The sequence below is a fragment of the Catenuloplanes indicus genome (genome assembly GCF_030813715.1).
GTDB lineage: Bacteria > Actinomycetota > Actinomycetes > Mycobacteriales > Micromonosporaceae > Catenuloplanes > Catenuloplanes indicus.
In genome coordinates, this window is sequence record NZ_JAUSUZ010000001.1 from 1072981 (window position 1) to 1188323 (window position 115343).

At 73.2% G+C, this 115343-nt stretch carries 103 protein-coding genes (2 of these 103 only partly in view); 47 read left to right on the forward strand and 56 right to left on the reverse strand.

All coding sequences use genetic code 11. The features are described from left to right. Positions 1-61: the beginning of a catalase gene (locus J2S42_RS05130; protein WP_307235706.1), read on the reverse strand. It extends 65 nt beyond the left edge of the window; only the first 61 of its 126 coding nucleotides appear in the window; its start codon is at positions 59-61; its stop codon lies off the left edge, out of view. 88 nt (positions 62-149) lie between these two features. Here J2S42_RS05130 and J2S42_RS05135 point away from each other — a divergent pair, with 88 nt between their 5' ends. The 4 genes from J2S42_RS05135 to J2S42_RS05150 all read left to right on the forward strand — a co-directional run bounded on the left by J2S42_RS05135 (position 150) and on the right by J2S42_RS05150 (position 3171). Further along, positions 150-395: a hexameric tyrosine-coordinated heme protein gene (locus J2S42_RS05135; protein ID WP_307235708.1), complete on the forward strand. Its 246-nt coding sequence runs from the start codon at positions 150-152 to the stop codon at positions 393-395. 40 nt (positions 396-435) lie between these two features. After that, complete coding sequence (locus J2S42_RS05140) at positions 436-2025, forward strand: serine/threonine-protein kinase (protein WP_307235709.1); 1590 nt, start codon at positions 436-438, stop codon at positions 2023-2025. A gap of 104 nt (positions 2026-2129) precedes the next feature. After that, positions 2130-2762, forward strand: coding sequence for a TetR/AcrR family transcriptional regulator (locus tag J2S42_RS05145; RefSeq protein ID WP_307235711.1), 633 nt, complete (start codon positions 2130-2132; stop codon positions 2760-2762). A 13-nt stretch (positions 2763-2775) separates the two neighbouring features. Then, positions 2776-3171 (forward strand): TIGR03618 family F420-dependent PPOX class oxidoreductase, encoded by a 396-nt coding sequence (locus J2S42_RS05150; protein ID WP_307235713.1) that lies wholly within the window; start codon positions 2776-2778, stop codon positions 3169-3171. A gap of 373 nt (positions 3172-3544) precedes the next feature. On the opposite strand, the gene J2S42_RS05155 is transcribed toward J2S42_RS05150, so the two are convergent. The 5 genes from J2S42_RS05155 to J2S42_RS05175 all read right to left on the reverse strand — a co-directional run bounded on the left by J2S42_RS05155 (position 3545) and on the right by J2S42_RS05175 (position 6969). Then, positions 3545-3817, reverse strand: coding sequence for a carboxymuconolactone decarboxylase family protein (locus tag J2S42_RS05155; protein WP_307235715.1), 273 nt, complete (start codon positions 3815-3817; stop codon positions 3545-3547). Between the two features lie 237 nt (positions 3818-4054). Further along, on the reverse strand, positions 4055-4408 hold the full coding sequence (locus J2S42_RS05160) for a hypothetical protein (RefSeq protein ID WP_307235717.1): 354 nt from the start codon (positions 4406-4408) through the stop codon (positions 4055-4057). A 61-nt stretch (positions 4409-4469) separates the two neighbouring features. Next, positions 4470-5819, reverse strand: a complete 1350-nt coding sequence (locus J2S42_RS05165; RefSeq protein WP_307235719.1) for a cellulase family glycosylhydrolase — start codon at positions 5817-5819, stop codon at positions 4470-4472. Positions 5820-6029: 210 nt separating this feature from the next. Next, positions 6030-6236: an Lsr2 dimerization domain-containing protein gene (locus J2S42_RS05170; protein WP_307235720.1), complete on the reverse strand. Its 207-nt coding sequence runs from the start codon at positions 6234-6236 to the stop codon at positions 6030-6032. Positions 6237-6306: 70 nt separating this feature from the next. After that, on the reverse strand, positions 6307-6969 hold the full coding sequence (locus tag J2S42_RS05175; protein ID WP_307235722.1) for a TetR/AcrR family transcriptional regulator: 663 nt from the start codon (positions 6967-6969) through the stop codon (positions 6307-6309). A 94-nt stretch (positions 6970-7063) separates the two neighbouring features. Here J2S42_RS05175 and J2S42_RS05180 point away from each other — a divergent pair, with 94 nt between their 5' ends. Further along, positions 7064-8092, forward strand: coding sequence for an amidohydrolase family protein (locus J2S42_RS05180; protein ID WP_307235724.1), 1029 nt, complete (start codon positions 7064-7066; stop codon positions 8090-8092). Here the strand turns inward: J2S42_RS05180 and J2S42_RS05185 are convergent. The 4 genes from J2S42_RS05185 to J2S42_RS05200 all read right to left on the reverse strand — a co-directional run bounded on the left by J2S42_RS05185 (position 8076) and on the right by J2S42_RS05200 (position 12205). Then, on the reverse strand, positions 8076-9446 hold the full coding sequence (locus J2S42_RS05185) for a glycoside hydrolase family 62 protein (protein ID WP_307235726.1): 1371 nt from the start codon (positions 9444-9446) through the stop codon (positions 8076-8078). The genes J2S42_RS05180 and J2S42_RS05185 overlap by 17 nt on opposite strands. 144 nt (positions 9447-9590) lie before the next feature. Next, entirely contained in the window at positions 9591-9737 is a 147-nt protein-coding gene (locus J2S42_RS05190; RefSeq protein WP_307235728.1) for a hypothetical protein, read from the reverse strand. Continuing rightward, positions 9701-10813: a hypothetical protein gene (locus J2S42_RS05195; protein WP_307235730.1), complete on the reverse strand. Its 1113-nt coding sequence runs from the start codon at positions 10811-10813 to the stop codon at positions 9701-9703. Before J2S42_RS05195 ends, J2S42_RS05190 begins: the two co-directional genes overlap by 37 nt. A gap of 141 nt (positions 10814-10954) precedes the next feature. Continuing rightward, complete coding sequence (locus tag J2S42_RS05200) at positions 10955-12205, reverse strand: nucleotide disphospho-sugar-binding domain-containing protein (protein ID WP_307235732.1); 1251 nt, start codon at positions 12203-12205, stop codon at positions 10955-10957. Positions 12206-12375: 170 nt separating this feature from the next. Here J2S42_RS05200 and J2S42_RS05205 point away from each other — a divergent pair, with 170 nt between their 5' ends. The 3 genes from J2S42_RS05205 to J2S42_RS05215 all read left to right on the forward strand — a co-directional run bounded on the left by J2S42_RS05205 (position 12376) and on the right by J2S42_RS05215 (position 16131). After that, positions 12376-13014, forward strand: coding sequence for a TetR/AcrR family transcriptional regulator (locus J2S42_RS05205; protein WP_307235734.1), 639 nt, complete (start codon positions 12376-12378; stop codon positions 13012-13014). A gap of 98 nt (positions 13015-13112) precedes the next feature. Next, the gene (locus J2S42_RS05210; protein ID WP_307235736.1) at positions 13113-13700 is read left to right on the forward strand and encodes an SDR family NAD(P)-dependent oxidoreductase; all 588 of its coding nucleotides are present in this window, start codon (positions 13113-13115) and stop codon (positions 13698-13700) included. A 196-nt stretch (positions 13701-13896) separates the two neighbouring features. Beyond that, complete coding sequence (locus J2S42_RS05215; RefSeq protein WP_307235738.1) at positions 13897-16131, forward strand: pectate lyase-like domain-containing protein; 2235 nt, start codon at positions 13897-13899, stop codon at positions 16129-16131. 214 nt (positions 16132-16345) lie between these two features. Here the strand turns inward: J2S42_RS05215 and J2S42_RS05220 are convergent, their stop codons facing one another. Beyond that, complete coding sequence (locus J2S42_RS05220) at positions 16346-17962, reverse strand: FAD-binding oxidoreductase (RefSeq protein ID WP_307235740.1); 1617 nt, start codon at positions 17960-17962, stop codon at positions 16346-16348. A 144-nt stretch (positions 17963-18106) separates the two neighbouring features. Between J2S42_RS05220 and J2S42_RS05225 the strand changes: the two genes are divergently transcribed. After that, positions 18107-19276, forward strand: a complete 1170-nt coding sequence (locus J2S42_RS05225; RefSeq protein ID WP_307235742.1) for a sensor histidine kinase — start codon at positions 18107-18109, stop codon at positions 19274-19276. A gap of 1 nt (position 19277) precedes the next feature. Then, the gene (locus J2S42_RS05230) at positions 19278-19961 is read left to right on the forward strand and encodes a response regulator (RefSeq protein ID WP_307235744.1); all 684 of its coding nucleotides are present in this window, start codon (positions 19278-19280) and stop codon (positions 19959-19961) included. Positions 19962-20084: 123 nt separating this feature from the next. On the opposite strand, the gene J2S42_RS05235 is transcribed toward J2S42_RS05230, so the two are convergent. Together J2S42_RS05235 and J2S42_RS05240 are read right to left on the reverse strand one after the other, a co-directional pair. Then, positions 20085-20582, reverse strand: coding sequence for a cupin domain-containing protein (locus J2S42_RS05235; protein ID WP_307235746.1), 498 nt, complete (start codon positions 20580-20582; stop codon positions 20085-20087). A gap of 120 nt (positions 20583-20702) precedes the next feature. Continuing rightward, a complete protein-coding gene (locus J2S42_RS05240; RefSeq protein ID WP_307235747.1) occupies positions 20703-21494 on the reverse strand; it encodes a PaaX family transcriptional regulator in 792 nt (263 codons plus the stop codon). A 97-nt stretch (positions 21495-21591) separates the two neighbouring features. Here J2S42_RS05240 and J2S42_RS05245 point away from each other — a divergent pair, with 97 nt between their 5' ends. From J2S42_RS05245 to J2S42_RS05285, 9 genes are read left to right on the forward strand one after another with little or no spacing between them, the layout of a single operon-like run. After that, positions 21592-22776, forward strand: coding sequence for an ABC transporter substrate-binding protein (locus J2S42_RS05245; protein ID WP_307235749.1), 1185 nt, complete (start codon positions 21592-21594; stop codon positions 22774-22776). Continuing rightward, on the forward strand, positions 22776-23564 hold the full coding sequence (locus J2S42_RS05250) for an ABC transporter ATP-binding protein (RefSeq protein WP_307248627.1): 789 nt from the start codon (positions 22776-22778) through the stop codon (positions 23562-23564). Before J2S42_RS05245 ends, J2S42_RS05250 begins: the two co-directional genes overlap by 1 nt. Beyond that, positions 23561-24232 carry an ABC transporter ATP-binding protein gene (locus J2S42_RS05255; RefSeq protein ID WP_307235751.1) on the forward strand — a complete coding sequence of 224 codons (672 nt, stop codon included), beginning with the start codon at positions 23561-23563 and terminating at the stop codon, positions 24230-24232. Before J2S42_RS05250 ends, J2S42_RS05255 begins: the two co-directional genes overlap by 4 nt. Beyond that, positions 24229-25080: a branched-chain amino acid ABC transporter permease gene (locus J2S42_RS05260; RefSeq protein ID WP_307235753.1), complete on the forward strand. Its 852-nt coding sequence runs from the start codon at positions 24229-24231 to the stop codon at positions 25078-25080. The genes J2S42_RS05255 and J2S42_RS05260 overlap by 4 nt, the downstream gene beginning before the upstream one ends. Beyond that, a complete protein-coding gene (locus J2S42_RS05265) occupies positions 25077-26009 on the forward strand; it encodes a branched-chain amino acid ABC transporter permease (RefSeq protein ID WP_307235755.1) in 933 nt (310 codons plus the stop codon). Before J2S42_RS05260 ends, J2S42_RS05265 begins: the two co-directional genes overlap by 4 nt. A gap of 10 nt (positions 26010-26019) precedes the next feature. Next, a complete protein-coding gene (locus J2S42_RS05270) occupies positions 26020-26931 on the forward strand; it encodes an SDR family oxidoreductase (protein WP_307235757.1) in 912 nt (303 codons plus the stop codon). Next, positions 26928-27806, forward strand: a complete 879-nt coding sequence (locus J2S42_RS05275) for an amidohydrolase family protein (protein ID WP_442320084.1) — start codon at positions 26928-26930, stop codon at positions 27804-27806. The genes J2S42_RS05270 and J2S42_RS05275 overlap by 4 nt, the downstream gene beginning before the upstream one ends. After that, positions 27799-29283: an acyl-CoA synthetase gene (locus J2S42_RS05280; RefSeq protein WP_307235758.1), complete on the forward strand. Its 1485-nt coding sequence runs from the start codon at positions 27799-27801 to the stop codon at positions 29281-29283. Before J2S42_RS05275 ends, J2S42_RS05280 begins: the two co-directional genes overlap by 8 nt. Continuing rightward, positions 29280-29741 (forward strand): MaoC family dehydratase, encoded by a 462-nt coding sequence (locus J2S42_RS05285; protein WP_307235759.1) that lies wholly within the window; start codon positions 29280-29282, stop codon positions 29739-29741. The genes J2S42_RS05280 and J2S42_RS05285 overlap by 4 nt, the downstream gene beginning before the upstream one ends. Positions 29742-30189: 448 nt before the next feature. On the opposite strand, the gene J2S42_RS05290 is transcribed toward J2S42_RS05285, so the two are convergent. Further along, positions 30190-31497: a thaumatin family protein gene (locus J2S42_RS05290; RefSeq protein WP_307235760.1), complete on the reverse strand. Its 1308-nt coding sequence runs from the start codon at positions 31495-31497 to the stop codon at positions 30190-30192. Between the two features lie 255 nt (positions 31498-31752). Between J2S42_RS05290 and J2S42_RS05295 the strand changes: the two genes are divergently transcribed. Then, complete coding sequence (locus tag J2S42_RS05295) at positions 31753-32559, forward strand: acetoacetate decarboxylase family protein (RefSeq protein WP_307235762.1); 807 nt, start codon at positions 31753-31755, stop codon at positions 32557-32559. Positions 32560-33345: 786 nt separating this feature from the next. Here J2S42_RS05295 and J2S42_RS05300 read toward each other — a convergent pair. The 12 genes from J2S42_RS05300 to J2S42_RS05355 all read right to left on the reverse strand — a co-directional run bounded on the left by J2S42_RS05300 (position 33346) and on the right by J2S42_RS05355 (position 49922). Next, complete coding sequence (locus J2S42_RS05300; protein ID WP_307235764.1) at positions 33346-33891, reverse strand: copper resistance CopC family protein; 546 nt, start codon at positions 33889-33891, stop codon at positions 33346-33348. Beyond that, the gene (locus tag J2S42_RS05305; RefSeq protein WP_307235766.1) at positions 33888-34439 is read right to left on the reverse strand and encodes a hypothetical protein; all 552 of its coding nucleotides are present in this window, start codon (positions 34437-34439) and stop codon (positions 33888-33890) included. Before J2S42_RS05305 ends, J2S42_RS05300 begins: the two co-directional genes overlap by 4 nt. A gap of 15 nt (positions 34440-34454) precedes the next feature. After that, a complete protein-coding gene (locus J2S42_RS05310; protein WP_307235768.1) occupies positions 34455-35387 on the reverse strand; it encodes a hypothetical protein in 933 nt (310 codons plus the stop codon). A 64-nt stretch (positions 35388-35451) separates the two neighbouring features. Further along, a complete protein-coding gene (locus J2S42_RS05315) occupies positions 35452-36474 on the reverse strand; it encodes an enediyne biosynthesis protein (RefSeq protein WP_307235770.1) in 1023 nt (340 codons plus the stop codon). Further along, the gene (locus J2S42_RS05320) at positions 36471-38441 is read right to left on the reverse strand and encodes a CRTAC1 family protein (RefSeq protein WP_307235772.1); all 1971 of its coding nucleotides are present in this window, start codon (positions 38439-38441) and stop codon (positions 36471-36473) included. The genes J2S42_RS05315 and J2S42_RS05320 overlap by 4 nt, the downstream gene beginning before the upstream one ends. Before the next feature lie 126 nt (positions 38442-38567). Next, positions 38568-39923 (reverse strand): cytochrome P450, encoded by a 1356-nt coding sequence (locus J2S42_RS05325; protein ID WP_307235774.1) that lies wholly within the window; start codon positions 39921-39923, stop codon positions 38568-38570. After that, positions 39920-40450 (reverse strand): flavin reductase family protein, encoded by a 531-nt coding sequence (locus tag J2S42_RS05330; protein WP_307235776.1) that lies wholly within the window; start codon positions 40448-40450, stop codon positions 39920-39922. The genes J2S42_RS05325 and J2S42_RS05330 overlap by 4 nt, the downstream gene beginning before the upstream one ends. Beyond that, positions 40447-40896 carry an acyl-CoA thioesterase gene (locus tag J2S42_RS05335; RefSeq protein ID WP_307235778.1) on the reverse strand — a complete coding sequence of 150 codons (450 nt, stop codon included), beginning with the start codon at positions 40894-40896 and terminating at the stop codon, positions 40447-40449. The genes J2S42_RS05330 and J2S42_RS05335 overlap by 4 nt, the downstream gene beginning before the upstream one ends. 2 nt (positions 40897-40898) lie before the next feature. Next, positions 40899-46673, reverse strand: coding sequence for a type I polyketide synthase (locus J2S42_RS05340; protein ID WP_307235780.1), 5775 nt, complete (start codon positions 46671-46673; stop codon positions 40899-40901). A 7-nt stretch (positions 46674-46680) separates the two neighbouring features. Beyond that, positions 46681-47691, reverse strand: coding sequence for a DUF1702 family protein (locus tag J2S42_RS05345; protein WP_307235782.1), 1011 nt, complete (start codon positions 47689-47691; stop codon positions 46681-46683). Positions 47692-47852: 161 nt separating this feature from the next. Continuing rightward, positions 47853-48851, reverse strand: coding sequence for a DUF1702 family protein (locus J2S42_RS05350; RefSeq protein WP_307235784.1), 999 nt, complete (start codon positions 48849-48851; stop codon positions 47853-47855). Then, positions 48852-49922 (reverse strand): carboxymuconolactone decarboxylase family protein, encoded by a 1071-nt coding sequence (locus tag J2S42_RS05355; protein WP_307235786.1) that lies wholly within the window; start codon positions 49920-49922, stop codon positions 48852-48854. Positions 49923-50153: 231 nt separating this feature from the next. On the opposite strand from J2S42_RS05355, the gene J2S42_RS05360 reads away from it, so the two are divergent. From J2S42_RS05360 to J2S42_RS05370, 3 genes are read left to right on the forward strand one after another with little or no spacing between them, the layout of a single operon-like run. Then, positions 50154-50702, forward strand: a complete 549-nt coding sequence (locus J2S42_RS05360) for a DUF5987 family protein (RefSeq protein ID WP_307235788.1) — start codon at positions 50154-50156, stop codon at positions 50700-50702. Further along, entirely contained in the window at positions 50699-52336 is a 1638-nt protein-coding gene (locus tag J2S42_RS05365) for an FAD-dependent oxidoreductase (protein ID WP_307235790.1), read from the forward strand. The genes J2S42_RS05360 and J2S42_RS05365 overlap by 4 nt, the downstream gene beginning before the upstream one ends. A gap of 58 nt (positions 52337-52394) precedes the next feature. Beyond that, a complete protein-coding gene (locus J2S42_RS05370; RefSeq protein ID WP_307235792.1) occupies positions 52395-53474 on the forward strand; it encodes a carboxymuconolactone decarboxylase family protein in 1080 nt (359 codons plus the stop codon). A gap of 47 nt (positions 53475-53521) precedes the next feature. Here the strand turns inward: J2S42_RS05370 and J2S42_RS05375 are convergent, their stop codons facing one another. Together J2S42_RS05375 and J2S42_RS05380 are read right to left on the reverse strand one after the other, a co-directional pair. Further along, a complete protein-coding gene (locus J2S42_RS05375; protein ID WP_307235794.1) occupies positions 53522-53947 on the reverse strand; it encodes an SgcJ/EcaC family oxidoreductase in 426 nt (141 codons plus the stop codon). Between the two features lie 17 nt (positions 53948-53964). Further along, positions 53965-54414 (reverse strand): SCP2 sterol-binding domain-containing protein, encoded by a 450-nt coding sequence (locus J2S42_RS05380; RefSeq protein WP_307235796.1) that lies wholly within the window; start codon positions 54412-54414, stop codon positions 53965-53967. A 182-nt stretch (positions 54415-54596) separates the two neighbouring features. Between J2S42_RS05380 and J2S42_RS05385 the strand changes: the two genes are divergently transcribed. After that, positions 54597-55409, forward strand: a complete 813-nt coding sequence (locus tag J2S42_RS05385; protein ID WP_307235797.1) for a TIGR03084 family metal-binding protein — start codon at positions 54597-54599, stop codon at positions 55407-55409. A gap of 46 nt (positions 55410-55455) precedes the next feature. On the opposite strand, the gene J2S42_RS05390 is transcribed toward J2S42_RS05385, so the two are convergent. Continuing rightward, a complete protein-coding gene (locus J2S42_RS05390) occupies positions 55456-56091 on the reverse strand; it encodes a MerR family transcriptional regulator (RefSeq protein ID WP_307235798.1) in 636 nt (211 codons plus the stop codon). 57 nt (positions 56092-56148) lie between these two features. Then, the gene (locus J2S42_RS05395; RefSeq protein ID WP_307235801.1) at positions 56149-56934 is read right to left on the reverse strand and encodes a helix-turn-helix domain-containing protein; all 786 of its coding nucleotides are present in this window, start codon (positions 56932-56934) and stop codon (positions 56149-56151) included. A gap of 652 nt (positions 56935-57586) precedes the next feature. Here J2S42_RS05395 and J2S42_RS05400 point away from each other — a divergent pair. Further along, on the forward strand, positions 57587-58825 hold the full coding sequence (locus J2S42_RS05400) for a cytochrome P450 family protein (RefSeq protein WP_307235802.1): 1239 nt from the start codon (positions 57587-57589) through the stop codon (positions 58823-58825). A 62-nt stretch (positions 58826-58887) separates the two neighbouring features. Here J2S42_RS05400 and J2S42_RS05405 read toward each other — a convergent pair whose 3' ends face one another. From J2S42_RS05405 to J2S42_RS05425, 5 genes are all read right to left on the reverse strand, one after another. Then, positions 58888-60138 (reverse strand): MFS transporter, encoded by a 1251-nt coding sequence (locus J2S42_RS05405; RefSeq protein ID WP_307235804.1) that lies wholly within the window; start codon positions 60136-60138, stop codon positions 58888-58890. Positions 60139-60174: 36 nt separating this feature from the next. Then, positions 60175-61398 carry a glycosyltransferase family 2 protein gene (locus J2S42_RS05410; protein WP_307235806.1) on the reverse strand — a complete coding sequence of 408 codons (1224 nt, stop codon included), beginning with the start codon at positions 61396-61398 and terminating at the stop codon, positions 60175-60177. A gap of 6 nt (positions 61399-61404) precedes the next feature. Further along, the gene (locus J2S42_RS05415) at positions 61405-62283 is read right to left on the reverse strand and encodes an alpha/beta fold hydrolase (protein WP_307235808.1); all 879 of its coding nucleotides are present in this window, start codon (positions 62281-62283) and stop codon (positions 61405-61407) included. Positions 62284-62317: 34 nt separating this feature from the next. Next, positions 62318-63499, reverse strand: coding sequence for an acyl-CoA dehydrogenase family protein (locus J2S42_RS05420; RefSeq protein ID WP_307235810.1), 1182 nt, complete (start codon positions 63497-63499; stop codon positions 62318-62320). A 118-nt stretch (positions 63500-63617) separates the two neighbouring features. After that, the gene (locus J2S42_RS05425) at positions 63618-64004 is read right to left on the reverse strand and encodes a VOC family protein (protein WP_307235812.1); all 387 of its coding nucleotides are present in this window, start codon (positions 64002-64004) and stop codon (positions 63618-63620) included. A 136-nt stretch (positions 64005-64140) separates the two neighbouring features. On the opposite strand from J2S42_RS05425, the gene J2S42_RS05430 reads away from it, so the two are divergent. Further along, the gene (locus J2S42_RS05430; protein ID WP_307235814.1) at positions 64141-64818 is read left to right on the forward strand and encodes a winged helix-turn-helix transcriptional regulator; all 678 of its coding nucleotides are present in this window, start codon (positions 64141-64143) and stop codon (positions 64816-64818) included. Positions 64819-65346: 528 nt separating this feature from the next. Here J2S42_RS05430 and J2S42_RS05435 read toward each other — a convergent pair. Beyond that, entirely contained in the window at positions 65347-66762 is a 1416-nt protein-coding gene (locus tag J2S42_RS05435) for an MFS transporter (RefSeq protein WP_307235816.1), read from the reverse strand. 186 nt (positions 66763-66948) lie between these two features. Here J2S42_RS05435 and J2S42_RS05440 point away from each other — a divergent pair, with 186 nt between their 5' ends. Next, on the forward strand, positions 66949-67245 hold the full coding sequence (locus J2S42_RS05440; RefSeq protein ID WP_307235818.1) for a hypothetical protein: 297 nt from the start codon (positions 66949-66951) through the stop codon (positions 67243-67245). Positions 67246-67293: 48 nt separating this feature from the next. Here J2S42_RS05440 and J2S42_RS05445 read toward each other — a convergent pair whose 3' ends face one another. Beyond that, on the reverse strand, positions 67294-68670 hold the full coding sequence (locus J2S42_RS05445) for an NAD(P)/FAD-dependent oxidoreductase (protein WP_307235820.1): 1377 nt from the start codon (positions 68668-68670) through the stop codon (positions 67294-67296). Between the two features lie 31 nt (positions 68671-68701). Next, complete coding sequence (locus J2S42_RS05450) at positions 68702-69862, reverse strand: epoxide hydrolase family protein (protein ID WP_307235822.1); 1161 nt, start codon at positions 69860-69862, stop codon at positions 68702-68704. A gap of 227 nt (positions 69863-70089) precedes the next feature. On the opposite strand from J2S42_RS05450, the gene J2S42_RS05455 reads away from it, so the two are divergent. The 6 genes from J2S42_RS05455 (at position 70090) to J2S42_RS05480 (ending at position 73064) form a co-directional block, all read left to right on the forward strand. Next, positions 70090-70524 carry a DUF4259 domain-containing protein gene (locus tag J2S42_RS05455; RefSeq protein WP_307235824.1) on the forward strand — a complete coding sequence of 145 codons (435 nt, stop codon included), beginning with the start codon at positions 70090-70092 and terminating at the stop codon, positions 70522-70524. A gap of 79 nt (positions 70525-70603) precedes the next feature. Then, positions 70604-71038 (forward strand): YbaB/EbfC family nucleoid-associated protein, encoded by a 435-nt coding sequence (locus J2S42_RS05460; RefSeq protein ID WP_307235826.1) that lies wholly within the window; start codon positions 70604-70606, stop codon positions 71036-71038. Then, positions 71035-71370, forward strand: coding sequence for a hypothetical protein (locus tag J2S42_RS05465; RefSeq protein WP_307235828.1), 336 nt, complete (start codon positions 71035-71037; stop codon positions 71368-71370). The genes J2S42_RS05460 and J2S42_RS05465 overlap by 4 nt, the downstream gene beginning before the upstream one ends. 45 nt (positions 71371-71415) lie before the next feature. Then, positions 71416-71910: a WXG100-like domain-containing protein gene (locus J2S42_RS05470; protein WP_307235830.1), complete on the forward strand. Its 495-nt coding sequence runs from the start codon at positions 71416-71418 to the stop codon at positions 71908-71910. Positions 71911-71965: 55 nt separating this feature from the next. Further along, on the forward strand, positions 71966-72529 hold the full coding sequence (locus tag J2S42_RS05475) for a hypothetical protein (protein ID WP_307235832.1): 564 nt from the start codon (positions 71966-71968) through the stop codon (positions 72527-72529). 19 nt (positions 72530-72548) lie between these two features. After that, a complete protein-coding gene (locus J2S42_RS05480; RefSeq protein WP_307235834.1) occupies positions 72549-73064 on the forward strand; it encodes a hypothetical protein in 516 nt (171 codons plus the stop codon). A gap of 21 nt (positions 73065-73085) precedes the next feature. Here J2S42_RS05480 and J2S42_RS05485 read toward each other — a convergent pair whose 3' ends face one another. Continuing rightward, positions 73086-73763, reverse strand: a complete 678-nt coding sequence (locus J2S42_RS05485) for an SDR family oxidoreductase (RefSeq protein WP_307235836.1) — start codon at positions 73761-73763, stop codon at positions 73086-73088. Positions 73764-73835: 72 nt separating this feature from the next. Next, positions 73836-75551, reverse strand: coding sequence for a dihydroxy-acid dehydratase (locus tag J2S42_RS05490; protein WP_307235837.1), 1716 nt, complete (start codon positions 75549-75551; stop codon positions 73836-73838). A 227-nt stretch (positions 75552-75778) separates the two neighbouring features. On the opposite strand from J2S42_RS05490, the gene J2S42_RS05495 reads away from it, so the two are divergent. Further along, a complete protein-coding gene (locus J2S42_RS05495) occupies positions 75779-76849 on the forward strand; it encodes a helix-turn-helix domain-containing protein (RefSeq protein WP_307235839.1) in 1071 nt (356 codons plus the stop codon). 149 nt (positions 76850-76998) lie between these two features. Here the strand turns inward: J2S42_RS05495 and J2S42_RS05500 are convergent, their stop codons facing one another. Then, positions 76999-79245, reverse strand: a complete 2247-nt coding sequence (locus J2S42_RS05500; protein WP_307235841.1) for an ATP-binding protein — start codon at positions 79243-79245, stop codon at positions 76999-77001. A gap of 183 nt (positions 79246-79428) precedes the next feature. Between J2S42_RS05500 and J2S42_RS05505 the strand changes: the two genes are divergently transcribed. The 6 genes from J2S42_RS05505 to J2S42_RS05530 all read left to right on the forward strand — a co-directional run bounded on the left by J2S42_RS05505 (position 79429) and on the right by J2S42_RS05530 (position 85061). Beyond that, complete coding sequence (locus J2S42_RS05505; protein WP_307235842.1) at positions 79429-79953, forward strand: RICIN domain-containing protein; 525 nt, start codon at positions 79429-79431, stop codon at positions 79951-79953. Between the two features lie 141 nt (positions 79954-80094). After that, the gene (locus J2S42_RS05510; RefSeq protein ID WP_307235844.1) at positions 80095-80322 is read left to right on the forward strand and encodes a hypothetical protein; all 228 of its coding nucleotides are present in this window, start codon (positions 80095-80097) and stop codon (positions 80320-80322) included. Beyond that, positions 80319-80585, forward strand: a complete 267-nt coding sequence (locus tag J2S42_RS05515) for a hypothetical protein (RefSeq protein WP_307235846.1) — start codon at positions 80319-80321, stop codon at positions 80583-80585. The genes J2S42_RS05510 and J2S42_RS05515 overlap by 4 nt, the downstream gene beginning before the upstream one ends. Further along, complete coding sequence (locus J2S42_RS05520) at positions 80582-81640, forward strand: alpha/beta hydrolase (RefSeq protein ID WP_307235848.1); 1059 nt, start codon at positions 80582-80584, stop codon at positions 81638-81640. Before J2S42_RS05515 ends, J2S42_RS05520 begins: the two co-directional genes overlap by 4 nt. A gap of 116 nt (positions 81641-81756) precedes the next feature. Next, complete coding sequence (locus tag J2S42_RS05525) at positions 81757-82206, forward strand: hypothetical protein (protein WP_307235849.1); 450 nt, start codon at positions 81757-81759, stop codon at positions 82204-82206. A 50-nt stretch (positions 82207-82256) separates the two neighbouring features. Next, on the forward strand, positions 82257-85061 hold the full coding sequence (locus J2S42_RS05530) for an AfsR/SARP family transcriptional regulator (RefSeq protein ID WP_307235851.1): 2805 nt from the start codon (positions 82257-82259) through the stop codon (positions 85059-85061). Here J2S42_RS05530 and J2S42_RS05535 read toward each other — a convergent pair. Together J2S42_RS05535 and J2S42_RS05540 are read right to left on the reverse strand one after the other, a co-directional pair. Beyond that, positions 85051-85869, reverse strand: coding sequence for a metallophosphoesterase family protein (locus tag J2S42_RS05535; RefSeq protein WP_307235853.1), 819 nt, complete (start codon positions 85867-85869; stop codon positions 85051-85053). The genes J2S42_RS05530 and J2S42_RS05535 overlap by 11 nt on opposite strands. Then, positions 85866-86768 (reverse strand): diacylglycerol/lipid kinase family protein, encoded by a 903-nt coding sequence (locus J2S42_RS05540; RefSeq protein WP_307235855.1) that lies wholly within the window; start codon positions 86766-86768, stop codon positions 85866-85868. The genes J2S42_RS05535 and J2S42_RS05540 overlap by 4 nt, the downstream gene beginning before the upstream one ends. A gap of 108 nt (positions 86769-86876) precedes the next feature. Between J2S42_RS05540 and J2S42_RS05545 the strand changes: the two genes are divergently transcribed. Continuing rightward, positions 86877-87539 carry a histidine phosphatase family protein gene (locus tag J2S42_RS05545; protein WP_307235857.1) on the forward strand — a complete coding sequence of 221 codons (663 nt, stop codon included), beginning with the start codon at positions 86877-86879 and terminating at the stop codon, positions 87537-87539. 1552 nt (positions 87540-89091) lie between these two features. Here J2S42_RS05545 and J2S42_RS05550 read toward each other — a convergent pair. From J2S42_RS05550 to J2S42_RS05565, 4 genes are all read right to left on the reverse strand, one after another. Beyond that, a complete protein-coding gene (locus tag J2S42_RS05550) occupies positions 89092-91161 on the reverse strand; it encodes a WD40 repeat domain-containing protein (RefSeq protein WP_307235859.1) in 2070 nt (689 codons plus the stop codon). After that, a complete protein-coding gene (locus tag J2S42_RS05555) occupies positions 91148-91987 on the reverse strand; it encodes a hypothetical protein (protein WP_307235861.1) in 840 nt (279 codons plus the stop codon). The genes J2S42_RS05550 and J2S42_RS05555 overlap by 14 nt, the downstream gene beginning before the upstream one ends. Positions 91988-92013: 26 nt before the next feature. Then, positions 92014-93396: a trehalose-6-phosphate synthase gene (locus J2S42_RS05560; protein ID WP_307235863.1), complete on the reverse strand. Its 1383-nt coding sequence runs from the start codon at positions 93394-93396 to the stop codon at positions 92014-92016. Between the two features lie 209 nt (positions 93397-93605). After that, positions 93606-94676, reverse strand: coding sequence for a glycoside hydrolase family 43 protein (locus J2S42_RS05565; RefSeq protein ID WP_307235865.1), 1071 nt, complete (start codon positions 94674-94676; stop codon positions 93606-93608). 106 nt (positions 94677-94782) lie between these two features. On the opposite strand from J2S42_RS05565, the gene J2S42_RS05570 reads away from it, so the two are divergent. Continuing rightward, on the forward strand, positions 94783-95403 hold the full coding sequence (locus tag J2S42_RS05570) for a hypothetical protein (RefSeq protein ID WP_307235867.1): 621 nt from the start codon (positions 94783-94785) through the stop codon (positions 95401-95403). Positions 95404-95409: 6 nt separating this feature from the next. Here the strand turns inward: J2S42_RS05570 and J2S42_RS05575 are convergent, their stop codons facing one another. Continuing rightward, positions 95410-96552 carry an LCP family protein gene (locus J2S42_RS05575; RefSeq protein WP_307235869.1) on the reverse strand — a complete coding sequence of 381 codons (1143 nt, stop codon included), beginning with the start codon at positions 96550-96552 and terminating at the stop codon, positions 95410-95412. A 1063-nt stretch (positions 96553-97615) separates the two neighbouring features. On the opposite strand from J2S42_RS05575, the gene J2S42_RS05580 reads away from it, so the two are divergent. Next, entirely contained in the window at positions 97616-99928 is a 2313-nt protein-coding gene (locus tag J2S42_RS05580; RefSeq protein ID WP_307235871.1) for an Hsp70 family protein, read from the forward strand. Here J2S42_RS05580 and J2S42_RS05585 read toward each other — a convergent pair. Together J2S42_RS05585 and J2S42_RS05590 are read right to left on the reverse strand one after the other, a co-directional pair. Beyond that, complete coding sequence (locus tag J2S42_RS05585; RefSeq protein ID WP_307235873.1) at positions 99923-100390, reverse strand: SRPBCC family protein; 468 nt, start codon at positions 100388-100390, stop codon at positions 99923-99925. The two genes, J2S42_RS05580 and J2S42_RS05585, sit on opposite strands and share 6 nt — an antisense overlap. Before the next feature lie 143 nt (positions 100391-100533). After that, positions 100534-103101: an ATP-binding protein gene (locus tag J2S42_RS05590; protein WP_307235875.1), complete on the reverse strand. Its 2568-nt coding sequence runs from the start codon at positions 103099-103101 to the stop codon at positions 100534-100536. A gap of 426 nt (positions 103102-103527) precedes the next feature. On the opposite strand from J2S42_RS05590, the gene J2S42_RS05595 reads away from it, so the two are divergent. Beyond that, the gene (locus J2S42_RS05595; RefSeq protein WP_307235877.1) at positions 103528-105513 is read left to right on the forward strand and encodes an ATP-binding protein; all 1986 of its coding nucleotides are present in this window, start codon (positions 103528-103530) and stop codon (positions 105511-105513) included. Here J2S42_RS05595 and J2S42_RS05600 read toward each other — a convergent pair. Further along, positions 105450-105824 carry a hypothetical protein gene (locus tag J2S42_RS05600; RefSeq protein ID WP_307235879.1) on the reverse strand — a complete coding sequence of 125 codons (375 nt, stop codon included), beginning with the start codon at positions 105822-105824 and terminating at the stop codon, positions 105450-105452. The two genes, J2S42_RS05595 and J2S42_RS05600, sit on opposite strands and share 64 nt — an antisense overlap. Continuing rightward, positions 105821-107047 (reverse strand): hypothetical protein, encoded by a 1227-nt coding sequence (locus tag J2S42_RS05605; protein ID WP_307235881.1) that lies wholly within the window; start codon positions 107045-107047, stop codon positions 105821-105823. The genes J2S42_RS05600 and J2S42_RS05605 overlap by 4 nt, the downstream gene beginning before the upstream one ends. Before the next feature lie 168 nt (positions 107048-107215). On the opposite strand from J2S42_RS05605, the gene J2S42_RS05610 reads away from it, so the two are divergent. Both J2S42_RS05610 and J2S42_RS05615 read left to right on the forward strand, forming a co-directional pair. Further along, positions 107216-108100, forward strand: coding sequence for an AfsR/SARP family transcriptional regulator (locus J2S42_RS05610; protein WP_307235883.1), 885 nt, complete (start codon positions 107216-107218; stop codon positions 108098-108100). A gap of 636 nt (positions 108101-108736) precedes the next feature. Then, entirely contained in the window at positions 108737-109732 is a 996-nt protein-coding gene (locus J2S42_RS05615; RefSeq protein WP_307235885.1) for an MsnO8 family LLM class oxidoreductase, read from the forward strand. A gap of 139 nt (positions 109733-109871) precedes the next feature. On the opposite strand, the gene J2S42_RS05620 is transcribed toward J2S42_RS05615, so the two are convergent. Next, on the reverse strand, positions 109872-111224 hold the full coding sequence (locus J2S42_RS05620; RefSeq protein WP_307235887.1) for a cytochrome P450: 1353 nt from the start codon (positions 111222-111224) through the stop codon (positions 109872-109874). Further along, complete coding sequence (locus J2S42_RS05625) at positions 111221-112543, reverse strand: MFS transporter (RefSeq protein ID WP_307235889.1); 1323 nt, start codon at positions 112541-112543, stop codon at positions 111221-111223. The genes J2S42_RS05620 and J2S42_RS05625 overlap by 4 nt, the downstream gene beginning before the upstream one ends. Positions 112544-112609: 66 nt before the next feature. On the opposite strand from J2S42_RS05625, the gene J2S42_RS05630 reads away from it, so the two are divergent. Then, a complete protein-coding gene (locus J2S42_RS05630; protein ID WP_307235891.1) occupies positions 112610-113146 on the forward strand; it encodes a CGNR zinc finger domain-containing protein in 537 nt (178 codons plus the stop codon). A 507-nt stretch (positions 113147-113653) separates the two neighbouring features. On the opposite strand, the gene J2S42_RS05635 is transcribed toward J2S42_RS05630, so the two are convergent. Together J2S42_RS05635 and J2S42_RS05640 are read right to left on the reverse strand one after the other, a co-directional pair. Beyond that, positions 113654-114388, reverse strand: coding sequence for an endonuclease/exonuclease/phosphatase family protein (locus J2S42_RS05635; RefSeq protein ID WP_307235893.1), 735 nt, complete (start codon positions 114386-114388; stop codon positions 113654-113656). Next, positions 114385-115343 carry the 3' portion of a hypothetical protein gene (locus J2S42_RS05640; RefSeq protein ID WP_307235895.1) on the reverse strand. The gene runs 61 nt beyond the window's last position, so only the last 959 of its 1020 coding nucleotides appear in the window; its start codon lies beyond the right edge, outside the window — the gene reads right to left on this strand; the stop codon is at positions 114385-114387. Before J2S42_RS05640 ends, J2S42_RS05635 begins: the two co-directional genes overlap by 4 nt.

Sequence of the window (115343 nt, forward strand, 5' to 3'; positions counted from 1 at the left end):
GATTCTCGATCCCCTGCGCGGTACGGAAGTGGAACTTATTGACACGGCGCGCGCGCCGCAAGCAAGAGGATCCGGAACGAATCCAGAAAGCGATATCAATAGGAGTCCTATATAGTTGCCCCACCGATCACCCGACCGAAGGGTTCGTCATGTCCGCCACCTGGCTTCCGTCCCTGATCACCGCCGACCCCGAGGCCGGTTTCGACCTCGCGATCAAGCTCTCCCGCGTCGCCGTCAAGAAGACCCAGCCCGACGACGAGACCCGCGCCCGGCTGCGGGCCGGCTACGCCGAGGACTTCGACGCGCTGATCTCCATCTCGCACGTGGTCGCCACGAACTTCCAGACGGTGGCCGCCGCGAACGACTACTGGCGCACCACGCCGGCCGGTTCCTGACCCGGGTTTGCCCGCGACCCGATCCGGGCATAGCACCGCCGTGCTGCATGGACGGCTGGTCGGCGAGCGCTACCTCCTGCGGGATCCGCTGGGCAACGGCGGCATGTCCGTCGTCTGGCGGGCCGAGGACACACTCCTCGGCCGCGAGGTGGCGGTCAAGGTGCTGTCCGCGGACGTCGCCGCCGATCCGGCCGCGCTCGGCCGGATGTACGCCGAGGCGCGTGCGGCCGCGAGCCTGCGCCACGACAACGTCGTCGAGGTGTACGACTACGGCGAGACCGAGATAGACGGCGTCCCGATGCCGTACGTGGTGATGGAGCTCGTCGACGGCCGGCCGCTGAGCGACCTGCTGACCGCCGGCGCGCTGCCCTGGCCGCTCGCCGCGCTGATCGGCGCCCAGGTCGCGGCCGCGCTGGCCGCCGCGCACGACCGCGGCGTGGTGCACCGGGACGTCAAGCCGGCCAACGTCATGGTCCACTCCGGCGGCGTGAAACTGGTCGACTTCGGCATATCGGCCGCGGCCGGCGAGCTGGAGCAGGCCTCCGGCGAGATCCTCGGCACACCCGCCTATCTGGCCCCCGAACGCCTGGCCGGCGGGATGGTGCGGCCGGCCACCGACGTGTACGCGCTCGGCCTGCTTCTCTACCTGATGCTCGCCGGCCGCATGCCGTGGAACGTGTCCACGACCACGCAGATGCTCCGGGCACACCGCTATCGTGACCCCGCGCCGCTGCCCACGGTCGACGGCCTGCCGGCGGAGACGGCCGACCTGGTGCGGCGCTGCCTGAGCAAGGCACCCTCCGACCGGCCGGCCGCGGTCACCGCCGCCCGCATCCTGCGCCGGGCCGCCGGCCTGCCGGCCCTGACCCTGCTGTCCGGGCTGGACCGGCCGGATCCAACCACCGTGGACACCCCGACCCAGGCGGCCACGCCGGCGACCTCCACGCACCGCACCGCGACACCCGGCCGGATCACCGGCCTGCCGGTGCGCCACCGAATAGCCGCCGGTGGCGCGCTGATCGCCAGTGCGGCCGCGGCCGCCGCCTTCGTGCTGTGGCCGGCCCCGGAACCGGTCGAGGCGGTCGCCGACGTCGCGCCGCTGGCCTGCCGGGTCACCTACACCACCCAGATCGCGGCCGAGGGCCAGGCGGTGACCGCGGTGACGGTGACCAACACCGGCTCCAGCGCGGTCGACGCCTGGACGCTGTCGTTCCACCTGCCCGCGGACCAGAAGCTGCTGCGCGGCTCCGACGCGACCTGGCGGCAGCACGGCGACCTGATCGAGGCCACCGGGCCGGACCTGGCCGCGGGCACCGCGGCGAACGCCTCGTTCGACACCACGTTCGACACCTCCGTGGCACTGCCGCAGTCCTTCACCGTCAACGACGTCTCGTGCACCGCGGAGATGTCGGTGCGGGCGCCGCGCACGAGCGCGGCGGCGTCCGTACCGGCGGTCGCCCAGGCACCGATCGTGGACGGCGCCGCGCCGGCGCACGGACCCGCGCCGGCGGGCGACCCCGCACCGGCGGACGGTGGCCGCGGCAAGGGTGCGGCGAAGCAGCCGGCGCCCGGCGAGCACGCCGGGCCGGGCGCGCGAAAACCGGCGCCGGCCGGCCCGAAGGCCGGGTAGCAGGCGACCGGGCCGCTTCACCGTCCGGGACCGCCGCGCGGCCGCGGGAAGCGGAGGAAATTTTCAACTTGGAAAGAGATCCTCCGGTTAGGTAGGGTGGGGCCGTGACCGAGCCCTCCCCTCCGCTGCGCCGCGACGCCGAGCGGAACCGTCAGATGCTGCTGCGCACCGCGTACGAGCTGATGGCCACCGACGGGCTGACGGTGACGTACGAGGAGATCGCGCGGGCCGCCGGCACCGGGCTGGGAACGGTCTACCGCCGGTTCCCGCAGCGGCAGGACCTGCTGGACGCGCTCTTCTCGGCGCACATCGAGGCGGTCGTCGGGTTCGCCGAGGAGGCGGCACGGCAGGACGACGCGCTGGCCGCGCTGGCCCGCTTCCTGGAGCGGCAGCTGGAGCTGGAGGCCGGCAACCGAGGCCTGGGCGAGCTGCTGCGCGGTCAGAAGCAGTCTTCCACGCTCGTGCGCGACGCCAGCGAGCGGATGACGCCGCTGATCACCGGCCTCGTCGCGCGGGCGGTGCGCGCGGGGCAGCTGCCGGCCGGGGTCACGCCCGGCGACTTCGCGGCCGCACACGTCATGGTCGGCAGCGTCATGGACGCGTCCCGCACGGTCGCCCCGCAGCTGTGGCGGCGCGCGCTCGCGATCGCGCTGGCCGGCCTGCAACACGCGGACCTGCCCGGTGTCGCACCGGACGAGACCGTGATCGACCACTTCTATCAGGACCGGACCAGGTGAAGGAACAGTGCACATGACCCTCCCCGACGATCTGCTCCGCGTGCTCCGCGGCAAGGCGATCTGCTTCGTCACCACGCTGATGCCGGACGGCTCCCCGCAGATCTCGCAGACCTGGGCCGGGACCGACGGTGAACACATCTTGATCAACACGGTGGAGACCCACCAGAAGACCCGCAACATCGGGCGCGACGCCCGGGTGGCCGTCGGCATCGCCGATCCGACCGCCCCGCTGCGGTCCTGGGCGGTGCGCGGCACCGTGGTGTCGGCCACGACGGACGGCGCCCGGGATCACATCGACGAGCTGTCCCAGCAGTACATCGGCCGTCCGTACCCCGGCTTCAGCGGCGGCGGTCACGACCGGGTCCTGCTCACCATCCGGGTCGACAAACTGCACGTCCCCAGCCGGTAGCGAGTCTGATCCGTCGCGCTGATCGGGGGCCGCGAGTGCGGCGCGGCCCTACGACAGCGCCGGCCGGGCGTGCGCGCGGTGCCGGGCGCGGTGCGCGACCAGCGCCGGGCGTACCGGTCCTCGGCGGGGCGGCCGAGCCGGCCTTTGCTGAACGACGGCGCGGTTTCGTTCACGGAAGTTCTGATCATCGTGACCTCACCGGCACCAGCCTCCATGATCGAACCTCAACGCAGCGCCCCACACCGAGGAGGGGACGCAACCCAGCCGGTCCCGGAGCACACCGCGAGCGGCCGCCCGATCATCTGACGCGCTGCCCGGCCGGGAGGGCCCGGCCACCCGCTCGGCCGGGCCGGCCGCCGCGGAACGCGCCGGGTCAGTGACCGGTGTGCACGCCGGCCACCGGCGGGAAGTCCAGCTCGGTCCGGCCGACCGAGTTGAAGTAGTCGGTGAACGTGTTGAGCGCGACCGCGGCCACGATCTCACCGATCTCGCCGTCGGTGTAGCCGGCCTCGCGGACCGCCTTCAGGTCCTCGTCGGAGACGAAGCCCTTGGTCTCGATGACGGTCTTGGCGAACGTCAGCGCCGCCGCCACCTTCGGGTCCGAGGCCTGCGCGTTGCGGCCGGCGACCAGATCCTCCTCGCTCACCCCGGCCTTCGCGCCGAGCACGGCGTGCGCGGCGAGGCGGTAACCGCAGTCGTTCTACGCGTCAGCCGAAATGGCGGCCGCGTAGCGCGGGCTTCCGGTGATCCGCCTGACGCGCGGGGTGGTCCGGTCCTCGGTACCGGCCGCGATCGCCGTGTCCGTCCCGGCGCGCAGGCCGGCGGCGACCCCGTCGACCGATGTGCGGCGCTACCGGGTAGCGCCGCACATCGCGCAGATCGATCAGGCGTGGAATTCGGCCCACTCCCGGAGGCCGCGATGCGACACCGCGCCCTCGCGCACCGCGCCCCACTCCCACGCGTCCAGCTCGCCCCAGATGCTGAGCACCCGGACCGCGCACTCATGGCTGATCAGCTCCACCTCGACGGCGCGGTGGATGTCGTTCCGGTCGATCAGCCAGTCACGGTACGGCCACACGACCGTGTCGATGATCTCCCACTTCATCAGCACGTCGACGGCGCACTCCCAGGTACCCCGGTCGACCGCCGCCTGCGCCGGCGTCGCGGCCGCCAGGCCGGCGGTACCGATCAGGAACCCGGTGGCGACGGCCGCGACGGCCCGCTTGAGGTGACGCATCTGAATCCCTTCATTAGGAGTCCTACTAATGTAAGGGATCGAGGGCGAGCCATGTGACCCGTCAGCGCATGCTGGCGACCACGAACGGGCCGTGGCCGCGCAGGTAGTTGGTCCAGCCGCCGGTCACCGGGGCGCCCGGGGACAGCAGGTTGGTGGTGTCGGTGCCGACGTCGAGCTTCCACGCGGTCCACGAGATGCCGTTGGCCCGCATCCAGTCGATCCAGGCCTGCGCCTCGGACTGGCAGATGCGGCCGTCGAGACCGCCGTCGGCGTGACTGGCGCCCCACTCGGTGACGAACAGCGCCAGACCGGCCCGGATCGCCGCGTCACCCTTGGCCCGCAGCGACGCGCCGTGCGTGCACGAGTAGAAGTGCAGCGTGTACATCAGGTTCGTACCCTGCACCGGGCTGGCCGCGGCCGCGTCGACGTCCTGCGACCAGGTGGGCGTGCCGAGCACGATGATGTTGTCCGGGTCGTGCTGCCGGATCGCGGTCACCACGGCCTGGTGATACGGCTTGATCACGCTGGTCCAGCCGACCTGCAGCGGCTCGTTGTACGGCTCCCAGATCACGTTCGGCAGGTGGCCGTAGCGGCGGGCCAGGTCGGAGAAGAACGCGACCGACTGCGCCTGGTGGTTCTCCGCCGCGTGGTCGTGCCAGTCGACGATCACGTACACCCCGGCGGTGACCGCGTTGTTGATGATCGTCTCTACCTGGGCGCGCGCCTTCGACGGGTTACTCAGGTAGGCGCCCTCCGGCTCCACGCCCATCGCAGCCCGGATGACCTGCAGGTTCCAGTTGTCGCGCATCCAGGTCAGCGCGGACAGGTTCTCCGCGTACGGCTGGGTCTCCCAGTTCAGCCACATGCTGCTGATGCCGCGCAGCTGCACCCGGGCGCCGCCGCTGTTGCACATGCCGGTGCCGCAGACGCGCAGCTGACCGTGCTGGGCGACCGGGGTCCCACCGGCCGGCGGCGGCGTGGTGGGCGGCGGGGTGCCCGGCGGGGACGTGGTCGGGGTGCCGCCGCCGGAGCAGGACACGCCGTCGATCGTGCAGCCGCTCGGGGTGCCGGTGCCGTTGACGGTGAAGCCGAACGTGGTGGACGCGCCGGCGGCGAGCGAGCCGTTCCACGCCGCGTTGGCGAACGTGTACCGATTGCCGGACACGCTCTGCTGCGCGTTCCACGAGTTGCTGATGCTGGTGCCGGACGGCAGGTCGAACTGCACCCGCCAGGACGTCACCGGCGACGAGGTGTTGTTGGTGACGGTGAACCGGCCCTCGTACCCACCGCTCCAGCTGTTGACGACGGCGAACTGGGCGACGGCCGCGCTGGCCGGCATCGCGGTGACGACCAGGGCAGCGACCAGCACACCGGCCAGGGCGAGCACGGCGGCGATTCTCGATCTCTTCATGGGATCCGCTTCACTGTAGGTACGGGACGTATGCACTTGGGAACGCTCCCACCGAACCTACCAGGCTGATCGACGGCTATCAATTGATGCATTCGGCGCGTGGTGAGCCCTGATGACGTGCGCCGCTATGCGGGACCGTGCAGCCGTTCGCCGCCACCCGGTCACGGATGACCTTGCCGCGTCTCCACGCATCCCGTAGGACCACCCGGTTCATGTCGCGACGCATTCTCGGCGCCCGCTCCCGGTCGACGCGGGCGCCCTGGCGATGAACGGTTCCGGCGCGGCACGTAGCCGTTCCGCGTTCCGCTCGGACAGGCCGATGTCGCAGAAGACGCCGTCGAGACCGGACGTGACGGTCCGGTCGGCGGCGCCGCCGTCGAGATCGCCGGCCAGGGGCGCGACGATGCGTGTGGCCACGGAGGCCCGCCCCCACCTCTTCAGCGCCGCGCTTCGGCGCCGGACGGGAACTCGCCGCCTGGGAGGCAGATCAGGACCGCGCCGTCGTACCCCGGGCCAGCCATTCGTCGAGCAGGGCCCGCTCGGCCACGGAGAGCCGGCCGGGGTCCGGGAGCCCGCGCACGTCACCGGCGGTGGACGGCTGCCCGGTGACGGCCGCCAGAACCGCGTCGAGCATGGCGTCGGGCAGGCCCGGGTCGCGGTCGTCCGGCCGCTGCCCCAGCAGGGTCAGCACGGCGCCGTTGCCGGCGGTGTGCAGCATCTCGATCGCCCGGCGCTCGCCGACCACGAGTTGCCCGGCCACGGCGATCGCCCGCACCAGGCCGGCGAGGACCTCGATCCCGCGCGCGGTCGCCGGCGCGTGCTCCCGGATCCCGGGCCGGCTGATCAGCTCGTACAGCTCCGGGTGCGCCAGCCCGAAGTCGATGTGCCGGCGCCACGCGGCGCGCAGCGCGTCCACCGGGGACGGCGCCGTCTCGTCCGGCGTCCCCTTGGTGGCCACGTAGGCCTCCATCGCGGCCTCGGCGACCGCTTCGGCGAGACCGCCCTTGTCGCCGAACAGCCGGTAGATCGTGGGCGCCTGCACGCCCGCCCGTTCCGCGACCGCGCGGGTCGTCATGGCGCGGGCGCCGCCCTCGTGGAGGAGCGCGATCGCGGCGTCGAGGATCGCGGCCCGGGTCGCGTCACGTCCCATGGTCACCGGCACCTCTCGATCATGTTTCCACGATAACGCTGTTACCGTGATAACGTCTCTTGTGTTATCACGGAAACAACCGGGGAGGTTCACCATGACCGCGCGCATTCGCATCGTCGGGCTCGAGGAGCACATCGCCCTGCCGCTGGTCCTGGACGCGTGGGAGGCGGCCGGGGTCGCACCGAACCCACACGCGGGCTGGGGCGACACGCCGTTCGCACGGCGGTTGCGCAGCACCGGGGAGGAGCGCCTGGCCGACATGGACGACCAGGGCATCGACGCCGCGGTGCTGTCGCTCAACTCGCCCGGCGTGCAGAACCTCGCCCGGGCCGACGCACCCGCGGTGGCCCGGGACGCCAACGACGCACTCGCGGCGATCGTGAGCGAGCATCCGGACCGGCTGGACGCGTGGGCGGCGATCCCCACTCAGGACCCCGCGGCCGCCACCGCCGAGCTCGAACGCGCCGTGACAAGACTGAAGTTCAAGGGCGCGATGCTGTACGGCCGTACGGGAACCGCGCTCGCGGACTCCCCCGAGTTCGACGATCTCTACGCGACCGCGGCGCGACTGCGCGTACCGCTGCACTTCCACCCGCAGGTGCCGGCGCCGGCCGTCATGGAGTCCTACTACTCCGGCCTCGGCCCGGCCGGCCCCGGGCTGGGAACGGCCGGGCTCGGCTGGTACTACGACCTCGGTGTGCAGTACCTACGCATGATCTTCTCCGGTGTCTTCGACCGGCACTCGGACTTGCAGGTGGTGGCCGGTCACTGGGGCGAGCTGGTGCTGTTCTACCTCGACCACACCGGCATCCTGGCGCACAACGCGCACCTGGAACGGCCGCTGCTGGACTACTTCACGCACCACTTCTGGATCGCGGGCAGCGGCACCGTCTCCGAGCGCTACCTGCGCTGGACGGCCGAGGTGGTCGGCACCGCGCGGATGGTCTACTCCACCGACTACCCGTACACGTTCGGCACCCGGCCGGGCGGATTCCCCTACCTGGACACCGCCAACGGCGTGGCGCGCTCCTTCCTGGAGAGCGTGCCCTTCTCAGACGAGGAGAAGACCGCCATCGGCGCCGGCAACTGGGAACGCCTCACCGCTTTCAGCGCCGCAGGGTGAGCAGCCCTGGCCGGTACGGCAGCAGCCCGTAGTCGCCGCCGGAACTGGGCGAGCGGCCCTGGTAGAGCAGCTGGAGGTTGCACGGGTCGACCGTCATGGTCTGGTCCGCGCTGACCCGCAGCAGCTCACCGTGGCTGATGTCGTTCGTCCAGGTGGCGCCGCTGTTGGCCTTACCGGCGAACGGGTTGCCCTCGGTCGCCGCCTGCGGGGTCCAGGAGCCGCCCAGGCTGGAGGAGGTGAACGACCGGAAGTACCGGCCGTTGGCACCGATCGCCTCGACGATCATCAGGTACTGGTTCTGCCCCTGCACCTTGTACACCTGCACCGCCTCGAACAGGTTGTTCGTGGTGTCGCTCATCACCACGGTGGAGGTGGAGCCGAAGCTGCCCGGGAAGTTCCCGATCGGCATGCCGGCCCGGTAGATCTTGCCGTTGTCCCCGGCGAAGAACAGGTACATGTTCGTCCCGTCACCGATCACCGCCTGGTCGATCGGCCCGGTCCCGGACCCGGTGATCGTGCCGGAGAACAACGTCTGCGGCGCCGACCACCCGTTCGGGTTCGTCGGATCACTCGACGTCCGGTACGAGAACGCCGGACCACCCCACTGATACGCGAGCACCCAGATGTTGCGCGGCGCGAAGTAGAACAACGACGGCGCCACCGTCGCCGACGACATCGCGTTCTGGCTCGCCGAGCCCATCTCCGAGTAGTTCGTGAACAGACTGAAATTCATCGAACCCCAGCTGGTGCCGAAGTCGTGCGTGGTCGCATAGACCAGCTGCCGGCCGTTGTACGGCGCCACGGTGAAGTCCTTCAGCGACACCCAACCGGACCGCGGCTGCGCCAGCGGACCCGACGAACTCCACCGGTACGACGACGGCAGCGTGCAGGACGCCGGCGGCGGGGAGGTGGTCGGCGACGGCGAGGTGTTCGGCGTGGTCGGCGCGACGCCCCCGTTGCAGGCCACACCGTTCAGGGCGAAGTTCGCCGGGGCCGGGTTGCCGGCGGTGGCCGAGCCGTTGAAGCCGAACGATACGGTGCCGTTCGCCGGCACCGCGCCGTTGTAGCTCACGTTCGTGGCGGTCACGGCCGGACCGCTCTGGGTCAGCGTCGTGTTCCACGCCTGGGTCACCGTCTGGCCGGCGCCGAACGACCAGGTCAGCGTCCACCCGGTCAGCGCGTCGCCGAGGTTCGTGATCGTCACGTTCGCGCCGAAGCCGCCCTGCCACTCCGAGGACACCGCATAGTTGACCGCGCAGCCCGCTGCCGCCGCCCGGGCCGGCAGGCTCATCCCGGCGGCGGTGGACGCCAGCAGCGCCACGCCCGCCGCGACCACCGCTCTGGACATCTTCATGGCACGCACGCTCCTCACATCGACGCGTCTAATTGAATGTCGTCGATATTAGGCTCGGCCCCTACCGCCGCGATCATGAATCTGTCCAGCTCACCGTCCCGTTTCCAGCGCCGTAACACTTTCCCGAGCAGCGAACCTGTCGAATCAAGACAAAAGCCGGTACGCCTCGCGGAGCGTTTCGGAGACGGCGACCGGAGCGAGCGCGCCGAACGTGGCGTCCGGCGGGCCGGAGACGGAGACCTCGTCCGGGGTGATCAGCGTGGTGAGGCCGCCGGGCCAGTCGCGGGCCACGCCGCCCCGGTCGGTGAAACGCCAGCGCCTCGGCGTCGAGTTCCGGCAGCACCGCGGGGATCAGGTCCGGCCGGGACCGCACCTGGCCGTGCAGCAGTTCCGCGACGACCGCGCGCGCCTCTGACGGTCATCCCGGAGTGGAAGACCGGCTGGAAGCCGGCCTCCGCGCGATAGACCGGGTGGTCGGTCAGCAGCGGTACGGCCTCGGTGCCCAGCCCGTCCAGCAGCGTCATGATCAGCGTGGCCCGGCCGGCCTTCTCCACGGTACGCAGCCGGATGTCGAACCGGCTGCTGCGGCTGGGCGAGTCGAGCGTGCCGAGCACGTCCGCGCGCCGCCGCACCTGGGCAGCGCGGGTGGCGGAGAAGACCGGCAGCACCTGCAACGTGACCCGTTCCGCCTGCGGCAACGCCCGCATCCACGGCACCAGCGCGTCGATGTCCTCGTCGACCCAGTCGTCCCGGTCCGGCAGTACGAACGAGGCGATCAGCCGCTGCGGCACCGCACCGGACCGGTAGCCGCCAGCGCGCCGGCCGCCTCGGCGAACGTGGCGTCGTCCGCGGCCGCGAGATACGCCCGGACCAGGCGCGCGATCGAGAACAGCACGGTGTCCTCGTCCTTGCGCCGCAGCCGGTCCGGCGTCCGGGTGTCCCGCCACGCCCGGGGACACGGCGCTGCTGATCGGCGGGCGGCACAACGCCCCGTCCGCGCGTCGCGGGTGGAACAGCATGCCGGCCATCTCCGCGACCGCCCGGACCGCGAACACCACGCCACCGCGGGCCACCCACGCCTGCGCGACGGCCGGCTCCGGCTCGGCGTCCCGCCGCGACCACGCCGCGATGCGATCGGCGACGACCAGCGCCGCCGCGCCCGCGCCACGCGGGGACAGCTGCACGCCCGGCCGGGCCAGATCCGCCGCGAACCGCCGGGCCTCGTCCAGCAGCACCGGGTCGTACTCCGCGTTCTCCGCCGCCCGCAGGTCGGACCGGCCCAGCAGCTCGGCCAGCCGGTCCGGCACGCCGGGGCCGGTCTCGGGTGGGCACGAACGGGAACCCGCCGTGCCGGGGCAGCTGCGCACCCCGCCACTCCCCCGGCATGTCCCACCCGTGATCGAACCGCATGCGCACCTCCGTTGGCGTCGGACGCGCCGACGCCTACGGCCCGGGTACGACAGGCGGGGCCGGCCGGCGTCCGTGGTACCGACGGCCGGCCCGTACCGTCAGCGCGAGACGGTTCCGCCGGCGGCCGCGGTCACCAGGTCGGTGATGATGCGGGGCCCGTCGACGGCGAGGTAGCCCTGGCGGACCCGCTGGACCCGGTCGCGATAGCCGGGATCGTCCAGCACGGTGCGTACCGCGTCGGCGATGTGGTCCGGTTTCGGGGTCTGGGTGCGCAGGTCGACGCCGACACCGAGCAGGCCGACCCGGGCCGCCACGGCCGGCTTGTCCTCGGTCTGGCCGGCCACCACGATCGGCACGCCGGCCGCGAGCGCGGCCTGGGTGGCGCCGTAGCCGCCGTTGGTGACGAACACGTCCGCCCGCGGCAGCAGCGCGTCGAACGGCACGTACCGCTCGACGCGCGCGTTCGCCGGGATCTCGCCGGGCAGTTCCGCGACCGGCCGGCCGAGCGCGGCGACGACCAGGACGTCCTGGTCGGCTAGCGCCTCCAGAGTCGGGGCGATCAGCTCGGACAGGTCGCCGTTGGCCACCGTGCCCTGGGTGACCACGACGACCGGCCGGTCACCGTCCAGCTCGGACCACCAGGACGGTGGTGTCCAGTCCGGCACCGGGACCGCCGGCAGCGGCCCGGTGAACGTGATCAGACCGTCCGGCAGGTCGGAGCGGTCGAACTCGAACTCCGGCACGGTCAGCTGCACGAACGTGTCCGGCATCGTGTACATCGACTCCCACCAGTTCGTGATGGTGAATCCCGTACCGCCGAGTCCTTCGACCAGGTCCACGACGTGCCGGGACGCGTCGGCGAGAGCCGCGGCCAGACCGGCGTTCATCGCCCGGGTGGCCTCGACCGGGTCGGTGCCCTCCGGCGCCGGCGCCGGGCCGAACGGCGTGGCGTCGTCGCTGGGGTAGAACACCGGCGTGATACCCACGCCGATCCACCGGCGGGGCCGCACGCCGACGCCGTGCACCGAGGGCAGCGGCCCGAGGAACAGCACGTCGGTGAGCACGACCGCGTCCGGGCTCTCGGCCAGCAGCTCCTGGAGGGTGGCGTGCTGGTCCGGGATGGCGTCGCCGAACAGGTGCGCCACGTCCCAGGCGATCATCGCCGGACCGGGCGGCACCGTGGCGCGCTCCGGGAACACCTCGGCCAGCCGGCGGTCGTCGAAGGCGGCGGCGCCGGCCAGCGGGCGCATGGTGGCGCCCACGGCCTCGGCCGCGGCGGTGAAGCGCTCCCCACCGACGAACGTCACGTCGTGCCCGGCCCGGACCAGGTATCCAGCTATCTGAATCATCGGCAGCGTGTGACCCGCCAGCGGGCTGGCTGCCACAATCACTCGACCCATGGGGTGAGCCTTTCCTCAGGGTGACAGATTAGGCATAACATCGTTCTGGCCAATATTAACCAGAACACCGATACGGTCAATTTTGGGCCGGGTAGATCACAGCACGGGAGGAGCGCGTCGTGGCCCGGGAGTACACGTCACCGGTGCGGGAGAAGAAGGCCGAGCAGACGAGGGTCCGGGTCTGCCTCGCCGCCGCGCCGCTGTTCGCCGAGCACGGCTACGCGGCGACGTCGATGCGTACCCTCGCATCCGCGGCGGGCACTTCGATGGACACCATCTACGGGATGGGCGGCAAGGCCGAGGTGTTCCTGCGCACCCTGGAGATCTCGCTGAGCGGCCTGACCGACGGCACGCCGCTGTTCGACCGGCCCGACCTGCTGACCGCGCCGCGCAGCGGGACGTTGCGGGACGCGCTGGCCGCGTTCGCCTCGGCGCTGACCGACGCGGACCGGCGCAGCGTCGGGCTCTGGTCGGCCTTCGCGGAGGGGGCGAACACCGATCCCACCCTGGCGGCCGCATTCGCCCAGCGGGTGACGGACATGCGCGCCGAGGCCCACCGGATGATCCACCGGCTGGCGGACTGGGGCCTCTGCCGGTTCCCGGAGGACATCGACCGTACCGCCGATCTCCTCTGGACGGCCGCGCACCCCAGCAACTATCAGCTGCTGGTCCGGCACGCGGGGTGGAGCCCGGCGGAGTTCGAGCAGTGGCTGCTCGGGCGGTTCCTCGAACTGCTCGACGCGCCCAGCCGGCCATGAGGCGGACCCGGCTCAGGAGAGCGAGCCGCCGCCGATCCCGGCGGGACCCGCCATGTCGAGTAGTTCACGGGCGTGACGAGCGACGCTGAGCACAGACCGTGGCGGAGATCGTGACGGCCGGCGGCACGGCCCGGTTCATCGCGGCCGACCTCGAGGAACCGGACGACATCCGCCGGCTGGCGGCGGCCGGCGGCGACGTCGACGTACTCGTCAACAACGCCGCCGGGATCTGGTTCGGGCCGAGCGCCGGCATCGGCACCGCGGACCTGGACCGGATCCTGCGGGTCAACATCCGCGCCACGTACCTGCTGACCGCCGAGATCGCCCCCGGGATGGCCGCTCGCGGGCACGGCAGCATCGTCAACGTCAGCGGTCTCGCCGCCCGGATCGAGTTGCCGGCCGGAGCCGCCTACGGCGCGGCCAAGGGTTCGACGGAGTCGCTGACCAGAGCGTGGGCGTCCGAGTTCAGCCCGGCCGGCGTACGCGTCAACGCCGTCCTGCCGGGTCCGCTGGCCCCCGCGGCCGGATCCGATCCCATCGTCGACGCGATCGCCGCGACGACTCCGCTCAAGCGAGCGGCGCGCGCGGAGGAAGTGGCGTCCGTCATCGGCTTCCTCGCCGGCCCGTCGTCCAGCTACATGACGGGCGCGGTGATCCCGGTCGACGGCGGCCGCACCGCCGTGTGACCGCACCTCACCCTTTCCTCCGGGGGCGGCACGCGCACACCGGACAGCGGCCTCAGTTCGTGTTGCCGACATATTGACGTGTCGGGTCATCGACGTAACAATCCCTGAGAGAGCGCTCTCCCATCGATGCGCACGGCTCCCCGTTCCGCCGTACGTCCGTCCCCGGACCGCGGCAACCCGTCCGACAGGCAGGAACATGGTACTTCCGACACAGGCCTCACCACCGCCGCGTGCACGCCGACGCCGCGGCCCGATCGTGCTGAGCGCGGTGCTGGCCGCGGCGCTCGGCATCACCGTCGCCTCGGTCACCCTCAACGCCAGCGCGGCGGAAGTCCCGCTGTCGCAGGGCAAGCCGGCCACCGCCTCGTCGCTCGAGGCCGGTTTCACCGCGGCCGCCGCGGTCGACGGTGACACCGGCACCCGCTGGTCCAGCGCGTTCGCCGACCCGCAGTGGCTGCAGGTCGACCTGGGCAGCACCCAGTCGATCAGCCGGGTCGTGCTGAACTGGGAGGCGGCGTACGCCTCGGCGTTCACCATCCAGACCTCCGCGAACGGTTCCACCTGGACGAACATCACCCCGGTCACCGCGGGTACGGCCGGTGTGCAGACGCTGAACGTGACCGGCAGCGGCCGGTACGTGCGGATGAACGGCACCGCGCGCGCCACCGCGTACGGCTACTCGCTCTGGGAGTTCCAGGTCTTCGGCAGCGGCGTCGGCCCGACCGGCTCGCCGACGCTCCCCACCTCGGACACCCCGGACTTCGGCCAGAACGTGCGGATCTTCGACTCGTCCTCGTCGGCGGCGACCATCCAGGCCGCGGTGGACCAGGCGTTCAACGCGCAGCTGCGCAGCCCGACCGCCCAGTTCGGCGCGCAGCGTCACGTGTTCCTGTTCAAGCCCGGCACGTACGGCCGGGTGTGGGCGAACGTCGGCTTCTACACCACGGTCGCGGGGCTCGGCCTCAACCCGGACGACGTGACGATCAACGGCGCGGTGAACGTCGACTCCGGCTGGAACTACGGTGACGAGTCGAACGCGACCCAGAACTTCTGGCGCAGCATGGAGAACCTGTCGATCGTGCCCGAGGGCGGCACGAACCGGTGGGCGGTCTCCCAGGCCGCGCCGATGCGCCGGGTGCACATCAAGGGCAACCTGACGCTCGCACCGTCCAACCAGGACAACGGCCAGGGCTACTCCAGCGGCGGCTACCTGGCCGACTCCGTCGTCGACGGCGTCGTCTCCTCCGGCTCCCAGCAGCAGTGGTACACCCGCGACAGCCGGATCTCCCGCTGGGACGGCGGCGTGTGGAACATGGTCTACTCCGGCGTCCAGGGCGCCCCGGCCAACGCGTTCCCGAACCCGCCGCACACCACGCTGGCGACCACCCCGGTCACCCGGGAGAAGCCGTACCTCTACGTCGACAACGCCGGGCTCTACCGCGTGTTCGTGCCCGCGCTGCGGCGCAACTCCGCCGGTGCGACCTGGCCGAACACGCCGGGCACGTCGATCCCGATGCGCGAGTTCTACGTCGCCAAGCCCGGTGACAGCGCCGCCCGGATCAACTCCGCGCTGGCGCAGGGCCTGAACCTGTTCTTCACGCCCGGCACGTACACGATCGACCAGACCATCCGGGTGACCCGCCCGAACACCGTGGTCACCGGCATCGGTTACCCGACGCTGATCCCGAGCAACGGCGTCGAGGCGCTCAACGTCGCCGACGTCGACGGTGTCAAGATCAGCGGCCTGACGTTCGACGCCGGCACCACGAACAGCCCCACGCTGATGAGCGTCGGCCAGGCCGGTGTCCACACCGACCACGCCGCGAACCCGATCAGCATCCAGGACGTCTTCTTCCGCATCGGCAGCAGCGTCCAGGGCAAGGCGACCACCACGCTCGCCGTGCACAGCGACGACACGATCATCGACCACATCTGGGCCTGGCGGGCCGACCACGGCGGCGCACCGACCGGCTGGACGGTCAACACCGGCGACACCGGCCTGATCGTCAACGGCGACGACGTGCTGGCCACCGGCCTGTTCGTCGAGCACTACCAGAAGTACGAGGTGATCTGGAACGGTAACCGCGGCAAGACGATCTTCTTCCAGAACGAGAAGCCGTACGACGTACCGAACCAGGCGGCCTGGATCGGCCCGCGCGGCAACGGCTACGCGGCCTACAAGGTGGCCGACACCGTGACCGACCACGAGTTGTGGGGCGGCGGCTCGTACGCCTACTTCAACGTCAACCCCAGCGTGCGGGTGGACCGGGCGTTCGAGGTGCCCAACCGGCCGGGCGTCCGGCTGCGCAGCATCCTCACCGTCTCCCTCGGCGACGTCGGCACCATCGCCAACGTCGTCAACGACACCGGCGGTGCCGTCCCCAACCCGGCCGGCAACACCGTCCCCCGCCAGGTCGTCGCGTACCCCTGATCCCACGCGGTGAGCACGGAGGGCGACCCGCACCGGTCGCGTTCCGGCTCACGCCGGGCCGGTGAGAACCACCGGCCCGGCGGTACGTGGGTGAGGACGGGATCTTGCGCCCCCGGCGCGGTGGTGGAAAGCCACCGTGCCGAGGGCGTCTCGCGAGATGACCAGCCAGGCGCGTGGGGCGCCGGCGGCCACCTCGGCCGGCAGCCGGCGGAGGTCAGTCCCCCGGTGTACCGGCGGCCGGCAACGTGATCGACATGGCGTGGTGGAATAGGTTGCGCGGGTCCCAGCGGGCCTTGACGCGCTGCAGTCGCGGGTAGTTGCCCTTGTAGTAGAGCGTGTGCCACGGTACGCCGGACGTGTTCCACCTCGGGTCGGTGGTGTCGACGTCCGGGTAGTTGATGTAGGAGCCGTCGGTCACGCCGCCCGGGACCGGTACGCCGCCGGTGTCCCGGTGCATCTCGCCGTACCAGCGCCGGATCCAGTCCAGGTTGGCCTGTTCGCCGTCCGGGTCGGTCCAGATCACGTAGTAGATCGCCTTCATGATGCTGTCCCGCTGCGGCATCGCGGTCGCGTCCGGCGCCACGGTGTTGACCTGGCCGCCGTAGGAGACGAGCAGCAGCGTCGCGCTCTCGTTGCGGTGGCCGGTGCCGGTCAGGTACGTCCAGGCGGTCGCAATCTGCGCGTCGGTGAACCGTTTCCGCAGGTAGGAGGCCTTCACTTTGAACGTGCCGGCCTGCTCGTCCTCGCTCATGGACCCGGATCTCACCCCGGCCAGCCACGGCAGCCGGCGCGGTGGCTGCACCGTTATCGCGCCGGGAACGCCGTCGGTGACCTCGGCGATGTAGTCGCGCAGCAGCCGGTCCGCGTCGGGCAGCGTGCCGTCCATCGCGGTCACCATCGCGAACGCGCCGGGGTCCGCGCCGGTGTTGCGGCGGGTCAGCGGCAGCAGGCTGAACAGGCTGGCGTAGCGGGAGCCGGGCGCGCTGTGCCGTTCGTGCCATTCGCCGTAGTTGCGCAGCAGCCGGTGGAACGACTCCTCGGTGACGCTGTGCCAGCTCCAGGCGAGGACCGTCTCGAGCGTGACCGCGGGCGGCCTCGGCAGCAGGCGGCTGGGGTCGGCGCCGGTGGCGCCGGGGGTGCGCATCCAGTACCGGGTGACCACGCCGAAGTTCCCGCCGCCGGCGCCGGTGTGCGCCCACCACAGGTCCCGGTTCGGGTCGCCCGGCTCGCGGGTCGCCACCACCGCCCGGGCCCGGCCGGACGCGTCGACCACGACGACCTCGACCGCGTACAGGTAGTCGACCACGGAGCCGAACAGCCGGGACAGCGCGCCGTACCCGCCGCCCTGGATGTGCCCGCCCGCGGCCACGGTGCCGCACTGGCCGCCGGGGATCGTGACGCCCCAGCCGAGGTAGAGCCGCTCGAACACGGTCCACAGCGTGGCCCCGGACTCGATCATGAAGGCGTTCCGGCGCCGGTCGAACGTGACCTGCCGCATCGCGGACATGTCGATGATCACCTCGGCGCCGTCGCCGACGAAGTTCTCGTAGCAGTGCCCGCCGCTGCGCACGGTGATCCGCTTGCCCGCGCGGACCGCGCCGTCCACCGCGCGCACCACCTGCTCGGTCGTGGCGGGCAGCCGGAAGGACTCGGGCCGCGGGAAGAACCGCTCGCTCGTACGGCGCAGCACCAGGTCCTCGTAGCGGGCGTCGCCCGGCGTGATCAAGGGCGAGTCGCTCACCGTGCTCGCGGACGCCGGGCTGCCGGCCAGCGCCACGCCGCCCAGCGCCGCGGCGCCGGCGATGAACCCCCGACGGGTGGGACCAGACATCATTTCCTGCCTATCTGTCGGTCGATGTGCCGACGACGCTACGGCCGGCCACCGGGCGGGCGCGTCGTCCGGGCGCGGGCGGCGGATACCGCGGACGCGGTAGTCGCGCGACGGGGACTGGCGCGCGGCACTACCGTCGTGACCGTGCAGGCGGTGAGCGGACAGTGGTGGGCCCGGCGTCTCGACCGTTGCCGGGGCCCGCTCGGCGATGTGGTCCTGGCGACCGTCGGGGTCCTGTTCGTGCTGTTCACCGGCTACACCGCGGTGCACCCGGTGACCATGGTGCTGTCCGTGCTGTGCGCCGTCCTGCTCCTGGTGCGCCGCCGGTGTCCCGTACCGGTGCTGCTGGCCGCGGCCGCGCTGAGCATGGCCGCGGTCGTGGTGGGCCGCCCGCCGGACGGTCTGTTCATCGTGGCCGGCATGCTGACCTACGCCACCGCGCTGTACAGCCCGCGCCGCCAGCCCTGGTTCTTCGCGTTCCTGCTGTGGAGCTCGATCATGCTCGCCGGCTCGCTGACGTACTACACGGACTGGTGGAACACCGAGCAGTTCACCGCGTTCGCGCTGCTCGCCGGCGGCGCGGTGTGGGGCGATTCGGTGCGGACCCGCCGGGCGTACGTCGCGGAGGTGACCGACCGGGCCCGGCGGGCGGAGGAGACCCGCGAGGCGGAGGCACGCCGCCGGGTGACGGACGAGCGGCTGCGCATCGCCCGGGAACTGCACGACGTCGTCGCGCACCACATCGCGGTGATCAGCGTGCACGCCGGTGCGGCCGGCCACGTGCTGCGCGACGATCCGGAGAAGGTCTGGCCGGTGCTCGCGCACATCCGGACCGCCGCGGACACCGTCCTGCACGAGATCAAGTCGGTGGTCGCCGTGCTGCGCGACCCGGACGACGCGGCCGGCACCGAACCGGCGCCCGGCCTGGACCGGCTGCCGGACCTGCTGGCCGGGCTGGACGCCACCGGCTTCACGGTGCGGCACCGGCAGACCGGCGAGCCACGGCCGGTGCCCGCGGTGGTGAACCTGGCCGCGTACCGCATCGTGCAGGAGGCGCTGACGAACGCGCACCGGCACGGTGCCGGCGGCGCCACGCTGGACCTGGAGTACACCGCGGGCACCGTACGCATCGACGTCGTCAACCGGGTAGCCGGGCACCGCGACGGCCGGCCCGGCGCCGGGTTCGGTCTGCTCGGCATGCGTGAACGCGCGGCGGCCGCGCACGGCACGATCGAGGCCGGGCCGGCCCCCGGCGGGCTGTTCCGGGTCCGCGCCGAATTACCCACCGACGCCTCCACCTCCAGGGAAGGGTGACGTGAGCATCCGCGTACTCCTCGCCGACGATCAGGCGCTGATCCGCGCCGGATTCCGCATGATCATCGATGCGGAGCCGGGCCTGGAGGTCGTCGGCGAGGCCGCCGACGGCGCCGAGGCCGTCGAGCTGTGCCACCGCGGCCAGGTCGACGTGGTGCTGATGGACATCCGCATGCCGCGCGTGGACGGCATCGAGGCGACCCGCCGGATCGGCGCGGACCCGCGTCTGGCCGGCGTGCGGGTGCTGGTGCTGACCACGTTCGACGACGACGACAACGTCATCCACGCGTTACAGGCCGGGGCGAGCGGGTTCCTGGGCAAGAACGTGGCGCCGGGCGACCTGGTCAACGCGATCCGGGTGGTCGCGGCCGGGGAGGCGCTGCTGTCGCCGCGGGCCACCAGCGGGCTGGTCAGCCGGCTGATCCAGCACGTGCTGCCGCCGGCCAGCCAGCCCCCGGAGCTCGCGCTGCTCACCGATCGGGAGCGGGAGATCCTGTTGCTGGTCGCGCACGGGCTGTCCAACGACGACATCGCCGGGCGGCTGCATCTGTCACCGCTGACGGTCAAGACCCACATCAACCGTACGATGTCGAAGCTGCACGCCCGGGACCGGGCACAACTGGTGGTCTTCGCCTACCGGCACCGCCTGGTCCGGCCGGGCGACGCGCTGCCGGCCGGCCGGTGACTCGGAGATCGGCGACCTGCTCCCGACCGCGGACGATGCCGTGCACGGGGCGGAACGCCGGTCACGGACGGCGCCGGACGGGTGCTCCCGCGGGCCCGGCCGGGTCCGCGGGAGGCATCGCGGTCAGGGCTGCGCGGACGGCGGCAGGATGACGTTGTCGTACTTGTCGAGCAGCTGGGTCATGTGGTCGCCGAAGCGTTCCGGGCCCCACGGCTCCACCTGGACGCCGGGCTTCGGGTCGTCGCCGCCCTCCAGGAACAGGCCCTCGGGACCGCCCGGGGTGTAGAAGAACAGCATCGTCGCCGTACGGATGCCGGTGTTGAGGAAGCGGTGCGTGGCGCCGCGCGGGACGAACACCAGGTCGCCGGTGCGGGCGGTGAACGTGCGCTCGCCCTCCAGGAACTCCAGCTCGCCGTTGAGGAGGTAGAACGTCTCGTCGGCGTGGTTGTGGATGTGCGGCGGCGGGCCGCCGCCCGGCGGGACCGAGGCCTCGATCAGGCCGACCGTGCCGTTGGTCGCCTTGGCCTCGAGCTTCACGGTGTACACGTCACCCGAGAACCACTTGGCCGGCCCTTCACCGGCCGGTACGTGCAGGCCTCGCGCGGGCAGAACGAAACTCACCTGAACTCCTCCAAGATCGGGACATGCTGCCCCGATCCTGGGTGCCCGGTTCCCGTGCCGCGTCGGCACGAAATGCCTAAATCCGGTGCGCGGGTTGCCGATCCCGGTGCCGGGCGACGGTCACGGTGCGTCCGGCCGCAGGTCCAGCAGGCCGGCCGCGACCGCCCGGGCCGGTGCCTCGAGGGCCGCCTCCAGCTCCCGGAACACCTTCTGCGCGCGGACCCCCGGCCAGTCCGGCGGCAGGTGCTCGACGGGCAGCCGCGGGTCGTACCGGATCGCGTCGTGCCACTCGGCGATCAGCCGCAGCCGCGCGGCGAACGGGTCCGCCGGGATCTCGCCGTCCCACCCGGACAGGAACGCCTCGTACCGGGCGGCCAGCCCGGACAGGTCGTACGCGTCGCCGATCATGGACGCCACGTCGGTCAGCTCGTCGGCGCGGGCCCGGAAGACCCGCACGTGCGCGGCCAGGCCCAGGCCCGCCACGATCTCCGCCGTGGCGGCGTGCCCGGGCGCGATCCACAGCCCGCCCTGCAACGGGCCGAAGCCGGCCCAGGCGAGCCGGGAGCGCAGGTCGTGCCGTTGCCGCTGCCAGGACTCGGGCAGCGAGAAGCAGAGCAGCGTCCAGGTGCCGTCCCAGTCGTCGTTGACCGCGCCGGTGCGCCAGATCCGGGTCCGGCCGTCGCGCAGCACCGCGGTGGACCGGCCGGTCAGTCCGAAGTACATCCGGCGGCCGTGCCGGCGACGGCGCAGCAGGTCACGGGCGGCCATCCGGGTCAGCGTGGAGCGGGCCGCGTGCGCGGAGACGCCGAGCCGGTCCAGCGCGTCGACCACGCTGCCGGAGAAGACGCACACCTCCCGGTCCAGCACGAAGTCGCCGAGCAGCATGAGCAGCAGGTTCTGCGGGGTGGTCACCGTACACGACTCCGATGTTGGGCAGAATATTGACGGCCGTCAGCAAAGAGCCTAGCTTCGATGAAACGCTCCCGAAACGAGCACCTGGGAGGAACCCGTGCGCCGCACCGTGCCGCTCCTCACCACCCTGGCCCTCACGCTCGCCGCCGCCGGTTGCGGCTCCACCGGCGACGGTGGCGGCGACGAGCCCGTCCGGATCGGTCAGATCGTCTCGCTGACCGGCAACTACTCGCCGCTGGGCAGCGAGAACCAGAAGTCCGTCGCGCTCGCCGTCGACCGGATCAACGCCGCCGGTGGCATCGGCGGGCGCCGGATCGAGCTGACCGTCCGCGACGACCGGAGCGCCCCCGATCAGGCGGTGCTCGCGTTCAACGAGCTCAAGGGCGACTCCGACGCGATCATCGGCTCGCCGTTCTCCAACTCCGCACTCGCGGTCCTGCCGCTCGTCGACCGCGAGGAGATCCCGTACATCTCGCTGACCCCGGCGGACGAGCAGGTCCAGCCGGTCCGTCCGTACGTGTTCGTCGTGCCCGCCACCTCGGCCACGTACGCGCAGGCGGCACTGGAGTTCTTCCAAGCCACCGGCGTCAGCCGGCTCGCGGTCGCCTACGACGGCCGCAGCAGCTACGCCACCGCCGGTCTCAAGGGCCTGCGGAGCACATCCAGCGGGTACGGCGTGAGCCTCGCACCCGTGGAGGAGTTCCAGACCGGCACCACCGAGTTCGGCGCCGTCCTGAACAACGTGCGCTCCTCCGGTGCGCAGGCGCTGATGGTCTGGGCCACCGGGCCACCGGCCGTCGCGCTCACCAAGCAGTACGCCACCGCCGGCCTGGACATCCCGCTGGTGCTCACCGGCGCCCAGGCCAGCAAGCTGTTCCTCGACCCGGCCGGCCCGGCCGCCGAGGGTGTCACGATCGCGCATTCGATCGGCGCGGCCGGTGCCGCGCTGCCGCCCGGCGAGCAGAGGACCGCAGCCGACGAGCTGACCACCGCGTTCACCGAGGCGCACGGCTACCCGCCGCCGCAGTTCGCCCAGGACGGCTGGAGCGGCGTGCGGCTGCTCGCCGCCGCGATAGAGAAGGCCGGCGGCACCGACCGCGCGGCGGTGCGCGACGCGCTGGAAGGCCTCACGCTGACCACCCCGAACGGCACCTACCGGTACTCCGCCACCGACCACAGTGGGCTGACCACCGAGTTCGTCGTGATCAGCACGGTACGCGGCGGTGCGTTCGTACCCACCGAGTTCTCCGCGGCCCGGCTGGCCACGATCGGCGGCCGGTGATGGCGGCCGGCGCCGCGCTCGACGTCGCCGGCCTCACCCGCGCGTTCGGCGGCGTGCACGCCGTGCGCGAGGCGGGCCTGCACGTCGCACCCGGCGAGGTGCGTGCCGTGATCGGGCCGAACGGGGCCGGCAAGACCACGCTGTTCGCGCTGATCGGCGGCCAGCTCGCCGCGGACGCCGGTACGGTGCGCCTGGACGGCCGCCGCATCGACCGGCTGCCGCCGCACCGCCGGGCCGGGCTGGGCGTGGCCGTGGTGTTCCAGGCCGCCCGCGTCTTCACCGGCCTGACCGCGCGGGAGAACGTGATGGTCGGCGCGCACGCCGTGACCGCCGCCGGCTTCGTGGCTGCCGCGCTGCGGCTGCCCGTTCACCACCGGGAAGAACGGCTGATCCGGGCGCGCGCCGACGAGTGCCTGGCCCGCACCGGTCTCACCGCGTGGGCCGACCGGCCCGCCGGTGAGCTGCCGCTCGGCCAGCAGCGCGCGCTGCAGCTGGCCCGCGCGCTGTGCGGGCGGCCCCGGTTGCTGCTGCTCGACGAGCCCGCGTCCGGGCTGCGGGCGGCCGAGCGGGAACGGCTGGCCGGGCTGATCGCCTCGCTGCGCGCGGACGGGCTGACGATCCTGCTGGTCGAGCACGACGTGGCGTTCGTGATGCGGCTGGCCGACCGGATCACCGTGCTGCACCTGGGCCGGGTCATCGCGGACGGCCCACCGGCGCGGGTCCGCGCCGACCCGGCCGTGATCGCCGCGTACCTCGGCTCCACGGTGGAGCGGCGGGCCGCGGCATGAGCGCGGTCCTGGAGGTCCGCGATCTGAGCGTGCGCTACGCGGGCGCGACCGCGCTGGACGGCGTCTCGCTGACCGTGTCCGCCGGCGAGCGGGTCGCGCTGATCGGGGCGAACGGCGCCGGCAAGACCACCCTGGTCCGCGCGGTCTCCGGCCTGGTACGCCCGGCCGCCGGCACGGTGACCGTGCACGGCCGGCTGGCGCAGGTGCCCGAGGGCCGGGAGGTCTTCGGCGACCTCACGGTCGACGACAATCTCCGGCTCGGCGGGTGGCGCAACGGCCGCCGGGGCCGGGACACCACGGCGGTCTACGAACTGTTCCCCGGCCTGGCCCGGCTGCGGCGGCGGCGTGCCGGCACGCTCTCCGGCGGGGAGCAGCAGCTGGTGGCGATCGGCCGGGCGCTGATGGCCCGCCCGGACGTGCTGGTCGTCGACGAGCTCAGCCTCGGCCTGGCGCCGCTCGCGGTCGCGGAGATCACCGGCCACCTGCGCACGCTCGCCCCGGCGCTGCTGCTGATCGAGCAGAACGCCCGGCTGGCGCTGGAGCTGTGCACGCGCGGCTACGTGCTGGAGGCGGGCCGGGTCGCGCTGGCCGGTGACGCGGCCGGGCTGGCCGCCGACCCGCGGGTCGCCGCCGCCTACCTGGGCGGGCACGTGGCGGTGACGCCGTGATCGGCTACCTGATCACCGGGCTCGGCATCGGCGCGGGGTTCGCGCTGGTGGGCAGCGGGCTGGTGGTCATCTACCGGGTGACCCGGGTGGTCAACTTCGCGCAGGGCGCGCTGGCCGTGCTGGCCGCGATGCTGACCGCGTCGCTGCTGTCCGCCGGGCTGCCGCACGGCGTGGCCGAGACGCTCGGGGTGCTGGCCGGTGCGGCCGCCGGGCTGCTGACCGGCGTGCTGGCGATCGGCCGGCCGGGCACCGCGCCGGGTGCGTCGCTGATCGTCACGCTGGGCCTGGGGCTGCTGGCGTACGCGGTGGAGATCCTGATCTGGGGTGACCAGCCGCGCTCGTTCCCCGGGCTCGGCGGCGCGATCGACGTGGCCGGCGCCCGGGTGCAGGTGCACTACCTGCTGATCGTCGCGGTCGCCCTTCCGGTGTTCGCGGCCCTGGCGCTGTTCTTCGCGCGCACCGACCTCGGCAAGGCACTGTCCGCGTGCGCGTCCAACCCGTACGCGGCCCGGGTGGTCGGTATCGACGTGCGCCGGATGGGGCTGCTGTCGTTCGCGCTCGGCGGCGCGCTGGGCGGGCTGGCCGGCGTGCTGACCATGCCGGTGCAGCAGGTGAGTTTCGACAGCGACGTGGCACTGATCGTCAACGGGTTCGCCGCGGCCGTGCTCGGCGGGCTCACCCGGCCGGGCGTCGCGCTGGCCGGTGGTCTGCTGCTCGGCGTGGCACAGACCGTCGTGGCCGGGTACGGCGGCGGCGCGTACCGGCTGGAGGTGGCCCTGGTGGTGTTGCTGACCGTGATGATCGCGCAGGCCGTGCGGACCCCGCCGGCCCCGGAGGCGGCCGGATGAGGACGGGCTGGATCGCCGCCGGGCTGCTGGCGCTGGCCGTGCCGGTGCTGCTGCCGGAGCGGCACCTCGCGGTGTACGTGCTGCTCGCGCTCACCGCCACGGTCGCGGTCGGCGTGTCGATGCTGATGGGCTACGCCGGGCAGGTGTCGCTGGGCCAGGCGTCGTTCTACGCCATCGGCGCGTACGCCGCCGGGCTGCTCGCCGTGCACGGATGGCCGCCGCTGCTCGGGCTGATGGCCGCCCCGCTGGCCGCCGCCGCGGCCGCGCTGCTGGTCGGCGCGCCGCTGCTGCGCCTGCGTGGGCACCACCTGGCCTTCGCCACACTGGCCGTGCAGCTGATCCTGCTCGGGCTGCTCAGCCGCGGCGAGTGGGCCGGCGGCGCGATCGGCCTGCAGGGCATCCCGCGGTTCTCGCTCGGCGGCGTGGAGGTGCGCGCGGATCGCGGCTACGCCTACCTGGCGCTGGCGGTGCTGGCCGCGGTGATGCTGGTCTACCGCAACGTGGTCGTCTCCCGGGTCGGCCGGGCGCTGCGGGCCGCCGCCACCGGGGAGGCCGCCGCGGCCGCCTGCGGGGTACCGGTCGGCCGCTACCGGCTGGCGGTCTTCGCGCTCTCCGCCGCGTTCGCCGGGCTGGCCGGCGGCGTCTACGCGTTCTACCTCGGCTACCTGTCGCCGGGCTCGTTCCCGGTGCTGCTGTCCATCGAGTTCGTGGTGATGGCGGCCGTCGGCGGCCTGGGCACCGTGGCCGGCCCGCTGGTCGGTGCCACCGTGATCACGCTGCTGGTGCAGGCGCTGACGCTGCTCGGCACGCAGCCCGGCATGCCCGGGTACGCCCCGGCCGTGCTCTCCTACGCCGTCTACGGCCTCGTGCTCGTCGTCGCGGTGCTCTACCTGCCGCGCGGCATCGTCCCGTCCATCCGGCGTTCCTGAGGGGAAGATCATGAAGCTGACCGGCAGGGTGGCGATCGTGACCGGCGCCGGGCGCGGGCTCGGCCTGGCCTACGCGCGGGCGCTCGGCGCGGCCGGCGCCGCGGTCGTGTGCAACGACGCCGACGAGGCGAGCGCGGCCGCGGCCGCCGCCGGGATCGAGGCGGCCGGCGGCCGGGCGGTGGCCGAGCCCGGCGCGGTCGGCCCGAGCGAGGTGGCCGAGACGCTCGTGAAGCGCGCGGTGGCCGCGTTCGGCCGGCTGGACGCGCTGGTCACGAACGCGGGCGTGCTGCGCGACCGGATCCTGTGGCGGATGACCGACGACGAGTTCGACGAGGTGGTCGCCGTGCACCTGCGCGGCACGTTCACCTGCGTGCGGGCCGCGGTGCGGCAGCTGCGGGCGCAGGGCGACGGCGGCCGGATCGTCACGGTCGGCTCCCCCGCCGGGCAGCGCGGCAACCCGGGGCAGACGAACTACGCGGCGGCCAAGGCGGCGATCGTCGGCATGACGCGCACCTGGGCGCTGGAGTGCGCCCGCGACCGGATCACCGTCAACGCGGTCGTACCGGTCGCCGCGACCGCGATGACCGCGACCATCCCCGCGTTCGCGCCGCACGTGACGGCCTGGCGGGACCGTGGCGTGCCGCTGCCGGACTGGCTGCGTACCGGGGAGGGGTTCGGCACCGCGGAGGACGCGGCCGGGCTGGTCGTCTTCCTCGCCTCCGCGGCGTCGGGCGGCATCACCGGGCAGGCGATCGGGATCGGCGGCGACCGGCTGACGCTCTGGACGCACCCGGCCGAGACGGTGGCCGCGCACCGCGGCGGCGGCTGGGACGGCGACGGCATCGCCGCGGTGTGGGAGCCGCTGTTCGGCGCGGCCGTCCAACCGGTCGGCATCCCGGCGCCCCGGGAGCCACGGCCGTGACCGGCTACGCCGCGATCGACATGCACGTGCACGTGGAGGTGTCCGCGGCCGGGCACCCGTCGCTGCCGGCGCACCTGATGGCCGCCTCGGCCGCGTACTTCAAGGTGGCCGGTGGGGCGCGGCAGCCCGGGGTGGACGAGATCGCCGCCTACTACCGCGAGCGGCGGATGGCCGCGGTCGTGTTCACCGTCGACGCGGAGACCGCGACCGGGCATCCGCCGATCTCCAGCGAGGAGATCGCCGAGGCCTGCGCCGGGCACGCCGGCACGCTGATCCCGTTCGGCAGCGTCGACCCGTGGCGGGGCCGTGCGGCGGTCCGGCAGGCCCGCGGACTCGTCGAACGGCACGGGGTGCGCGGTTTCAAGTTCCACCCGAGCCTCCAGGCGTTCGCCGTCAACGACCGCATGGCCTACCCGCTGTACGCGGAACTCGAGGCTCTGGGGGTGGTCGCGCTGTTCCACAGCGGGCAGACCGGGATCGGGGCCGGCACCCGCGGCGGTTCCGGGATCCGGTTGCGGTATGCGAACCCGCTCGACCTCGACGACGTGGCCGCGGACTTCCCGGACCTGCGGATCGTCATCGCGCACCCGTCGTTCCCGTGGCAGGACGAGGCGCTGGCCGTGGCCACCCACAAGCCGAACGTCCACATCGACCTGTCCGGCTGGTCGCCGAAGTACTTCCCGCCGCAGCTGGTCCGCTACGCCAACACGCTGCTGTCCGACCGGGTGCTGTTCGGCTCCGACTTCCCGGTGCTGACGCCGGACCGCTGGCTGGCCGACTTCGCCGCGCTGGACATCAAGCCCGAGGTGCGGCCGGGGATCCTGCACGGCAACGCGGCCCGGCTGCTCGGAATCGGGGTGCGGCCCGATGCGTAACCAGGGTGTCGGGTCGTGGGCGGCCCGCCGGGCCCGGATGGCACCGGACCGGGTCGCGCTGATCCACGAGGGACGGTCGCACACGTACGGCGAGGTGGCGGCGCGGGCCGGCACGCTGGCGCACCGGCTGGCCGGGCTCGGCGTGCGCCGCGGCGACCGGGTCGCCCACCTCGGGCCGAACCACCCCGCGTTCCTGGACGCGCTGTTCGCCACCGGCCTGCTCGGCGCCGTGTTCGTGCCGCTGAACACGCGGCTGGCCGCCCCGGAACTGGACTACATCATCGACGACTGCGGCGCGCGGTTGCTGCTGTGGTCACCCGCCTGCGCCGCGACCGTGGCGGGACTGCGCACGGGCGCGCGGGCCGTACCGCTGGACGACGTCCCCGGGGTGGCCGGTGAGCCGGCCGACGTGGACGTGACGGACGCCGAGACCTGCATGATCATGTACACCTCGGGCACCACCGGCCGGCCCAAGGGCGCCATGCTCACCCACGCGAACATCGCCTGGAACTGCGTCAACCTGCTCATCGACGTCGACCTCAGCGGCGACGAGGTCACGCTGGTCAGCGCGCCGATGTTCCACGTCGCCGCGCTCAACCAGACCGTGCTGCCCACGTTCCTCAAGGGCGGCGCCTGCGTGCTGACCGGTGGCTTCGACGCGGAGGCGACGCTCGACCTGATCGCGGCGCACCGGGTCACCTGCCTGTTCGGCGTGCCCGCGATGTTCGCCGCGATCGCCCGCTCGCCGCGGTTCGGCACCGCCGACCTGAGCTCGGTGCGGTCGCTGCTCTGCGGCGGCGCTCCGGTCCCGGAGCCGTTGATCGCCACGTACCAGCGGCGCGGCCTGACGTTCCTGCAGGGGTACGGGATGACCGAGTGCTCCCCCGGCGCGCTGTTCCTGCGCGCGCCGGAGAGCGTACGCAAGGCCGGGTCGGCGGGCACGCCGGTGTTCTTCGGCGACGTGCGCGTGAGCACGCCCGGCGGCGGCGACGCCGCGCCGGGCGAGACCGGGGAGATCCTGGTGCGCGGCCCGACCGTGATGGCCGGTTACTGGGGGCTGCCGGACGAGACCCGCGCCGCGCTCGGCGACGACGGCTGGCTGCGCACCGGCGACCTCGCGGTCACCGACACCGAGGGTTTCGTCTACGTCCGCGACCGGGTCAAAGACATGATCATCTCCGGCGGGGAGAACATCTACCCGGCCGAGGTCGAGGCCGCGCTGCTCGCCCACCCCGCGGTCGCCGAGTGCGCCGTGGTCGGCGTGCCGGACGCGCGCTGGGGCGAGGTCGGCCGGGCGTTCGTGGTGTCCGCGTCCGCGGTGGACGCCGCCGAGCTGCTGGCGTTCCTGGACGGCCGGATCGCCCGTTACAAGATCCCAAAATCCGTCGTGTTCACCGAGGCCCTGCCGCGTACCGCCTCCGGCAAGGTCGTCAAGGCGCGGTTGCGCGCGCCCGTCCCCGATCGGAGGACCCCATGACCACCACCGTGCGCGGGCTCGGCGAGCTCGCCCGGACCGCCGGGCTCGACCTCGGCCACAGCGACTGGATCGAGGTCACCCAGCAGCGGATCGGTACGTTCGCCGACGCCACCGGCGACCACCAGTGGATCCACGTCGACCCGGCCCGCGCCGCGACCGGCCCGTTCGGCGGCACCATCGCACACGGCTACCTCACGCTGTCCCTGGTCATCCCGCTGTGGACGTCGCTGCTGGCGATCGAGGACGTGGGGATGGCGATCAACTACGGCCTGAACCGGGTGCGGTTCCCCACCCCGGTCCCGGCCGGGTCGAAGGTGCGGCTGCACGCCAGGGTCCTGCACGCCCGGGAGGTGCCCGGCGACGGGGTGGAGCTCACGGTGGCGATGACCGTGCGGTGCGAGGGGGCCGAAAAACCGGCCGTGGTGGCCGAGGCCGTCTACCGCTACTACCCCCGCTGAGGCCGCGATCCCCGCGCACGGTCAGTGCTCTCGAGGACGATGAGAGTCCCGGCCCGGCGCTGGCGGACGTGCTCTGGGAACTGTCCGCGGTGCTGGCCGAGCGCGCTCACGTCCGGGCGGTCATCGACGACCTGGAGACCGCGCAGCTCGGCACCGGACCGGCCGCGGAGACCGTCGACCGGATCACCCTCGGTCGTGCCCGGGTGCGGGAGATGGACCAGGTCGTCGACTCCTACGCCGGTCACGTCGACGTCCTGGCCTCCACGGTGAGCGACGTCGTCCGGGAACAGGAAGCGGCTGACCGGTACGAGTCGGCGCTGCGCAACTCGGACTTCCTGACCGACCCGGCGTCCGGCCCGGCCACCGGCCCGTCCGCGGCAGCCGAGCTGGCCGAGCGGATGGCGGCCGTGCTCGACGCCTACCGCGACCTCACCCGGCGACAGTCCGGTCAGGCGCGGTGCCACTTCTGGTTGACGGTGCCGCGGCACTCCCAGATCTGCAGGCGCGCGCCGTACTCCGGGTTCCAGTCCTTGATGTCGAGGCACTTGTCGGCCTGCGGGTTGACCACGTCACCGGCCTCGGTGAGCACCCACTGCTGCGCCGGGTTGCCGCTGCAATGGGCCAGCTGGACCGGTGCGCCGTCGTCCCTGGAGCCCCAGGCGACGTCCATGCACAGGTTGTCCCTCGTCATCAGCGTGCCCCCGACGAACGCCCACCGCTGCGCGTCGGTGTTGTTACAACCCCAGAGCTGCAGGTGTACGCCGTCCGCGAAGTTGGCGTCCGGCACGTCGAGGCAGTCGCCCTGCCAGTTGCTGACGAGCGTGCCGAGGGTGGACGGGTCCGGCTCGGCCAGCGCCCCGGCCCGCAGCCCCTCCTCCGCGGGCGGCGCCGGCTGCTGGGGTGCGGCCTGGGTCTCCTGCTGCTGCGGCTGAGGCTGCGGCTGCGCCGGCGCGACCGGTGGGGTGCCGTTGCCGTGGAACGTCACCGTGAAGCCGGTGCACTCGCCGCACTCGAACATCGTCTGGTTGCCGGCCATCGTGTCCATCTTGGACCAGCTGTACGCCTTCGGGCACACGCCGGCGACCGCCCGGCTGTAGTCGGTCTCCGCGTCCCGGTTCGGGTTTACGCAGTTGATCGCGCGCCCGCCGCCGTCCCGGACCAGGTTCGCCGCCGGGCAGCTGGGCAGGAACGGCTTCGCGCAGCCAGCCACGCCGCAGTGCTGCGAGCCCTCCTGCGGCGCCGGCCCGCCGGTCGGCGTGATCGTGACCGGCAGTGACACCGCGTTCACGTAGCTGATGTTGTACCACACCGCGGACAGCGCGTCGGACGGGTCGAAGTTGAACTCGGCCAGGCTCACCGGCTGCTCGGAGTTGATCGCGCAGTGGTCGGCCGCGTTGCCGCAGTCGCCGACCTCGCAGTGGAACGTGCTGCCGGACTCGCCGGTGCACCCCTGCCGTGGGAAGAACTTGCCCCGCCAGTGCCCGGGCCCGGAATTCTCCGGGATCTCGATGGTCGCCCGCTGCCCCGGCTCCAGGATCGGCAGGCTGCCGAAGTTCTGCGACCCGTCCGCGTTGACCGTGCTGCCGACCCAGATCTTCTCGCCGCTGTCGTTGACGAACGTGACCGTGTGGTTCGCCACCGCCTGCGCCTTGGACTCCCCGGTGAACCGGTCGGTGAGCCCACCGATCTGCGTGCTGGCGACCAGCAGAAGCACCGCGACGGCGGTCAGCACCGCGGCCAGCGTGCTACGGCCCACCCATGAGGAGAATCTAACCGGCATGACACTCACTCTCACCGGGAACGGTGCGCGGGGTCTACGTCCCCGAAAGGGGTCTACGGGGTGACGCCCCGGTTCCGCCACGATCGGACCGGACGGTGCACGCGGCCGGTCCGGCCCCACGGGCGGGCCGGCGATGGACAAGCTGCCGCATTCCGAAACTACCGGCCAGGGTCGATTGCGTCCTCTGCGGACGGAGTTCGTGAAGCGGATCGATTCTGGGAGGGCGACGACGTGAGCGGCGACCGGATTCCGGTGCAGATGTCCGAGGAGGGGGTCGCGCCGGTGGACGCGCGGCCGGCCTTCACCCTCGACGAGGGCATGGCGGACATCAAGCGGCGGCAGAACCCCGCGAAGATCAAGTATCGGGACGCGACCTTCCTGTCCGCGACCGTGCCGGTCGACCGGGAGCGTGCGAACGACCTGCTGCCCGCGGGCGTGCGGATGGCCGAGGACTCGACCGCGCTGGTCTTCGTCGCCGACTACCCGTGGACGAACTTCAACAGCACCTACCGCGAGGCGGCGATCTTCCTCAACGTCAGGCACGGGCCGTTCCGGGCGGCACACTGCCCGTGGATCGTGGTGGACGACGACGTCGCGCTCATCGGCGGGCGGGAGACGCTGGGCTTCCCGAAGAAGATGGCCGAGATCGACTGGGCCGTGACGGACGGCGTGGTCACCGCGTCGGTGCGCCGGCGCGGGGTCGAGCTGCTGGCGATGACCGGCACGATCGGCGACGCGGTCACCAGCCTGCCACCGATCTTCAACCAGCCGTTCCGCAACGTGCTCGGCACGCTCGGCATGTCGGTGCCACGCCTGGTCACGTTCAGCACGGTGGACGAGCCGATCGCCCAGCACGACGCGAACGTGCAGCTCAAGGTCGGCGGGTCGTACACCGACGCGCTCGACACGATCATCTCCGGCACGCCGCTGGACGGCCATTTCCGCCGGATCAACATGCGCGTCGGCAAGCTGCCGGTGCCGGTCGGCCTGGTGTCGCCGACCTTCCTGATCCGCACCCACCCGCTGCGCGCCGTGTGACGGTCCCGGCGGCGCGGCGGGCGTCCGGAGCGGTCAGCGGGGTTCGGCGCGGCACCACCGGTCGTGCGCCGGGCGCTCGCCGCTGACCAGGAACGACTCCGCGGCGACGGCGCGGTCGCCGAGGGCCCGGCGCATGCTCCGCGCACCGGCGCGCGGCGTACCGGGGTCGCGGTCGGTACCCGCCGCGCCGGCCGGTCGGCTCGAGCGCACCGATCGGCGACGCGTCGAACCGGCGCGCGAAGACGCCGGAGAACGTGGTACGGGCCGCGACGAACGGGCCGCCGGCCGAGATGACGGCCTGCCTCGTCACGGTGAACTCCCGTTCGTCCAGCGACGGGTCGTCGGCCGACAGATCCTCGTCCCCGCTGCGGCCCACCGGACCCGCGGCCGGGGGCGCCGTGGCCGGCGAGTCCCCGGTGGACGATCCGGTGCAGGCGCCGAGCGCCGCCGTCGTCGCCGCGCCCGTGAGTACGGACAGTGTCCGGCGACGGGTGAACAGCTGGGGGATCTCTGCTTCCGGCATCTCTACCTCTCATCGGGCGGGGCGAACCCGGCCCGGGTCCGCGGCGGCGACGGCTTCCGAACGTGACCGGCCCGTCACCACAGGGACGTTCCGCCGCGGTCAAAGGTTCGAGAATCCGCGACCCGCTGGTGCGACCCGGCGGGTTGCCGTCGCGGCGACCGTGAGCGGCGGCGGCCTCAACGGGCCGAGTTCGACGCGGCGGACGGGCAGGTGACCCGCGTGACGATCTCGTCCTGATGCCCGCCGTGTGCCCGGCCGTACCGTCAGAGCCGCCAGCGTGGCCGGTCGCCGGGCGGCGTGCCGGGCCGCGGGCGGAGCCGGAGCAGCAGCAGCGCGCCGGCCAGGACGAGCAGGTCGACGGTCAGCAGGACCGCGCTCAGCGGGTCGATGCCGTGCTCGTGACCGGCGGCGGCCGGGCCGGCCGCGGGCGGCACCCCGGTGCCGACGCTGAACCGCACCACGCCGCTGCTCTCCCGGCCGTCGGCGAGTTCCACGTGGTAGACCGCGGTGAACGTGCCGGCGCCGTCGAGTCTGACCGGGAGGGTCAGCGCGCGCGGGGAGCCGGCACCGAGTTCGCCGGCGGCAACGGCGGCGCCGGTGTCGTCCTGCACGGACAGGTGCGACCGGTACAGGTCCGGCCGTCCGGCGGTGCGGATCACCACCTCCCCCGGCGGCACGGTCAGCGCGGCACCGTCCGCCGGGGCGGTCGCCACGACCACCCGGTCAGCGGCCCGGGCGGACGCCGGTGCCGGCAGCGGCGAGGTCACCGCTGCCAGCACCAGGACCGTGAGCAGGCGCCGTGCGATCACCGTGCCACCGCGGCCGGGCGGGACGCGGGTGCGGCGCAGGAGCACGCCATCCGCTCCAGTTCCGCCGCGTGGGGCCGCAGGTGCAGGTACATCGCGATCACCATCGGGACGAAGACGACCGAGTTGTAGAACAGGTGCAGCTCGACGCGGGGCAGCACCAGTTGCAGCACGCTGGTCGGCACCGCCTCACCGGCCAGGAAGCGCCCGGTCTGCGCCTGCAGCAGCAGGAGAAGGTGCTCGATGTGGTGCCAGAACTGGATCGCCAGCGCGATCGTCCACCAGGTGCGGGCCCGGCCGACGAAGCCGGGGCGGAGCAGGAACAGGCCGATCAGCATGACGAGCGCGTACAGGTAGTGCATCCACTCGGAGCTGACCAGCCAGGGCCAGAACTGGCCGAGGACGCCGCGGGACTGCGGGCGCGGCCAGCCCAGCACCCAGATCTGGTACGCCTGGACGAGGTGCTCGGCCCAGTGCGCGAGCACGACCACCATGAACAGGTTCAGTGACAGCCGGTGGTGGCGGTGGTTGAGGCTCTCGACGACGGACATGCGGTCGCTCCGGGGTCAGTGGTTGTAGGGCATGGTCGGGAACCAGCCGATGCCGAAGCGCGCGGGCAGCCGGATGTCCCAGTAGACGACCGTGAACACGCCGAGGCCGATCAGCAGCGCGGCGGTCAGCAGCGTGGTGCGCCGGGGGCTGCCGGCCAGCCAGCGGACGAACCGGCCCCGGGTGCCGAGCACGAGCAGCACGAACACGCCGGTGACCAGGACGATGTTGCCCAGCGACTGGAGCACGAACGCGGCCGCGCCGTACAGCGGGTTGTGGGTGTCCACGGCCCAGTGGAAGAGCTTGTTGAACATCGGGTACGGCCGGCCGATGAGGAAACCGCCGATCAGCGCGCCGAGCGCGACGACGCGGCCGACCGGGTGGTCGCGGAAGACGTCCGGGAGTACACCGAGGGCGGCCAGGCCGAGGTAGACGAGGGCCAGGCCGATGATGCCGAAGACGACCGCGGACTGGATGAGCCGCACCGGGACGCCGCCGGCGGTGGCGGTGGACAGCTGCGGCAGGCGCGGGCCGAGCAGCACGCCGACGAACCCGTAGACGGCGGAGACGGTGACCATGCCGACGGTGAGCCAGGCGGCCGGGCGCAGCATCAGCATGACACCGCTGCGGCCGGAGTGCGCGGCGCCGGCCTGGCTCATCGGGCCGACCGCGGCGGCCATCGCGATGTTGCAGGCGGTGAACGTGCCGGCCAGCCCGGAGACGAACGCGAAGATCAGGCCGGCCGCGGTGCCGGCGATCGCGGTGTTGCGGGCGTCGCGTTGCAGGACCGCGTTGGCGACGTTGTCGCCGATGACCGAGTCGACGAACTCGAACGACCAGAGCACCGCGAGCAGCACGCCGGCCGCGGCGCTCCAGGCGACGATCCGCCCCCGGCGCAGCGGCCGTTCCGCGGTCGGCGCCCCGGCGTCGAGCGTTACCGGATAGGACATGGCTCCCCTTTCCTGAAGGGCCGGGAGGGCGCGGGGCGGCCACGCCCTCCCGGTGGACGCGAGGTCAGCGGGTGACGGGCAGCGCGACCGCGGCGGGCGGCGGCGCGGGTCGCAGGTCGGCTCCGCGGCGGCGCTCCAGGAACCACGTGCCCCACCAGAAGAGGCCGCGGGCCAGGCAGACCAGCGTGACCGCGAAGAACAGCGTGTAGACGACGTTGAAGACCATCAGCACGCCGTAGACCATGGCGACGGACGAGCCGAACATGAACTGCATCCGCGGGGTCGACGGCGTCGTACCCGGGTCGGTGATCATGTAGTTGGTGAACAGGATGAACGCGACGCCGGTCATCGGCACCAGCGCGGCCCACAGCGACACGTCCCAGATCCAGTGCCGCAGCAGCGCCTGGATGACGAACGCGCCGACCCAGCCGACGATCAGCGGGACCTTCTTGGTGAGCATCGCGTTCAGCACGGTGCCGGCGGTGAGGATGATGATCGGCACGCCGAGCCGGATCACGTCCGGGACGTTCTCGGTGAAGTGGTACGGCGGCGCGATGTTCACCCAGGAGAACGCGAGCAGCGTGATCGTGATGCCGAAGTTCGACGGATTCATGAAGTGCCGCATCCGGCCCTTGATCGGCGCCTGGAGCACCGCCTTCTGCCCGACCGCGACCAGCACGGCGAACGCGATCGGCCAGAACATGTCGTTCGCGTAGAGCAGCATGTTCGCGGCGAGCGCGGTGATGTGGGTGGGCAGCAGGAACGTGTAGAGGCCCCACGCGCCGTTGCCGCTGTAGGCCGGCGGCCGGTGCTGGGCCCACGCCGCGACCCGCTCGATGGCGATCTCCGCGGTGTAGCCGACCAGCAGCGCGAGCAGCGGCCAGGACCACGGCTGCTCGAAGCCGAGCACCGTGTACCCGAGGATGTTGAAGATGCTCATCGAGATCGCGAAATTGCGCAGTGCGAGGTAGCGCGGGTCGCGCCTGTCCACCCGGGGTGGTGCGGGCGCGGCCGGCGCGGCAGGTGCGGCCGCCGGTGAGACCGGCGCGGTGTCGAGGGTGCGGGTTTCGCGCTTGACGTCGGTCATGACGCGGTCACCTCCTGGGCGGTGCCGGTCAGCACGAGGTCGTGCCAACCCGCGGTGAGCTGGAGCTGCTGGGTGCGCTGGGTGCCGTCGCCGTCCCGCCAGCGGATCTCGGTGCTGACCGGGCTCGCACCCTGGTCGCCGAGGCCGAAGAAGACGTCGAAGCTGCGTTTGCCGGAGTGGCCGCCGCCGCCGTCGAGCTGGCCGAGCTGGACGCGGCCGTCGGCCGTGGTGATCCGCACCTGGGCGCCGTAGGCGGGGCTGCCGGGTACGGACGCGCCGTCGACCGGGCGGTAGAGGCGCAGGCCGAGGAAGTCGCCGGCGGCGGTCAGGTCGTTGCGGTAGAACGCGGGCGGGCCCCACTGCCGGGCGACCACGAAGTCCTGGGCGCCGTCGCCGTCCGCGTCGCCGACGCCGACACCGCGGGTGGGGGTGTCGATGCCGAGGCCGAGTTCGGCGCTGACGTTCGCGTACCGGCCGTCGTCCTCCGGTGCCCAGAAGGCCAGCGGGTTGGACCCGGCGATGTCGTCGCCGGGCTCCGCCTTCGGCCACATGTCCGGTTCCTGGAGCATCAGGTCATTGGCCATCGCGAGTTCCTGGAGCCAGTTGAACCGGTTGATGGTGCCCTTGACGAAGCCGCAGCTCTGCACGATGGCGAGCCGTCCGCTGTTGTCGAAGTCGGCCATCTTGGCGTCCCAGCCCCAGCCGACCCAGGCGAGGTTGGTCCGGGCCGCCTCGTTACGGAACGGCGCGACGCCGTCCTCCAGCGCGCGGCGCGCGGCCGCGGCGTCCGGCGCCGTGTTGCGCCAGACCATGTTGCTCTCCTCCAGACCCCAGGACTCGGTGATGTTGCTGACGAACGCGTCGAACCGGCCGGTGCCGCCGAGGTCGGCGAAGTCGATCGCCATGCCCTTGAACGAGTCGTGGCCCATCACCAGCGACTTCGGGGTGAGTGCGTCGCGGCGGCCCTCGGCCAGCGCGAACCTGATCCGGCCGGGCTCGGAGACGTTGTGCAGGAAGCGGTCCTTGCCGAAGTCGTTGGCCAGGTACAGCTCGGGCAGCAGGTCACCGTCGAGGTCGGCGGAGGACGCGCCGAGCGTCCACCCGGTGGACACGGCCGGGTCGAGCGCGACCTGCTCCTGGTAGTTCACCGAGGGGTCCGCGCCGGCCCCGGCCGGGGTGGCCGCGGTCCAGCGCAGCACGTGCGCGCCGCCGGCGTTCTGCGCCCGGGACATCGAGTGGTTCATCTGCACGTTCGGTGCGCCGTGCGGGTCGAGGACCTGGCTGTCCGGGAAGTAGTTGAACACGCCGATGTCCGGGTGGCTGTCGCCGTCGAAGTCCGCGACCGCGACCGCGTTGGTGTTCCACAGCGGCCCGTGGTACCTGCCGTCGGTGCCGGTGGCCTGCGGCACCAGCTCGGTGGCGAGGAACGTCTGCCGGGTGAGCGCGGCACCGGCGCCCCGGTGCAGGAACACCACGGGGGTACGGCCCCAGTAGTAGACCAGCGCGTCCATGTGCCCGTCGCCGTTGAAGTCGCCGGGCGTGCAGCCCATCGGCGCGATGGCCGGGCCGGTCGGCAGCGGCGCCGGGTCGAGCACGAACGGCGCGTAGCGCGGGCCGCCGGCCGGTGCGGGCGTCACGATCACGGCGTCGCTGCGCGTGTCGACCAGGCAGAGGTCGTTGGCCAGGCCGTCGCCGTCGAGGTCGTTGATCGCGGCCGCGGCGCCGACCGACGAGACCCAGGAGCGGATGTGTTCGTACTTCGGGTTGACCTCGCGCACGCTGCGCTCCGGCAGGCCCGGCGGCATCGCGATCGGCATCGCGCTGAACGCGTAGCGGGACGCCACCGACGCGCGGGTCTCCGCGGAGGCCGTGGGCAGCCGGGCCAGCCCGTACGAGGCCGCGACGAGGACCAGGACGAACAGGATCGGGGTGAGCCGGCGGAGGAGGCCGGCATTCTGCGATGGCAACGATCCCCCTAAGGATGTGGAACGGAATGCGAACGGTTCCGAGATTGCCGGACGTTCGCTATCGGTTCTTCTCGGAAATTGCTCGCCAGGAGCGTGCGCAATTGCGCCATCAGAAACAACGGACCGCTATTCGGCGGCCGGGGAAATGGTCATCGGAAGGCCGCCGCGCATACGCAGCGACAGCATCGGTTCGCGGACGACCGTATGCCCGGGAACCTTCGTCAGCGTCAACTCCCGGGCGAGCATCGCGATGACGAAGGTGGCCTCCATCATGCCGAGATGATTGCCGACGCAGAATCGCGGCCCGGCGCCGAACGGGATGTAGGCGTAGCGGGGGCGGTCACCGGCGTCCCGGGTGAACCGGTCCGGGTCGAAGCGGTCCGGCTCGGCCCAGAAGCGCGGGTGCCGGTGCAGCGTGAACGGGCAGATCAGCACGTCGGCACCGGCCGGGACCGGGTAGCCGCCGATCACGTCCGGGGCCAGCGACATCCGCGGCAGGATCCAGACCGGCGGGTAGAGGCGCATCACCTCGTTCAGCACGGCCGCGGTGTACGTGAGCCGGTGCAGGTCCTCGAAGACCGGCGCGCGGTCGCCGAGTACGGTGCGGGCCTCGTCGCGCAGCCGGTCCCGTACCGTGGGATGGTCGTCGATGAGGTGCAGCGTCCAGCTCAGCGTGCTCGCGGTGGTCTCGTGCCCGGCCAGCAGCAGCGTGACCAGTTCGTCGCGCAGGCGCTGCCGGCCGACCCGCGGATCGGTCTCGGCCCGGGCCGAGGTGATCAGCCGGGACAGCACGTCGTCCCGGTCGGCGGTGCCGTCCGCGCGCGCCGCGACCAGCCGGTCGACGATGCCCGAGAGGCTGCGCCGGGCGCGGCGGAACCGCAGCTGGCGCGGGAGCGGCACCCACGCGGGCACCGTGCCCAGCGACTCCAGCTCGAACATCGCCTGGTCCTGCACCGCGGCGAAGTCGTCGCCGATCGAGCCGAACGCGCCCAGGTCGGCGTCGAGCAGGGTGCGGCCGAGCACGCCGAGCGTGAGCGCGGTCATCTGCTCCATCACGTCGACCGGTGCGCCGCCGGTCCGCCGGAGCCGTTCGACCAGCCCGGCCGCCTCGTCCGCGACCACCGTGGCCTGCGCGGCGATCCGCCGGCTCTGGAACGCCGGCTGGATCACCTGGCGCTGCTTGCGCCACAGCGCGCCCTCGCTGGTCAGCAGCCCGTCGCCGAGGGCGCGGCGGGCGTGGGTGAGGCCGATGCCCTTGTGGTAGTTGGCCGCGTTGTCGGCGAGCACGTGCTTGGCGTGGTCCGGGTGGTTGAACAGGTAGAGCGTCTTCGGGCCGACCGGGATGCGCACGGCGTCGCCGTACCGGCCGGCCGCGTCGGTCATCATGCCGAGCCGGTCCCGGCTCATCACCATCAGCATGCGCAGGGCGGCGCTGCGCGGCGGTCCGGGCGGGACGGCGCGGCCGGGCGCGGTGAGCGTCACACCGTCACCTCCGACCGGGCCTTCTCCACCAGCCGGAACCGGCCACCGTGGAACAGCAGCGCCTCCTCGCCCGGCACGCCGTGCTCCGCGGAGAGCACCCGGCCGAGGAAGATCGTGTGGTCACCGCCGTCGTAGGCACGCCACACCTCGCACTCGACGTAGGCGATCGCGCCGGAGATCAGCGGCGCCGCCGTGCACCGGCCGGGATGCCAGTCCACGTCGTCGAACTGTTCCCGGCCCAGCGGCCGGGACCGGTCGGCGAACCAGCGCGCCACCCCGGCCTGGCTCGCACCCAGCACCGACACCCCGAAATGCCCGGCGGTACGCAGTGAGTCGTGCATGACGGCCTGGTGCTCGACGCAGACGAGCACCAGCGGCGGATCGAGCGAGACGGTGGTGAACGAGTTCGCGGTCATCGCGTGCGGGACCGGCCCGCCGACGGTGACCACGGTGACGCCGGTGGCGAACGCGCCGTAGACCTTGCGCAGCCGCCGGCTGTCGTCCGTGGACTGATCGATGCTGGTCACGCCGGCCTCCTGGCTGCCGCGGCGGTGTACGGGGCGAGCGCCCGGGCCAGCGGTTCCGGCACCCGGGCCGGAACCGTGCGGGTGTTCGGCCCGCGCATGCAGGCGACCCGCTGGGTGCCGCGGGCGACGAGGGTCTCGTCGCCGGACGGGTCCAGGCGCACGTAGTCGAAGCCGAACTCGACCTGGGTCTGCGCCAGGTCGATCAGCCGCATCCGGATGGACAGGTCGTCGAACGCGGTGATCTCGGCGAAGAACTCGCAGTCCACCCGCAGCGTGAACAGCTTGAGGTCCTGCTGCAGGTCGGTCAGCACCTCCGGCGCCAGCGTCTTGAGGAACATCTCCCGGCACCGGCCCTGCCAGCGCAGGTAGTTGACGTAGTAGACGTTGCCGACGATGTTGGTCTCCTCGAAACCGACCGTGTGCAGGTACTCGTAGTAGTCGCTCACGCTCACTCCCCCGGGCCGACGAGCACGGACAGCACGACCGGCTCCGCGACATCGCGCAGCGTGGTCACGAAGGTGGCGATCCGCAGGCCGCCGGAACGCAGCTCCACCCACCGGGCACGGCCCGCCGGCCGCAGCGTCAGCGGCTCACCGGCCACGTGCCCGGCCTTGCGCAGGCACTCGATCGCGGTCCAGACCCGGGTCGCGGCGGTCTGCACGTCCTCGCCGAGGTCGTCGGCGATCAGCCGGGACAGCCCGGCGTGCGCGCCGAGCAGGCCGGCCCAGTCCGCCGGGTCCCGCTCGACGACCGGCTCGACGTCGCAGCTCAGCGGGCCGGGTGCGGCGACGAACAGGGTGATCCCGGCGCCGTGCGCGGCCGAGACGGTGCGGTCGCCGTCCACCTCGGGCCGGCCGTCCGGGCGATGCCGGACCTCGACAGCCCGGCCGAACGCGCGGCCGGCCGCGAGCGTGGTCGCGGCCCGGCGGCCCGCCACGTCCGTGGTCACGCCCGGCTCGACCGCGACCGCGACCCGGACGCCGGTCAGGTCCTCGACCGCCCGCTCCAGGTACGGCCCGACCAGCGGCGGAGCCCACGGGCCGGCCGGGTCCTGCTTGCGCACCGCGCGCAGTCGCAGGCCCTCCCAGCGTTCGACGATCTCACCGGTGCCGGTGCGCAGCGCGATGTCGTACACGTAGGTGTCGCCGTCGCGGGACCGCTCGACCGCGCTGTAGCGCAGCCCCTGCGCCGCGGCCAGCTTCTCCCCGCCCGGGTAGATCCGGTCCACGCCGGCCGGCAGCAGCGTCGCGTCCGGCACGCACACCTGGTTGCCGTGCATCAGCGTGTCCCGGACGCCGGGGTCGCCGAGCAGCAGCTGGTCGGGGACGAAGCGGGCGAACCAGTCGGTGGACGGGACCGCCTCCACGTCCGCGTCGACGTGCCGGGCCGCGGACCGGTGGTAGCGGCGCAACCGCTGGAACCGGGCGCCCTGGAAGAGGATGTCGTCGTAGAGGTCGCGGGCCGGGTCCAGCGGCACGGCCGGCAGGTCGTCGCCGGCCTGGTCCGGCGGGCCGTCCGGGACCGCGGTGTCGCTGAGCCGCAGCCGGGCGGTGAAGTGGTCGGCCGCGTACAGCGTGTCCTCGGCGCGGATCGCCACCTCCACGATGTCGTCGTCGGTGACCACCGCGGCGATCCGGATCCGCAGCCGGCCGTGCGGCGGCACGATGATCGGCCGGAGGAACTCGGCGCGCTCGATGACCGGCACCGCCTGCACGCCGGTGACCGCCGCCGCGACCTGGGCCATCGCCTCCATCCCGAACACCGCCGGGAACAGCAGGTTGCCGTCGAGGTCGTGGTCGGCCAGGTAACGGTCCACGCCCACGTTCAGCTCGGCCTCGCTGACCAGCTCGACGCCGTGGTAGCGGATCAGCGGCCGCTCGACGAACCGGGACAGCGGCAGCGGCGGCAGGTGCCGGCGGATGGTGTCGATGCCCTCGGCCCGGCCGCTGATCACCACCGTTCCGGGGGCCTGCGGGTCGGCCAGCAGCCGGCGCAGCACCGCCAGGCCCTGCTCCGGGGTGACCGGGGTGACGCCCTCCCGGGTCAGCGACTCGACCACGGACAGCCGCTCGCCCATCCCGACACCGGACCAGACCGACCATTCCAGGCAGAGGCTGCGGCAGCCGGGGTGCTCCCGGCCGACCTCGGCGGTCAGGTCGGCGAGCCAGTCGTTCGCGGTCGCGTAGTGCGCCTCGCCGCGCAGGCCGGACCGGCCGATGATGCTGCCGAGCGTGACCAGCAGGCGCAACCGGCCGGGGTCCACGGCCGCGAGCACGGCCCGCAGCCCGTCGATCTTCGGCGCCAGGGTCCGCCGGAACGCGTCCATGTCCAGCCCGGTCATCGCGGCCGGCTCGTTGCGCCCGGCACCGTGCAGCACCGCGGTGACCGGGCCCAGCTCCGCGGTGAGCCGGGCGACCGCGTCGCGGACCTGGGCGCCGTCGGTGACGTCGGCGCGCGCGTAGCGCATCCGTACCCCGGCCGCGGTGATCCTTTCCAGGTTGGCGGCCAGGTCGGCGTCGGTGGCCGGGTCGGACCGGCCGAGCAGTGCCAGCGCCGCGCCGGTGTCCTCGGCGATCGCCAGCGCGCACTCCGCGGTGATGCCCTTGCCGCCGCCGGTGACCAGCAGCACGTCGTCGCCGGTCAGTGGCGTCTCGGTGCGGGCCGGGCGCACCGGCATGGCGCGCAGCGTGGGCACCCGGCGCTGGCCGTCCGCGTCGTAGTGCGCCTCGGTGAAGCCGGTGGTCGCGGCGACCTCGCCGACGATCAGCCCGATCGGGTCGGCGATGCCGGCCGGCACCCGGACGACGCTCACCCGCAGCTGCGGTGCCTCCAGGCGCAGCGTCTTGGCCAGGCCGGCCGCGCCGCGCCCGTGCTCGACCAGCACGAACCGGGTGCCGGGTACGGCGGTCGCCGCGGCCTGCGCACCGTCCAGGGCCAGCCGGAGGTCGTCCTCGGCGCAGTCGGCGGGCAGGCAGACCAGCACGCCGCCGCCGACGCCGGCGGTGCGCAGCGCGTCCCGCAGGCCGGTGGCGAACGGGTGCCCCGGCGGCGCGTGCAGCTGCCAGGGGCCGTCCGGCTCGGCGGCGGGCCGGGCCGGCAGCGGTACCGGTTCGGCGTCGACGCGCCACGGCCGGGCCCAGGGGGCCGCGCCCGCGACCGCGGGCGTGCCGGCCCGGTCGGAGTCCCGCGCGGTCCGGGAGATCTCGTCGAGCGCGGTCGCCAGCTCGGCGATGGTGGCGGTGGCGAAGTTCGTCGGCACGGCCGCGGCCGGCAGGTCCAGCTCGGCGGCCACGCTGTTCACCACCTGGCCGACGGTGATCGAGCTCAGATGCAGGTCGTCGAGGAGCATGCTGCCCTCGTGGACCAGCTCCACCGGCAGTTCGGCGCGGGCGGCGGCGAGCCGGCGCAACCGGTCGACCGTGCTCTCGCCGGAGTCGGCGGCGCCGGGCGCGGCGGCCGGTGCGGCCGGCGTGCGCACCGGCCGGGGCGTGTCCCGCAGCCGCAGATCGGGGGCCTGCTCGCAAGGGCTGGTGAAGAACGTGAACTCGGCGCCGATCTGCAACGGGCGGACCAGCCGGCCGTGGAACAGCGCCGGGTCGATCCCGGCGGCGCCGACCACCCAGGCGGCCGCGACCGTGCGCAGCAGCCCGGCCAGCGACTCGGAGTCGGTGTCGAGCGAGACCACCGGCACGTCGCAGACGGTCGCGGTGAGCGTGCCGAGCACCTGGCCGGGCCCGACCTCGACGAAGAGCGCGACGTCCGCGGCGGCCCGGGTGACCGCCTGGCTGAACCGGACCGGCTCGGTGATCTGCCGGCGCAGCAGCTCGGCGAGGTCGGCGTCCGGCTCCAGCGCGGCGCCGGTCACGGTGGACTCGACCCGCCGCCCGACCGGCCCGAACACCTCGTCGGACAGCGCCTTGACGAACTCGTCCGCGGCCGGTGCGACCAGCGGCGAGTGGAACGCGTGCGACACCCGCAGCGGCGTCGCGATCAGGCCGGCCTCCCGCGCCCGCCGGGCGGCCGCCTCGATCGCGTCGGTCTCGCCCGCGATCACGGTCTGGGCCGGTCCGTTGTAGGCCGCGATGACCAGCGGCAGGCCCTCGATCAGCGCGGCGGCGGTCTCCGGCGAGGCGTTCAGCCCGGCCATGGTGCCGGACGCGCTGTGCTCGGCCATCGTCCGGCCGCGGGTGGCGGCGACGCGCAGCACGGCTCGCTCGTCGAGCGCACCGGCCCAGTGCAGCGCGGAGATCTCGCCGAGACTGTGCCCGACCGCGACCGCGGCCTCGATGCCGAGCGCGCCGAGCACGCGCAGCCCGGCCAGCGAGCCGGTGACGATGCGCGGCTGGGCGACCTCGGTGGCGACCGCGTCGGCCCCCTCGGGCAGCGCGGCATCGGCGTAGACCTCCTCGGCCTCACCGAACCGCCGCCGCAGCGCGCCGCCGCTCATGCCGCGGCCGGAGCCCTGCCCGGGGAACAGGAAACCGATCCGGGCCGGGCCGGCGACGGTGCCGAGCAGCATCGTGCCGTCCGGCGAGAGCACCGCGGCACGCCCGGCGGCGGCCTCGTCACGCAGCCGGCGCAACCGCTGTTCGGCGTCGTGCGGCGAACCGGCCAGCACGGCCGCGCGCACCGGCCGGTCGCGCAGTCCGGCGTGCAGCGTGGCGGCGAGGTCGGCGAGCTGCGCGTAGGCGATCGACGGCAGGAACTCGATCAGCCGGTCCAGCTGCGCGATCAGGTCGCCGGTGTCGGCCGCGTCGAGCAGCAGCAGCTCGGTGTCCTGCACCGAGGAGGCCAGCGCCCGGGTCCGGGTGTCCAGGCCGGACCGGCGGCGCGGGCGCGGGTTCTCCAGCACCACGTGCGTGTTGATGCCGCCGAAGCCCATCGCGGTGACCCCGGCCCGCACCGGCGCGCCGTCCGGCCAGGCCTCGGCCCGGCGCAGCACCCGCAGCGCCGGCGCGTCGCCGGTGAGCTGCTCGTTCGGGTCGACGCAGCCGACGCTGGGCGGCAGCACCTGGTGGTGCACCGCGAGCGCGGCCTTGATCAGGCCGGCCACCCCGGCCGCGGCCTTGGTGTGCCCGATCATGCCCTTGATCGAGCCGATCGCGGCCGGCACGCCGGTCGCACCGGCCCGGCGGCGGGCGGCCGACAGCGCGCCGAGCTCGGTGGCGTCGCCGACCTTGGTGCCGGTGCCGTGCCCCTCGAACAGCGAGATCGTCTCGATGCCGAAACCGGCCCGCTCGTACGCCCGGTCCAGCGCCAGCTGGTAACCGGCCGACTCCGGGCGGGTCATACCGCCCTTGCCGTCGGAGGAGATGCCCCAGCCGGCGATCGACGCGTAGACGCGGTGCCCGGCGCGCAGCGCGTCCCGCTCCCGCATCAGCACGACCATGCCGCAGCCCTCGCCCGGCCAGAAGCCGTTCGCGGCACGGTCGTAGACGCGCATCTCGCCGGAGGCCAGCGCGCCGGTCTTCGCGAAGCCGATTATCTCGAACGGGTCGATGGACAGGTCCACCCCGCCGGCCACGGCCACGTCGACGTCGCCGTCGATCAGCGCCTTGCCCGCGGTGGCCACCGACAGCAGCGACGACGAGCAGGCGCCGTCCACGGTGTAGCCGCCGCCCTTGAGGTCGAAGTAATTGCAGATCCGGCCCGCGATGGTGTTCGACAGCGCGCCGGCCAGCGTGTCCTCGTCGATCGCCGGGAACGGGCCCTTGAACGTCGCCTCGAAGTCGTCGAGGAAGCCGCCGAGCTGGTCGTCGTCCCAGTTCTGCTCCTTGAGCGCGGCGGCGACCATCCGGCGTACGTACGGCCAGCGCAGCCGCAACTGGTTGGCCCGGGAGAACTCGCCGGTCAGGCTGTTGCCGACGACCACGCCGGTACGCTCCCGGGGCAGCCCCTCACCCATCGGGAAGCCCGCGTCGGCCAGCGCCATCGCGGCCACGTCCAGCGCCAGCCAGTGGGTGAGATCGGTGGAGCGGAACGTGCTGCCGGCCACCTTGTAGGCGACCCGGTCGAACCGGTATCCCTCGATCACCGCGGCGTTGCGCGCGTAGAACTTGTCCGGCACGGCCGGGTCGGCGTCGTAGTAGTCGTCGAGGTTCATCCGCACGTCCGGCAGGCGGCGGAAGGCACGCCGGCCGGCCAGCGCGTTCTCCCACAGCTCCTGCGGCGACGTGGCGTCGGGGTAGCGGCAGGACATGCCCACCACGGCGATCCTGGTCATGCCGTGCTCACCTGGTCCTCTCGCTGGATGCCGGCGGCGTGGCCGGGCTCGCGGTCGCGGAGTGCGTGTAGTGGGCGCGGATGCGCTGCCGCCACACCTCGTAGGCCGGCAGGTCACCGTCGGCCGGCAGGTCGAGTAGTGCGTCGTCGTTGACCGCCGCGGCCTCGGCCGGGGTCAGCCCGCACAGCGCCCGGGTGGCGACCTCGTTGTGCGGGACGACCAGCCCGGCCCGGACCCGGGCACCGGCCGCGAACGACGCGCCCTGGGCCAGCTCCGGCGCGTACGGCCCGGCGGCGTCGCGCAGCGCGTGCAGCTCGGCCGCGTCGGCGCCACCCGCGTAGCAGGCGGCGAGCCCGGCGCCGGCGTAGAGGTCGGCGCGGCGCGGCTCCGGGAAGCGCTGCACCATCGTGTTCAGCAGCGCGGCGTCGGTCCCGGCGACGAACCACATCGCCCGGCCGATGCCCTGGTCGACGGCCCGCAGCACGTACCCGGACGGCCCGCCGCCGGGCCAGTCCAGGCGCTCCGGGCGGTAGCGGCCGTGCACGTACCGGTCGGTGTGGAAGTAGGCCTGGTGGAAGCCCCAGCCGTCGAGGATCAGCCAGCGCAGCACCGGGTCGGTCGCGTACAGCGTGTGGCGGCGGAACGCCGGGATGCGGGCCATCGCCCAGCCCACGCCGACGTAGGCCATGTAGACGTGTGCGCCGGCCCGGCCGCCGAGGAACCGCTCGACGTGCCGGCCCCGCCCGATCGACAGCGCGTCCCGCACGGCCAGCGCCATCGCCGCGCCCTCGTAGGCGAAGCCGCGGTAGGCCACGGACACCGTCTCCAGGCCGGCCTCGGCATCGGTGGGGACACGGGCCTCGGCCGCGTACGCGAAGCCGTCGAGGAACGAACGGCCGACGGTCTCCAGCCGCTCGCGCGCCTCCGGGCTCTTCACGTGGAATCCGCGTACGGCGACACTGGTCTCGGATACGTCCGGTGTCAGAATTCGGCGCCGCAGTGTAGCGACAATACTCATTCGAGCCCCCTGATAGGACGGTCGTCAATCAGCGTCGCAATCGGCCCGGGAAAAGTCTTCTCCGTTCTTGCCGATATCAGCGGCAGCATTTCCGCCTGGCTTTTCGCCGGGCACGCCGAAGTGCCGTCCCGGCATTACCGGAACGGCTTCCGACCGTTTCGCTATCCGTGAATGTCCGAGGGTACGGAGTGGAAGCGCCGCCGGATCGCGGCACGCCAGATCTCGTACTCGGGCGGTCCGTCCGGCCCGGGAGCGCCCAGCGTGGTGGCCTCGTCGGCCAGCGCCACGGCCTCGGGTACGGTCAGGCCGGTGAGCGCGCCGACCGCGCCCGCGGTGTGCGCCGGCTCGTATCCGGAGAACGCCCGCGCCTTGGCCGCGAAGACCGCGCCCTGCGCGAGATGCGCGTGGTGCCGGCCCGCGTCCCGGCACAGCGCGGCCAGCCGGTCCGGGTCGCACCCGCCGGCGAACGTGGCGGCCAGCCCGACCCCGCTCCACAGGTCGGCGCGGCGGGCCTCGGGGAACCGGCCGACCGCGGCGGCCACGTCCGGCGCGACGCCGCCGTGGATGAACCACAGCGCCCGGCCGATACCTTGATCGATCGCGTGCGGGAAGTAGTCGGGCCGGCCCAGCCACGGGTACGGCCTCGGCCGCCGTTGTGCGGTGACCACGGTCGCGGTGTCGAAGTAGGCCCGGTCGAAGCCGTAGCCGTCGACCGCGAGCCAGCTCATCGTCGGGTAGTAGGGCGTGCCGGTCAGGTCGGGCAGCACCGTGCGCCACAGCGGGCGCGGCAGCCGGGCCATGGCGAAGCCGATGCCGATGTAGGTGAGGAACGTGTGCGGCACGGCCGGTCCGCTCAGCAGGTCCCGGGCCCGGCGGCCGCGGCCGGCCGCCATCGCGTCCAGCACCGTGCAGGCCATCGTCGCGCCCTCGTAGGCGAAGCCGCGCATCTCCGGCTCGACCAGGTCCAGCCGCCGTTCCAGCTCCCACTGCTCGCGCGTGTCGATGCCCCACTCGAAGCCGCAGATCACCGCCTCCGGGATCGCCTCGAGCCGGCGGGTGGCCGCGGTCGGGGTCACCGGGAAACCGCGGGCGGCGAACGTGACCGACCGCAGGCTCGGGGTGAGCGCGAGCCGGCGCAGGGATCCGGCCGTGGTGGGCATCTACTGTCCTTCCCGGACGTCGGAGAGGTTCCGCGCACCGATCAGCCGGGCCGCGGCGTAGGCGCCCCAGGCGGCCGCGTCGACGAGTGCCGCGTCGCCCGCGTGGTGCGCCCGGAACTCCGCGATCACGTCCGCGTCCACCTGATAGGAGGCGAGCGCGGTGAGCAGCACCAGCCGGGCCGCCGCCCGGTCCGGCGCGGGCAGGCCGGCGGTCAGGTCCTCGCACCAGCGGGTGCTCAGGCCGGTCTCCTCGCCGTGCCAGTCGTGCAGGCGGTCGCGGACCAGGCCGCGCACCGCCGGGGAGAGCGCGCGGGCGCCCGCGGCCTCGAGGACCCGGGACGACCGGGCGACCGCCTCGGCCACGTACGGGCTGCCCAGCGCCCACCCGTCGGCCGGGACACCGGCCGCGGGCAGCAGCGGCAGCGCCCGGCCGGGCCGGCGGCCCTCGCGCAGCGTCGGGCGCAGTACCACGCTGAGCCCGCGCTTGAGCCGGCGCCGCGCGTTCGCCCCGAGCCGGGGCGGCAGCAGGAAGTTGCTGAGGAAGACGTTGACCATGCGGCTCAGGTAGTGGAACGTCACCGCGACGCCGATCACCTCGGCCCGGCCGGGCCGGTCGAGCCAGCCGGGCAGCGCCTGCGCGGCGCCGGGCTCGTGCGCGGTGCGCGCCCAGACCGCGAGCTCGCGCAGCCGCGGGTCGGTCAGCTGATCCGGCCGGTCCCGCGCGACCGTCTCGGCGTGCTCCTCGCCGATCAGGTCGTAGAGCCCGACGGTGTGCATGTCCGCGCAGTACGGGCAGATGGTGGCCATCGACACCGCGGCCGCGACCGTCTCGCGCAGCGCGCGTCCGGTGCTGCCGTCGGCGATCAGCGTCTCGCGCATCAGCGTCCAGAACGCGGCCAGCACGTCCGGTGACGGCGAGTGCAGCGCGGCCGGTGGCACCACGATGCCCATCTCGTCGGCGACCTGGGCGTAGACCCGGCCCACCGGTCCGGTCCGCGTGTCGGCGGGCACCGGCGTGACGTACTTGACCTGTCGCTGCACCACGGATGATGCGACCCGGTTGGCGATCAACGAGACCTCCCCATCGACGGACGTCGCACTGCCAAGTATTCGTCCCCTGACCGCCGGCACAACGCGTGACGGCGACAAGCGCACGAACGGAGAACCGCGCGGCCGCGCCCGGAATCGACCGCAAGCGGGAAGATGCGCGGCCCCGCCCGGCCTCGACACGATGACCGGCAAGGAGTGGCCGCCCCGGCCGTCCACGAAGAACCGGAGGCCCTATCCGTGCAACCCGACGTCATGGACGCGGCGTTGACGCTGACCATCGAGGCGTTCGCCGATACGATCATCCCTGGGGAGAAACGCTTTCCCGGCGACCGGGCCGTCGCCGGTGCCGCCGAGGGCGGGGGTGCGGTCGCGGCCGGTGCGCTGCGGCTGCTGACCGATCCGGCCGGTGGCATCGCGCCGGCGCTGGACTCCCTCGCGGTCGCGCTCAACGACCACGCCGCACGGTACGCCGAGGGGCGGGCGGTGCCGCTCGACGGTGACGTGCCGGCGTTCGTCGCGCTGCCGTTCGCGCACCGCACCGCGCTGGTCGAGGAGCTGACCGCGTGGGAGCACCCGGAACACGAGATGTGGGTCGGGCTGGCGTTGTTCAGCAACATGGCGTTCGACAGCGCCGCGCACCTGCACACCGAGGAGGCGTTCGCGACCGGGCACCCGGGCCTGCTGACGCTCGGCTACACGCCGCCGGACCCGGACGGGGTGTGGCGGTTCCCGCAGTTCACCTACGGCCGGCAGCTGGCCCCGCCGCACCCCGGCACCACCGTGACCGGGAGCCCGTCGTGACCGCGGCCGAGCGCACCGACGTGCTGATCGTCGGCAGCGGCTTCGGCGGCGCGATCGCGGCGTACCACCTGGCGGCGGGCGGGGCGAAGGTGGTCGTGCTGGAGCGCGGGCCGTGGCTGGACAGCGACGAGTTCGACCACGACTTCAAGCTCGGCTCGTCGTACACCCGGATCTTCGACTTCGTCGTCGGCGACGGCATGAGCGTGCTCGGCGGCAACTGCGTCGGCGGCGGCAGCGTGGTCTACTTCGCCACCATGCCGCGTGCGCCGGGCTTCGTCTTCGACCGGCACGGCTCCATCGGGCGGCGGATGTGGCCGGCCGCGATCAGCCGGGCCGCGCTGGATCCCTGGTACGACCGGGTCGAGGAATCGCTGCCGATCACGATGCAGACCTGGGACCGGGTGCCGTACGCCGGTGGCCTGTTCGGCGCGGCCTGCGCGCACGCCGGGCGCACCGCCAACCCGGCACCGGCCGCGATCGACGTCGACCGGTGCACGAACTGCAACTGGATGATGGCCGGCTGCAAGTTCGACGCGAAACGGTCGCTGCTGCTCAACTATCTGCCCGCGGCGCTCGCGCACGGCGCCGAGATCCGGCCGCTGCACGAGGTCCAGCGGCTGTCGCGCACCGACGACGGCGGCTACCGGGTGCACTACCGGGTCGTCGACGGCGAGGACTACCGGATCCTGCACGACGCCGGGACGATCGACGCCAAGCTGGTCGTGCTGGCCGCGGGCGCCGGGGCCACCCCGGTCATCCTGCAGCGGTCCGCGCCGGAGCTCGGCGCGATGCCGCACGCGGTCGGCCGGTACTTCTCCGGCAACGGCGAGCGGCTCAACACCGCGGTCTTCGACGACGACCGGGTACGCGAGGTGCTCGGCCTGGACCGCGGCGACGGCAGTGCCTACCGCGGCCACCAGATCGGGCGCGGCCCGACCGTGGCCAGCTGGGACCGGCTCGACTCGGCCCGGCCGGAGTACGAGCGGTACTCGCTGGAGCAGCTGTACTTCCCGCCCGGGCTCGGCACGATCCTGGCCCAGGCGCCGGACGCGGACCGGGCGGCCTGGTTCGGCGTGCGCAAGAAGGAGATGCTGCGCAGCTGGCCGTCCTGGATGACGATCTTCACGATGTCCGAGGACGACAACGAGGGCGTGTTCGGGCCGCCGCCGGAGACCGGCAACGCGCACCGCGTCTCCCAGCAGATGCTCGGCAACGGGCCGCTGCGGTACCGGCCCACCGCGAACACGTGGCGCGGCTGGTCACTGGCCGACGCGGACGTCAAGGACATCCTGGAACGCGACGGCCTGGCCCGGGTCCGGCCGTGGACCAACGACTTGGTCGGCGCGTACACCGTGCACCCGCTGGCGTCCTGCCGGATCGGCGACGACCCGGCCACCTCCGCGCTCGACGACGGCCACCAGCTGCGCGGGCACCCGGGCATCTTCGTCACCGACGGCTCCGCGGTGCCGGGCGCGCTGACCGTCAATCCGGCGCTGACCATCTCGGCGCTGGCCGAGCGCGCCATGCCCGGCATCGTCCGTGCCGCGCGGGACCGCGGCGTCACCGTCACCTACGGCGCCCCCACGCCCGAGGGCGCCACCTCCGCCCGGCGGGCGATCGCCCGCACGGCCTGACCCGCCGGTCCCGGCCCCGGGGCCTCGCGCACCGGGGCCGGGACCGCGAAGGAGACCGATGAGCCTCTTGGCGCGCAGCACCCGCGGCATCACGCTGGCCCACGTCCGGCACGTCACGCCGGTGCCGCCGGGCCGGGCGACCGGCACGGTCGCGCGGGTCTACCACGACATGGAACGCGAGTTCGGCATGCTGGCCCCGCCGATCGCGCTGCACGCACCGGCGCCGGACGCGCTGGCCGGCGCGTGGGTCGTCTTCCGGGAGACGATGCTGCCGTCGGTGGCGGCGTCCCGGGCGGCGAAGGAGACGGTGGCGGCCGCCGTGTCGCTCGCGAACCGGTGCCCGTACTGCGTCGACGTGCACGGCGCCACGCTGGACGGGCTGACCACCGGTGGGGACGCCCGGGCGCTGGCCGCGGGCCGGCTCGGCGAGATGACCGACCCGGCGATGCGCGCGCTGGCCCGGTGGGCACGCCGCGACGGCGGGCCGGTGCCGTTCCCCGGCTCCGGCGCGCAGCTGCCGGAACTGGTCGCGACGGCGGTGGTCTTCGCATACCTGAACCGGATGGTGAACGTGTTCCTGCGCGACTCACCGCTGCCGCCGCTGACCGGGCTGGCCGCGGGCCTGGCCCGCCGGGGTGCGGCCCGGGTGATGGGCCGGCTGGCACGCGGGCGGGCGCGGCCGGGCGCGTCGCTGGGCCTGCTGCCCGGGCCGGCGGCGGCCGGTCCCGCATGGGCCGCGGGACAGCCGCACATCGCGGGCGCGCTGGCCGGCGCCACGGCGGCGCTGGAGACCGCGGCGGAGCCGCACGTCGCCGCGCCGGTCCGGGCGGTGGTCAGCGGGTTGCTGGACGGCGGTGCGGCGGGGCCGTGGAACGGCGGTGCGGCGGGGCCGTGGAACGGCGGTGCGGCGGCCGGGCCGTGGAACGATGGCGGCGCGGTGGCATCGTTGCCGGCGGCGCTGCGGCCGGCCGGGCGGCTGGCGATGCTGACCGCGCTGGCGTCCTACCGGGTGACCGATGCCGTGGTCGAGGAGGCCCGGTCCAGCGGTCTCAACGACGCCGGACTGGTCCGCCTGACCGCGTGGGCGAGCTGGTCGGCGGCCCGGCGGACGGGTGCGGAGCTCGCGTCCGTGCGGTGACCCGGCGAGACCCGGCCACGCGCCGGGTCTCGCCGTTCGCGCGTACCTCAGCGCGGGTCGCGCGGGCAGTTCTGGTAGACCGCGAGCTGCCAGCGGTCCTCGCGGCGGACCAGGATCCACGAGGCCCGGATCGCCGCCGCGCCGTCGAGTTCCTCCGCGTCCGGCGCCAGCACGCCGCCCTCGGTGATCACCGCGACCACGTCCGGCCCGAGCACCTTCATCTCGATCGGCCGCCCGGTGACCCGGGTCCCGGCGTACGGCCCGGCGTAGGCCTTCGTCATGAACTCGCGGATCTCGGCGCGGCCCTTCTTGTACAGGCCGGGCAGGATCATCGTGCCGTCCGCCGCGAACAGGTCGGCGAACTCGTCCGCGTCGTGGGCGGCCCACGCCCGGATCATCCGGGCCGGCACCGCGGCGATGGCCGCCTGGTCCGCCGCGGACGGCGCGGCGGGAGCGGTCGGGGTGGTGGTCATGCGGTCTCCTCCTGCGGTCAGACTTTCGGGGGGTCGAACAGGCTCGGGAACCTCGCGGTGAGCGCCAGGTCGCCGGTGGTGCGCATCCGGCCACGCATGATCAGCAGCACCGCGTGCACGTTGCCGGTGACGAGGCGCAGGAAGTCGACCGCGCCGAGCGTCAGGGTGAGCTGCGGGGTACCGATCCGGGTGGGCGAGACGGTGCACGTACCGTCCGAGATGACCATCTCGTAGTGGTCGTCGCCGCCGTCCGCGCGGCCGATCCGCCAGTGGACGACCGCCCGCAGACCGGCGGCCCGGTCGGCGCGGAACACCTCCGGCATCCGCCGGAAGACCTCCTCGATCACGTCGGTACGCCGCGCGCCGCCCATCAGCGCCTCGAGCTGCGCGGTCGACGCCGCCTTGACGAACCGCCCGAACCCCAGCGGCCCGAGCGCCGCCGGATTGTCCTGGTCAACCGACATCATCGTCCCCTTCGCCGCGCTGGCCGATCGCTTCGATTCTGATCGGCCCGGGAGAGCGGGACACCTTCCAGGTTGCGGGCCCACGGCGCTGAGCAACGAGGAAGAAGACTTCCCCCGCGCGCCCCCGCATGCTCGAACGGCTCCCCGTAGACGACCACCTCGTGCGCGAGGGAAGGAGACCGTCCATGACCGACGGAAAGCCGATCATCCTGGACCTGATCGCGGAGGGCGACGAGCTCGACCGTCTGCTGATCGATCTCGACGACCACGCCTGGCGCACGCCCACACCGGCGCCGGGCTGGACCGTGGCGCATCAGGTCGCCCACCTGGCCGCCACGTTCCGGATGGCCGCGATGGCGGTGTCCACGCCGGACCGGTTCACCGCGATGACCGCGCGGCTCGGCCCGGACTTCAACGCCAACGTCGCGCACGCGCTGGCCGAGTTCCTGGCCGAGCCGCCGCAGGCGCTGTTCTCCCGGTGGCGGGCCGAGCGGGCCCGCGCGGAGCAGGCGCTCGCCTCGGTCAGCGGCGACCTGGTGGTGCCGTGGCTGGTGCGCCCGCTGCCCGCGTCGGTGCTCGCCGCGGCCGGAATGATGGAGCTGTTCGCGCACGGGCAGGACATCGCGGACGCGCTCGGCCGCGAGCGCCGGTACACCGACCGGCTCCGGCACCTGGCCGGTTTCGGCGTACGGACCTGGGACTTCGGGTTCATCAACAACGGGCTGGAGGTGCCGGCCGAGCCGATGCGCTTCGAGCTGACGGCACCGTCCGGCGCGCTGTGGACGTTCGGGCCGGCCGAGGCGGCGCAGCGGGTCACCGGCCCGGCGGTCGACTTCTGCATGCTGGTCACCCGGCGCCGGCACCGGGACGATCTGGCGATGCGGGCCGAGGGCGCCGACGCCGACCGATGGCTGTCGATCGCGCAGGCGTACCGCGGCCCGGCGGGCGAGGGCCGGCGGCCGGGGCAGTTCGCCGCCTCCTCCGCACCGGCGCGCTGACGACGTGGTGAGGCCGGGTCGCCGGCCCGGCCTCACCACGCGCGGCTCAGTCCTCGGCGGCCGGGCCGAATCGGCGGGTGACGTGGTGCTCGCGGGCCATCCGGCCCATGGCGGTCAGCGCGACCTCGAACATCAGCCCGCGCACCACCGCGGCCGCGCGCTCGCCGTTGGTCGGCGCCGCCGGGACGAAGTCCAGCTCACCCTGGACGAGGTCGTCCGCCGCCGCCGCGTACGGCAGGAAGAAGTCGACCTCGCAGGTGGAGCCGAGCCGTTTGAGCGCGGCGAGCACCTCGACGAGCTGCCGGCGGGAGACCGCGTCCTGGTCCAGCGACCAGCCCATCCGGTCGACGAGCGCGTCGACGTCGGTGCGGGCGGCGTCCGCCTCCGGGCCGCCGGTGCACCGGTGGTCCGCGGCGACCGCGGCCTCCATCACCCGGTAGAGCCCGGCCAGCGGCAGCCGGCCGTTCTCGATCGCGGACAGCAGCAGCCGGACCGAGGACAGGTCGAGCCCGGCCATCACGGTGAGCGTGCGGATCAGGCGAAGCCGGTTGACGTGCGCCTCGCCGTACGAGGCCTGGTTGCGGTTGGTGGGCCGGCCCGGCGGGAGCAGCCGCTCCCGGAGGTAGAACTTGATCGTTCCGACCGGTGTGCCCGCGCGCCGGCTGAGTTCCGAGATTCGCATGGAGCTCCCCAGCTCGTGATCATTCGCTGACTGTCGTCCACGGCCTGGCGACGCTGCTCAGGCCGCCATCCGGTCGTGCTCGCGCCGGCGCGCCAACGCCCATTCGCGGGCGTCGAGCAGCGCGAGCAGCACCGGCGGGTCGAGGTCGCGCGCCGGGTTGAGGCACATGTCGACCTCGATGCGGACGCCGGCACGGATCGTCAGCGGGCCGCGCGTGCCGACCCAGACGTCCTGCGCCTGCGCGCGCGGGCCGGGGCGGATGCCGCGCGGTGCGTCCGTGACCGCCTGGGCGAGCAGGTACCACGAACCGGCCGGCACCTCGTCGAAGCAGTATCGGCCCGGGCCGTCGAGGACGGCGCACCGCACCGGCCGGCCCTCGGGTATTCGGTCCGCGAACAGCCCGATGAACACCGGCCCGAAGCGCTCCACCGGACCGCGGACGTCGCCGGTGACCCGGGCCGGCGACTCCTGCCCGGCACCGAACCGGCTGTCGACCGGGATCTCCGGCGCGTACCCGGCCAGTCGCCGGTACGCGGTCGGCGACATCCCGACGCTGCGGCTGAACCGGGAGCTGAACGTGCCGACGCTGTTGTACCCGACGCAGAGGCTGATGTCGGCGACGTTGAGCGACGTGGAGACGAGCAGCGTCTTCGCCCGTTGCAGGCGCAGTGCGGACAGGAAGCGGCCCGGTGAGACGCCGGTGGCCCGCTGGAAGACCCGGGAGAAGTGGAACTTGCTGAACATGGCCGACCGGGCCAGGTCATCGACGGTGATCTGCTCGCCGAGGTTCATTCGCATGGTGGTGATGGCGCGCCTGACCGCACGCTCGGCCGACTCGTCCACGGGGCCTCCGTCTGAACATGAACTGGGGGGTACGGCCGGAAAGGCGTCCAGCGCGCCGATGCACCGAGCGCTCCCGGGAGCCGCTTCACACGGGAATGAGACGAGGAATTGGACGGGGAAGCGTTGTTATTAGCCGACGACTGACCCGTGTATTAGTCCATTCTTCCTCGCCGAGCCCTGCTCCGGGCTCTTTCCGGAGTCGACGGTAGCGGAGGCCGTCGCGCTTAGCAACGCCTTGCGTACGCGTTGTACTCATCTGGATCGCTTCAAGATAAACGCGCGCTGGTCAACCGGCCACCCGAGCGACGATCACCATCGTCGCCGGTAACTGCATTAGCCAATATGGAAACCGACGCTCACCAATCTATAATCGAGCCTCCCACCAGCGGTAAGGCGCCACCGCGCTATGCGCCGCGCGCCGGCGCTATGCGCCCGCGCGCCGTCCGCAACCCGGGAGCGGCCCGGCGATCCTCATTCTTCGGAACAATCGTCGAAGACGACCATCCTCGTCATCCGTCATAAGCGCCGCTAATCCGGCCTTTCGCACCACCGCGCTCCCGCCCGGGGCCGCAACGTGGAAGATGCCACCCCCGGCCGGGCGTCCGTACCGTCGGATGAGACGGACGCCAGACCCTCCACTCAGGAGATTCGGATGCAGGAACGCTGCCCGTACCGGCTCGACGTGACCGGTCAGGACGTGCACGGTGAAGCACAGGAGCTGCGTGCGCAGGGCTCGGGGATCGCCATGGTGACCCTGCCCGGCGACGTCCGGGGCTGGGTCGTGGTCGGTCACGACCTCGCGAAGGAACTGCTGACCAGCCCGCTGGTCTCCAAGAACCCCCGGTTGCACTGGCCACAGTGGATCAACGGTGAGATCGGTGCCGACTGGCCGCTGGCCAGCTGGCCCACGATGGAGAACATGACCACCGCCTACGGACCGGAGGCGCAACGGCTGCGCCGTCCGGTGGTGAAGGCGTTCACCCCCAAGCGGGTGCGGTCGATGCAGCCGTACATCGAGCGCACCGTGCAGTACCTGCTGGACCGGCTGGCCGAGACGCCGCCCGGCGAGGTCGTCGACCTCAAGCGCAACTTCTCCTACCAGCTGCCGGCGACCATCATCTGCGACCTGTTCGGCGTCCCGGAGGCCGACCGCGCGACGGTGCTGCGCGGCGGCGAGAAGACGCCGGACTCGTCGCTCACGCCGGAGGAGGCCGAGGCCAACATCCGCGACTGGACCGAGCAGTTCACCAAGCTCATCCAGGCCAAGCGCGCAAACCCGGGTGACGACCTGACCAGCGAGCTGGTCAACGTCGACGGCGAGGAGCGGCTGACCGACAGCGAGCTGATCGGCACGCTGTTCGTGGCGCTCGGCGCCGGCTCGGAGACGGTGATGAACCTGGTCACGCACGCGGTGCACAAACTGCTCACGCACCCCGAGCAGCGGGCCGCGGTGGAAGCGGGCCGGGCCTCGTGGGACGACGTCATCGAGGAGACGCTGCGCCTGGAGTCGCCGCTGAACATGCTGCCGCTGCGGTTCGCGGTCGAGGACCTGGTGCTCGACGGCGTGACCGTCCCCAAGGGAGACCCGATCCTGATGGGGTACGGCGCGATCGGCCGCGACCCGGCCGTGCACGGCGACACGGCCGAGGACTGGGACATCACCCGCCCGGACAAGGAGCACCTGAGCTTCGGCTTCGGCACGCACTACTGCTTCGGCGCGCCACTGGCCCGGCTCGAGGCGCGGATCGCGCTGCCCGCGCTGTTCGCCCGCTTCCCGGAGATGGAGCTGGCGGTCAAGACCGAGGAACTGGAGTCGCAGGGCACGTTCATCATGAACGGGCACAAGACGCTGCCGGTGGTCCTGGAGCGAGCGCCCGCCGTGGTGGCCTGAGCCGCACATGACGACGCCCCGGCCGGTGCATCCGGCCGGGGCGTTCGTTCGCCGGTCACCGGTCAGCCGGTCACCGGCCGCGACCGGTCCGCGCCGCCCATCACGCGCGCGGCCAGCACCACGCCGACCATCAGCGGGATGATGCCGGCGAACGTCCAGGTCATGCCGATCGCCTGGGCGAACCAGCCGATCAGCGCCGGACCGAAGAGGATGCCGGCGTACGTGAACGTGGTGACCCGGGAGACGAACGTCGCCGCGCCCGGCCCGTCCCCGCCCGCGTTGCCGACCGCGCTGAAGATCAGCGGGACCAGCACCGACATGCCCGCGCCCAGGACCGCGAAGCCGGCGATCGTCACCTCCTGCGAGCGCGCGAGCACCACCACCAGCAGCCCGGCCACCGCGATCGCGCCACTGGCCCGGAACATCGTCACGTTGCCGAAGCGCGCGGTCAGCCGGTCGCCGAACAGCCGGCCCGCGGTCTGGAAAACGGTGAACGCGGTGTAGCCGAGCGCCGCGACCGCGAGCGTGGCGCCGCGGTCCTCGTGCAGGAACACGCCGCTCCAGCTCACCACCGCGGCCTCGCCCAGCATGATGGTGAGTCCCATCAGGCCGAACACCAGCACCGGCCCGGTCCAGCCGCTGCGCCACCCGGCCCGGGGCGCCTTCGTACCGTCCGGCGCGCGCTCCTCCCGGTCGACCGAGGCGGGCAGCAGCCACAGCGAGGCGACCAGGCCGGCGACCAGCAGCACGCCGCCGACCACCAGGAACTGCCGCAACGTCGGGATACCGGCCCGGATCACGCTGGCGCCGCCGGCCGAGGCGATCACCGCGCTGATGCTCCACGCGGCGTGGCAGCTGTTCATCGTCGGGCGGCCGCGGAGCCGCTCCACCACGACCGCGTGACCGTTCATCGCGACGTCCAGCGTGCCGTGCACCATGCCGAGCAGCACGACCGCGACCGCGAGCACGACCACGTCACCGGCCGCCCCGATGGCGACCAGCACCAGCGGCATCAGCAGCAGCGTCAGCCGGATGACCCGTACGCTGCCGAACCGGGCCACCAGCGGGCCGACGAACTGCATGGTGAGCAGCGCCGCCGTACCGAAGCAGGTCATCACCACGCCGAGCCGCGAGTCGGTCAGCGCCAGATCCGCCTTGATCGACGGGATCCGGACGATGTAGGTGGCCAGCATCAGGCCGTTGATGAAGAAGACCGCGGTGATCGCCCACCGGGCCCGGCGGACGGTCGCGGCGTCCGGGCCGGCCGGGGACACCGGTGCGCGCGGCGTTTCCGTCTTCGTTTCGTTCACCATGCTCGACCTCCGTGGGTCAAAGTGGGGTGCGGCGACTCAGCGCCGCGCGTCGATCCGGGCCGTCAGCCGGTCGGTCAGCTCGACCTTGCGGCCGATCCGGCCGGCCTCGGCCAGCACGTCCGCGCCGAAGCGGTCCCAGAGGCCGGCCAGGCGGGAGGTGACGAGCACGGTGTCGACGGACTGGTCCGGCAGCGTGGTGCGGATGCCGACCGCGTGCCGGGCACCGGCCCGGCGTGCCAGCTCACCGTCGAACTCGAAGGCGACGCTGCCCGGCGGCAGCTCCGGCAGGTCGCCGCCGGCGCCGAGCACGGCGAACGGTCCGCCGTCGCGGGCCGCGGGCGCCTCGGCGATCTCCGCGCGCACGTCCAGGTCACGGACCGCGACGGTGTGCGCCGCGACGAGCTCCACGAACTCCGGCCAGCTCCAGAACTCCACGTCGCGGACCGCGCGCCAGCCCACCTCGATCACCGGCTCCGGGTACTTCGCCAGGAACTGCAGCATGTTCTCGGTGAAGGTGACCATACGGTCGCCCATCGGGCGCTCGTGCGGCCATTCCACGATCCAGGCGTCCCGGGCGTACCCGAACGTCAGCCCGTGCCGGGCACCGCGAAACGCGATCTCGATGTCCTCCGCGCCCCACTTCACGAACGACTCGTCGAAACCGCCGATCCGCCGGAAGTCGTCCGCGCGGACCGAGCAGTTGAACGTGAAGAACAGCTGCCACGGCAGCGGATCGCGGTTCAGGTCGTAGCCGGCGGCGGCCAGCCGGTCCTCCCGGCCGTCGCGGAACTCCGGATCGCCGGCGAAACGCCGGGCCACCTCGTCCAGCGGCGCGGCGTCCATCGCCTCGGCCAGACCGTCGAGCCGGGCCAGGTTGGCGCCGAAGCCGTGCCCGTGGCCGATCACCATCCGGTGTGCCGCCGGATCGGCGTGCGCGGCCAGGTGGGCGCGGGCCAGGCCCGGCCCGGGCATCGCGCCGGCGTCCAGGAAGACCAGGACCGGCGCCGAGGCCAGCCGCGCGCCGGCGTTGCGCGCGGTGCCGGCCCGGAACCCCAGATCCTCCTGTACGTGGTAGCGCAGCGGCAGGCGGCCGGTGAACGACTCGACGATCCGCGCGGTGTCGTCCGACGAACCGTCGTCGGACACGATCACCTCGTACCGTTCGTGCGGAAGGTCCTGCACGCTCAGGTGGTGCAGCTGCCGCCGCAGCAACGGACCTCGGTTGTACGTGGTGACGATGATCGACACTGCGGGATCCACGGGAGACTACGATCCTTTCCGGTCCGTGCCGGGCAGCCCGGCGAAATCGGCGATCAGCGACCAGTACGCCTCGGGGTTCTCCTCCTGGGCCAGGTGCCCGGAGTCCGGCACCCAGGCGGCGGTCACGTTCCGGATGCCGGCCGCCTCGAAGCCCTTCACGTGCGGCTCCAGCGAATGGCCGGCCGGCTTGGTGCCGTGCAGGTAGAGCAGGGGCACGTCGATCGGCGTGGTCACCGCCTCGTTCTCCCGGGTGTCGCGCTCCATGGCGCGGTACCAGGAGAACGCGGCACAGAGCGCGCCCTCGGCCCGGTACGCGGCCACGTGCGCCTGCCGGGACTGCTCGGTGATCCGGCTGCCGTCGCCGGACAGCACGTCGTACCAGTGGTCGAGGAACGGCCGCTCCCGGTCCCGGACCAGGATCTCCGGCAGTCTCGGCTTGGCGTTGAAGTGGAAGTGCCACATCGCCGGGTCGCGGACCGCGATGTCCCACGGGAACACGCCGGGCACCACGACGTGCAGGATGACGGCGCGGGCCAGGTCGGTGACGTGCCGCAGGTAGGCGTACGTCACCATGCCGCCGATGTCGCCGCCGGCCAGCGTCACGTCGCGGAGCCCGAGGACCCCGAAGACCTCCTGCAACCGTACGGCGAGCGCCTTCTTGGTGCCGTCGGTCGGGTCACCGGTCGAGCGGCCGATGCCGGGCAGGTCGATCGCGATCGCATGCGCCGTCGGTGCGGCCAGCCGGAGCATCCGCTCGTAGCTGGACCAGGACGTCGGGAACCCGTGCACGAAGACGACCGGCGGCGCACCGGGCGTGCCGGCCTCCACGACGTGCACGGACGAGCCGCCGGCCTCGATCTGCCGGTGGCGAAGCGTGGTGTCCATGTCTGCTCTCCTCACTGGCGTCGGCGGGCGGCGGTCACAGGTACGGCGTGTTCGGCGCGAGGCCGCACAGCACCCGGCCGTACAGCTCGATGTTGGTCGCGGGGAAGGTGAGCGCGTGTATCGCCATCGCGTCGAGATTGCGCTGGATGCGCTGGATCGGCACGTCCTCGTAGATCGACGACGCGCCGCTCGCGGTGGCCAGCAGGTGCACGGCCCGCTTCGCCAGCTGGGCGATCCGGCCGAGCTGCGCGCGGGAGTAGACCCGCTCGCGCTCGCTCCACGGCTCACCGGCGCGCGCCTTCTCGTCGATCAGCGCGGCGAATGCGTGCGCGCGCATCTCCGCCTCCTCGGTCAGCAGCGCGGCCTCGCCCACCGTCAGGTGGGTGACCGGCGCGTCCCGCTGGCTGGCGTAGTCGGTGTAGGTGATCGCCCGGCCGGGCAGCCGCTCCAGGAACGTCTCCATCGCGTACTTCGCCGCGCCGATGGTCTGCCCGGCCGTGGCCGCGGTCGACGTGACCAGCAGCGGGATCTCGTAGATCGCCTTACCGGCGTTTCGCGCGGACCGGCTCTGCGGGCTGAACAGGTCGGCCTGCGCGACGACCCGGGAGGCCGGCACGAACACGTCGGTCGCCGAGGTGGTGACGCTGCCGGTGCCGCGCAGGCCGGTGACGTGCCAGTCGTCGACGATCTTGAAATCACTGACCGGGATCAGCGCGGTCATCGGCTGCGGCCGCTCGCCCGGCGCGTCCAGCATGGCGGCGCTGAACGCGTAGTGGCTGTGCAGTACGCCGGTGCTGAACCGCCACCGTCCGTTGTAGAGGTAGCCGCCGTCGACCGGCGTCGCCGTCCCGGTCGCGGAGATGCTGCCGCAGACCCGCACGCCCGGCGTGGCGAACACCTCGTCCTGAACCTCGTCCGGGAAGCGGCCGACGATCCAGTTGATCAGTGACCAGACGGAGAGGCAGAACGCCGCGGAACCGTCGCCGCGGGCGATCTCCGCGTGTACGTCCACCAGCGTCCGCGCGTCGCTCTCGAAGCCGCCGTACTGCCGGGGGACGCGCATGCGCAGCAGGCCGGCCTCCTCCATCCCGGCCAGCACGTCGTCCGGCAGGCGGCGGTGCTCGTCGATCCACCGGGAGCGCTCGCGCAGCAACGGCACCAGCTCTCCCGCCCGCCGGACCAGTTCTTCGCGCACCGGAACCGCCGTGTCCTGCATGCTGTCCTCCTGAGGCCGAACGGATGATGGACGGGACCGGCGCACGCCGCGCCGTCCCGCGCCGTCGATTTTCCGAGCCGCGCGGGAGCCGCCGCATCTTCACGATTGCCGTCCGGGCTCAGCCGACGTCGGCCAGACCGATCAGATTTCCCTGCGGGTCGGTGAAGTGGCCGACGACCAGCGGGGAACCGGGGGCCTGGACCGGGCCGAGGACGCGGGTGCCGCCGAGCTTCTCGGCCGCCTGGAGCGCGGCCTCGACGTCCGGCACGCCGACGTAGAACAGCGCCTTGTTGCCGAAGCCGGGGCCGCCGCCGACGCCGCCGGGGATGCCGGGGGTGTCGCTGTCCGGGCCGGCGGCCATGAACCCGTACGTACCCGGCGCGGAGACGCCCTCGGCCACCTCGCCGCCGGTCTCGAACGACCAGCCGAACAGCTCGCCGTAGTAGTCGCGCAGGCCGTCCGGATCCGGCCCGATGATCTCGAAGTGCACAACCGGTCGTCCCATGATCCGCTCCTTCGGCGTCGGTTCCGCGTACAACGTATTAGGCTCGGTTGCGATAAACAACCACGTAGAGGTTTTTTGCAACCGCGCGTCGGCCGATAACCTCCACCGGCCGCCTTCACGCACCGAGGAGCCGTCCGTGCCGACCAGCCGCAGCTACCACGACGCCTGCGGGATCGCCCGCGCCCTGGACGTGCTCGGCGAGCGCTGGGCCCTGCTGATCGTCCGCGAGCTGCTGCTCGGCCCGCAGCGCTTCGCCGATCTGCGCGCCGCGCTCCCCCAGGCCAGCAGCAACATCGTCACCGACCGGCTCCGCGAGCTCGGCGCACACGGCGTGGTCGCCCGGCGCCGGCTGCCGGCCCCGGGCGCCGCCTGGGTCTACGAGCTGACCCCGCACGGCCGCGAGGCCGAGCCGATCGTGCTGGCGCTCGGCGACTGGGGCGTCCGGCTCCCCCCGCGCGACGACACGGCCGCGCTCAGCGCCACCTCGACGCTGATCTACCTGCGCTCCGCCGCCCGGCCCGACCCGGCGTGGCCGCCCGCGGTCTACCGGGTGCAGCTCGGCGCACAGGTCTGGACGGTCCGCGCGGCCGACGGCGCGGTGAGCGTCACCCAGGGCGACCCGGCCGGCTGCGACGCCGGGCTGGCCACCGATCCGCGCACGCTCAACGCGCTGCTCGGCGACCCGGACCGGCTGGCCGGCGCGGAGCGGGCGGGCACCGCCGTCGTCACCGGCGACCGGGCGGCGCTGCTGCGGCTGCTCGACGCGGTCCCCGCCGCCGGGCGCACCGCGCCGGCCTCGCCACCGCGCGTGTGATCCGCGCGCGGCCGTGCCCGGATCACGACCGTGCGAAGCCTTCGGCAACGGGCGTCGCGCCGCGCTGCGGCCGACCCGACCGCTCTACCCCCACCTGACCGGCGGGCCGCGGCCGCGGTGCCGCGCGGAGTCCCGATAGCACCCGCGGTGCCGGCACGGCGAAGCCGGACCTCGCCACGATCGCCGCTGCCGCACCAACGGCCGCGCGGATCCTCACAACAGCCGCGCAGCGACCACGCCGGAGGTCCGCGACGGCCGTGCGGCGACTACGCGGATCCTTCCGACAGCCGCGCGGATCTCCGCAGCAGCCACGCGGCAACCACACGGAAGACCCGCGACAGCCGCGCGGCAACCCAGCGGATCTTCGCAGCAGCCACGCGGCAACCGCACGGCAGACCCGCAGCAGCCGCGCGGCAACCACACGGAAGACCCGCGACAGCCGCGCGGCGACCGCGCGGAAGGCCCGCGACCGCCGGTGGCCCGGGTCGGAAGACCCCGGCCACCGGCCGTCGGTGCGGAGCCGTGCGGTCAGTCGATGTCGGCGGTGGGCCGGGAGCGCAGCAGCGTCCAGGTGATCGCCAGCGTGACGAGGGCGATGACGGCGCAGGCGATGAAACCGGCCCGGTAGCCGCCCTCGTCGCCGGTCGCGATGGTGGAGAAGGACGCGATCACGGTGACCACCACGGCCACGCCGAAGCCGCCGCCGGACTGCAGCGCCGCGGTGTTCAGGCCGGACGCCAGGCCGGCGTGCGCGCGCTGCACGCCGGCCAGCGCGGCCGTGGCGGCGGCGACCGTGGCGACGCCCATGCCCGCGCCGAAGACGGCCAGTCCGGCGAACGTATCGAGCCGCCACTGCCCGGCCGCCACCGTGATCAGCAGCAGCAGCGCACCGGCGGCCATCGCCACCATGCCGGCGCCGGCGACCGCCCGCACACCCCAGCGGGTCACCAGCGCATGCCCGGCGTACGCGCCGATCGTGGCGCTGAGCGGCATCACCACCTGGCGCAGGCCGAAGTCCCAGGCGGACAGGCCGAGGAACGTCTGCGCGTACTGGCTCATCGTGACGGACAGGCCGAACGGCAGCATGCCGACCGCGAGCATCGCCAGGTTGCCGCCGACCAGCGAGCGGGAGCGGAACAGGTGCAGCGGTACCAGCGGCGCCTTCGACCGGCTCTCGATCGCGACGAACGCCGCGAGCAGCACGATCGCGCCGGCCAACAGCGCGAGCGTGCGGGTGCTCAGCCACCCGGCGGTCGGCACCAGCACGATGGCGTAGAGCAGCAGCACCAGCGCGCCGGTGCTGGTCGCGGCGCCGGCCAGGTCGAACGTGCGCGGCTGGTCGCGGTCGCGGCTCTCCGGCAGCAGCACCGGCGCGAGCACCAGCATGATGAGCGCGACCGGCACGTTGACCAGGAACACCCACTGCCAGCCCAGCTCGGTCAGCGCGCCGCCGGCGAGCAGGCCGGTGACCGCGCCGAAGCTGGCGATGCCGGCCCAGCCGGCCAGCGCCTTGTGCCGGTCCGGGCCGTCCGGGAACGCGTCGGTCAGGATGGCCAGCGCGGTCGGCGCCATCAGCGCCGCGGACACGCCGTGCAGCGCGCGGGCCGCGATCAGCACGCCCGCGCTCCAGGCGAAGCCGGACAGCAGCGAGATGGCCAGGAACAGAGCGGTGCCGACCAGGAACATCCGGCGGCGGCCGAGCAGGTCCGCCGCGCGGCCGCCGAGCAGCAGCAGGCCACCGAACGCGAGCAGGTTCGCGCTCAGCACCCACTGCGCGGAGGCCGGCGACATGGCCAGGTCCGCGCTGATCGCGGGCAGCGCGAGGATGACGATCTGCGAGTCGAGAATGATCATGAAGTTGGCGGCGCAGAGCAGGACGAGTGCCGCCCAGCGGCGCGGGTGCGGCACGGCGAGCGGTGGAGGGCCCAGGGACGAAGCGACCATGTCTGTCCTTATGCCGGAGGAGTGCCAGCGACTCCCGTCGATTCCGGAAGTTCGATCACGCATGGTGGCACGCGTCACCGGGACGGTCTTCTTCCAAAGTGCGCTGTTGCGATACCGCATTCCGGAAGATGCCGCCGGCCGGCCGGCGGCGGCAGCGTGGTCGGCGACGCCGTCGAAAGGACGACCATGGCTCACACGACCGTGATCCGGTACACCACCCGGCCCGAGGCCGCGGACCTGAACGCGCGGCTGGTGGAGGAGGTCTTCGCCGAGATCAGCGCGGCCGCGCCGGACGGGCTGCGGTACACCACCTACCGGCTCGGTGACGGGACCGAGTTCATCCACGTGCTGGTCAGCGAGGGAGAGGGCAATCCGCTGGGCGCGTTCCCCGCGTTCCGGCGATTCCAGGAGGGCATCGGCGAGCGGTGCGCCGACGGGCCGCGATTCAGTCCGGCCGCGGTGGTCGGCGCGTACGGCCGCTGACACGCCGCCGCCCCGGGGAGGCTCCCCGGGGCGGCGGTACGGCGACGGTCAGCCGGCGTGCACCGGCTGGGCGAGCCAGGACGGCCCCGGCTGCGGACGGCGGATCGCGTGGCGCAGCACCCGGGCCATCATGGCCGGCCGCATCAGCGCGGACGGCGGGTCGAGCAGGCCGGCCACTCGCATGAAACCCTCGGTGACCTTGGCGTCCTTGGTGGCCGCGTACTGCAGCCGGGCCATGTAGGCGTTCCCGATCCGTACCTTCATCGGCCGTGGTCCTTCCACCCCGGGGAAGTCCAGGTCGCCGGTGACCGAGACCTCCCACGGCGTGTCGATGATCCGGGCCGCCTCGGCGAAGTAGGCGGCCGCGTCCGGCACGGTCCCGCGGCGCAGCGCGTCCCGCAGCGCGATCGCCTCCATCGCCGCGACCGTCATGCCCTGGCCGTACACCGGGTTGAAGCTGCACAGCGCGTCGCCGATCAGCAGATAGTGCTCCGGGAACCGGCTGAGCCGCTCGTACCGTCGCCGGACACTGACCGGGAAGCGGAACGTGACCGGGTCGGTGAGCGGCTGCGCGCCGCGGACCGCCCGGTAGACGTCCGGGATCGGCAGCGTGCGAGCGAACTCCAGGAAGCCGTCCTCGTCGGTGGGCGGGTGGTCGCCGAGGATGCCGGTCAGCGACAGGTTGATCACGCCGGGGCCGATGGTGCCGAAGAACGCGCCGCGTGGGTGGGCCGGTGACGCGACCGGGTTGATCGAGTAGACGCCCTCGCCGAGCATGCCCGGTTCCATCCGGTAGTGCCGCGTGGTGTACGCCAGCCCGATCTTGACCTTGTCCTCCGCCGGCTTCGGATAGCCCAGCTCGGCCAGCCACGCCGGGGTGCGCGAGCCCCGCCCGGTCGCGTCCACGACCAGGTCCGCGTCGTAGACCCGCTCCTGGTCCGGCGCGTCGTGCGGCACCACCCGCGCGCCGAGGATCCGGCGGCCCTCCGCGTCGGCCACGATCCCGGCGATGTCGTGCCGCTCCAGGAACGTCACGTTCGGCAGCGCGGCCACCCGGGCGCGGATGTGCGCCTCCAGCATCGGCCGCGGCGCCATCACCGATCGCAGGCCGGTGCGGGCGATCCGGGCCGGGCGGCCGTTCAGGTACCAGCGCATCTCACCCAGGTCGCAGCTCGGGATGCCGGCGCCGGTCAGCCCGTCGGTCAGGCCCGGGAACAGCTCCTCCAGGATCAGGTGCCCGCGGGCGTGCAGCGCGTGGGCGTGCACGGCGTGCGGCGCGCCCCGGCGCGTCCCGGTCACCCCGAGCACCGTGTCCCGGTCGACGACCAGCACCTCGTCGTAGGACTCCGACAGCACCCGGGCGGCGAGGATGCCGCCCATGCTGCCGCCCAGCACCAGGGCCCGCTTGCCGACCCGACTGTCCATTGCGGTCTCCCGTTCTCGTGGGGTACGCCGGTCACGCATCGGCGAGCAGCCGGGCGAAGGCGCGGACGTCGTCGACGAACAGGTCCGGTTCCTCCATCGCGGCGAAGTGCCCACCGTGGTCGTACTCGGTCCAGTGCACGATCCGCGGCAGGTCCCGCTCGGCGAACCGGCGGATGGCCACGAACGCCGCGTGCGGGAAGACCGCCACCCCGACCGGCACCGGTACGGCCGGGTAGCGCCCGGTCAGCGCGTTGATCGGCAGCTGCTCGGCGCTCTCGTAGTACATCTGGTTGGACGAGCCGGCCGTACCGGTCAGCCAGAAGATCGTGGCGATGGTCAGCATCAGGTCCCGGTCGATCGCCTCCTCCGGCACCTTCACCGCGTCGGTCCAGTCCATGAACTTCTCGACGATGTACGCGAGCTGGCCCACCGGCGAGTCGGTGAGCGCGTACGCGACGGTGTGCGGCCGGGTGGAGTGCAGCTTCATCGTGCCGGACAGGTGGTCGAGGAAGCGCTGCGAGTGCGCCATCCGCGCCTGGTCCTGCTCGCTGAGCCCGATCAGGTCCGCCGGGTCGTCACTCGGCGTGGTGGTCAGCATGTTCAGGTGCACGCCGCTGACGTGCTCCGGGTCGACCAGCCCGACCAGCAGCGAGACCGGAGCGCCGAAGTCACCGCCCTGCGCGATGTACCGCTCGTAGCCCAGCCGGCTCATCAGCTCCGCCCAGGCCGAGGCGACCCGCAGCAGCGTCCAGCCGGTGCCCGGGTGCGGCCCGGAGAACCCGTAGCCGGGCATCGACGCGAGCACCACGTGGAACGCGTCGGCCGGATCGCCGCCGTGCGCGCGCGGGTCGGTCAGCGGCCCGATCACGTCCAGGAACTCCGCGACCGAGCCCGGCCAGCCGTGCGTGATCAGCAGCGCCCGTGCTCCCGGCTCCGGCGACCGGGCGTGCAGGAAGTAGACGGTAGCGCCGTCGATCTCCGTGGTGAACTGCGGATACGCGTTCAGCCGGGCCTCGGCGGCACGCCAGTCGTACTCGGTCGCCCAGTATTCCGCGAGTTCCTTGAGATAGGCGGTCGGCACGCCCCGGTCCCACCCGGTCTCCGGCAGGTTCTCCGGCCAGCGGGTGCCGGCGATACGACGCTTGAGGTCGTCCAGCTCCGCCTGCGGCGTCTCGATCCTGAAAGCTCTCACAACGGCTCCTCACCTCGGGCCCGCAGCTCCCGGCCGGCCTCCCTGGGCGCGATCTGGCATCGACACTAGGTGCGGCCCCGGCGGCCCTCATCTTCGTGAGTGCCGACCCTTCCGGCCCGCGCCGGGCGCTACGCTCACGGCCGGTTCGGAACAGACCGGGAAACAGACCGGGAAACAGACCGGGAAAACAGACCGGGAAAACAGACCGGGGAAACAGGAGACGCAGCATGGGCACGTGGGACGTCGGCCCGTTCGACAACGACACCGCCGCGGACTGGTGCGCCCATCTGGACGAGGCGGCACCGGAGCACCGCATGGCGCTGATCCGGGAGGCGCTGATCCGGGTCGCCGAACGCGGAGCGGACTTCGTCGACAGCCGTGAGGCGGAGCAGGCGCTCGCCGCCGCGGCCGTCGTCGCGTCCGCGCTGCCGGACGGCGCCGCGATCGACAGCCCCTACGCGCCGGGCTTTGTGACGGAGGGCGGCCGGGTCGAGGTGGCCGGGGACGTGCCGGCGATCGCGGTGCGGGCCCTCGACCGGATCGTCGGCGACGACTCGGAATGGCGCGAACTGTGGGAGGAGACCGAGGAGTCGACGTACGCGCAGGCGCTCGCGTCGGTGCGGGCCCTCCGCGACGTCCTCGCCCACCCGGCCGGCCGGTGAGCCGGACGCCGTCGCCGATGCCGGGCCGGCGGGGTTGCCGCCGGCTCCTAGGATGGTCGCGCTGACGGGGAGGGCCAGGATGAGCGAGCTACGGCCGGAGATCGATCTTGCGGAGCTGCTGGAGCGGGCACGCGCTCAGGTGGCGGCGGCGCAGCCGCCGGTGCCCCGGCCGGCGCTCGACGACCCGCACGCCACGGGCGTGGGGATGGCGGCCGACGGGCTGATCCGCGCGCAGATGGGCGCGGACGGGCGGCTGGTCGGGTTGTCGCTGGACGAGCGCACCGCGTCGCTGCCGCGGCACGAGCTGCAGCAGGAGATCATCGAGGCCGTCAACGCGGCGTGGGCGTCGCTGCGCGGAGCCGGCGAGGCGGAGGCAGCGGTGTCCGCGATCGACCCGGCGGCGCTGGCGGCGCGGCTGGCCGAGGTGCAGGAGCAGGGCATGCGGTCGATGCACCGGATCACCGAAGGGCTGGCGGACGCCATGCGGCAGATCGAACGGCAGACCCGCCGGTGAGCGGCTTCGAGGTGGATCCCGAGTCGCTGCGCCGCGCGGACGACCGGATCGGGTCGGTCTTCTCGGCCGCACTGTCCGACTTCGAGCGGATGGAGACGGAGCTGGCCGGCGCGGACGCGCCGTGGGGCGGCGACGACCTCGGCTCGATCATCGGCGAGATCTACACCGGCGCGTACGCGATGGCCATGAACTGCCTGTTCTCGAACCTGGACACGATGGGCGCCTACAGCGACCGGCTGGCCGTGGCGGCGGACGCCTACGACGCGGCCGAGGAGGAGATCTCCCAGCAGTTCGGGCAGATCGGGACGACGCTCGACGCGCGCGGTACCTGAGGACGGATGCCGGGCCTGCCGGCGACACGGGGAGGGGGAGCCGCTGTGGGCCTGCAACTGCCCGGCGAGCTGATCGACGTTTTGGGGATGCTGGGTTTCACCTGGCCGGAGGCGGACGAGGAGCGGCTGTTCGAGCTGGGTCAGTCGTGGCTCGCGGCGGCCGGCACGATCGGTTCGCACGTCACGGCCGCGGACGGTGCCGCCGCGACGGCATGGCAGAGCAACCGCGGGGAGACGATCACCGCGTTCCAGACCGCGTGGACGGCCGAGGACGGCCCGTCGGCCCGTCTGCAGAACGCGCAGACCGGCGCGCAGATCATCGGCGCCGGCCTGATGGTGTGCGCCGGTGTCGTCCTCGCACTGAAGATCAACGTGATCGTGCAGCTGACGATCCTCGCGGTCCAGATCGCCCAGGCCGTCGCGACCGCGGTCGTCACGTTCGGCGCGTCGTTGCTGGAGATACCGATCTTCAAGATATTGACCCAGCTCGTGCTCGACCAGTTGCTGGGCATGGCCGTCGACGCGGTGCTCAATGGCTAGGCCCGGCAAGAGCACGGGCAAGGGGAAGGTCGCCGGCGCCGCGGCCAAGGGGGTCATGAAGGCACTCGACGGCGTGCTCGAGGACGGCAAGAAGCTGGCCGACGACGCCGTGGACGCGGCGAGACGGGGCCGCGGCGGCAAGCCGGCGGCGACCGCACCGGTCAGTGGTGCGCAGGCACCGAAGAAACCGAAGAAGCCGCTCCCGCCGGAGGTGCTGGAGAACTTCAACCGGGGCAACCAGTTCAACAAGGACCGGGAGCCGTACTACACCGCCCGGGGTGGCGGCAACGAGCTCACGCTCGACAACGGCAAGCGCGTCGACTCGTACATCCCGGACGAGGAGATCGTCTCGCGGAAGCACACGCAGCTGGACAAGGTGAAGGAGGAGACCGCGGTCGGCTACCTGCGCGAACTGGACAGCAAGTACAGCACCGACGCGACGGTCAAGGACACCGAGCACGCGCGCAGCCAGATCGGCGACGCGGCCGGGAAGAAGCTCTCCGGTGATCCGATCCTCGAGGTGCCGCCGCAGGACGACCCGGTACCACCGGCGGTGATATCCGCGGCCGACGACCTCGGCATCACGATCCGTGACTCGAACGGTCACTCGTACAATTAGCGCGTCTGGGAGGAGTGGCATGTCCGAGCCGACAGGTCCGGTGGCGTACTGCCGCCGGTGGAACTTCAAGAAGAACAAGCCGATCGACCCGATGACGGCCGAGCAGGCCGCCGCCCGAGACCGGACCGGCGAGCTGTACTCCGTCACGCTCAGCGACACCGCCGAGGACATCATCCCGGAGGCGGTCATCGAGCGGGAGAACGGCCACGCGCGCGTGTGGTTCTTCGACGAGGTCGGCCGGCAGTCGCTGAGCTACTCGTTCCGCCCGCACGGCGACCGCCTCTTCCTGCACAACATCACCTCCTGGGAGTACCCGGACGACGAGGCCCGCGGCCTGTCCAGCTCCATCAAGATCGACAACTTCGAGTACCAGGAGACCGGCGTCGTCAGCCGCACCACCACCGACAAGGCCGCCGGCGAGCGCCTGCTCGACGAACGCACCGACGTGGACGTCACCCACCACTGGGAGCCGGCACCCACGTTCGGCGACTGGGGCTCCATCTCCCGCTGGAGCCGCGTGACACCGGTCTCCTGACCGAGGGGTGGCCCGGGCCGGTCAGTACGTCGCGCGGCCACCGCTGATGTCGTAGACCGCACCGGTGGAGAAGCTGACCAGGTCGGACGTGAGCCAGGCGATCAGCTCGGCGACCTCCTCCGGCCGGCCGACGCGGCGCATCGGGATCAGGCCGGTGATGTGGGCCAGCGCGTCCGGGGCGGTGTGCGCGTTCATCGGGGTCTCGATGACCGCCGGGGCGATCGCGTTGACCAGGACTCCGCTGGTCGCCAGCTCCTTGCCGAGGGACTTGGTGAGTGCGATGACCGCGGCCTTGGACGCGGAGTAGGGCGACATGTTCGGGTTGCCGTCCTTGCCGGCCATGCTGGCGATGTTGACGATGCGTCCCCAGCCGCGCTCGCGCATGCCGGGCACGAACGCACGGCAGGTGTTGACCGTGCCGTGCACGTTGACCGCGAACGTGCGGTCCCAGCCGTCCCGGCCGATCTCCCACAGCGGCGCGTTCGGCCCGACGATGCCGGCCGAGTTGACCAGGATGTCGACCGGCCCGATCCGGCCGGCGGCGGCGTCGACGGCCGCGGTGTCGCTGACGTCGACGCGCACGTCGGCACCGTCGGCCACATCCAGCGTGATCACCCGGATGCCGTCCGCGGCCAGCCGGGCCGCGGTCGCGGCGCCGAGGCCGCTGAGACCGCCGGTGACGAGCGCGGTGCGGGGCATGGCGTTCCTCCGTCCGTACGACGCCCGGCAGACCCGGCCGCCGGCGGTGGCCACCGCGCGGGCGGGCGGGGGTCAGTGGGATTCGCGGGAGACCTGGTCGCCGCTGGAGCCGAGCAGGAAGTCGCAGTCGGCACCGGTGTCGGCCTGGCCGACCGTGTCGACGTAGAGGCGTTCCCAGCCGCGGGCCGGGGCCGCGAACGCCTTGACCATCTCCGGCGCGGGGTCACGGATGGCCAGCTCGATGTCGGGGATGTCGACGTCGAGCCGCCGGTTCTCCACGTCCAGGATGATCATGTCGCCGGTGCGGACCTTGCCGAGCGGGCCACCGGCGGCCGCCTCCGGGGTGACGTGCAGGACCACGGTGCCGTACGCGGTGCCGCTCATCCGGCCGTCGCAGATGCGCACCATGTCGCGTACCCCCTGGGCGAGCAGTTTCGCGGGCAGCGGCATGTTGGACACCTCCGGCATGCCCGGGTAGCCCTTCGGCCCGCAGCCGCGCAGGATCAGCACCGAGTCGGCGGTGACGTCGAGGTCCGGGTCGTCGAGGCGGGCGTGCACGTCCTCGATCGAGTCGAAGACGACGGCCGGGCCGCGGTGGCGCAGCAGGTGCGGCGACGCGGCCGCCGGTTTGATCACGGCGCCGCCGGGGGCGAGATTGCCGCGGAGCACCGCGATGCCCGCGTGCGGTTGCAGCGGCGCCTCCCGCGGGCGGATCACCTCGCGGTCGTAGACGAGCGGCGTGCCGAGGTGCTCGACCAGCGGCCGGCCGGTGACCGTGAGCGCGGCCGGGTCGAGCAGGTCACGGACCTCGGCGAGGACCGCGTGCAGGCCACCGGCCCGATACAGGTCGTCCATCAGGAACCGGCCGGCCGGCTGCAGGTCGACGAGCAACGGCACACCCGCGCCGGTACGGTCGAAGTCGTCCTGGGCGAGCGGCACACCGAGCCGGCCGGCGATCGCCAGCAGGTGCACGACCGCGTTGGTGGAGCCGCCGAGCGCCGCCAGCGCCACGATCGCGTTGAGGAACGAGCCGCGGCTCAGCACCGTGCTCGGCCGCCGGCCGGTGTCGGCCAGCTCGACCGCGAGCTCGCCGGTCGCGTGCGCGGCCTCGAGCAGCCGCGAGTCCGGCGCCGGGGTGCCGGCGATGCCGGGCAGCGTCATGCCGAGGACTTCGGCGAGCAGACCCATCGTGGACGCCGTACCCATGGTGTTGCAATGCCCTTTGCTCCTGATCATCGACCCCTCGGAGCGCTGGAACTCGGCCGCGGACAGCGTGCCCGCGCGGACCTCCTCGCTGAGCTTCCACACGTCGGTGCCGCAGCCGAGCGGGACGCCACGGAACGTGCCGGTGAGCATCGGCCCGCCGGGGACCACGACCGCGGGCAGATCGACCGAGGCCGCGCCCATCAGCAGCGCCGGGATGGTCTTGTCGCAGCCGCCGAGCAGCACCACCGCGTCGATCGGGTTGGCGCGCAGCATCTCCTCGATCGCCATCGCGGCCATGTTGCGCCACAGCATCGCGGTCGGCCGGACCTGCGTCTCCCCCAGCGACACCACCGGCAGGTTCAGCGGGATGCCACCGGCCCGGTGGATGCCGTCGGCGACGCTGCGGGCCACCTCGTTCAGGTGCGCGTTGCACGGGGTGAGGTCGGAGGCGGTGTTCGCGATCGCGATGTGCGGGCGGCCGTCGAACGCGTCCGCGGGCAGGCCGCGACGCATCCAGGCCCGATGGATGTAGCTGTTGCGGACGTCGCCCGAGTACCACTGCGCGCTGCGCCGAGCCTGCATGCGATGACCCCTCGCGATCTAGATCATTCGATGGAATCGTGCTCGCATGGTAGGCACGCCGAGCCCCGGATGCCCAGCCCGCCGGCCGGCCCGCACCGCACCGGCCACCGCGACGGTCCATGTCGGAGCCCGCGGTGCGACCGGTCACGGCATGCTGCCACCCGCCGGCACCGGGGCGAAACCTGACGTTGCTAACCTCGGGCGTCGATGGCTGCGGAGGTCGTGCGGTGGACGGAGGCGCGGCGTTGCGGGCCCTGCGGGTCGGGGCCGGGCTGACGATCGACGGGCTTGCGGCGCGGTCCGGGGTGAGCGCGCGGACGATCGGCGGCATCGAGCGTGGCCGGATCCGGCGCCCGCAGGACGGCACGATCGGTGCGCTCGCCGGCGGCCTGCGTCTCGGGCCGGCCGGCGGTGCCCGGCTCCGGGCCGCGTTGCATGCCGAGTCCGCCGCCGCGGGGCTCCCCCGGTCGACGCCGTGCTTCACCGGCCGTACGGCGGATCTCGACTGGCTCGCCGCCGCGATCGGCAGCGGACGGCCGGTGCAGATCGCCGGTCTTCCCGGCGTCGGCAAGACCGCACTGGCGCTCCGGGCCGCCGCTCGGTCGGCCGCGGACTTCCCGCACGGGGTCCGGCTGGCCGACCTCGGCGGGCACCGGCCGCCCGGCCCGGCGGAGGCGGCCCGGCGGGTGGCGCGGGCGCTCAGCGGTGGCACGGACGCGGGCGGTCACGGCCCTCGGCGCCGCGTGCTGCTGATCGTGGACGGAGTGAGCGATCCCGGTCAGGTGGCGGCGCTGCTGCCCGCGGCCGGGCCGGCGGTGACGGTGATGACCTGCGCCCACCGGATCCCGCTGCCCGGCGTGCGGAGCCGGGTGCTGGCGCCGCTGCCCGCCGACGACAGCCGGCTGGCCCTGGACCGGATGACCGGCGGGACGGTCCCGGACCGGGTGGTGGGCGACCTGGCGCGGCTCTGTCACGGGTTGCCGCTGGCGCTGCGGGCGGTCGCGAACCGGCTGCTCACCCGGGGACGGTGGCCGGTCGAGCGGATCGCCGACCGGCTGATGCGGCCGGGCCGGCTGCTGGACGAGCTGGCGGCCGGGGATCTGTCCGTCCGGGCCACGTTCCACCGCGGCTGTCTGCAGCTGCCCGGACCGGCCCGGCACGCGCTCCGGACGCTGGCCCGGGACGCGCCGCCGGCGGCGGCCCTGGCCGAGCTGGCCCGCTGCGGCTGGGTGCCGCCACCGGCCACTGGCGCATACGACGTCCACCCGCTCCTGCGCGCCTTCGCCGCGACGATCTGAGCCCGGCACCGGCAACCGGCGGACACGATGCGTCCCGTAGCGACTGTCGAGCCCGGCAGCCGCAGCCGCCGAAACGACGCTCCCCGATGGCGACGATCCGAGCCGGCGCCGCCACCCGGGAACACGGCACTCACCCGGCACCGCACGCGTCAGCCGCGACCGTCCGAGTCCGGCGCCAGCGCGGTCTCGGCCCGCGCCGCCGTCTGCGGATCACCCAGCTCGCGCGCCACGACCGCCGCCGCCATCAGATGCTCCGCCGCCTCCGCGGCACCGCCGGTGTGCCGCAGTGCCGTGGCCAGTCCGATCCGGACGCTCGGCTCCTGGCTGCGCAGCCCGCAGGCGCGCACCCCGGCCAGCGCCTCCCGGTACGCCGCCACGCTCTCCGCCCAGCGTGCCGCGGCCGCGAGCGTGATGCCGATGCTGCGGCAGGTCATCGCGTCGGAGTAGGCGCGGGCCAGGCCGGCGATCGGCGTCGCCGGGTCCCGCAGCAGCCGCAGCGTCGCCCGGTGCACCCGCAGGGCCTCCGTGGTCCGGCCGAGCGCGTGCAGCGAGGCACCGAGACCGCGCATGGCCTGCGGCAGGCCTTCGTGGTCACCGGCCCGGCGGAACAGGACCCAGGCGCGCTGCCGCAGCCGCGCGGCCGGCCGGTGCTCGCCCAGGCCGGTATGGGCCGACGCGGCGTAGACCAGCGCCCAGCCCTGCTGCGCCAGGTCGCCTGCGGTCTCCGCGCGGCGCATCGCCTCGGTCGCGGTGCCGAGGCTGGCCGGGTAGTCGGCGTCGCAGAGCGCCTGCGCCCAGGACAGGTAGTTCAGGTGCACGGCCTGTGCGGCGGCGTCGTCGGCGCGGAGCGCGGCTTCGGCGCCGAGCCGGAACACCTCCGGCCAGATGCCGAGCTGCAGCCGCTGGTCGGAGAACCAGTGCAGCGCGTCGGCCGTGGCCATGACGAGTGCGTCCAGGCCGGTCTCCGCACCGGCCCGCAGCGCGGGCACCCAGTTGTCGAGTTCCGCGTCGAGCCACGCGCGGGCTCGCGCGGCGTCGCCGTGCACCGGGAACGCCGTACCGTGTTCCAGTGGTGGCCCGCCCGGTTCGAACCACCGCCCGGCCCGGACCGTGGTGGTCAGCAGCCAGCGGGTGAGGCGGTCACCGAGGGCACGCCCGCCGTCCGGCTCGTCACGGCGCAGCCGGGTCGCGGCGAACGCCCGGATGAGGTCGTGCAGACCGTAGCGGTCCGGCGGGCGCGGGGTGAGCAGACCGCACTCGACCAGCGCGTCCAGGTGCTCCTCGGCCTGGACCGGCCCGGTGCCGCAGAGCACCGCGGCCAGGTCGGCAGTGAAGTCCGGGCCGGGGACGAGCGCCAGCCGGCGCAGCGTACGCCGACCGGACGGCGGCAGTGCCCGGTACGACACGGTGAGCGCGGTGGCCAGCCCGGCGGTGCCGCCGTCGAGCACGGCGATCCGGTCCTGTGCCCGGGCCAGCCGCTCGCTGAGGACCGGCACGGTCAGGCCCGGCTCGTCGCGCAGGCGCCGGCCCACGATCCGGAGCGCGAGCGGCAGGTGCCCGCAGTGCGCCGCGAGCGCCGCGACCTGGTCCGCGTCGCGGCCCGGCGGCGTGCTGCCGACCGCGTGCAGCAGCGCGGCCGCGTCCCCGGCCGGCAGCGGGTCCTGGGGCAGCCAGCGCACCGCCTCCAGCCCGCTCAGCGAGCGCCGGCCGGTGATCAGCACCAGGCCGGGTCCGTCGCCCGGCAGCAGCGGCCGGATCTGCTCCTCGGTGCCGGCGTTGTCCAGGACCAGCAGGACCCGCCGGTGGGTGAGCAGGCGGCGGAAGAGGCGGGCCCGTTCGGCGGTGTCGGCCGGGATCCTGGTCTCCGCCACGCCGAGCGCCAGCAGAAGCCGGTGCAGCGTCTCCGCGGGCGCGGCCGGGTATCGCCGGGTGCCGCGGAGGTCGGCGAAGAACCGCCCGTCCGGGTAGTCCGCCGCGAGTACGTGCGCCACGTGCAACGCGATCGCGGTCTTGCCGACGCCCGGCGGGCCGGAGATCACCGCGACGGCGACCGGACCGGTGGGCACGCCGGACGACGGGCCGGTCAGGGCCCGGATCGCGGCCACCGTATCCCGGCGGCCGGTGAAGTGCGCCGGCGGGTCCGGCATCGGGCACGGACCGGGCGGCGTGCGGCCGGCATCCGCCAGCCGCCGCACCAGATCGCGATCCGCGCCGCGCAGCGCGAGCGCGTCGAGCAGCGCGATCAGGGTGCGCCGCTGCGGCCGGCGCACCCGGTCCCGTTCCAGGTCGCTGACCGCCCGGGCGCTGACACCGGCCCGGCCGGCCAGCTCCTCGATGGTCAGTCCGGCGCCGGACCGGTGCGCACGCAACACACCGCCGAGGCTGAGGTCCCCCACGGGCACATCCTCGCCCGGCTGTGTATCGGCTGCGTCACACACCATCGGCCGCCGTGCTGAGCTGCGGCGACGCGGGCCGGAATTTCTTGCCTGCGATTCTGCCTGGAGCCCCGGACCGCCCGTCGCTCTACTCGGTGCCGAGTGGCCACCCCGGCCACCGGACCGACGGCGAAAGGAACCCCTGTGATCGTCACCCGGATCGTCGCGCTGTGCGCGCTCGTCATCGGCGGGCTGCTGGTGACCGCCTCGCCCGCGGCGGCGTACACGCTCGTCGGAAGATTCCAGAGCCACCAGTCCGGTCTGTGCCTGGACAGCGGCTTCCCGGCCCCGGGCAGCGTCTTCGGGTCGGTGTACACGCTGCCGTGCCAGAGCGGCAACAACTACCAGACCTGGGAGGTGTACGGCCCGAAGGGCAAGTCCCGGTTCGGGTACGAGCTCGCGCAGATCAAGAACCGGGCCACCGGCATGTGCCTGAACATGGACGAGTACGGCGGACCCCGGCTGTACACCCACGCCTGCTCGAACGGCCAGCCGCCGGACACGGACGTGCTGGAGGGCGTGGGCTCGAACTGGCAGCACGTGACGCTGCGCCAGGAGTTCTACGAGGGCCGGCTGATCTGCCTCGACACCCACGGCTCCGCCGCCCGGGACGCGTACGCCCGGGCCTGCAACTACGGCTCCTACCAGGTCTGGCGCCTGCTCATCTGAGTCGCGCACCGTGGGGGCCCGGGCGGCCGGGCTCCCACGGTCCGACACCCAAACACATTGACCCATATCGAATTCTCTGGGCAGCCTTCCAGGAAAGTTTGCGGAGGTTCCGGTGAATTTCCGGTAGGCGAGGAGCGGTCGATGGCGGAGCTGGCGCTGCTGGGAGCGGAACTCGTCGCCGTGTCCGTGCTGGTGCTGGCGCTCTACTTCCCGCGGCACCGGCGCAAGGACCTGGTCGTCGCGTACTTCGGTGTCAACGGCGGCGACCTGATCAACGACTCCACCGTGGTGGACGTGCGGTACTCGGCCACCGCCCTGAGGGCCACCGGGGCCGCGAGGACACCGGCCACCGCCGGATCGGGCCGGTGAGCCCACCGGCCGGGCCGGCCGGCCCGGAGGACCGCGCCGCGCGGCTGAGCCGGACCGACCGAACGTACGTCGTCCCGGCCGGTCACGTCGGCCGGCTCGGGCATCTTCCGGTCGCCGTCTTCGCGTACGCCACCGGGCTCGCGGCGCCGCGTGCGGACCTGCCTGATCGGCAGCGGCGCCGCCACCGCGCCCGCGGTCACCTGCACACCGGCATGATCACGGGTGCGACCGATCCGCGGCGTACGACGTCTACCGGGACGTGAGACTCCTCAGAAGACTCGTCCCTGTCCTCGCGGCGGCATCCCTGCTCGCCGTCACGCCGGCCGGCGCACCGAGCGCGCAGGCCGGCACCGACCCGGTCGCCGTGGCCGCCTACGACCTCGGCGACCAGGCGTTCACCGACCCGGCCGACTGGGCGGGCGGCACCTCCGAACTGCGCGCCGTCATCCACTACCCACGCGCCGCCTCCGGCCCGCTGCCGGTCGTGATGCTGCTGCACGGCCAGCAGCTGGCCTGCCACTCCGCCGACGAGAACGACTGGGACAGCTGGCCGTGCCCGGACGGGGTGCGGCCCTACCCGAGCTACCGCGGCTACGACTACCTCGGCCGGGCGCTGGCCGCCGACGGTTTCGTGGTCGTGTCGCTCAGCGCGAGCGGGCTCAACCACCACATGGGCGTCGCGCCGCAGCGCGGACGGCTGATCAACCGGCACCTGGACATGCTCCGCCGGCTGACCACGACCGGCGGCGGCCCGCTCGCCGGCCGGGTCACCGACCTGACCAGCGGGAAGCCGGTGAACCTGCGCGGCCGGCTCGACCTGACCCGGGTCGGCACGATGGGCCACTCGGTCGGCGGCGAGGGAGTCATGTACCAGGCCGCGGACGGCAACCGCGGCGAACTGCCCGCGGGCGTCCGGATCCGCGGCGTGGTCTCGCTCGCCTCTCCCGGCCCGAGCGGCTTCTACGACACCCGGGTGACCGGCGTGCCGATCGCGGTCGTCTCGGCCGGCTGCTGGGGTCTCGGCGGCGAGGAGTACGCCGAGGGCGCGGGCGTGCACGGCTTCCGCCTGCGGGTGACGAAGGGCAACCACAACTTCTACAACACCGAGTGGACGACCGGCCCCGGTCCGGTCGACGGCGACGACACCGACTGCCCCGCCGAGACCGGCCGGCCGACCGCGGCGCAGCAGCAGGCACTGGCGGTCACCTACCTGCGCGCGTTCTACGGTTACGCGCTCAACGGCGACCGCTCCGGCCTGCCGGTGCTGACCGGCGCCCGGCCGTTCCCGGGCGTGACGACCGAGGCCGTCCGCTTCTGACCGGCAGACAGCGACGGTGGTGGATGTGCGGGGAATGTGCGGGCCGTCCGTAGGTTGATCCGCGTCGCCGTGCGTACACGTCGATTCAAGGTTTTCCTCGATCGCCGGGAGTTCAGTTGAAGATCAGAAAGCTGCTCGCCTCCGTCCTGACCGGGCTGGCCATGGCCGTGACCGTCGGCCAGCTGCCCGCGGCCGCGGCCCCGGCCTGGGTGGAGACGTTCACGTCCGGCACCTACCGTGCCGTGATCAGTGGTGACTGCGCCTCGTTCGGTGAGGCCGTCTTCGGATGTCCCTGGCCGGGGGACGACAGTTTCAACGTCCGGGACACGCTCGCGGACGGGCACTCGGCCGCCATCGTCTGGCAGAACTTCGTCGACGGCGCGCTGTACCGCCGGGGCGCCTGCGTGGAGAAGCGCGGGAACGGCGCCGAGGGCAGCTGCAACATGAACTTCTACGAGGGCTCCGAGGTGCAGATCCGGGCGTGCACCTACGAGTCCGGCCGCAGCGGCACCGTCGCCGACAAGATCGTGCAGTGCGGACCGTCCGGCCCGGCGTTCCGGATGTGACGTGACGGCGGCGCCGAGCATCCGGGATCCTCATCGTCGACAATGGCCGAATGTTGTTCCGGGTGCTCGGCCCGGCCGGGTTCAGCGACGGCACCCGGCCGGTGCGGATCGAGGCCGGCAAACCGCGGCTGATCGCGCTGCTGCTGATGACCAGCGGCAACCGCGTCGTCACCACGGAGGCGCTGGTCGACGAGGTGTGGCGGGGCCGGCCACCCGCCTCCGCACCGGCCAACGTCCGCACGTACCTGTCCCGGCTGCGCCGTCTGCTGCCCGGCCGGGTGACCGCCACGCCGGCCGGGTACCGGTTCGAGGTCGCACCGGGCGAGCTGGACCTGACCGAGTTCACCGCGCTGGTCGCCGCGGCCCGGGCGCGGAGCACGCGAGAACCGGAGGCGGCGCGCGCGGACCTGCGCGCCGCGCTGGCGCTGTGGCGCGGCGAGCCGTTCGCCGGTGAAGCGGCCGGGCCGGTGCTGGAGGCGCGCGCCGCGGCCGCGCGCGACGACTATCTCTCCGCGGTCGAGCTCTACAGCGAGCTGCTGATGCGCGGCGGCGAGCCGGGCGCGGCACAGGCGTTGCTGCGCGACTGCATCCGCGAGCACCCGCTGCGGGAACGGCTCCGCAGCCTGTACGTGCTCGCCACCTACCGCAACGGCGACCCGGCCGGTGCGCTCGGCGCGTACCGGGAGACCCGTACCGTGCTCGCCGCGGAGCTCGGCATCGACCCCGGCCCGGAACTGGTCGCGGTGCACCGCGCCGTGCTGCGCCGCGATCCCGGCCTGCGGACCGCCGAGCGGCTGGCCGCGCCGTTCCAGCTGCCGCCGGTGGTCGCGGACTTCACCGCGCGGGAACCGGAACTCGCCCACCTGATCCGGCTGCTGCGGCAGGAGCCGGACGTGCCGGGCACGGGCGTGACCGTGATGATCGGCGGCATGGCCGGCGTCGGCAAGAGCGCGCTGGCGGTGCGCGCGGCGCACGCGGTGGCCGGCGCGTTCCCGGACGGCTGCCTCGTCGCCGACCTGGACCCGCCCGGCGCCGGGCGGGTGCTCGGCCATCTGCTGCGTTCGCTCGGCGTACCGGCGGAGATGCTGCCGCACGACGTGCCGGAGCGCGCCGCCCACCTCCGGTCGGTCCTGGCCGGCCGGAGGGTGCTGATCCTCGCGGAGAACGCCACCGACGCCGGTACGGTGCGGCATCTGCTGCCCGGTCCGGGCAGCGCGCTGCTGGTCACCGGCCGGACCGCGCTCGCCGTGCCGGGCGCGCACCGGGTGCCGCTGCTGCCGCTGGACGTCGAGGCCGGTACCGCGCTGCTGGCCCGGATCGCCGGCCCGGGCGTGGTCGCCGCGGACCCGGCCGCGGCCGCCGCGATCGCCGGGCTGTGCGGTGGCCTGCCGCTGGGCATCCGGGCGATCGGCACCCGGGTGGCCGCGACGCCGGACGTGTCGCTGCGCCGGATCGCGGCCCGGCTCGCCGACCGGGACCAGCGCCTGGACCGGATGACGTACGGCGACGCCGACGTCCGGGCCAGCCTGGCGCTCAGCCTCGACCGGCTCGCACCGGCACCGCTGACGCTGCTGCGGGCGGTGAGCGCACTGCCGGTCCGTACGTTCGCGTCCTGGCTGCCCGCGGCGCTGCTCGGGGTCGCCGAAGCGGACGCGTACACGCTGGCCGAGCGGCTCTGCGACGCGCAGCTGCTCACCCGGGTCAGCGACGAACGGTACGCCGTGCACGACCTGGTCCGGCTGTCCGCCGTGGAGCGGCCCGGCCCGCCGGTCGCGGAGCTGGTCACCGCGGCCGGCACGGCCTACCTGCGCGCCGCGCTGTCCGCGAACCTGCGGCTGCCGGGACGCCCGCTGGCCCTGCCCGCCCCCACGACGGCGCTGGCGGAGGCGGCCGCGGCACCGGCGGAGTGGTTCGAGTCCGAACTGGAGACCATCGGCGCGCTGGTGCCCCGGCTGGCCGAGGCGGGCGAGGCCGAACTGGCCGCCCGGCTGGCGACCGCGACCGTGAACTTCTGCGTCGTCCGCGGCCGGATCGGCGACTGGGCGGCGACCCACGACGCGATCCCGGCCGATGCCGCGCTGACGCCCGCCACCCGGGCCCTGCTGTGGCTCAGCCTCGGCAGCCTGCACCGGTTCCGCGACGACAACCCGGGCGCGCTGCCGTACCTGCGCCGCGCGTACCGGCTCTACACCGCGCTCGGCGACGCGGCCGGGACCGCGGGTGCCGCGCTCGGCTGGTGCGTCGCCGCGCAGCAGCTCGGCCGGACGCGCGTCGCGCTGGCCGCCTACGACCGGGCGGCGCGGTTGCTGCCCGCGCTCGGCGGCACCCCGGCCGCCGGCTACGTGCACCTGGCCTTCCGACAGCCGGTCAACCCGTCGCCGGAGGGGGAGACCGCGGCGCTGCACCGGGCACTCACCGTCTTCGAGGCCGGCCGCGACGCCTGGGGCAGCGCCGAGGCGCACACGTTCCTGGCCGACGGCTACCTCCGGCGAGGGCTGACCGCGGTCGCGGCCCGGCACGCCCGCGCGGCCGTGGCCGGCTACACCGCGCTACGCGACGAGATGCAGCTGACCGTGGCCGAGACCGTGCTGACCGGCATCCACCTCGAACTCGGCCTGCACGACCACGCGCGGACGCTCGCCGGCCGCTGCCTGGACCGCGCCACCCGGATCGGCCACCGCTGGGGCATCGCCTCCGCGCAGCGCTCCGCCGGGCACCTGGAACTGCTGTCCGGCCGCCCGGCCGCCGCGATCCCGCTGCTCACCGCCGCCCACGCCGGCTTCACCGAGATGGGCCTCACCCGCTCCGCCACCATCACCGCCGGCCTGCTGGAGCGTGCCGGCGTCACGCCGTAGCGGCCGGGACCGACCATTCGTGGCCGTCGCGGACGTACTCGTGGCTCTCGAAGGTCTCGAAGCGGTCGTCGGTCCAGCGGCGGATCGCGATGGTGAGGCGGTCGCCGGTGGCGTCGATCAGGTTGTAGCTGTTCGGCTCGCCCTTGAGCCGGTTGGAGACCGCGGTGCCGCACTGCGCGACGACCAGGCCGTCGACGATGCCGCTGTACGCCAGGTGGATGTGGCCGCCGAGCAGCAGGTCGGCACGGTGCCGCAGGTGGCGCAGCGCGAGCGCGGACCGGCCGACCAGGCCGCGGCTGCGGACCGCGTCGGTGAGCAGGAACGGGTGGTGCGCGATGACCACCCGCAGGTCGTCACGTGGTGCCTCGTCGAACGCGGCGCCGATCGCGGTCAGCTGCCGCATGTTGATCCGGCCGCGGGACCAGTCGTGGTGGAACGTCCAGCGGCGGGCCGAGTTGACGCCGACCGCGATCAGGCCGTCCGTCTCGTACGTGACCGCGCCGTGCGGGTCGCTGGCGATGTGCTTGCGCCAGCGCCGCCACGGGCGGGTGAACCGGGTCCAGAACCGCCAGCCGGGCAGGTCGTGGTTGCCGGGCACGACCACCGCGGGCGCGGGCAGCTTGTCCAGGAACGCGCTGGCCGCCCGGAACTCCGCCTCGGCCGCGGTCTGGGTCAGGTCGCCGCAGACCGCGATCAGCGTCGGCTGTACCTCGCGCAACTCCTCGATCAGCGTCTCCGCGACCGCCGGCACGTCCCGGCCGAAGTGCAGATCGGCGATCTGCGCGATCCGCACGCCGGCCGGCTTCACGCAGCCGCTCCCGGTGCCAGGACCGCGAGCGCACGGGGCCGGATCTCGTACCGCAGGGGGGTGGCCAGCTGGGCGTTCTCGCCGTCGCTCATCACGCTCATCAGCGCGAGCCGGGTTGATCTCACCTCTACAGTCTTACCCTCGTAGACACGGATCCGCTCGTCCTGCTGCCAGCCGCCGTTGAACAGCTTCGCGACCACCTCGACCAGGTCCCAGCTGCCCCGCTCCTTCGTCACGTAGACCGCCAGCCGCCCGGCGTCCAGCCGCTTGCGTCCCGGGATCGGCGCCGGACCCGCGGCCAGCGGGTTGCAGGAGACCACGACCGCGCGGGTACGGGTGAGGTGCTCAGCGCCGTCGACGGTGATCGTGAGCTCCATCCGCGGGTAGCGCCGGATCAGCCGGACCGCGCGGTCGATCAGCCGGAACACGCCGAGCCGCTGCCCACGGACCCGCTCCCGGATCCGCCCGAGGTGCGGCAGCATGGCCAGCATCGAGCTGTGCAGGTAGGGCGAGTCGTTGACGGTGGCCACGTCGATCCGGTCGACCGGCGCGGCGAGCAGCGCGTCCGCGGCCTCCTCCAGATCGACGGGTACGCCGAGGTCGCGGGCGAGCAGGTTCATCGTGCCCAGTGGCAGGATGCCGAGCGGCACGTCGCCACCGGCCAGCTGTTCGGCGAGCGCCCGCACCGTACCGTCGCCACCGGCCACGAACACCGCGTCCGGCTCCTCCGCGAGCAGCCCCGCGACGTCGATCCGCAGTGTGCCCGGCTCGAACGGCCGCATCCGCACCTCGACGCCCCGCTTGGCGAACAGCTCGGTCAGCTGCTCCTCCGGCGAGGCCTCGGCCCGGGCCAGCAGCGCGCCGGAGCGCGCGTTGTACACCACCGCAACGCGTTTCACGGCGAAAGTCTAGGGTCGCCGGGCGCCGGGCGCCCGCCGGAGCGGGCACTGGCCAAGAGCCCGCTCGGGTACGGTGCCCGCGCCCGGCCCGCGGCGTAGGATCCACGGGTGCCGGATCCGGTCGCCGACGCAACGCTCTGGGGCGCGGACCACCTCGAGGTGGTGTTCGTGCGCCACGGCCAGCCGCTGCCACCCGGCGAACGCGCCGGCCCCGAGCGGGACGACCCGCCGCTGACCACGCTCGGCCACCGCCAGGCCGAGGCGGCCGCCGCGGCCCTGGCCGGCGACATGGTGGACGCGGTGTACTCCAGCGACCTGGCCCGCGCGCGGCAGACCGCGGCCGACCTGGCCACGGTGACCGGCCACCGGGTGCGGATCGTACCCGCGCTGCGCGAGATCGGGCTGCCGGACACCGGGTCCCGGCCGGCCGGGCTGAGCGTGCGGGCGTGGGAACGCGCGGGCCGCCGGTTCGTCCGGCACGGCCGGTGGGACGCGTTCCCGGGCGCGGAGCCACGCCGTGCCTTCCGCCACCGGGTCCGGCAGGCCCTCGCGACCGTCACCGCCCGCCACCGCGACGACCGCCGGGTGGTGATCGTCTGCCACAACGGCGTCCTGAACGCCGCCCTCGCCGACACCCTCCACACCCGCCGCGACTACCTCACCCGCCCGGCCCACGCCTCCCTCACCCGCATCCACTACACCCCGCACCACCGGGCCCTCTGGACCCTCAACGAAACCGCCCACCTCACCCTCGACCTCCTGACCGGCTGACCGGCTGACCGGCTGACCCACCGCACCCGTCCGGCCCCGCCCCGCCGGCCGCCCACCCGCACCTAGCCCACAGGCCGCACCTACCAACCGGCCGCCCACTACGAGACCGGTTGGCTGCCGGGCGCTTTGCGCCCGATATTTCGCGATAAAGCAGTCCGGCCGGCGTACCTGCGTTAGCCGCAACGCTCTCCAGAAACGGGAATCACGCCCCCGCCGAGGCGGGACACGATGCTTTCAGTAGCTGAAAGGTCGAATCCGTTCATTGGAGACAAGATCGGAATTCCTTCCGCTATCGAGATTTACCTCCAATCACGATGGGTGGTGAAATTTCGGGCGTAACGCACCCGGATGCGCCACCCGCCGCCAGCCACCGGCCGACCACCACCGGCCGGACACACCACCCGCCAGACACCGCCGCCCGGACCGATGCCGGCAGTGCATGCCCGCACTCCCGATGGTCGCGCGTGCTTCGCACGCCACCGGCCCCGCACCAACGCCGGCGGTGCAGCCGTGTCGCCGACGATGCACGCGTTTCGTGCCACCGGGTCCCGCATCAACGCCGGCGGCGCGGGCCGTGCTGCTGGTAATCCGCATACTTCGCTCGCCATCGCGGGCGGGCCGATGCCGGGGATGAGCTTCCATCTGCGGGGGATCGAAGATCCAGGTGTCGTTGTGGCCGCTTCGCGCGGATCGAGGCGGCCGACAGCGGCGTGCAGATCTCGCACGGCAACACCGAGCCGGCGACCGCCCGCACCCCACGCCCGAAATATCGCCATATCGGGGACGAGGCGCCCGACGGCTCTCCGCCGGCCCGGCCCGAAGGCGGCGCCGCCGGCCCTGAGTGATCAATCAGTGGTACGAAAAGGAGATCACATATCGAAGTTGACCTCCTTTTTGCACCACTGATTGATCACTCAGCCGGGCAGGCGGGATTCCCGCGGACACGGACACTCGAAGGCGGAGCGAGATATGGCGATATTTCGGACGCGGGCTTCGCGCGCGCTCCCGAAGCGGCCACGGCGCATCGCCATTGCGCAGCGCCGCACCGCGCCGTGCGGCCCGACGCGGCGCTGCGCGCCTTCGTGTGGTGCCCGGCTGGCCCGCGCCAGGCCGGGTCGCGCCTCCGGCACCGGGCCGAGCCTTCGCACCGGGCCGAGCCTTCGCGCCGGGCCGAGCCTTCGCGCCGGGCCGGGTATCCGGACCGGGTCTCCGGAGCGGGGCCCGCCGTACACCTTCGAGCATTGGGCCTTGCGCTGGTTGCGGAGTATTTCGGCTGACCCCCTGAGAACGAGGGGTGCAAGGAAGACGTGGGCGCTTGGGTAGGGGCGGGTGGCCAGGTAAGCAGAGCGGTGACGGTGAGAGGGCTTGCGCCCACAGACCGGCGGGGAGAAGCACCGGCGACGACCGGCGCCCCATGCCACTCAGCCTATTTTGATCTTGAAGTAGACCCGATGGGGCCACGAGTCCCTGGCCGCCGCAGATGCCGTCCCGTTCAGCGGCCAGGGAGCAGACACGGTGGGGTCCTTTGTAAAACCCAGGTCGGAGTCCGTGATCAACTCAAGCTAAGTGTCATTTGGACCGGTGCCGGCGGGAGCGTGCGGGAAGCGGGACATGAACGTGGAGTTTCAGCCGGGCAGGGCCAGGATGTCGACCGCGGCCCGGAAGCGTTCGCCGGAGATCGCCACCCGGCCGCCGTCGTGCGGTGAGACCGTGACCGCGTGGACCTCGCTCGGGGTGGGCAGGACGTCGCCGACGGAGCGGCCGGTGACCAGGTCCAGACGCGGACCGTGTGGTCGTCGGAGCCGGTGACGGCGAGGCGTCGGCCGTCCGGGAGGGCGGCGGTGGCGATCGCGCGCACCGGGCCGCCGTGGCCGCGCAGCGGTGGGCCGATGCCGGTGCGGGCGGACAGGTCGAAGCGGCGGACGGTGCGGTCCGCGCTCGCGGTGACCGCGATCATCTGGCCGTCCGGCAGGACCGCGGTGGTGATCGCGCGGATCGCGTTGGTGTGGCCGGTCGGCAGGCGGGCGATCAGCGTGCAGCTCTCCAGGTCCCACAGGCGCAGGTCGCCGTCGTCGTAGGTGCCGGTGATCACGACGACCTGGCCGTCGATGAGCCGGGCGGTGGCGATCGAGACGACCGGCGCGTCGTGCCCGAACGGTTCGCAGATCGGCCGGCCGGTGGTCAGGTCCCGCACCCGGGCCAGGTAGTCCCAGCTGCCGGTGATCACGACCGGGGTGCCGTCGGCGCGGGCCGCGATCCGCATCGCCGCGATCATGCTGCGGTGTGCCTCGATCGGCTCGCCGACCGGGCGGCGGGTGGCAAGGTCCCAGATCCGGACGGTACGGTCCGCGCCGCCGGTGACGACGACGGTCCGGCCGTCCGGGAGCGTGCCGGTGGCGACCGCTCCGACGATGCCGGTGTGTCCCTCCATCGGGCGGCCGACCGGTTCGCCGCTGTCGACGTCCCAGACCCGGACCGCGCGGTCGGCGCCGCCGCCGACCATGACCGGGCGGCCGTCCGCGGTGACCGCGGCGGCCAGCGCGTAGACCGTGTCCGCCTGGGCCGGTGCCGCGTCGGTGCGGGCGGTGACGGTGGTCAGGTCCCACAGCCGCACGGTCCGGTCGTCGCTGCCGGTGACCACGATGACCTGCTGGTTCGGCATGGTGGCGGTGGCGACCGCGTGGATCCGGTCGGTGTGCCCGGGCAGCGACGCGCCGATCTGGGTGCCGTAGGGCAGGTCCCACACGCGCACGGACTTGCCGTCGCCGCCGCTGATCGCGATGACCCGGCCGTCCGGGAGCGTGGCCGCGGCGACCGCGCCGACCGCGGCCCGGTGCCCGCTCAGCGACCGGTCGACGGTCCGCCGGGTCAGGTCCCAGAGCGCGAGGAGTTTGTCGGCGCCGCCGGTGACCAGCACCGGCCGGTCCGTGCCGAGCGCGGCCGCGGTGACCGCGAAGATGGTGGTGGCGTGCCCGCTGAGCGGTTCGCCGACCGCGGCCTGCCGCTGAAGATCCCAGATCCGCACGGTACGGTCGGCGCCCGCGCTCAGCGCGATCGGCCGGCCGTCCCGGCCGGTCGTGATCGCGACCGCGTTGATCCGGTCGGTGTGCCCGCGCATCGGCGTGCCGATCTGGGCACCGGTCCGCAGGTCCCAGAGCCGGACCGTGCGGTCGTAGCCGCCGCTGACCGCGATCGGCGTGCCGTCCGGCAGCACGGTGGCCGCGACCGCGCGGATCGCGCCGAGGTGCCCGGTGAGCGGCCGCCCGATCGGACTGCCGGTCTCCAGGTCCCATCGGCGCAGCGTGTGGTCGTCGCTGGCGGTGACGGCCAGTACCGGGCCGTCCGGCAGCGTGATGACGGCGAGCGCGCCGACCCAGTCGGTGTGCCCGATGAGCGGTTCGCCGACGGTCGCGCCGGTGCTGAGGTCCCACAGCCGCACGATGCCGTCGGAGCCACCGGCCACCGCGACGAACTGGCCGGTGCCGAGCCGCGCGGTGCCGACCGCGGTGGTCGGTCCGGGGTGCCGGCCGACGATCTCGCTGCGGTCGTCGGAGCGGGTGGACCAGACGACCCGCCAGCAGCCGCCGAGCCGCCGCCCCGGTAGCCGGTCATCGACGCCCACAGCGCGAGCGCGGCGGCGTTCTGGCCCGGGTCGTTCCAGTTCCACAGGTGGCTGACCTTGCGCATGACCGGGAGCAACGCGAGCGTGGCCGGGGTGAGCCCAGGTAGTCGCCGTTGTGCGCCTTCAGCCGGGCACCGGCGGACCGGCACGTCGCGCGCAGCGCGGGCACCGCCCGCCGGACCGTCTCCGGGTCGTGCACCAGCGCGCCGTGGTTGCCGTCCTCGACCACCTTGGTCCCGGTCTGCGCCACGATGAACACCGGGCGGGGCAGCGACGCCGCGTCCAGGCACGCGACCAGGTCCGCGACCATCTGCCGGAACTCCTCGGCGTCACCGGCCGCCGGGGACTGCTCCTCCACGCCGACCTCGAAGTCGACCGTGCGGCCGGTCGCGGACGCGTACTCGTGGCACTCGCCGTAGAGCGTGAGCAGGCGCCGGACCGCGCTCTCCGCCGCGGCCGGCCGGTCGCGTTCCCGGGACGTGTCCAGGTGCAGGATCCGCATGCCGGCGTCGATGTCCGCGCGCAGCGACCGCAGGCTGCTGCGCACCGCCTCGTCCTCGGACAGCCCGGCCGCGCACTCGGCCGGATGCTGCCACGGGCCGCCGTGGTCGCGGCACACCGCGGTCGTGCCGTACGGGTCCCGCCGCCGGACGTAGCCGACCAGGTCGCCGCTGGTCCAGCCCTCCACATAGCCGCCCGGCGCGGAGACCGGCTCGACCTGGGACCGGCTGGCGATCAGCATCACCCGGCCCGGGTAGCGGGGGGCGAGGCCGAGCGCGGCGTCCACCGCGGTGCGTGAGGTGACCCCGAAGGCCAGCTGTGGCATGGAACCGCTCCCCTCTCGGCCGCGGGCTACCGTGCGGTCAGCAGCTCGTCCAGCCAGCGTGCGGCGCTCCCCCACCGCAGGTCCGCGCGGCAGGCGGCGGCGCCGCCCGCGGTCGTGCCGGTGACGCCGGCCAGCAGCGCGTCGGCGGTCATCTCCAGGTCGTACGGCTGGACCGGGAGCACGCCGGTCCGCAGCTGGTCGTAGGCCCCGGCGTTGACCGACAGCAGCAGCGGCGCGTCGCCGCCGACCACCATCGCCTCCTTGGCGACCATGTTGAGCCCGTCGAGCGTCGGGTTGACCAGCGTGGCCGCGCTGATCTCCAGTGCGGCCACGGCCCGGTGCCGGGAGTTCGCGCCCTCGTCCGGGTAGATCAGGTCGACCGGGCCGGTGCCGTACCGCTCGTTGATCCGCGCGGCGGTGGCCTCGCAGTGCCGCCGGTACCGCGCGCTGCGGTCGGTCGGCCGGCGCGGCGGCGTCACGATCGCGCAGAACCACAGCTCGTGGGCCAGGTCCGGGCGGGGTGCCAGGAGCAGCTCGAACGCCTCCAGGCCGCGGCCGACGTTCTTCCACAGGTCCAGCCGGTCCACCCGGACGATCGGGCGCCGGCCGGCCGCCCGGGCCCGCAGCCGGTCGCGCCAGGCGCCGGTCAACGGGTCGGTGCGCAGCGACTCCAGCGCGTCCGCGTCGATCGGGCCGGGTGCGACCGCGACCACGCCGCGGTGGCCGTCGAACTCGATCGCGGAGCCGTCCACGGTGGCGCCCGGCACGAACCGCGCGCAGCAGGCCAGGAACGCGTCGGCCCAGCGGCGGCAGTGGAAGCCGATCACGTCGCAGCGCAGCAGGCTCTCCAGGACCGACCGCCGGATCCGGTCGGGCAGGAGGCCGAAGTAGTCCGGTTCGCACCACGGGACGTGATGGAAGTAGACGAGCCGATTGCGGCGGTGCGGCGTGTGCCGGGCGAGATGGTGCGGCACCCGGAGGAAATGGAAGTCGTGCACCAGCACCACTTCTTCCGGCTCATTGTGCTGGGCGGTCGTGAGAGCGGCGGCGAAGCGCTCGTTCACCGCCTCGTATCCGGCCCAGTCCGCGGTGAAGTCCGCACCGAACATGGGATCGTAGGTGGTGTCGAAAACATAATGAAACAGCCACAGCAGCGTACGGATGGAGACCCCGCTATAGTGCGCCGCCGCCAATCTATCGTCGAATGTCAATGGCTTCAAGGTGATCCGGCCGCCACCGCCGGAGGCCGGCGCACCCGCCGGAGCCGTGTAGATCCACTGGCCGCCGACCTGCTGCATCAGCGAGACCATGATCGGCACGAGACCGCCGGGGAAACCCGGGGACGCCAGCATCGCGCCGGTCTCGGCGTCCACCTGCGGCGCGCTGTTGCTGCACGAGATAAGGCGCACCCGGACACCTCCGCCCGCCGCCTGGAATGCCGCACAGAATGACCGCCGCATGGCGTGGAATTGCCGTGCGGCGGTAACCGAATGATCATTTTATTCCGGCCTCGCATCGGGGAGCCTAACCGTCGGAAAGTGCGACCGTCAAGACACTCCGCATTGGAGTCGTCACACATGCGAGCCTTTATTTCATTTCGTCGCGCGGATAGCCCGCATCACTCGAAGAACTTCAGGCTCCAGCCGGTGTTCGTGGCCGCGCCCGGCACGTTCGCCCGGCCGTAGGTGACGTTCCCCCACCACTGGAACGTACCGGTGTACCAGTACCGGTTCGCCCACGCGTACGGCGTGCCCTTCGGGACCGCGTGGAACATCAGCGGGAATCGCTGACCAGCCGGCGGGCTGGTGCCGATGTCGCCGTTGAGCAGCACGAAGCTGTGGTGGCCCGGCCCGTTCACGGTCAGCGTCGGGTCCCAGCCGGACATCATCGTGGCCCGGTCCGACCCGAGGTGACAGCCGTTGGATTTGTACCAGTCCCACACGTACGTCGGGTCGCCGCCGGCCCGCAGCCGCAGGTCGGCCAGGCAGTACTGCTCGCTCCAGCTGCCGTTCGCGGAGTAGACCAGGTGCAGTTGCCCGCCCGGGTCGCGGATCGCCTCCGGCGCCTCGTTGATGAACGGATTGCCGACCACCCGCTCCCACGGCTCGCGCGGCTGCGAGATGGCGTACCGCGGCCCGGTCGTCGCGGACGGGCTGCTCATCCGCGCGATGTAGAGGTTCTGCTCGACGTTCGTGGTGCCGGCCCAGCCGGACCAGACGAAGTACCGCTGGCCGCCGAACGTGAACATGGTGCCGTCGATCGCCCACCGGTCGTCCGGCAGCGCCATCCGCTGCGCGGCCGTGTAGCCGCTCGCCGCGGCGGCCGAGCTGATCACGTACATCCGGTGTGCCGCGCCGGCGCCGGCCGCGAAGTAGATCCAGTACCGGCCGCCGTCGTAGTGGATCTCCGGCGCCCAGACCTCGCCCAGCCGGCCGGTGTCCGACCAGACCTGGCTGACCGGCGCGTTCGCCAGCGCGGCCGGGGACGCGGCCTGCCGCACGCCGACGCCGCCGTTCCAGGACTGCGCGGAGACGTAGGTGGTGCCGACCCGGATCACACTCGGGTCCGCGGCCCGGATCGTCTGCGCGGCACTCGCGACGTCGGCCCGCACCAGGCTCACACCGGCCGCGACCGCGGCGGCCAGCAACAGGGCGGCGGCGCCGGTCACCCGCCGGGGAGAGAGCTTCATGAACCATGAGCATTCAAGGGGGTACGGGAGGAGTCAACTAAATCTTCCCTATATCTCCGGTATGCGCGCACGGCGTACCCCTGGCCGATCTGGGTATCAGCCCTTGATGACCATCGTGCGGATTCTTCCCGTCGGCGCCGCGCTGTCGCTGCTCACCGCGTGCGGCACCGCCACCGAGCCGGTCGCACCGGTCCCGCAGCCCAGCGCGGCCGAGCCCGTCCCGTCCGGCACCGTGAGCCCCGCCGCGTCAGCACCGGATTCCGAGCAGGGCGCCGGGCTGGACGCGATCAAGGCGGGCGATCGCAAGATCCTGATCCACCTGGCCGAGCCGGACCGCGACCTGAGCGCGACCTACGAGGGCCCCGTCACCACCGGCGACGGCACGGACGACGGCGCGCTGTTCCGGCTGCTGCCGGTGGTCGGCGGCCAGTACCTGATCGAGGCGCTGCGCCCGCGCGAGGAGGGCGGTCGCTGGTGCGTCGTGGTCGACGACCGGGCCACGCCGCGCACGCTCGGCACCGCGGAGTGCGCCGAGGACCAGCGGAGCCGGTTCGCACTCGCCGAGACCGGTGCGTCGGACGACAAGGGCCGCCCGACGCACCACCTGATCAACGACGTGTACGGCGCCGTGCATCACTCCGGTGAGCGCCAGTCACTCTACGTCGAGGAAGTCGGCGACGCGCCGATCGCCGGCACGTTCAGCCTGGTCGACCGCGGCGCGATGTGACCGCGCTCAGCTCGACTTCGCGATGAACGTCGGGTTCTCGATCAGGAACGTGCCGAGCGTGCCGTCCTTCGCCGCCGCCAGCATGTCCATCGACAGCGAATCCAGCGTCTCCGCGGACGAGCCGTTCGCGTCCGTGACGGACCGGAACTGGCCGTTGTTCGTCTTGATCAGCATCAGGTCGTTCGCCGCCACGCCCTTCAGCGTGTAGATGAAGTCGACGACCGGCGTGCCCTGCGTGTCCAGGATGAACGCCTCGCCCGCGGCCTGCACCAGCCCGTTGAGCTTGCCCAGGTCGGTCAGCACGCCGGACGACGTGGCCTGCTTCGCGATCGCCTTCATCAGCTGCTGCTGGTGCCGCTGCCGCCCGTAGTCACCGTCGCTGAGGCTCTTCCGGATGCGCGCGTAGTCCAGCGCCAGCGTGGAGCTCATCTTCCGGCAGCCGAGCTTGTGCACGTACGGCTCGTACCCGGCCGGCAGCCCGCGCACCTGGTCCGCGGCCTCGTCGTACCAGCCCTGGTAGAGGTGTCCCTCCGCGTTGATGCCGAGGTGGATCGAGGTGGCCTGCTCGTCGACACACATGTCGACGCCGCCCATCGCGTGGATGATCTTCTCGAACCCGCCGAAGTCGATCAGCGCCGCACCGTTGAACTTGATCCCAGTGATCTTGTTCAGCGTGTTCGCCAGCGACTCCATGCCGCGGGCCCGCTTCTCCTGCTCCGAGCCGTCCCCGTCGTACCCCACCGAGAACGACGAATTGATCTTCTGAATACCGCCCTGGAAACCGGTCTTCTCGTACGGCGGGATCTGCACGCTCCAGTCCCGCGGAATCGAGATCAGGTACGCCTGGTCGTGCGTCTCCGGTATGTGCAGGATGATGATCGTGTCCGCGAGCACCGACGTGGTCGCCGAGTCCTTGTCCCGCGCGTCGATGCCGGCCAGCAGCATGTTCACCGCGCCACTGATGTCGTTGCCCTCGTCGCCACCGGCCCCGGCCGCGTCCAGCAGCGAATCCGTGGTGATGCTGCTGGTCGCCGACGCGATCAGCGTCTGCGCCGCGACCAGCGTGCCACCGCTCGCCACGAGCAGCACCGCGCCGAAGATCAGGACTATCCGCGCCCACAGCGGATCCTTACGACGCTTGGACGCCACTCGTCACCCTCTCGTCTTCCCCCGCCACCACCCGAAGCGCTCGAAAGGCTAGCAACCCACGGAGTGACGCTTCAAGGTCGCTTTCGCGAGCACCCGGTGGCTCTGCGTCGATCTGCCCCTGTTCGCGCAAGTCCCGTCGCGCACCGGCGACAACCCGAAAATCAAGACCAGGGTATCGGTCGTCGCCGGCGCTCCTCCCTGCCAGTCCCGCCTCAACACCGGTAATGCACACCCACTGCCCGCGATCCACGTGCTTCGCACGCGACCGGCCCCGGGCCGATGCCGGCGGTGCATGCTCGCATTCCCGGGGTCGCGCGGGCTTCGCACGCCACCGGTCCCGCACCAACGCCGGCGGTGCAGGCGGCATCGCCGGTGATCGCCCGCTTCGCCCGCCCGAGGCGGGCCGACGCCTGAGATGATCTTCCATCCGTGCGGGATTGAAGATCCAGGTGTGGTGGTGGCCGCTTCGCGCGGATCGAAGCAGCCGCCAGCGATGTCCAGATCTCGCACCGCACCACCGAGCCGGCGACCACCGCACCCCACGCCCGAAATATCGCGACATCGGGGACGAGGCGCCCGCGACACTCCGCCGGCCAGGCGCGAAGGCGCCGCCGCCAGCCCTGTGGATTCCGCCGACACAGACCACCCGAAGGCGGAGCAAGATATGGCGATATTTCGGATGTGGCGTCGCACGCGCCGCGAAGCAGCGACGGCGCATCGCCACCGTGCAGCGCCGGGCCAGGCCGCGCCGCGCCGCCCGGCGCGGGTGCGGCGGTGGTGCTGTCCGGGTCGGGCGGGCCGCGCGTCCCTGGCCAGCGGAGATGCCGTTCGTTCGGTCCGGCGGGCATGGAGCAGACGCGGTGGGATGTCTCGCAAGAACCCAGTTCAGAGTCCATGATCAACTTAAGCTGAGCGGCATGGGGCACCGGTCCCGGTGCGGCACCGCCCGACCATGAGTTTCGGGCGCAACGCGCTCGAAATATCGGCATTACTGTGCTTCCAGGAGGCGGGGGACGCAGGCACTAGTCTTGGCCGGACTGATCGACGGGGAGGATCGGGACCGGTGAGACTCGGGATAGATTTCGGCACGTCCACGACCGCCGCGGTGACCGGCGACGGCAACCCGGTGCTGTTCGACGGCGTACCGTTGCTGCCGTCCGGCCTCTGTGCCGCCGGGGACCGGCTGATCACCGGAAGCGAGGCGCTGGGCCGGGCCTCGATCACACCGGACGCCTACGAACCGCACCCGAAGCGCCGCACCGGCGAGGGCTCGGTGCTGCTCGGCGCCTTCACGTTCCCGGTCGCGAAGCTGGTCGCCGCCGTGCTCGGCCGCGCGGCCGAGGAGGCCACGGTCGCCACCGGCGAGCCGGTGACCGCGCTCGTGCTCACCCACCCGGCCGCCTGGGGCACCGACCGGCAGCGCGTCCTCGCCGACGCGGCCCGCGAGGCCGGCCTGCCCGCGCCGGAGCTGCTGCCGGAGCCGGTCGCGGCCGCCAGCGCGCTGCCCGCTGCGGGCGGCGCGACGGTGCTGGTCTACGACTTCGGCGGCGGCACGTTCGACGCGACCGTCCTCACCCGCACCGGCGCCGGCCTCACGATCGCCGCCACCGAGAGCCTGCCGGACGCCGGTGGCCTCGCCGTCGACGACGCGCTGCTGGCCTGGCTGACCACGGCCGTCCCGGCACCGGCCGGGGCCTGGCGGCGTCTGCTGGAACCGCGGACCTCCACCGACCGGCGGGCCGCCCGCCGCCTCCGCGACGACATCCGCGTGGCCAAGGAAACCCTCTCGGGTACGCCGTCGGCCACGCTGCGCGTACCGTCGCTGGACCGGGACGTGGTCATCACCCGCGAGCAGCTGGAGACACTCGCCGCGCCGATCATCGAGCGCACCGTCGCGACGTGCGTGTCCGTGCTGCGCGCGGCAGGTGCGGCCGCGCCCGCCGCGGTGATCATGATCGGCGGTTCCAGCCGCATCCCGCTGGCCGGCACGCTGCTGCACCGGGCGCTGGGCGTACCGCCGCTGCTACCGTCCGACCCGGAACTGACGGCCGTCACGGGCAGCATCACCGGCTCCGACCGGGCGGTCCCGCCCGTGTCGTCGCAGGCAGGCGTGCCGATGCCGGCCGGTCCGGCGATGCCGGCCGGTCTCGCCGGAGGCACAGCCGGCGCACTCCCGACCGGCGTGGATCCCTCCGGCACCACCGCGGCCGCCGCGGGTCTCGCCGCAGCCGGCACGCTTCCGTCCGGCGCGACCTCCTCCGTCGCCACCGCCGCCGCGGGTCTCGCCGGAAGCGGTCCCGGCACCGCCGCCGAGGGCCCGGCCGGCGGGAACCCCTTCGGCACCACCGCCGGGACCGGCAGTCCGGCGCCTCGCGTCTCCAGCCCGGGCGACGCGGCCACGACCCCGATACCGGCTGTACCGCACCACACACCGGCCGCCTGGTCTCCGGGCCCGGCCGGTTCCGGCCACGGCGACGCGGCACCGGTCTCCGGCGCCCCCGTCTCCGGCACACCGATCTCGGGAACGCCGGTCTCCGGGATGCCCGTCTCCGGTCCCCCCGTGTTCCCGCCGCCTTCGGAGCGCGACAACGCCACCGCGATCCGCCGATGGGCGATCGTCGCCGGGGCGGCCGCGGCCGTCGCCGCGATCGCCGCCGCCGCCACGCTGCTCGTCCCCGGTGACGACGACGCCCCCGGCACCGAGGTCGCGCTGCCGCCCGCCAGCGTGAGCGCCGCTCCCGGCCAGGGCTCGGTCACCACCGGCCAGCCGCGGACGTCCACCTCCGCGACCGCCTCCCCCACCCCGTCCGCGACCGCCGGTGCCGCCACGTCCGCGCCCGCCACCACCGCACCGGCCGCGCCGCCACCCGCGCGGAGCGCCACGTTCTCCGTCCCCGGGACGCTGTGTCCCGCGGTCCGCTACGGTGCGGTCGCCGCGCTCGTCGGTGAGCAGGTCAGCGCGCCGGTCCGGTCGAGTTTCGACCCGACCATCCCGGAGCTGCGCACCTGCCAGGCCGACTTCGTCACCGGCGGTTTCCAGGCACTGGCCATCTCGCTCGGCAGTGAGGCCGAGGCCCGCGACTACATGACGGGCGTCCGCGAGTTCGAGGCCGGTGGCGGCGGCATCGAGGGTGCCCGCCCCGAACTCACCGAACGGGACGCGGCCGCGCTCGGCGTCGGCCAGGAGTCGTTCAGCTTCGCCGCCGAGGCCCCGCACGGCACCCGCACCGGCCTGGTGCTGCGCAACGGCAACCTGGTGATGGAGTTCGAGATCTACGGTTACGACGCGCTGGTCGAGGACAGATCCAAGCGCGACACCGTCACGAACGCGATGGCGACCGCCGTCCGGGAGACGCTGCCGCAGCTGCGCTCATGACGCGTACCGCTGGACCAGCGCCGAGAGCGTGGCGGTGATCCCCTTCGCGTTCTGCGCCGGGAAGCCGAGCAGCCGCGCCATCAGCGGGGACCGGGACGTACCCCAGTCGAACGTCTCGGTCACCTCGGTGCGCCCGTCACCGGCGTCCGCGAACTCCCAGCGCCACCGGTGCCCGAGCGGATGCTGCCACTCGACCAGCCGGTTCTCGTCGTACCCGGTCACCACCGACGTGATCTTGTAGGGAACGCCCATCTGCCGCATCGGCACGGTGAACCGGTCCCCGGCCGCCAGGCGGTGCGGCCCTTCCACCGTGTCGGCCCGGACCGTACCGGACCCGTCCAGTTCCGCGTGCCGGTGCGGATCCGCCACCAGCGCGAACAGCTCGGCCACCGGCGCGTTCACGACTGCGCGCCGGGACACCCGGCGTTCCCCGGTGTCGACTGTGGTCACCGTGCCGCTCATCGGCGGTCCCTCCTGTCAGCCGACCGCATCGTACCGCGCGCGGCGCCCCGATCACGGCCTCCCGGTCACCGCGACGACGGCCGTGGCCAGGTGACCGCGGGCCGGCTCCGGGACGGTGTCCCCGGAGCCGGTGCGTGCGGTCGTCAGTGAACCAGCCGCCGGCGGCCGGCCGGGCACTGGTGGGGTTCTTCGGGCAGCAGCTCGGCGAGCCGGTGTGCCGCGGGGTGGGCGCCGAGCCGTTCGAGGATGTCCCGGGCCGTCCGGAACGAGTCGCGGCCCGGCCGGTGCTCGCCCTGTGCGGTGAGACAGCGGCCGATACCCTCGTGCGCCCGGGCCTGTTCCTCGCCGTTGCCGGCCCGCTGCGCCAGCGCGAGCGCACGGCGGTGCTGTTCGAGCGCGCGGGCGGTACGGTTCCGGAGCCGGTTGAGGTCGCCCTGCGCGTTGAGCACCTCAGCCTGGCCGAGCGGATACTCCAGCGTCGTGAAGATCTCCAGCGCCGCACCGTGCGCGTCCTCGGCCGCGGCCGGGTCGCCGGCGAGCCGGTGCAGGATGCCGAGCTGGTTGAGCGTGCTCGCGTACCCGGCCTGGTTGCCCATCTCCCGGAACACCGACAGCGCGCCGCGGATCGCGTCGCCGGCCTGCTCATACCGTTCGAGCCCGCGGTACGCCCGTCCCAGATAGTTCAGGCAGTGCGCGATCCCGGAACGGGACCGCAGCCGGTCGTGCAGGGTCCGGGCCTCCTCCAGTGCCGTGGCCGCGCGGCCGTAATCGCCGAACTGGCAGTAGAGGTGACCCACGTAGTTCAGCGACACCGCGATGCCACGGGCGTCGTCGAGGACCCGGCACAGCTCCAGCGCGTGCTCGTGCAGTTCGACGGCCTCCTCGTTCTCCCCCAGGTTCTGCAGTCCGGCGCCGAGCCGGTTCAGCACGTCGGCGCAGGCCCGTGCGCTGCCGTGCGCGCGCAGGATCGCGGCCGCCTCGCGGAGCACCTCAACGGCCGCGCCGAACTCGCGGCCGGCCAGGTGCAGCGTGCCCAGTTCGGCGAGCGCCTCGCCCTCGCCCGCGCGGTCGCCGGACCGGCGCAGCAGGCTCAACGCCTGCTCCAGCTCGGCCCGGGCCGCGGCCCTCTCCCCGGCCGGCCGCCGCGCCGCCGCGAGCCGGACCAGCGTCGCCGCCTCCTCGGCCTCGGCGGGATGGTCGCGCAACGCGTCGAGTGCCGTCCCGAACGCGGCCTTCGCGGCCGGGTAGTCGCTGCGCAGGTACAGCACGGCGCCGAGTTCGCGCAGCGCCGAGGCCTGGGCCGGGTACGCGGCGTGACGTGCGGAGTTCTCGGCCGCGACCCGGTACAGCGTGATGGCCTGCTCCCACGGGCCGGCCTCGCGCAGGAACGCCGCCAGGCCGGTGGTCAGCCGAGCCATCAGTTCGTGCTCGTCCGTACGGGCCAGCGCGGCCACGCACGCCATCAGATTGACCCGCTCCCGCTGCAGCCAGCCCAGTGCCGCGACACGTGCCTCCACCCGCACCGGATCCGGCGGGTACGGCACCGCGAGCGCCCGGTCGGCCACGCCGACGCGCCGCTCGTAGTGGGTGGCCAGCCGAACCAGTGCCGCGACCTGTTCGGCCGGGACCGGGTTCCGGGACCGGGCGTAGTCGCCGATCAGGTCGTGCAGGTGATACCGGCCGCCGTCCCCCGCGACGACCAGGTGTTCCTCCACGAGCGCCTCCAGGAACGCCTCCGCCCGCTCGGTACCGACGCCGGTCAGCGCGGCGGCGGCCGGGACGTCGACGTCCGCGCCCGGCAGCATGCCGAGACGCACCAGGAAGCGCCGGAGCGGCTTCGGCAGACGCCGGAACGACAGGTCGAACGCCGGGCCGACGGCCAGGTCCTCGGCTCGCATCCGGGTCGTCGGGTGCACCGCCCGGCGCAGCTCGCGCAGCAGGTCGGCCGCGTGGCGGTGCGGACGGGCCCGCAGTTGTGCCGCCAGCAGGCAGATCGGCAGCGGCAGCGTGCCACAGTCCCGCACGATCTCCGCTATCGCCGCCGCCTCGTCGCCGCGCGGGTCCCGGCCGGATCTGCGGGCGAAGAGGTCCATGGCGGCCTGCTCGGTCAGGGTCGGCAGCTCCAGCGGATCCGTGGCGTGCCGCGCCATCAGGCCGGCCAGCCGTCGCCGGCTGGTCACCAGCACGACGCTGTCGCCACCGGCCGGCAGCAGCGGCGCCACCTGCGCGCTGTCCAGGGCGTTGTCGAGCACGATCACGCAGCGTCGTCCCGCCAGACGGCTGCGCCACTGTGCGGCGCGGGCCGCCGCACCGACGGCGATCTGGCCGGGCGCCACCGAATCCGCGACCAGCAGCTGATACAGGGCCTCGTCCGGCGTCATCGCGCGCCGGCCCTCGGCATGCCCGTTCAGCTCGACGAAGAACGACCCGTCCGGGTGCCGCGCGCTCAGGCGATGGGCTACGTGGACGGCGAGCGCGCTCTTGCCGACGCCCGGCATCCCGTCGATCAGGTGGAGCGAGTGCCCGGCCATCAGCGTGGCCGTCTCGGCGTCCCGCCCGATCAGCGGCGTCGTGTCCCGTGGCAGCATCCGGGCCGGCCGGGGACGCTCGCCCGCCGTACCGAAGATGTACTGGTTCCCGCCGGCCTGGAAGACCTCCGCGCCGCCGTCCGCCCGCAGCGACCGGCTCCCCTCCGTCTCATCGCCGGACATGACGGCCGCCGGCCACACTCGGCAGCCGATCGCGGCCGCCCCGTCGAAATCGTGATCCCCCGAAAGCATGCACTCGCATGATCCCCCCTGGCAGAACGGTGCCCGATGTGACTCACTTATCATCACCACGGCTCACCAGTCAGATTCGTCCGCAGGCGGCACAGTGGAGCGCCCAGCACGGCGCCTCACCTGCAATTGCACAGGCAGACGCACGTTCGGCGCCGATGAACGTGCGTTCAGCTGGGGTGATTCGTTCGATCGCCCGATGCGGGATCGGCCATTCGCCGGACATTCATTCATTTTCATTCATCCACGCCGATTCAGGATCTGCATATTTGACCAGCGACGTGATCACATTTTGGCGATCATCGATAGGTAATGCACTAGCCTCCTACCGGGACGGGTGATCCTTTCGGGGGGAGACGGATGAGCTCATGGACGGAGGGCCCGGCGGTGCCCCGCCAGCTGCCGGCCGGGCCGGCCGGGTTCGTCGGCCGTGATCGCGAACTGCACCGGCTCGACTCGCTCACCGCGCCAGGACCGGACGGCCCGGCGGTCGTCGTCCTCACCGGCGTCGGCGGGGTCGGCAAGAGCGCGCTCGCGCTGCGCTGGGCGCACGCGGCCGCCGTCCGCTACCCGGACGGCCAGCTCTACGCCCCGCTCGGCGCGTTCGACCCGGCCGGGCCGACCGACCCGGCCGACGTCGCGGCCGTGGCGCTGCGGTCGCTCGGGCTCGCGGAGGACCGGATCCCGGCCCGCGCGGCGGAACGGGCCGCGCTGTTCCGTACCGTCACCGCCGGCCTCCGCCTGTTGCTGATCCTGGACGACGCCGCCTCGGCCGCGCAGGTCCGGCCGTTGCTGCCCGCGTCCGCCCACGCGACCGTGCTCGTCACCACGCGGTGGCGGTTCGGCGCGCTGGCGCTCGACGGCGCCCGCTTCCTGCCGATCGGCCCGCTGCCCGAGGACGCCGCGACCGAGTTGCTCCGGCGCCGGATCGGCGACGCGCGGCTGGTGGCGGACCGGGAGGCGAGCGGCTCGCTGCTGCGCTGGTGCGCCGGGCTCCCGGTCGCGCTGGCGGTCTCCGCTGCCCGGCTCGCCAGCCGGCCCCGATGGCCCGTACGACGGATGGTGGACGAGTTGACCCAGGACCGCGTTTCCCTGCCCGGCGAGATGTCCCTCACCACGGTGTTCGAGCTCTCCTACCGGGACCTCGACGCGCCGGTCGCGCGCTGCTACCGGGCGCTCGGCGCGCATCCGGGCGCGGAGTGCGGCGTCCCCGCGGTGGCCGCGATGCTGGAGGTGGCCGAGCCGGAGGCGGCCGCGCTGCTGGACCGGCTGGTCGACGCGAGCCTGGTGGACGAGGCCGGGCCGGACGGTGACCGGTTCCGGCCGCACGACCTGGTACGCCGGCACGCGCACCGGACCGCGAACGCCGACCCGGAATGGAACGCGCTGCTGCGCCGAGCCGCCGAGTGGTACCGGGACGGCGCCGCGGCGGCGGGCCGGCTGCTGACGCCGTACCGGGACCGGCCCGCTCCGGACCGTTCGTTCGGCGCCATCCGGGACCGGAGCACGGCGCTGGCCTGGTTCGACGCGGAACGGTCCAACCTGGTCGCGGCCGTGCTGGCCACCGCGGAGCCGTTCCCGCTGCTCGCCTGGCAGATCGCGGACGGATGCTGGCCGATGTTCCACCTGCGCCGCCACCACGCGGACCGCCAGCTCGTCGACCGGGCCGCCGCCGGGGCCGCCCGCCGGCTGGGGGACCCGGCCGGCGAGGCGGAGATGGTCAAACGGCTGGCCTGGTCGCTCTACGACACCGGGCGCCTCGACGAGGCGGAGCCGCTGTTCACTCGCGCGATGGCGCTGGCCGCGGACGCGGGCGACCGGGCCGGGCTCGGCGGCGCCCACGCCGGGCTCGGGACCGTGGCACTCGCGCGCGGTGAGTTCGACCAGGCGCGGGAACACTCCGCGGCGCAGCACCGCATCTTCACCACGCTCGGCGACGTACGCTCGGCGACGCTCGGGTTGCTCCGGCTCGGCACGGTGGAGAACGAGTCCGGCCGGCCCGCGGAGGCGGTCACCTATCTGCGGCAGACCATCACCCTGCTGTCCGGGCTCGGCGTGGATCCGTACAACGAGGCGGTCGCACGGATCGAGCTGGGCCGCGCCCTCGGCGCGCTGGGCGATGACGAGGGCGCGGACCGGGAACTGGCGCACGCACTGTCCGAGATGGACCGGCTCGGGTCGGCGCGGGGCCGGGCGCAGGCCCTGCACCGGCGCGGGGAGTGGCATCTGCGCGCCGGGCGGGACCCGGACGCGCGACGGGACCTGACCGCGGCGGAGAAGGCCTACACCCGGCTGGCCGACACCGAGGCCGTACCGGTGCGGCGCCTGCTCGACGGGATGGCGTGACACGTCAGCAGGAGCAGCAGTGCCACCGCACGCGCGACGTCCACCGGCCCGGCACCGATCGGCGCGGCGCTGCCGCCCGCGGTCGCGGCCACCCGCCCGGTGCGATGGGTCAGTGTCACGGCCCCGTGGCCGGTGGTCCGGGCCACCGCGGACACGCCCGGACAGCGCGCCAGCAACTCCTCCGGCGTCTCCCCCACCGACGGCGCCAGCAGCAGCACGTCCGCGACCGGCACCCAGCCGGCCGGCGCGTCCGGCACGGCCACCACCAGGTAGGCCCCGCCCCCGGCCGACATCAGCCACACCCCGGTCACGACACCACCCGCCGGCGGTACGGCCGGGACACCGCGACCGGCCGGGTGACGGCCCGCCAGGCCGGCTCGGGCAGGCGCAGCAGCCGGTACATCTGGGTGCGCAGACGGCGCGCGGCCTCGCCCCGGACGGAGCTGACCAGCGGCGGTACCGCGGCCGCGACCGCCGCACGCCGGAACTCCGCGTCCCGCAGCTGGTCCCGCAGCGGACGGCGCACGTCGAGCAGCGCGGTCGTCCGGGACAACGCCTCGGCCGCCGACCCGGGCGCGACCCGGCCGGGCGGGGCCGGCAGGTGCAGCACCGGAACGCCGGCGGTGGCGGCGTAGAGCGTGGGCGACCCGTAGTCGCCGATCCACACGTCCGCGGCCGCGGCCAGCGCACGCCAGTCCAGCGGCTCGACGTACCGGAGCCCCGGTACCCGCCGGTTGCGCGCCCAGGCCTCCACCTGCCGCGCGCCGTGCCCGTGCCAGGTGGCGGGGTGGCAGACCGCGCGGACCGCGTACCGGTCACGCGGCAGTTCCCGCAGTGCCTCGCGGAGCGCCGGCCAGACGCGCCGGAACAGCGACCACTCGCCCCAGGTGCTGCTGACCGCGATCAGCGTCCGGTCCGCGACGACCCCCAGACCCCGGCGGTACGCGGTCCGGCGCGGCAGGCTCGCGGTGAGCCGGTCGAGGCACAGGTCGCCGGTGAGCCGCGCGGCCGGGAGCGCCTGCGGGCACTGCCGCGCCAGCACGTCCCGCGCGCCCACGTGCGAGATCGTGACCACCCGAGGGATCAGCCGCCCGTAGCTGGTCAGCCACGGCGCGGCCAGCCCGGTGACCAGCCCGTCCCCCGGCCCGCCGGACGGCGACCAGGTGACCTTGTTGCTCATGATGCCGTGCGGCAGCTGGATGATCGGTGCACGCAGCTCGTGCAGCCCGGCGCAGTCCGCCGCGAGCGCCAGGTCGAACGTGGACCGCCGCGCCTGCTCCCACGGGATCACCACCGCGCCAAGCGAGGACAGCAGCTCGTCCGTACCGTTGCTGAGCACGTCCGGCGCCCGGGTGAAGACCACCTGCACGCGCTCGTCCGCCTCCGCCAGCCCGACCGCGTCCAGCACGTGCTGCGCGCTCGCGACCGTGTGGCAGACCGCGAGCACCAGCCGTTCCACCGGCGCGGTGTGCCACCGTGCCGCGCCCGGCCCGGCCGGCATCTCCAGCCAGTGCGTACCCGTCATCTCGTGCATGCTCTTCCGTCCTTCGCATCGTGCGGCATGACGGTCGAAGCATCGGCGTGCCCCGCGGACGGGAAACGGGACGCGAACCCGGACGGAAACCGGGACGGTGCAGGCTGGGCCGCCGACAACAAAATTTGTGCCCGGCGATGCGACACTGCGTTCCGGGGGTGACCGGACATGGAGATTCGCCTGCTCGGCCCGGTGGAGATCACCAATGATGACCACACGCCGGTACGTCCGGAGCGCGCGGCACAGCGCGGCCTGCTCGCCGCGCTCGCACTCCGGCCCGGCCGGCTGGTGAGTACGGACGCGCTGATCGACTGCCTGTGGGACGGCGACCCGCCGGAGAAGGCCGGCGAGACGCTGGCCCATTACGCCCGCGCCGTCCGCGCCGCGCTGACCGCCGCCGGTGCCGCACCCGGCGTGCTGACGAACCGGCGCCGCACCGGCTACGCGCTGCACGTACCACCGGAGTCCGTCGACTATCACCGCTTCACCGCGCTCGTGCGGGACGCCGCCCGCGAGACTTCCGCCGGCCCGGCCGCGGACCTCTACACGCGGGCGCTCGCGATGTGGCACGGCGACGCGCTGGCCGACATCGGCACGGACTGGGCCGAGCGCCAGTCGTACCGCATGCGCCAGGAACGTACGGACGCGTGCTGCGCGCTCTTCCGCCGTCAGATGGCCGACGGCGCCCACGCGGCCGCCGCCACCGGCGTCACCGCCCTGCTGACCGAGATCACGCCGACCGACGACATCATCATGATCGGCCTGGAGGCGCTCGCCCACAGTGGACGCCACGCCGACATCGACCAGTTCCTCACGGACGCCACCACCCGCATGTGGCACCTCGCCGCCGCCCGCCCGAGCGACTCGGTCCGCACCCTCGCCACCCACTTGACCACAAACCCGCCCGCCGCGCATCGCCCCCCACACGAATCCCACGAGTCGCACGGCCGGGACGAGATGTACGGCGGGCGGGTCCAGCAGACAGCTACGAACTGCGGTACCGTCCACTTCGCAGGGCGCGATCAATACGTCTACATGTCGCGGTTCCATTAGGGTTTAGCGGCGTCCGCCAGCACACATTCACCCGCAGGGTGGAATCACTATCCACTTCGGATGATCATAACTACTATCTTCGATGGGATTTCTACGGTAGCAACGCGGGATCCCATCAAAGTAGGCCGCAGTTACGATCATCAGATTGGATGAATGTGCCCACCCCCTTGCTGCTGATGCTCTTCGTCAAAGCCATCGGAGCGATCAGCGGAATTCTGTTCATCGAGGATTAACGATCAGCACCACCCCACCGGGGGTCGGCTCATCGGCCGGCCCCACCCTTCAGGAACCATCCCCACGCGTAGGACTGTAGCTCACATAATCGACCAGGTCGACGGAATCACCCGTCCGGTCTACAATCCTTGGCAAGCGAGTTGCCACTCGAACAAAAGCGGCTGGGCCACGGCCGGCACGCCGCAGCACGAGATGACCGTCGCCTGCGGGTTCCGCCGACCGCGATGACGCGGGCGGGCCTGCGAGGACGTCGACGTCGCTGAGGACGAGGCGAGCCGCCGTCGACGTCCAGGCAGATGTCGGCCTGGCCGTCAACAGGTGAAATATCCGCAGCGCAGCGCGGTTGACGCGGCGCACACCGGGCTCGGGAACAAGCGGCGCTCCGGTCGTGCTGACCCTAGGGTGATCAACTTCGGACCGCGTCTCTCGCTGCTCGATCGCTCGCGCACCCGGACCGGTGAAGCAGAACCGGACGCGCTCCGGGGCACGGTCACGCGCGCGGCGCACGCGGAACGGCTCGGCTACGAACGGTTCTGGGTCGCGGAGCATCACGGCGTACCCGGGATCGCGGGCGCGGCCCCGGCCGTGCTGCTGGCCGCGATCGCCGGCGCGACCTCGGCCATCCGGATCGGCTCGGCCGGTGTGATGGTGCCGCATCATCAGCCGCTGGTCGTGGCGGAGCAGTTCGCGACGCTGTCCGCGTTCGCGCCCGGCCGGGTCGATCTGGGGCTCGGCCGCTCGCCCGGGTTCACCGCGCCGGTACGCCGGGCGCTGCGCCAGGCGGAGACCGACTTCGCGGCGGACGTCGCGGAGCTGCGCCGGTTCCTCACCGGGACGGCGGAGATCGGGCTGCACCCGCGGCCGGCGGGGACCATCCCGCTGTACGTGCTGGCCACCGGCAGCGGGTTGCGGATCGCGGCCGAGCTGGGGCTGCCGGTCATCGTGGGCGGGCCGCTGCTCGGTGTCGGCGGCGACCCGGAGCCGGGGCGGGCCGCGCTGGACGACTACCGGCGCACGTTCCGCCCGTCCGCGCGGCAGCCGGTGCCGTGGGTCGCGATCAGCCTGGACGTGCTGGTCGCGGACACCACCGCGGAGGCCGCGGACCTGCTGCTGCCGGAGGCGTGGGCGATGGCGCAGAGTCGCACCACCGGTGTCTTCCCGCCGCTGGAGCCGGTGGGCGTGGCGCGCTCCGCCACCCGCACGGCTCGCCAGCAGCAGTATCTCGAGCAGGCCGTGGCCGCCGCGATCACCGGCACGCCCGCGCAGGTGGAGAGCCGGCTCACCGCGCTGCTCGATCGCACCGGCGCCGCCGAACTGGTCACCGCCGGCAGCACCTTCGACCGCTCCGCCCTGGCGGCCTCCGACGCGGCCCTGGCCGCGCTCTTCGGCCGGCCGTGAGCAGGGCATCCGCACGCCCCTCCGGTCTTTCGTGGCGACCGACGGCGGAGTCGGAAGGTGCGGCGACGGCCGGCCCACCGCCGTACCGCGCCGGGGACCGGGGCCGGGCTGAGGATGCCGGCCGGCTGCGCCGCGACGGTCACCCGGCCGCGCGGTGGCGGTCGACCGTGACCGTGAACGACAGCGCCGGTCCCGGTGTCGGGGTGACCTTGGTGGCCAGTTCGTAGTCCGGTGACGGCAGGCGCATGTCCAGGCGGTGGAACATCCGGGCCATGGTGACCAGCATCTGCACGTCCGCCAGCGTCTTGCCGAGGCAGACGTGCTGGCCGCGGCCGTACGGTGAGTACGCCCCGGTCTGCAGGTGCTCCGCGCGCGGCTTCTCGTACCGGTCGATGTCGAAACGGTACGGGTCGGGGTAGAACTCCTCGAGGAAGTGCGGCACGGTGGTGCCGATGTAGAGCGTCTCGCCGGCCGCGATCCGGTGGCCCTGGAACGTGAAGTCGCGGGTGGCGGTGCGCATCTGCACCACCGCGGTCGGGTAGAGCCGCATCGTCTCCATCAGCGCGCCGCGGATCGCCGGGATGCCCCGGAGGTCACGCTCGGTCAGTGTCGGCCTGGCGAACAGCTGGTCGGCCTCCGCTCGTACCCGCTGATGCACGTCGGGGTGTTTCAGCACCGCGTAGACGAACGCGCCGATCGTGTTCGCGACCGTGTCCAGACCGGCCACGTAAGGGCCGGTCACGCTGATCATCAGGTCGGAGTCGGGCATCGCGCGCGGGTTCTCCCGGTTCGCGCGGAGCAGGTCGTCGAGCAGGATCGCCGGTCGCGCCGCCGCGCCGGGCCGTGACCGGTCCTCGATCATCAGGCGGCTCAGCTCGGCCACGCGGGCCTTCGCTCGCCGGTAGCGCGGGTCGCGCAGCAGCAGGCGCGGGCGCTGCCGGGTGACCAGCACGTTCAGGATGTACATGGTGACGCGCCGGACGTCGTCCACGTACTCCGGGCGGGACGCGCCAGTCATCAGCTCGCCCAGCTGATCGGTGACCAGCGCCTGCATCGCACGCAGCACCGGCACGGTCGCGCCCGGCCGCCAGGTGCGGTCGATGTTGCGGTCGGTGATCGCGACGACCTCGTCCAGCCGGTCCGCGATCGCCTCCCGGGAGTAGCCGCGGCGCATGATGTCGCGCAGCTCCTTGTGCCCCGCACCGTCCTCACCGGACAGCGTGCGGGTCGCACCGTACTCGTCGACGAGCCCGTGCCAGAACTCGCGCGACCGCAGGCACTCCCGCCCCTCCTTCGTGCCCATGAACTCGGCCGCCTCCGGCCCGGCGAGCACCGCATGCTCCCGGCCGAGGATCCGCACCCGGAAGACCGGCCCGTGCTCACGGTAACCGTCCACGAAGAACCGCGCCGGGTCCTTGCTCATCGGCAGCAGATTGCCCACCACGGGAAGACCGCGCACGATCGGGGTCCGCATCACACTGTCCGTCGTCACGACCCCGAATCGTATCGACGTCTATGATCGTCTTCGACCCCGCTCGCAGGAGCCGGAACAACACCCAAAAGACCTTTCAGCCGCGGTACGGGCGAGAGCAGCAGGATCACCGGCGGTAGCAGCAGGCCGGCGGCACCGGCGAACAGGCCGGTACGCACGCCGAACGCGGACGCGACGACCCCGGTCACGGCCGCGCCGCACGGGATCGCGGCGTAGCTCGCCAGCCGCATCACCGCGTTGACCCGGCCGAGCAGGTGCGGCGGCGCCACGCTCTGCCGCAGCGTGACCGAGCCGATCACGGAGATCGTCACGCCGAAACCGGTGATCAGGTATGCGGCCGCGATCAGCGCACCGGCGGCGATCGGCGTGCCGCCGGCACCGGCCAGCGGGATCAGGACGGGAGCGGCGCAGCCGAGCGCGGTGCCGGCGGTGAACGTGGGCCCGAAACCGAACCGGCGCACCGCACGCGGCGCGAACACGGCCCCGGCCAGGCCACCGAGGCTACCGGCGCCGATGCAGAGGCCGAGGGTGCCGGCGGTCAGGCCCAGCGCGGTGAGCGCGTAGAGCGCGATCAGCGTCTCTCCGAACTGGACGAAGAAGTTGTAGGCGAACGATTCCAGGCAGATAGCCCGCAGGTATGGATCACGCACCACCAGCGCGATCCCGTCGGCGAGCTGGCGACGCAGCGGGGTCGGCGGCACTCGCGGTGGCGCCGCGTCCGGTGACGGCGTTTGCGGCCGCGCCTCGTCCGGTGCGCGGATCGCCAGCAGGGTGGCCGCGGAGAACAGGTAGGACGCCGCGTCCAGCAGCAGCGTGACCGGTGCGGTCAGCGCCTGGACCAGCGCACCGGCGAGGCCGGGCCCGGCCACGTCCGCGACCGAGGCACTGACCGAGAGTTTGCTGTTGCCGTCGACGAGCTGGTCCCGCCCCGCGATCGCCGGCAGATAGGACAGGTGCGCGACGTCGAAGACCACCGTGGCCGCACCGATCAGCAGCAGCGCCACGGACAGTCCGGTCAGGTGCAGCACACCGGCGACCCCGGTCAGCGCGACGGCCGCGATCAGCACACCACGCAGCAGGTTCGCCGCGATCATCGCGGGCCGGGCCGGACGCCGGTCCACCCACAGCCCGACCGGCAGCGTGAGGAACAGGAACGGCAGGAACTCCACCGTACGCAGCACGCTGAGCTGCGCCGCATCCGCACCGAGCGCGGTGATCGCCAGCACCGGCACCGCGAACGTAGTGATCTGCGAGCCCAGCACGGAGACCGACTGCCCGGCCCAGAGCCACCGGAAGTCGCGGTTTCGCCAGATCGTCATGTAACCCTCATTGCCCAGACGATAGTTACGTAACCATCCTCAGCACAACGGTGGTTAACTAGCGGGGTGAACACCGGCCGTACCGCCCCCGCCGCCGCACCCGGCCGCCTCGGGACGGTCCAGGACTTCCTCAACACGCTGCACGTCGAGCGGGGCACCGACCTGCTCGGCGCACCCGCCACGGCGTACGACTGGCTGCCCGGCAACGACCTGCCACCCCCCGGCCCGCGCGCGCTCGACCGGCTGCGCGCCCTGCGCCGGGAACTGCGGTCCCGCTGCGGCGACGGCACCCCCGACGACGACCTTCTGGCCCGCCTCGCCGACCACGCCCCGCTGCGGTTCGCCCCGCACCCGACCGGCACGATCCGCTTGGCCCCCGCCGAGGACGGCCACCGCGGCATCCTCGCCACGCTGCTCACCATCACCTACGAGGCGCAGCGCGACGGCACCTGGCCCCGGCTCAAGACCTGCCACCACAACGGCTGCCGCTGGGTCTTCTACGACCACTCCCGCAGCCGCACCGCCACCTGGTGCGCCATGGGCATCTGCGGCAACCGCACCAAGGTCGCCGCCTACCGCCGCCGCCAGTCCACCCCTCGCTAGCCCCCGGCCCCCGCGCCACCACCTCCCACCTCACCGCGTCACCACGGACCTCGCCGCGTCACCGCCTTTCCGCCTTTCCGCCTCGCCGCCTCGCCGCCTCGCCGGCACCCGGAAGCGGCACCCGCCACCCGACCACCCGCCGGCCGCGGCGCCGACCATCGCGATCCGGCATCCGGACCCGAAAGACGGAACCATCCGCCGTACGCGGCGAGATGCACCGACCGCCGCCGGTGGTTCCGCCGACCGCGCCGCCGGCAGAGCCGCCCCGATCCCCGTCGTCACCCGGGTGGAAGCGGTCACATACGTCCGAACCGGTCAGCCTCAGTGGATCTCGTGACGCGAATCGTCGTTCTGAGGTTCTTCGTGACGCCGACGCGACGCGACCGCCATGCCACCGACGCCGCCGGCCCGGCACGGGTTCGTGCAAGTCCCCTGGACCCCGGGCCGCCGACGTCAGGGCCGGATCCACCCGGGCACTCCGGTCCCGAAATTGCACGATATAACCCGCTACAACTGCGGGCTCAGTTCCGCAGCCACCCCGTAGTGGTCGGACAGGTAAGCAGAGCGGCCCTCCGCCAGCGGCACCTCGTCCTGGAACACCGGGTCGGCACGGCCACGCAAGCCCCGGCCCAGTACATGGTCGAACGCCGGCGGCGACGGCCACCGCGCGGTGGGCCGGCAGGTGGGCCGCGGGTCACCGGCCAGCACGTCGCGCAATCCCGTCGCGTCCAGGAAGTCGCGCAGCGCCGGCTTCCCCCGCGGCACGTTCAGGTCGCCGGTCACGATCACCGGCCGGTCCGGCCCGGCCTCGGCGGCCAGCCAGGACGCGAGCCGGTCCAGCTCCGCCCGCTGCACCGCGATGTAGCGGTTCCCGCCGGACCAGTCGCCGTCACGGTTCGCCGACAGGTGCGTGTTGACCACCAGCACGCCGTCGATCGTCGCCGCCTGGAACCCCTTCCGCATCAGCCACTCCGGCCGCGCCGGGCCGGTCCTCGGGTACGGCACGAACCGCGGCGCGGTGATCGGCCGCCGGGACAGCAGCACCAGACCGCCCCGCAGCAGCACCGGCCCGGTGTGGAACCGGTGCGGGAAACCGCGGCGCAGCAGGCGTACGTGCCCGCGGTACATGACCTCCTGCAGGCAGACCACGTCGTAACCGGACGGTTCCAGCAGTGCGCCGAGCGCGGTCAGCCGCGCGGTCACGTCGCCGGTGAACAGCGTGTTGAACGTCAGCAGTCTCATGATCGAATCCGACGACAACCACCTTCCGCACGAACGCGGTTACCGGCAAGGAGCGCGACCGGCCAGATGACCAGCACAAGCGGGATGATCAGCAGGTACTCGACCATCGGGATGCGGGTGACCTCGTGGATCTCGCCGAGGCCGCGCCACGAGTAGACCGCGATCGCGGCCACGGCATACCCGGCGAAGATCCACCAGCGGGTACGGGAACCCAGTCCCAGGCCGTGCATCTGGGTGATGACGAAGACGGCGAGGAAGCCGAACAGGAACATCGGCCACGCGCCGCCGGGGCCCGAGTTCATCACCGCGACCAGCGTGCCGTGCACCGCGACCAGCAGTTCCAGGCTGACCGTCCACCAGCGGTTCGCGTGCGCGGTGGTGAAGATCAGGCTGCTCTGGAGCAACAGCAGGAACACGTAGAAGAAGCCGATCAGGTGGCCGCCGGTGACCTCCATCGGGTGGTACCAGAACGTATAGATCACCGCCCAGCTGAACAGGTAGCCGTGGTACCGGCGGGCGAAGTCGACCACGGTGGCCGGGATCGGGGCACGCCGGCCGGCGGCCAGCCCGCGCCGGCGGTTCTCCATCAACAACACCACGACCAGCAGGAGTACGACCGAGCCCTGCGAACTGAAGATCGACACGTCCTGGGCGAGCCCGTCGTAGAACACGTGCGTCTGCGCCAGGTGCAGCGCGACGAAACCGAGGTTCACCGCGAGCGCGACCACGTTGACCCGGGTGAGTCCGCGACTGTACCGGCGCACCCGGGTCTGCGCCCACCAGATCAGTCCCCAGGAGACGAGCTGGTGCGTGGCGTAGCCGAGCCAGGCGGACAGCCGGGTCCACGCGGTCGGCTCCGGCAGCTGCCAGTAGTACCAGCTCGCGCCCGCGTCCGGCAGGAACGCGATCGGGCGCAGACCCTGGCCGGCCAGCCAGACCAGCCCGGTCAGCAGCG

Excerpts from the sequence above, each read along its gene's own strand:
- J2S42_RS05135 (WP_307235708.1), top strand. The coding sequence starts at position 150 with ATGTCCGCCACCTGGCTTCCGTCCCTGATCACCGCCGACCCCGAGGCC.
- J2S42_RS05150 (WP_307235713.1), top strand. The coding sequence starts at position 2,776 with ATGACCCTCCCCGACGATCTGCTCCGCGTGCTCCGCGGCAAGGCGATC.
- J2S42_RS05160 (WP_307235717.1), bottom strand. The coding sequence starts at position 4,408 with ATGCGTCACCTCAAGCGGGCCGTCGCGGCCGTCGCCACCGGGTTCCTG.
- J2S42_RS05165 (WP_307235719.1), bottom strand. The coding sequence starts at position 5,819 with ATGAAGAGATCGAGAATCGCCGCCGTGCTCGCCCTGGCCGGTGTGCTG.
- J2S42_RS05175 (WP_307235722.1), bottom strand. The coding sequence starts at position 6,969 with ATGGGACGTGACGCGACCCGGGCCGCGATCCTCGACGCCGCGATCGCG.
- J2S42_RS05180 (WP_307235724.1), top strand. The coding sequence starts at position 7,064 with ATGACCGCGCGCATTCGCATCGTCGGGCTCGAGGAGCACATCGCCCTG.
- J2S42_RS05185 (WP_307235726.1), bottom strand. The coding sequence starts at position 9,446 with ATGAAGATGTCCAGAGCGGTGGTCGCGGCGGGCGTGGCGCTGCTGGCG.
- J2S42_RS05200 (WP_307235732.1), bottom strand. The coding sequence starts at position 12,205 with ATGATTCAGATAGCTGGATACCTGGTCCGGGCCGGGCACGACGTGACG.
- J2S42_RS05215 (WP_307235738.1), top strand. The coding sequence starts at position 13,897 with ATGGTACTTCCGACACAGGCCTCACCACCGCCGCGTGCACGCCGACGC.
- J2S42_RS05220 (WP_307235740.1), bottom strand. The coding sequence starts at position 17,962 with ATGTCTGGTCCCACCCGTCGGGGGTTCATCGCCGGCGCCGCGGCGCTG.
- J2S42_RS05250 (WP_307248627.1), top strand. The coding sequence starts at position 22,776 with ATGGCGGCCGGCGCCGCGCTCGACGTCGCCGGCCTCACCCGCGCGTTC.
- J2S42_RS05255 (WP_307235751.1), top strand. The coding sequence starts at position 23,561 with ATGAGCGCGGTCCTGGAGGTCCGCGATCTGAGCGTGCGCTACGCGGGC.
- J2S42_RS05265 (WP_307235755.1), top strand. The coding sequence starts at position 25,077 with ATGAGGACGGGCTGGATCGCCGCCGGGCTGCTGGCGCTGGCCGTGCCG.
- J2S42_RS05270 (WP_307235757.1), top strand. The coding sequence starts at position 26,020 with ATGAAGCTGACCGGCAGGGTGGCGATCGTGACCGGCGCCGGGCGCGGG.
- J2S42_RS05280 (WP_307235758.1), top strand. The coding sequence starts at position 27,799 with ATGCGTAACCAGGGTGTCGGGTCGTGGGCGGCCCGCCGGGCCCGGATG.
- J2S42_RS05285 (WP_307235759.1), top strand. The coding sequence starts at position 29,280 with ATGACCACCACCGTGCGCGGGCTCGGCGAGCTCGCCCGGACCGCCGGG.
- J2S42_RS05305 (WP_307235766.1), bottom strand. The coding sequence starts at position 34,439 with ATGTCCGTCGTCGAGAGCCTCAACCACCGCCACCACCGGCTGTCACTG.
- J2S42_RS05310 (WP_307235768.1), bottom strand. The coding sequence starts at position 35,387 with ATGTCCTATCCGGTAACGCTCGACGCCGGGGCGCCGACCGCGGAACGG.
- J2S42_RS05315 (WP_307235770.1), bottom strand. The coding sequence starts at position 36,474 with ATGACCGACGTCAAGCGCGAAACCCGCACCCTCGACACCGCGCCGGTC.
- J2S42_RS05340 (WP_307235780.1), bottom strand. The coding sequence starts at position 46,673 with ATGACCAGGATCGCCGTGGTGGGCATGTCCTGCCGCTACCCCGACGCC.
- J2S42_RS05345 (WP_307235782.1), bottom strand. The coding sequence starts at position 47,691 with ATGAGTATTGTCGCTACACTGCGGCGCCGAATTCTGACACCGGACGTA.
- J2S42_RS05350 (WP_307235784.1), bottom strand. The coding sequence starts at position 48,851 with ATGCCCACCACGGCCGGATCCCTGCGCCGGCTCGCGCTCACCCCGAGC.
- J2S42_RS05360 (WP_307235788.1), top strand. The coding sequence starts at position 50,154 with ATGGACGCGGCGTTGACGCTGACCATCGAGGCGTTCGCCGATACGATC.
- J2S42_RS05370 (WP_307235792.1), top strand. The coding sequence starts at position 52,395 with ATGAGCCTCTTGGCGCGCAGCACCCGCGGCATCACGCTGGCCCACGTC.
- J2S42_RS05375 (WP_307235794.1), bottom strand. The coding sequence starts at position 53,947 with ATGACCACCACCCCGACCGCTCCCGCCGCGCCGTCCGCGGCGGACCAG.
- J2S42_RS05380 (WP_307235796.1), bottom strand. The coding sequence starts at position 54,414 with ATGATGTCGGTTGACCAGGACAATCCGGCGGCGCTCGGGCCGCTGGGG.
- J2S42_RS05385 (WP_307235797.1), top strand. The coding sequence starts at position 54,597 with ATGACCGACGGAAAGCCGATCATCCTGGACCTGATCGCGGAGGGCGAC.
- J2S42_RS05390 (WP_307235798.1), bottom strand. The coding sequence starts at position 56,091 with ATGCGAATCTCGGAACTCAGCCGGCGCGCGGGCACACCGGTCGGAACG.
- J2S42_RS05400 (WP_307235802.1), top strand. The coding sequence starts at position 57,587 with ATGCAGGAACGCTGCCCGTACCGGCTCGACGTGACCGGTCAGGACGTG.
- J2S42_RS05405 (WP_307235804.1), bottom strand. The coding sequence starts at position 60,138 with ATGGTGAACGAAACGAAGACGGAAACGCCGCGCGCACCGGTGTCCCCG.
- J2S42_RS05415 (WP_307235808.1), bottom strand. The coding sequence starts at position 62,283 with ATGGACACCACGCTTCGCCACCGGCAGATCGAGGCCGGCGGCTCGTCC.
- J2S42_RS05420 (WP_307235810.1), bottom strand. The coding sequence starts at position 63,499 with ATGCAGGACACGGCGGTTCCGGTGCGCGAAGAACTGGTCCGGCGGGCG.
- J2S42_RS05425 (WP_307235812.1), bottom strand. The coding sequence starts at position 64,004 with ATGGGACGACCGGTTGTGCACTTCGAGATCATCGGGCCGGATCCGGAC.
- J2S42_RS05435 (WP_307235816.1), bottom strand. The coding sequence starts at position 66,762 with ATGGTCGCTTCGTCCCTGGGCCCTCCACCGCTCGCCGTGCCGCACCCG.
- J2S42_RS05440 (WP_307235818.1), top strand. The coding sequence starts at position 66,949 with ATGGCTCACACGACCGTGATCCGGTACACCACCCGGCCCGAGGCCGCG.
- J2S42_RS05445 (WP_307235820.1), bottom strand. The coding sequence starts at position 68,670 with ATGGACAGTCGGGTCGGCAAGCGGGCCCTGGTGCTGGGCGGCAGCATG.
- J2S42_RS05455 (WP_307235824.1), top strand. The coding sequence starts at position 70,090 with ATGGGCACGTGGGACGTCGGCCCGTTCGACAACGACACCGCCGCGGAC.
- J2S42_RS05460 (WP_307235826.1), top strand. The coding sequence starts at position 70,604 with ATGAGCGAGCTACGGCCGGAGATCGATCTTGCGGAGCTGCTGGAGCGG.
- J2S42_RS05475 (WP_307235832.1), top strand. The coding sequence starts at position 71,966 with ATGAAGGCACTCGACGGCGTGCTCGAGGACGGCAAGAAGCTGGCCGAC.
- J2S42_RS05480 (WP_307235834.1), top strand. The coding sequence starts at position 72,549 with ATGTCCGAGCCGACAGGTCCGGTGGCGTACTGCCGCCGGTGGAACTTC.
- J2S42_RS05485 (WP_307235836.1), bottom strand. The coding sequence starts at position 73,763 with ATGCCCCGCACCGCGCTCGTCACCGGCGGTCTCAGCGGCCTCGGCGCC.
- J2S42_RS05490 (WP_307235837.1), bottom strand. The coding sequence starts at position 75,551 with ATGCAGGCTCGGCGCAGCGCGCAGTGGTACTCGGGCGACGTCCGCAAC.
- J2S42_RS05510 (WP_307235844.1), top strand. The coding sequence starts at position 80,095 with ATGGCGGAGCTGGCGCTGCTGGGAGCGGAACTCGTCGCCGTGTCCGTG.
- J2S42_RS05530 (WP_307235851.1), top strand. The coding sequence starts at position 82,257 with ATGTTGTTCCGGGTGCTCGGCCCGGCCGGGTTCAGCGACGGCACCCGG.
- J2S42_RS05555 (WP_307235861.1), bottom strand. The coding sequence starts at position 91,987 with ATGCCACAGCTGGCCTTCGGGGTCACCTCACGCACCGCGGTGGACGCC.
- J2S42_RS05565 (WP_307235865.1), bottom strand. The coding sequence starts at position 94,676 with ATGAAGCTCTCTCCCCGGCGGGTGACCGGCGCCGCCGCCCTGTTGCTG.
- J2S42_RS05570 (WP_307235867.1), top strand. The coding sequence starts at position 94,783 with ATGACCATCGTGCGGATTCTTCCCGTCGGCGCCGCGCTGTCGCTGCTC.
- J2S42_RS05585 (WP_307235873.1), bottom strand. The coding sequence starts at position 100,390 with ATGAGCGGCACGGTGACCACAGTCGACACCGGGGAACGCCGGGTGTCC.
- J2S42_RS05590 (WP_307235875.1), bottom strand. The coding sequence starts at position 103,101 with ATGTCCGGCGATGAGACGGAGGGGAGCCGGTCGCTGCGGGCGGACGGC.
- J2S42_RS05595 (WP_307235877.1), top strand. The coding sequence starts at position 103,528 with ATGAGCTCATGGACGGAGGGCCCGGCGGTGCCCCGCCAGCTGCCGGCC.
- J2S42_RS05605 (WP_307235881.1), bottom strand. The coding sequence starts at position 107,047 with ATGCACGAGATGACGGGTACGCACTGGCTGGAGATGCCGGCCGGGCCG.
- J2S42_RS05610 (WP_307235883.1), top strand. The coding sequence starts at position 107,216 with ATGGAGATTCGCCTGCTCGGCCCGGTGGAGATCACCAATGATGACCAC.
- J2S42_RS05625 (WP_307235889.1), bottom strand. The coding sequence starts at position 112,543 with ATGACGATCTGGCGAAACCGCGACTTCCGGTGGCTCTGGGCCGGGCAG.
- J2S42_RS05635 (WP_307235893.1), bottom strand. The coding sequence starts at position 114,388 with ATGAGACTGCTGACGTTCAACACGCTGTTCACCGGCGACGTGACCGCG.